The following is a 92,414-nucleotide window of genomic DNA, read 5'->3' on the forward strand; positions in this document are numbered from 1 at the left end:
CCGGTTACATTCAACGCTCGATTACGTCAGCCCCATGACATTCGAAAAGAACTGGTTCGCGGCTCATAGAGGCGAAGCCGCATAATTCACCCAGCTATGGGGTTCGTCAAACGGGGGCAAGGTCATCTTGCACGAGAGCATACACATAGACATCCCGCGGCATTGGCGAAACGTTGGGGTGCATCATATAAGCGCGAAGGACGCCTTCTCGTTTCATCCCAAGTTTTTCCATCACCCGTGCGGACGCAACGTTTTCGAGATCGCAGACTGCCTCGATGCGAAAGGTCGGCGGATTTGACGAAAACAGAAATTCGATGACCGCCGCGCATACTTCGGTCATGCAGCCTTTTCCCCAATAACTACGCGCTAAGACGTACCCAAGATTTACCCGATGACCGGTACGACGGAGGTCAATCATTCCGACGACACACTCGGCATCACGATCCTGTATGACAAATGGCTGAGACTGTCCTGAGGTCCATTGATCAATGCAATAGGTGACGAACTGCTTCGTCGCTTCAATGTTCGCATGCTTGCGCCAGACGAGATACTGAACGACGAGATCATCCTGCGCATAGGCGTCAAAGATTGCCGAAGCGTCAGACAAGTGAGGCTTTCGAAGTAGAAACCGGTTTGTTTGAATATGCAATTCTGTCATTGGGCTAATGTTTGGTCGACCTTAACAGCACGCGGAGGGAGTAGGTTAGATTGTCGGCGATTCTTGCGGCGACGTCGAAGGTCCGTTCCTGGCCGTTATCGTGCGACCGCACGAAGCCAAGTCTCAGGCTGCGATGTGTTTCTGCATGAACACGCTCAGTGGGTCGTTCGTGTAGTCGCCAAATGGTCCCCGACGCTCATAGCCGGCTGATGCGTACAAAGCCAATGCCTCATGTTGGTACGGTCCGGTTTCGAGCTTAAGCAAGTGACAGCCAGAGTCTTTTGCCCGTGACTCAAGCAGAGCTAGGAGCTTCTTGGCGACGCCTTGCCCACGTCCGCGAGGACTTACATACATGCGTTTGACTTCACCGAACTCACGGTTGAGGACTATTGCCCCACAGCCAATCGCTTGGCCCTCACGGTCCCGCGCAACAGCAAACAAGACATTGAGTTGCTTCAACGACGCCAGGTCCAAAGCGTGACGGCTCTCGGGCGGATACAAGGTGTCCTGATAGGCATCCAGATCGGCAATGAGGGTGATCACCTCGGGTTGATCGGGCGATTCGAAGGCGATATTCATAGCAGTAAAATCGAGGCGAAAGGGAGGCGCAAGTGCCGAAGGATAAAAAAAGACAGGTTGCGGTCGCAATCTGGCGCTCATTTTTGGATTGTCGACGATTCGCACGTAGTTGTCGAAGGTCCATTCCTGGCCCGTCACTGTCTCATGCAAATGGCATGACGATGCCGAATCTCCGTGGGTATTGATCGGCAGCACTCTCCCGGGCGCTGTCTGTCAAAGTCGCTGGAAGCGGTCGTTGACGGCTCAGAGAGCACGTTGCAACTGCCTCGTCAGGGCCTCTCTCTTCTCGACGGATATGCGCTCGTAACCAATGCTCTCAAAATCGTCATTCTTAAAGCGAGGAATGACGTGAAAATGTAGATGAAACACATCCTGACCTGCTGCGGGCTCGTTGTTCTGGCGGATTTGTATCCCGTCGGCAGAAAACGCGCTCCTTGATGCCTTTGCCAGTGTTCGCAAGCCCGCCATGAGAGCTGAGTCTAGTTCTTTTGGAAGCTCGTAGATATTCTCGATGTGAGCCTTCGGAAGCAAAAGGGCGTGGCCTAGATTGCTCGGCTTCTGGTGAAGCGAAATGAGCGCAATAACCAAATCATCTTCAAAGACGACTGTGTCACGCTCTCGGCGCTCCTCGATGATCCTACAGAATATGCAGTCGTTCATCCGGTGGAGTCCTCGATTGTCCGCGAATTAAAAATTCATGTCGAGCGGCCGCTCCTAGCCGCTATACGCCTTCGAAGGTCACGTCGATCACCTCTCGCACGGCGTCAAGGGAAGCCCCCGGCTTCAGCGCAGTCTCGAATATGCTGAAATGCGTCTCGGTGGTTTCTCTAAGTTTTCGAAAACTCTGTTTTGGGCCTAGGTACCAGTTGCGACGAACGGCAAAGTAGTCCTCGAGCAAAATGAACAAGAGCCAGTGAAGACGGAAGTTTCCCTCGACGTCCCCTTTCGCCGCTCTCTCAAGCATCTTTTCTGCCCAGATTTTTCTATCGCGGTAGAGATACCCATTACTGGGCACCCCCCGCACAGATCCCAGCGTGCGCAATTCACGCACTGGGCTCCCACCTTGGGTGATTGACGACGAAGCGTGAGCTTGGCCACGGATGAAGAATTCGAGGTTTCGGGAGCCAGGTGTTAGCGATCCTAGTGATCCGTTCCCACGTCATGCCGTCCTTCTGACTGCGTCGCCGGAGCGTGCGTCGCCAGAGATCGATGACGTGGTGGCGAAATGCACCAAGTGCGCGCGAGTTCGTAGGTACCGCGTGATATGCGAAATACCCTCGAACCACCTGCCTGAGCCAGTGCCCTTGTTCAGGGATGGGTTCGTGCCTGCGCCGGCGTAATTCCTCCTTGATCTGCCCGAGTTTCGCCCGCATGCGATCGCACCGGGTCTTCCTCTGTAACTGGAAAGAACCTCGACGAGACCGCCCGCAGATAAAGATGAAACCCAGAAAGGTGAAGGTCTCCGGTCGGCCAAGACCACGGCTGTGGCGATTGACCGCTGCGTAGCGGCCGAACTCCAACAGCCGGGTCTTGTCCGGATGAAGCGCAAGCGAGAACTCCTCCAACCTCAAACGCATCGCCTCCCAGAAGCGCCGCGCGTCAGCTTCGTGCTCGAAGCCGACGACGATATCATCTGCGTATCGCAGAATGATCACGTTGCCTTTGGCTTCTCGCCTACGCCACCGATTGGCCCAGAGATCAAAAACGTAGTGCAGGTACACGTTTGCGAGCAATGGTGAAGCCACTGACCCCTGCGGTGTACCTCTCTCACTGACGCTCAACTCCCCGTCTTCCAGAATGCCCGCCTTGAGCCACTTGCGCACAAGGCGAATGATGCGTTCGTCGCCGATCCTGTGCTCCAGAAATCGGACTAGCCATTCCTGGCTGACCGAGTCAAAGAAGCTCTTGAGATCGGTGTCTAGAATCCAGTTCACCGGGGTGCTGGTGATTCCCACCACCAGCGCGTCCAGCGCATCGTGCTGACTGCGTCCAGGCCGGAAGCCGTACGAGAACCCGAGGAAGTCTCCCTCGTAAATCGCGTTCAGCACTTCAACCACCGCGCGCTGGACGATTTTATCCTCCAGTGCGGCGATCCCCAGCGGGCGCTGCTTGCCATCCGGCTTCGGTATGTATTGTCGCCGGACGGGCAGTGCCCGGTACGCTCCACTTTGAACTCGCGCGTGCAAGGATCGAAGATGCTCTTCCGACCCTGCCTCGTAGTCCCGCCACCTCAAGCCGTCCACTCCGGGCGCCGCCTTGCGTTTGAGCGCAAAGAACGACTCCCGAAGCCGGTCGATAGTGACGTGGTGTAGGAGTGCGGTGAACCGTTCCTTCTTCCGCTGCCTTGCAGCTTGCCGTACACGTTCCAGCCCCTGTGACACGCTTGCCCGGTTCTGTGCCCGGCGCGTGTGAGATTGACCCGTGTTCCCCTTGGTCCCCGCCCTTGGCTCCACCCACTCCGCAACCGGTTTCCCGGCGTTGTTCGCAGGCTTCGTCGCTACTATGGCGGAGTCTGACTTCTCCCGTCCGTTCATCATCGGCTACGGCTCCTCGCCTTCCCGACGCGGACCAGCCCATACTGCCGCTGGCCAGACGAGAGATCTCCCGGTTCCCGGGTAAGGAGCGTACGTGCATGCCAGGGTCTCAGACCACGCCGGGCCAACGGAGCACTCGCAGTAGCGCGCTCCGTCGTGTTGCCTTCCGCACTAGTAACTACGTCGGCACCCGGGATAAGTGTTCTATCGTGGCTCAATGGCTGGCCTATACGCACCCCTGTCAACGCTTCACCGTGTGCCTCACGACACATGGCGCATGACTCGGGGACAACGTGATTTGCTAGATCTTCGTAGTCAGGGACTTTCACCCTTTCCTCCTTACCGGTCTCCCGGCGCACTACCTGTAACTCCGCGCTTGGCACATCCTCAGGTCCTGCGTCGAACATCGCCTTCACATCATCAAGTACCTTGTCGCCGAAGCCGTCTCTTTGAAAGAGTATTCGCCCGCCGTTGATTCTGGTCCATCCTGGATCGGCTTCGTCATTCGTTGAATGTACGAACAGATCGAGAAACACACCATTCCAACGCGAGGCTACGCGCTGGTGTTCACCGGTATCGCGAAAGGCAATTACGTCAATATCGCTAGTAGCCTCCCAGTCGTCACGTGCGCGGGAACCATAGAGAATCGCCGTGTGGCATCCGTATGTCATACGCAAGTCTTCGGCGAGAGATTCGATCAACTCGTTGTTAGTCATCTTCTATCGGCACGTGGTGGTGATGCCGCGATTGTCGCGGATTTGTCCGCAGCGGTCGAACGGCCGAAACTGGCCGCGCCCCGACACCGACGCGGACTCTACAATCAGGGACGCGCGTCGACCCATAAGAAAAATCTTCGAGTAAAGTCGTCACAGAAATCCCGGAGACATGCGATTTTACCGCCCCAGTCGCCCTATACAGCCGAAGACGCTTATAACCGCGAAAGCGACGAGGAGTGAGCCAACCGAGACGTAAGCGAGGAGGAATTTGATCGGTGATTCGGACTTGTATATGTCGCCCCCGAAACGCCCTTGTACCTTCTCTTCGGTTCGATAGCTTGATAGCGTAGCGATGAAGCCGCCCGCTGATCCGACGAGAGTTCCAATCCAACCGAAATGGATATCGCCGATCGGATATGCAATGCATATTCCCCATGAAACGAAGGCCATCGTAAGGAGAGCCCAAACCATTCTATTCATCTGGAAGTCGATTTCGAAAGGCGACAACAGAATTGTTAACGATCTGGGCGGCGATGTCGAACGGCCGGTTCTGGCCGAAGCTCGCCGCCACACTACATCTTTTGCTCCCGGTCGAGCGCTGATTGGTTAGGTATTTGGTAGATCACGGACATGTATTTCGGTGTGTCGCGCCGCTCCACGATGACACCGCCAAGAGATTCGGCGATGCGGCGGCTCGAATAGTTTTGTTCGGCTACCGGGTAAGTGAACCTCTCGATGCCAAGCGCCAAGCTTGCCCACCTCGCAACAAGACCTACAGCTTCACGACCAAAGCGTTGCTTGTGAAAGTCTTCCCGAATCCAAATGCCTAATTCCGCGCTCGCGTTCCGAACACGATGGAGTCCGGCCAATCCAAGGAAATTCCCGTCATGCTGTTGACGGATTGCAAACACAAAGTCCGTCCCTTCGGCTATTGTCGGCAACCAACTCAGCCAGATGCGATCGAAGTCGTCTCTGTTGGTGGGTGGCTCCCACGACATGAAACGAGTAAGTGAAGGGGTAATGCAGCGAAAACTGGCGTCAGCATCGTCAGCCGAGAACGGCCGAATCGAAAGCCGCTCTGATTCAATATGGATTTCTTCCGAGCGTAGCGGCATTTTTTCCCCTGTGTGCCTGCCGGTGTCGTCGGATTGTCGACGATCTACGTCCTCTGTCGAATGTCCCTTACTGGCCGACTGGGGCCTCACTCCTGTTCGGGTCCGTCAAAATCCTGACGCAGCGAACAAGCCGGCTTTATATTGATTTGATTCGAAAAAAAACGGTCCAACTGCCTCAAGTGACGTCGAATCATATTCGCCGACTTGGTAGGCAAAATTTTCCCAGACGTAGGATTCGCGATCGCGCCGCACGAGGGCCGAGTATGCGCCGCAGCCAACATCGCCGCACTCTGGGCAAATGTAAAGCAGCACACGCTTTCCGTTCTCAGGCGGAACATCGAGCAGAGTCGCGCGAGTACGCTCGCATGCCTCTGCATACCCACTCACAAAGCAACCCATGAAATCCGAGTGTCCTCCAGCATTTTTCACCAGCATTTCCAGCAAAGGCTGTCCGTCTATCAGGAAGTCCGCAGAGATTCTCTCAGTGCAGGTGGCAGCCCCCGACACGGTGCCTGGTCGACGGAGTATGCGATGTCCAAGTAGGTTCATGTTCGTGTACGAAATCGGCTTAATTCGTCGGCATTGTCAACGATTGAGGAGCCCGTGTCGAATGACCGTTCGTGGCCGGGTGCTGTCTCATGCGATGGGCGTACGTAACTCGAAACTCGCCAGGATGCGATCGGCGGTACGCGACCCACTGCGGCCGGTCGACCCAGCGCGACACATGGGGCAGCTTTCAAGGTACGACGGACGTTCGTTTAGTCACATTGGAAGGCGGGAGCTCGGCCTGAGCCGCCGTTCGCACATCATCACTAATGCGTCCGCGGGGCGCCAACGACCGGACATTCGTCATCGCCCGGCGGCAGCCGAATCCCTACTACGAACAAGCCAGTTATTCACAAGGGAATGGGCAGTGCGATGTCGGTGGCCATCTTCCAGCCAGATTCAGTTCGCACCCATTCCAGGATCATGAGGAACGGCTTCGGCACGGGCGTTTGCCCCGCGTACGCCACCGTAATTTTCACCGGAACATAAGTTTGAACGACATCCTTCGAGAGCGCAGTTTCCTTTTCGCTTTCATATTCGGGGGCAATCTGGAAAGGACCTTTGTAGATGTCCCGGAGGTGTTCGAGCATCGTATCCGCGCCCCAGAAGCCGGCCCATCCCCCTTCGGCCGGCGTCGCGGTTTTCGCGACGAAGACGGCCGTAGACGAATTCCAGACAAACGGTTGGACGGCTTGGATGTCGTGCCGGTTTTCCGCCTCGATCAGGTTGCGGTAGAGCGTCTTGATCGTCTGCTCAGTGCCGGCATCAAGCGGTATCGCTTCGTCGCGCGTCTGGGCGGTAGCCTGAGTGACGCAGGCGGTCAACGCGATACACATTGCGCCCGCGATGGACCGAATGCGTAACCACCTTCGTGGTATCCCCGCAGACTGACGCCTTGCATCGATATGTTTCGTAACCATGATAAGGTATCCTTAAGTTTAAAGGTTAAGAATGCATTACGATATGCCGATAGCCGCTTCTATTCAAAGCGCAGATCCCACATCTTCGCCTGGTGTTTCCTGAGACGCTCTTCCATGAATTGAGGAACCACGTTGCGAAATTTGCCGCCGTCCGCGGACACAATCTCGACCATGCGTGCGATCATCTCGGATGGATCGAGACGCCCTTCTGGATTACCGATCAATCCCTTGTACATTTCACGAAGCGCGTCGCTTTTGGTGAAATTGACGTCATCGTCCAGCCAGCGGAATGCGTTTTCCGCCATTGCCTCGTTGAAGCCAGTCAGAAATGCACCTGGATTGATGGTTTGAACCTGAATGCCGAACGGCTGCACTTCCTGCTGCATCGCCTCAGCCATTGCTTCAATGGCATGTTTGGTTGCCGCGTACGCCGAAAAACCCGGCGGGCTGAAGAGACCGCCTACCGACGAAACGAATACGACCTTCGCCCGTTTGCCTGCATATACCCACCGCTTCACGGCCTGCTGGGTTAGCTGCAACGGCGCGAATACGTTGACTTCGAAATTGTGCCGCACAAGGTGGAGCGGTATTTCCGCAATGGGTCCGCCTTCTCCAATTCCCGCGTTGTTCACGAGTACCTCGAAGTCCCAGCCCAATGCATGAGCGACATCGTAGGTGTCGAGCAGATCAAGCTTTTCGACGCGTACGGTATTGAGGCCCAGCCGTGCGACCTTCTCACGCAGTTGCGTGACCTGTGGCCAGCTCTGCGCTGCGGCGATGACGTTGTGACCAATCTCTCCGAGACCGAGCGCCACACCCTCGCCGAAACCTGATCCCGCGCCGGTAATCAAGATCGTTTTTAGCATGATGTTTCTCCATCGATGAATGGGTGACCTGGCGACGAGAGTTGTTGAAGCCAGGCCCGTTGTCCCGCCTCCGCGATTTCCCGATCCTCGTTCACCTGGCCGCCTGACACCCCGATCGCGCCGCACAACTCACCATGCGCGTTGCGAAGCGGCATGCCACCAGCGAAGGTGACGAGGCCCTCGTTGGTGAATTCAAGGCCGTGTGCAGGAGCGTTCGGTTTGCACACCTCCCAGATCTGCTCGGTGTCGGCTTCGAACAGAACCGAGGTCCGGGCCTTTCTGATTGCGACATCGATGGCGCCGAGCCATGCGCAATCCATCCGTACGAAGCCTTTCAGATGACCCGCGGCGTCGAGCACCGCGATGCACGCAGCCACACCAAGTTTCCCCGCGCCGGATTGGGCGGCCCGAATTACGTGATCTGTTTGATCGGAAGAAATATTCATCGTTCGCTCGAATGGAACTGGTTAGGACACGCCAGGTTGCGCAGCCGGCTTATTTCCTGCCGATGACGTCGGCGATGCCGCCCGGGAACATCGCGTCGGCCGCAGCGAATACGTTGAGCGCTTCGCGCAGCAGGATGATCTTGCCGTTCGCGACCGTGCAGTGTCCGAAGAAGCGCTGGTGAACGACTTTTCCGGAGATGCCTGACTTGTGATCGATCGTGTATTCGCCATAAGCCTGATCGGGCGTGTCGATGTAAATCCGCACGTCAACAAAACGAAAGCCCGGATACATCTGTTCATGCAGAAAATTCAGAAACGAACCGATATTCGTTGGCCCCTGGTAACGTGGTTCCACACCGAGATCGGACAGATACGGCAATTCGAGGGCACCGTGCTCGGCAAAGAGCGCCGCAGACTCCAACGCGTTTCCATCGATGTACGCCTGCAGCAATTCTTTTGCGGTTTTCATGATCAAGCCTCCTCGGCATGTTGGACAGCAGACCTGGATGAGAGCGTCGCGGCATACCTCTACCGCGTTGAGATTCAGGCCGGTTAGCGAAACGAAAACGGTCAATGGGGATGTCGGTGCACTGTCAAATGCCCGCCAGCACCTGATGCACCATATGAACGACGATCGAACCTTCTCCAACCGCCGACGCAACGCGCTTGACGTTCCCCGCACGAGCGTCGCCTACGGCGAAGACGCCGGGCAGACTGGTTTCGAGCATGTAAGGACGTCGCGAGAGCGGCCACGGCTGGGGCGGCGCGATGTTTTCCAGGTCCCGGCCAGTGAGAACAAAGCCTCTTGGATCCAGCGACACACATCCGGAAAGCCATCCGGTTTTCGGTGAAGCTCCCGTCATCACAAACACGTGGCGCAGTGGCTGCGTCGTCACGTCGCCGGTCGTCTTGTCGATCCAGGTGACTTCCTGCAGATGTTCGTCACCGCTCAAGCCAGCCAGTTCGCAGCAGAAGCGCACTCGAATAAGCGGGTTTTCTTCGATGCGCTGTATCAGATAGCGCGACATGGTGTCCGCCAGACTGTGCGAGCGGATCATCATTTCAACGCCCGCCGTGTTCTGTGCAAGAAACACGGCGGCCTGCCCAGCGGAATTGCCGCCGCCGACGACGATCACATGTTCGTCCTTGCACAATTGCGCTTCCATGAAGGTGGCGTTGTAATAGATGCCGCGGCCGGCGAATCGATCGATGTTGGGTAATGCCGGCTGGTTGTACGAGGCACCCGTGGCGAGCACGATGGCGCGGGTCGGTATTTGCTGGCCGTCGTCGAGCGAGATCCGGTACGGACGCTCAGTGCAGTCCAGACTCGCGACCGTGCGCGCCACCATGATTTGCGCACCGAACTTCTCCGACTGTGCGATTGCGCTTCTCGCCAGTTCATGGCCGGACAGCCCGGTCGGGAATCCAAGGTAGTTTTCGATTCTCGAGCTGGAGCCTGCCTGCCCGCCGGGCGCCGCTCGCTCGATCACGAGCACGTCGAGCCCTTCGGAGGCCGCATAGACCGCAGCGGCCAGTCCCGCGGGTCCAGCGCCGACAATCACGACGTCGCGCACCTGCGAATCGTCGATGTTCTCGTTGAAACCCAACGTCTCGGCCACTTCGCGCTGCGTCGGGTTTCTCAACACCTTGCCGTTATTGCAGATCACGACGGGAATATCGTCGCTGCACACGCCGAAGCGGTCGAGCATCTCCTGAGACATACGATCGGCGTCAAGGTCGACATAGGCGAAAGGATGACCATCGCGAGTCAGAAATTCTCTGAGGGCGAGGGTTGCAGCCGAATAACGTGAGCCCAGAATGAGCACGTTACCGTGGCCGTTGGTGGAGAGCGAAAGACGGCGAGCGAGAAACGCGTTCATGAAGATATCACTCAGTTCCGCGTCCTTGCCGATGAGCGTGCGCAGATCCTCTGCGCTCAGCTCGAGCAGGTTGGATGCTTCGACGGCCTGGCATCGATAGATCGAACGCCTGCCCGCGATCATCAGCAATTCCCCCGAAAACTGACCCGCGAAGTAGGTGGTCACGGTTTGTTCGCTGCCGCCCGCGAGTGAAATGATCCTGATCGCGCCTTCGATCACGATGTACACGGGTGGTGTGTCGTCGCCCGGCTCGTAGAGCACTTCGCCTTGCGCTGCCTGTCGCGTCTTCGTGAAGACGCGCACCCGTTCAAGCTGCGATTCGGTGAGGATTGGCGCGTAAGACATGACAGCCTCCTGTGCAGAGCTCGGAGCCGCTAGGCGAAGAACGTATTCAACATTGGGACGTCGGAGATGTAGGTATTGAGTTGACGGATGCGATTGTCGCGAAGCAGGCAAACGGTCGTCAGATACTCGTCGAGAACGCGGCCGCCGTGCTGCGACGTGTTGTGCAGCATGATCGCGACGTCATCGAGCCCGTAAAGGACGTGCAGGATCTCGAGATTCACGTCGTTCATCGCGAGTCCATGTGCGCGCTTCATGATGCCGGCCACGCCGACCGCTCTACCCGACACTGCGCTCGCGCCTGGCAGCGTCCACGAGACGTCCTCGGTCGTGATCGACTTCAGCAAGTCGGCGTCCTGGGCACGCAGGCTTGCGATGAATGTCTGCGCGATCGATTGCTTTTCCGCTTCAGTCATGGCTTCCTCCATCAGTAGTGTTATCGGGTCGTTCGGCTGAGGCCGTTGCCCGTAGTCCAATGATGGGATGCCGCCGCGAAATACGCGAATAAAACGATATAAATTGGCGCTAACGCTGCGAAGACCGCCAGGCATGAAATTCGATGACGTGGCGAGCGCCTTTCTACGGCACACGGCTGATCGCGGTGTGTATGGCATGCGTTAGCAACGCTTAGCAACGCTTTAGTTGGTGTCTGCGGAATTGCCCACGAGAATAGGTTTCATCGGACGCGGCTTTCCCTCGCGTCGGGCCAGCAGGAGCTAGCAATGCGTGCAATGAGAGCCATGCAATTCGGTGCTGAGAGCCTCTTCGTACTGGACGACATTCCGAAGCCGGAGCCGTCGCCCGATCGGGTTCTTGTCCGCGTCAGCGCAGCGGGCGTGACACCGCTTGATCATACGATCCTGACGGGTCATTTTCCGCAGGCGTCGGCGCCGCTGGTGCTCGGCAACGAGGGCGCGGGCGTCGTGGAAGCCGGCGGTGACAGACAGTTCCCGAACGGTTCGCGCGTCGTGTTTACAGGCCCGTACGGCGTGTTCGAAAACGGTTCGTTAAGCGAATGGGTCGCGGTAAAGCGCGACCATCTCTGCGCCATTCCCGACAATGTCGACGATACGGCGGCGGCTGGCCTTCCGGTTGCCTATCTGACCGCCCAGATTGCGTTGAGCGCCGCCGGGTTCACGGCCGGAAAGGTGGTGCTCGCGCCTGCAATTGGCGGATCGGTAGGCAATGCCGTCACGCAATTGGCGAGAGCTCAAGGTGCGAAACACGCGATTTCATCGAGCTCCAGTCACGCCAAGGCGAATCGCGCCCGCGAACTCGGGTTTCAGGAGGTCGTCGACCTGTCGCAGGAAAGCTTGACGGACGGCGTGCGCCGTTTGACAGACGGCTACGGCGTCGACGTCGTGATCGATGCGCTCGGAGGCGATGTACTGAGCGAGGCACTCGGTCTGCTGGCTCAAGGCGGAAGTCTGACCACACTCGGGTATGCCGCAGGACGAAAGACCACGATCGACGTGACGGATCTGATTTGGAAGGGCGCGGATATCCGCAGCTTTTTGCTGTTCGCCCAACCACCTTCGGTGTGGGCGAACGCATGGAAAAAGATCGCTGCATTGCTTGCGGCCGGCCAGATCAGGCCGATTGTCGCCAGAACATTCCCACTGGAAGAAGCTGCGGAAGCACTGCGGTATCTGGTCGAAGAGCGGCCGCTCGGCCGTGTAGTCGTCACCTTATGAGGTTGTCTTCCACTGCGATGCCCGCCTCGCTGCCGAGCATGCCTGTAAAAGGAGCCCTCCATGATCAAGGTTAGCGTGATGTACCCCAACACCACCGGGGCAAGGTTCGATCATCAGTATTACCGCGACCGCCACATGCCGCTGGTCAAGGAAAAACTCGCGGATCGGTGCCTGTTCTACACGATCGATAAGGGGCTTGCTGGCGGATCGCCTGACGCCCCCGCGCCTTACGTCGCAATGTGTCACGTGTTTTGCGAGTCGGCGAAGGCGTTCCATGACGGGATGGCCCTGCACGGCAAAGCGATATTCGACGACATCTCCCATTTCACCGATCTGGTCCCGCTCGTTCAGGTCAGCGAAGTCGTGGTCGCATAGCGGCGACTACCACCGAATAGCGGCGAGAGCCGTTCACAGCAGCACAACGCGTAGCGGGCAACCCGCGACATCGTCATTCAAGGAGTAAGCCATGAAAGTCCTTTTTGTTATCACCAGTTTCGAAAACGGCGGCTGGTTGTCGGAGATTACCCATCCTTACTGGCATCTGAGCGAACGCGACGTCGAGGTCGACTTCGCCAGTCCACAAGGCGGCAAGGTGACCTGGTCTCCGTACAGCGATCCCTATGGCGAAGGAACGACCGAGCCCCACGACGTCGTAAGCAAGGGTTTCCTTTCTGATCCGCAACTGGTGGAGAGACTGAAAACGACCCTGGTGCTGCGCGATGTCGATCTCGACCAGTACGACGCTGTGCACGTAGCAGGCGGCCAGGGCGCGACCTTCGATCTTTATCCGAACCCGGAGGTAGGGAAGGTTCTGGAGCACTTCTGGATGCGCGAGAAAATCGTTGCCGCGATATGCCACGGAGCGATTGCACTCGGCAACGTTCCCGAACTGATTCGTGGCCGGTCGCTCACCGGCTATCCGGCGGCGCAGGATAGCGAGCTGGAGCGTCTCTTCGGAGCCGGCTTCATCCCGCACTATCCGCAACAGGTGCTCGAAGAAGCTGGAGCACGCTATCAGGAGGCGGGCACGGACGCACCGTGCGTAGTCATTGATGGAAAGCTGCTGACCGGCCAGAACCAGCAATCCGCTTCCGAATACGGCATCGTCCTGTATCACCTGATCTCGGGGCACTCGCCGATGGTCGCCGCATAGCTTGCGGCCGTTGATGCATTCGTCCGCGCCCGGGTGGAGCGGGCGCCGAGTCTCGAAGAAATCCCACCGGAGACGTTCATGTTGTATCTAGTCCATATGCAGGTAGGCATTCCCGCTGGCACAGACCCCGCCGAACTAGAGCGCTTGCAAGCGGAAGAGCGAATCTTCTCGCACCGGTTGCAAACAGAGGGGACATGGCGGCACTTGTGGCGCGTGACAGGCGAGTTTGCGAACTACAGCGTCTTCGACGTCGAGTCGCACGATCAATTGCACACGTTGCTCACGTCGTTGCCGCTGTACCGATTCATGACTTTGGTCCATGTCACGCCGCTCGCACATCATCCATCCGCCATTGCATCCGACTGATCGCGATGACCGATGTCCGGCGACAGGTATCTCGACTGCGGGTACCGGCCGCCTTATCGCGCTGGGTCGAGCACAATGACGCCCGCGACCTGGCGCTCCTCGAGCATCCGGTGCGCTCGAGCTGTTTCGCTCATCGGCATCACGGCAGACATCGGCGCCTTCAGCGAGCCATCGAGCACATGGCGGACGAGAAAGGTCAGCGCTTCGCGAACCAGTTCCGGCTTCTGGTAATAGACAGGCATGTAGAGGCCGGTCATCGTTTGGGATCGTGGCATCAGTCTGCGCGGTTCGAATGGTTTGCCAGGCCCACGGGTAGAACCAAATACGATGTAGCGTCCGAATGTCGAGAGACAGTCGAAGTTCTGCTCGAAAATATCTCCACCAATCGATTCGAGAATAATGTCGACACCGCGTCCATTCGTAGCCGCCAACACGCTATCCGTCCAGTCTGGTTGTTCGTAGTCGACCGCCAGGTCGGCACCGAGATTGCGCGCAAACGCGCGCTTCTCCGGTGTGCTGGCGGTGCCGATCACAAGCCCGGCACCGAGCAGCTTTGCTATCTGGACCGCGATGCTTCCGACTCCTCCTGCCGCACCCTGAACCAGCACTGTTTCACCCGGCTTGATCTGGGTTGATGCGTTGAGCGCAAGGTACGCTGTGACACCCTGGCCAGGCAGCGATGCGATGAGATTGTCTTCCGCTTCTTCAGGTAAGACCACTGCCAAAGCCTCAGGCGCAGCGACGTATTGTGCGTAACCTCCCTTCTCAGGCAGCAGCGCGACGACTTTGCATCCTAGCAGGCTGGTGTCGGCATCGGTTCCCGTCTGCACGACACGGCCGACGGCTTGCAAGCCGGTGACGTGCGGCAACATTACGCCTCCCACGTGGGTTTCCGCGCGTTGATAGATGCCTGAACGTTCGCGTATGTCCGGAAAATTCACCGCACTGGCGCTCACCTCGATCAGGATCTGGTCCGCCTTTGGAACCGGGCGATCGATATCCACATACTCAAGTACCTCGGCACCGCCGAAGCGCGCGAACTGAATAGCTTTCATGACACTCTCCGCTTGTGGGTCTCAGACGGGCGTGCCGCCGACTGGCGGCAGGCTGTCGAATTGACCGCAGTCACGGTACAACCCCGCTGCGGGGCTGTCATTACGACAAGAGTTCGCAACGATATATACGGAAGTGCTAGCGCGAAGCGCGCGGCCACCACGGGCGGCCGCATAACACTATGGTGTATGTTGCTTTTTCAGCCCGAACACCGGCATGCTGAGTGTGTCCGACAATATCGCGCTTTCTGGAGAGACCATCGTGAATCAGCCGCCGATCGTATCCGTTGTCGACGACAACGAACCGGTGCGCTCAGGAATCGCCAGCTTGCTGCGTTCATGCGGCTACCACACCACTGAGTTCGAATCGGCGGAGAGCTTTCTGGACGACGCGGGGCTGCGCAATACTGATTGCCTCGTCACCGACATCCGCCTCGAAGGGATGAGTGGTGTCGATCTCTACACTCAGTTGAACGCGATGCGTTGCCACATCCCAACCATTTTCATTACGTCGTTCGCCGACGCCCGACTTCGCGAGAGCGTGCTGCGCGACGGTGCGGCAGGCTTCTTCACGAAGCCCGTGGCGGGTTCCCAATTAATTAATTGCATTGAACGTGCATTGGGCGAGCGCGGGATGACGTGAATGGGGGAACCGGTGTAATGCGCGATTTTTGTAGTAGAGTTGAAAGCGATGTTCGCTTGTCTGTGAGGATTTGCACAATCATCCGGAGATCAAGCATGGATGCGCACACGTCAAACCGCCCAATTCCTATGTCGCAGCGCCTGAACAACCCGTCGCAACAAACATCCGTTCCGCCCGTCGTCCTGGTGGTGGATGACGACGCCGCCGTGCGCGAATCCCTCGATACGCTCCTGCGCTCGGTCGATCTGGACGTGCGGTCATTCGCCTCGGCCGCGGAGTTGCTTCGCAGCGAACTGCCCGATACGGTGAGCTGTCTGGTGCTCGATGTGCGCCTTCCCGGTCTGAACGGGCTCGATTTCCAGGCGCAACTCGCGCAAGCGGGTATTCACATTTCGATCATTTTCATGACCGGCCACGGCGATATCCCCATGACGGTGCAAGCCATGAAGGGCGGCGCCGTCGATTTTCTTGCCAAACCGTTCCGTGAACAGGATCTGCTGAACGCGGTGACGGCCGCGCTGGCGCTCGACGCCACGCGCCGCCAGAACGAGAGCGCGCAACAGTCCGTTACGCAGCGTATCGAGGCGCTCACCGCACGGGAACGCGAAGTCATGGGGCACGTCACAAACGGTTTGCTCAACAAGCAGATTGCCGGTGAAATGGGCCTGAGCGAAATGACCGTGAAGATCTACCGTGGTCACATGATGAGAAAGATGAACGTACGCAGCGTAGCGGAACTGGTCAAGCTGTGCGGATCCGTTTCGCGCTAGTGGCTTGGCAGACGGCACGTCGATTCGTTTTCTTTGCCGAACGCGTCCTCGCCGGCAATCCTGCGTATCAGCCGGTAGTAGTCCCACGGGCGTGCCGATTCGTTGGGCCGCTTCACCTGATATAGATACATGTCGTGCATCATCAAACCGTCCGCACGAATATGGCCATGCGAGTACAGGTCGTCGATGGTCATCGTTTTGAGGGTCTTCATGACCGGGTCGGCGTCCGTCGTACCGGCGGCGGCAACTGCTTTCAGATAAGTAGCGACAGCGGAGTAGTCCGCAGCCTGGAGACTCGTCGGCATCTGCTGCACGCGCGAAAAGAAACGCATGGCAAAGCGCCGCGAGTCGTCGGTCTGGTCCCAGTACCAGCTGTCGGTAACGTACATGCCCTGTGTGAGCGGCAGGCCGAGACTGTGGACTTCGCTGATGAAGAGCAGGAGCGGCGCAATCGTCATCGTTTTGGGCAGACCGAATTCGTTGGCCTGCTTGATCGCGTTGCTGGTGTCGGCGCCCGCGTCGGCGAGGCCGAGAACCTGTGCGCCCGAGCTGCGCGCCGTGAGCAGGTACGAAGAGAAGTCCGGCGTGCCTAACGGGTGTCTTACCGCGCCGACGACCTTCCCCCCTGTCAACAGGACCGACCGGCTTGCCGCGCTTTCGAGCGAGTGACCGAACGCATAGTCCGCGGTCAGAAAGAACCAGCTGCGGCGGCCCGCGTCGCCCGCAGCGAGCGCGGCAACCGTGCCGCGCGCCAGTGCCGTCGTATCGTATGCATAGTGGACGCCATAGGGTTGGCAGTCCGCATTGGTCAGTTCGTCAGTACCCGCACCTACGTTGATATACACTTCCTTTTTCGCTTCGGAGATCGTATTTAGCGCCAGTCCGGTTGATGAGTTGGTGCCACCGATCAACAGGTCGAGACCGTCGCGGTCGATCCACTCGCGCGCTTTCGATGCGGCGAGATCGGGCTTGTTCTGATGGTCGGCATACAGCACTTCGACGTGACTGCCGGGTACGAGATGCGCGAAGTCCTCCACGGCCATGCGCACTGCCTCCAGTCCGCCGGCTCCGTCTGCGTCTGACAATTCGCCGGAGAAGTCTGTAATGAAGCCGATCCTGATGGTGTTCGTCGCAGCACGCGTCGGCATACTGGCGGCCGCGAGCAGTGCGGCAGTCATCAGTGCGCTCAAAAGTGCGGCGATGCTTCGATGCGCTTTCACTCGTTTGTCTCCTCCGGCAACAGCGGTCGCATTGGTCTGACGTGCACGGCGATGCCAACGGGTGTTTGAAATGATGGGCCACGTGATGCCACGTGACGCGCGTTAATACACCAACGGCTCCTGCCGACGTCAAGGGTAACAGGATGAGCGAACAGATCTCTGAATGGAGTACCGCGGTTCTCGACCTGATGCAGGAAAGTGTAGTACTGCTCGATTGCAAAGCACGCATCGTGCACTGGAACGCCGCCGCCCAGGCGCTTTACGGACGGTGCATCGACGATGTTCGCGGACTGCGTATCGATGCCGTGCTCCAGACTCGTGGAGGTCCATTGCTGGACGCCAGCGACGCAGCTGGAAAGCTCGACGGCTGGCAAGGCGACGTACAGCGCATTGCGGCGAACGGCACCGACGTGACGGTGCGACTACGTTGCACCGTGCGTCACGATCGGGATGGCGCCGCGCTGGATATCGTCGAAACGGGCGTTGACATCACGGCGCAGAAGCAGGCGGAAGATGCGCTCAGGCGTACCGAGCATCGCTACTTCAACCTCTATCAAGCGGCAGCCGTGTCGTTCTGGGAACTTGATTTTTCCGTCGTAGCCGCGAAAGTTCGCAACCTGGCTAGCCTTGGCGTGAAAGATTTGCGCACCTATTTTTCGGCGCATCCGGAGTTCGTGCACGAGCTGATTAAAGCGACGCGCGTGCTCGACGTCAACGATCAATGTGTCCGGATGTTCGGGCGCGGCGACAAGAACGAACTGCTTGGCGATCTCTCGCGCTTCTGGCCGCTGCATAGCTACCGCGTCTTTGCCGAGAGTGTGATTGCGGCGTTCTCGGGCATGCCGGGCTACGCGGCCGAGGCCAGTTTCGTCACGCTGCGTGGCGATCATGTCGACACTTGGTTTACCTCCAGTTTTTCACCCGACATGCTGGCGCGTGGAAAAATTCTGGTCGGCATCATTGATCTCTCGGCTTCGAAGGCGGCGATGTCCGCGCTTTTTGCGAGCGAGCAGCGCTATCGCAAGCTGTTTCAGTTCGTACCGGTATCCCTCATCCAGATCGACCGGGCAGAACTGGCGAATCATTTCGCGGCGCTGCGGGCGCAAGGCGTGACAGACCTCGCCAAACACATCGAGGCGACACCGGGCTTTGTCGACATGGCGCTGAATTCGATCAGGATTGTCGAAGTCAACTGGAAGACGGTCGAACTGTTCGGCGCGCATGATGCAGCAGAATTGCTCGGCCCGGTAGCCCGGCTTTGGACGGAATCGCGCGATACCTTCCAGCATTCCATGCAGACGGTCTACAACGGCGGGGCCAGTTTTCAGGGTGAAATACGCATCCGCACGTTCACCGGGCAGGTTGTCGACGTGCTGTATGTCACCGACTTTCCCGAGGCGGCTCGTGAGCCGGCTCTCGGTCTCGCCTGTCTCGTCGACATTAGCGAGCGCGTCAGAGCGCAACAGGCGCTCGCGAAAACGCAGGCTGAGTTTGCACACGCGGCGCGGGTATCTGTGCTGGGCGAGCTGACCGCGTCGATTGTCCACGAGGTGAATCAACCGCTGTGCGCGGTGCTCAGCAACGCCGAAGCAGCGCTGCGATGGATTGACCGGCCAGAACCGAATCTGGGCGAAGTGCGCACGTTGTCGACGCGCATCATTCGGGATGTCAGCCGGGCCGCGGAAATCGTACAGCGCATTCGCGCGCTCGCGGGCGGCAAGGAGCCCGAACGCTTGCCGGTGGAACTCAACAGAATGATCGAGGAAGTGATGGTGTTTCTGTCACCCGAGCTGGCGCGGCAGGACGTCCAGGCGACGCTCGAACTGGACCCCCAACAGCCGTGCGTGCTGGGCGACCGGGTGCAGTTGCAACAGGTCCTGGTGAACATGGCCGTCAATGCAATCCACGCAATGGCGAGCCGGGGATCGGGCGCTCGGCGCCTCGTGATCCGCACCCGCAACGACCGCCTTTCGCTCGTGCGTGTCGAACTCGAAGACACTGGACCGGGCATTGCCGCCGACCATCTCGATCATCTTTTCAAGAGTTTCTTTACGACCAAGGCAGACGGCATGGGGATCGGACTTGCCATCTGCCGCTCGATTATCGATGCCCATGGCGGCCGCATCACTGCCGAGAATCTTGCCGCACCGGGCGGTGCGCGATTCAGCTTCAGCCTCCCCGCTTGCGCCTGACCTAAATCCACACGGCCGATGGGGCTGTAAACCATTGTGTTATCGACGGACGGCCGATTCCGGTGCAATCTCACAATGCATCTCGCGCCCCGTAGTGCCGCGCGTCAAACTACCTCGAGATCCGACGTGGATAACGCAACCTATACCTTTGGCCCGTTTCAAGTGAATCCAGCGCTTGGTGCGCTGACAAGGGACGGTCAGCGGGTCGCGATCGGACAGCGCGCGTTCGAGGTGCTCGTCGTTCTTGCGGAGCGGGCGGGCGAGGTCGTCAGCAACTCGGATATCGTGGCACGCGTGTGGCCGACAACGATCGTCGATGAAAACAATCTGCGCGTGCATATCACTGCACTGCGTAAGGCATTGGGTGAAACCCAGCAGCGTGCACCATACATTCTTAACGTGCCGGGGCGCGGCTATCGGCTTGCCGCGCCGACGCAGCGCCTGGAACGAGGTGCGATGTCGTGTGCAAACGTCGCGGCCGACCTGCCGATTCCGCTGATGCGCCTGGTTGGGCGAGCGGCGTTCGTCGAGGATATCGTCGGCCTGTTGAGCGATAACCGGTTCGTGACGATCGTCGGCGCCGGAGGCATCGGCAAGACCAGCGTCGCGCTCGCTGCCGCGCATCGAATCAGGCATCGTTATCGCGACGGCTGTTTCTTCGTCGATCTGGCGGTCCTGAACGATCCGCAACTCGTGCCGTCGGCGATCGCGGAAGCGCTGCGCATACCGATGGCTTCAGAAGATTCGCTGGCCGTGCTCGTGAGCCATCTGCGCGAACGACATGCCGCACTGATTTTCGATAACTGCGAACACGTGATCGACGTGGTCGCCCAGGTCGTCGAGACAATCCTGAAGAACGCGGCGAATGTTCATGTGCTGGCAACCAGCAGGGAGCCGCTGCGCGCAGAAGGCGAGTCAGTTCGTCCGCTACCGGCACTGGAGGCGCCCCCTGAAATCCCTATACCGCTGTCGGCGCGAGCGGTTTTGCAGTTCCCAGCCGCAGAACTCTTTGCGGAACGGGCGACGGCCGTTGCAGGCGCCTTTGCGCTCACCGACGCCGATGCCCCGTTGCTCGCAAGCCTGTGCCGCAAGCTCGAAGGCATTCCGCTTGCGATCGAACTGGCGGCAGCGCGGATGGACACGTTCGAGCTGTCAGGACTGGTTACCGAGCTCGACAATCGCTTGCAATTCCTCACGAACGGCCGAAGGACCGCGCAACCACGACATCGCACGCTGCGCGCTACGCTGGACTGGAGTTATCGCTTGCTGAGCCATGCGGAGCAGACCGTACTGCGTCGCCTGGGTGTGTTCAAGGCCGGTTTCTCGCGTGCATCGGCGATTGAAGTGCTGGCGGACGCAACGATCGACGCCAATACCGTCATGGAAGTGCTGAACACGCTGATCACGAAATCGCTTGTTGTTTTGCAGTTTGAGAACGACCAGATTTGCTATCGGCTGCTCGATATGACACGTGCCTACGCCCTCGAACAGCTCGCTGACGATATCGAAGCCGATGCTCTGCGGCGCCGGCATGCCCAGTATTTTATCGACGTGCTCGACGCTCCGGGTTTCGAAGAACGCGCGAATGGTGCGAACTGGCTGACCGGCTTTCGCCAGATCGTTGCGGAGATACGCGGCGCGCTTCAGTGGTGTTTTAGCCCGGCTGGAGAAGCCTCACTGGGGGCATCGCTCGTGGCGTCGTCGTGGTTTGTCTGGGACACACTCTCTCTTGTCGACGAATACATCGGATACGCCCGGCGCGCGCTCGGCGTGATTGACGCTCAGCCAGGGTCGATGGGAAAAACAGAAGCCCGGATTCTTATCGCACTCGGCAAGGCGCTGTACAACGCGCAGGGCAGCATTCCCGAGCTGCTGGCACTCTATCACCGCGCGGAGCAGGTTGGAGAAAAGCTCGGCGACGAGGAAACCCGACGGCTTGCGGTACTCGGCATGTGGCGATATCACCAGGGGCTGGGAGAACACGAGGAGGCGGTGCAGGATGCAGATCGCTACGGCATGCTTCACGCCGGCTGCCTTGGTCAAAACATCTACCTGACGATGCGCGGGATTTCGAATGCCTATCGCGGAGAGCTTCAGGATGCGCGTGAATGTATTTCGCAGGCGCTTGCGCAGTCGGGTTCGGTGGCCAACAGCGAACGAGCGCAGTTTCTCTATGTCCCGCAAGTGATTCACCACACCGTACTGGCGCGCGTCCTGTGGATGCAAGGACATGCGTCGGACGCGCTCGAGTCCGCGGAGCAAAGCGTTGCGCTGGCCATCGAAAGCGGGCACGCGCTGTCGGTATGTTTCGCGACTGCCCTCGCCGGCTGCCCGGTAGCGCTGTGGGCAGGCGAGCGTGCCGCGGCGTACCGCCACCGGCTTGTTCTTGAAGAGTACTCGGGTACATTGGCCGTCGCTTTCTGGCGAAACTTTGCGGATGTCTACCGATATTGCATGGCTAGCGACATCGGATCGCCTGGGAACCGCCCGCAAGCGCGGTATCAGGACAAATCGCAGTGGAGCTACCGGCATCTCGAAGAGCTCAGCGTGCTGGGTGAAGGACTTGCGTCGAAGCAGATGATCGAACGCGCGCTGTCCAGCGATCCGATCTGGTGTTCCGCGGAAGTATTACGTCTCGAAGCGACCAGGCGGTTACGAGAGGAAGGTGCATCCGCGACGGCCTCAGCGATGTCGATGCTTGCTTTATCGCTCGACATTGCCCGCCGTCAGGGTGCGTACGCGTGGGAACTGCGCACGGCTGCCACGGAAGGAGACTTACTGTGCCTTCAGGGTCGAGTGCGCGATGCCAGGGACCGGCTCGACATCGTTCTGCAGCGCCGGCCGGACGACCGCGACACGCCGGATTATCTGGTCGCGTTACAGCGCTTGCGCAGATGGTCGGACAGTTGCTCTGGAGTTTGCCAGTTGGAGAAGGCCGAAAGCTGATTTCTGTTTGAAGCGATTGCGAAAGACAGTCGGCGAGTTCTTGCGGAAACTCATGGTCTCCATGACTCATGCTTCCATAGATCGGATCCGAACCGAAACTGCAGCCCAGTGCGCGTCTCCGACGGACTACGAACATAAGTGGTGAACGGCCGGTTAGTAGCACGCAGCGGGCGCATTAGTCCGAATGCGCGAGTGGCCGCTCAGGCCGAAGGCCGAGCGTTCGTCCTTTACGATTGGATGGCCGGTTACGGAGTAGAGCCGACGCTTGAACGTCCAAGCGGCCGCGAGCAGCAGCACACGACCCTTTGCGGATGATTACTCTCCTTCGACGAACGAACGTTGTGCCGTCGGAACGAGGCGATCAGGCCCAGGTGCGGCACGTGGCATTGGCGGTTGGCAAAATCGTCTCCGATAATCGGAAGGCGTTAGCCCCATAATCTTGCGGAATACTCGACGAAACCCTGCAACGTCGCCATGGCCGAGACTCCATGAGATCTCTTCAATGGTAGTCTGAGAAAACTCCAACATTTCGCGGCGCACGTGTAATCCGAAGCCGTTGCTGATACTCGCTTGGCTTCAGGCCGGTGGCGGCAACAAAACGACGCAAACATGCCATACAAGGAACTGACGTGGATGCCAAAGGGTCACATATACTGTTCGCTGGCGAACTGAGGCCAGTGCTATGCATGTGAAACCTGAAAGGAAGAGGGGAAAGCTCATGTTTCAGATTTCTCAACGCCCGTCACGTCGACGGGCTGCAGCGGCGATTGTGGCCGCTCTAATGGCGGTGTCTATGGCACCCGCATACGCGCAACATTATTCTCGCGGGGGACATGGTGGTGGATATCACGGCGGCTACCACGGCGATCACCGTGGTGGATCCCGTGGCGGCGTCGGGGGTGGCCTGATTGTCGGAGCACTCCTGGGCGCGGTAGCGGGTGCCGCGATCACAAACGCCGTGCAAGCGCCGCCGCCCGTGGTCTATCAGTCTGCGCCACCCCCGCCGCCGCCCGGTGCCGCTTACTATCCAAACAACTATCCGCCTGGTTATTGATTCAACAATGACCTGATTCGATCCATAGGTTTGCAAATAGGCCGCCTGAGCATGTTTCGCGGCGGCACAAGACCTGATAAATCAAAGAGCATCCATACATGAAAAACCCTGTTCGAAACGCATTCGTGCCCGCGCTATTGACCTTTCTCCTCGCAAGTAGTGCGGTATGGGCTCAGACGCCCGCGAGCAGCGCAACGACAAGCTCACCTGACGGACGCGCCGCCGCTCATGCCCAAAAGCATCAGGATATCGTGGAGCAGCGCATCGACGAACTGCATGCTGAGCTGAAGATCACAAATCAGCAATCCCAGCAATGGGACGCATTTGCGCAAACGATGCGCGATAACGCAAAAGCCGCCGACCAAGCCTTTCATGATCGGGCGCAAAAACTTCCCTCAATGAGTGCAGACGACTCAATGAAGTCATACGCTGCGTTGGCCCAATTGCACTCCGAAAATATGCAAAAGCTGTCGACCGCGTTCAGCGCGTTGTATGCCACGATGTCGGATGACCAGAAGAAAACTGCTGATGCGCTGTACAGGAATCAACATCCGAGTGGAAATCAGCATCGTAGTCAACACAAGCGTGCGCCTGGCGGCGGTACAGCGGCTGCGCCAGCCGCTGCATCCAATTAACCTCCCTGACCGATAGCACGAAGTGGCGTCCGGTCTAAGCCGGACGCCAGACCGCCCCGCCTCACGCTCGGTACGCTCGGGGCCGCTATTCCCGGCACCCTTCCGTAGAGCATGGAAGACGTGACGTTGAGCATCGTGCCGAGAAGCAGCAGCACCAGTGGGAGAAACATCGCGGCGACGATGCAAGCGGCCACACCATCGATAGAAGACATGACAAGCATCTCGCACCAATTTTTGCGACTCCATTCGTAAGGCTCATGACACTTGAGTCACGCGGTCTGGTCAATGCACCTCCTTCACTTCCGTATGGCGGAAAGCCGCGAGGACGACGGCACATTTCGACCATCGACCGTCGTGCCGGGGAAAGCAAGCATCGGTGCCAGGGTCTCGTTGTTTTCGGCCGGGAAATTCAGCTTCGGCTTGGATGCTTCGCCAAGCTTGCTCATCTGCCCGGCGGACAGCGTCACTTCGAGAGAATCGAGATTGGCTTTGAGCTGGTCGAGCCGCCTGGCGCCAATCAGGGTTGAACTGACGCCTGCCTGCGACCTGACCCAGGCTAGTGCCACTGACGCGGGACTGACGCCAAGCTCCGCAGCAACGTCCACGACGGTTTCGATGATGTCATAATCCTCCGCGCCTGGAACGCCGACCATGTTTGTACGCCGGGTATCGACATGGCCTACGCCGCCGCGCCTGAACTTGCCGCTCAAAAAGCCGCTCTTGAGTGGAGACCAGGGCATGACGCCCATGCCCATCGCCTGCGCCATCGGAAACAGTTCGCCCTCGCTGGTCCGCTCCAGCAGCGAATATTCAAGCTGCAGCGCGATTATCGGTGTCCATCCACGGAAGAGACTGATCGTCTGTGCCTCGGCTGTTTTCCAGGCGGGAATATCCGAGAAGCCGACATAACGAATCTTGCCGGCCGTAACAAGGTCATCGAGACCTCGCAACGTTTCCTCAATCGGCGCCGTACGGTCCCAGTTATGCAGCCAGTAGATGTCGATGTAGTCGGTTTGCAGCCGACCCAACGAGGCTTCGCACTGCTGGATGAGCGCCTTGCGTCCGGCACCGCCGCCGTTCGGATCGCCCGGAAACAGATTGCAATAGAATTTCGTGCTGAGCACGATCTCGTCGCGTCTGACCTTGTTCTGCCTGAGATAGTCACCGACAATCCGCTCGGAATGACCGGCGGTATAAATGTTGGCCGTATCCACGAAGTTTCCCCCGCGGCCTCGATACTCGTCGAACATGGCGAACGATTCTTCGGAGCTGGCGCCCCAGCCGAAGTCTTCTCCAAACGTCATGGTTCCAAGGCAATACGGGCTTACGCGCAATCCCGAACGCCCGAGCGTGACATAGTGGTTAAGAGGCATTGATTTCTCCTGTCTGACTTAGGGCATTAATCGATACGTGCGCCGGTGAGCTGCTCGCTCAATTGCCAGAGGCGGCCGGCCGCAATCGGGTCGGTAGCGCGAGGGCGCACACCGTGTAATTCCGCGGATTCATCGCTCGGTAAAGCGCGGGCAATATCGCAATCTGCGCAATAGACGCCTCCCATACCGTCGAGCTGGGGGCTCGTTGCGCACCAGATACTCGTCGCAGCCCCCTGCTGAGGCGTTTTTTTGTTGTTCTCAGGGTCAATGATCGGCTTGCCATCCTTGTCGATGACCTGATGGGCGTGTAGTTGCTCGTGCGACATATGCCGAACCAGATCCGTCACGATGCCGCCGGGATGGACAGAAAACGCCCGCACGCCCGAGCGTTGCCCGACCGAATCCAGCGCAACGGCAAACAGTGCGTTGGCAGTCTTCGATTGCCCATATGCAATCCAGGGCTCGTATTCCCGATGCTTGAAGTTGGGATCATGGAAGTCGATTCCTGCCTGGCGATGGCCCAGAGAGCTAAGTGCGATCACGCGAGCGTGACCGGATCTCACGAGCGCCGGCCACAAACGGCAGGTCAGCTGGAAATGACCAAGATGGTTGGCGGAAAACTGGGATTCGTATCCGCGTTCGTCGCGCATGAGTGGGGGCGCCATTACGCCGGCGTTGTTGACGAGAAAATCGACCCTGTCCGTCTTTCTCAGAACGTATTCGGCGAAGCGATCGATGGACGCGGGATCGAGCAGATCCATCGGCTGCAGCACGACATCGGGCATTTCGCTCAACGCAGCCCGCGCCTTCACGGAATCGCGGAATGGTACAAATACCCTCGCGCCAGCGGATCGGAACGCCTTTACCGTTTCAATACCGATGCCGCAATAGCCGCCGGTGACGACGGCGCATTTACCGGTCAGATCGATATCGCGAATGACTTCCGCAGCGGTGGAGGCCGCGCCAAAGCCGGAGCCGATGGGAGATTGGGGGGTAGGCATAAGTGTGCTCCAGATTGAATTCAGGCATGGTAGGCTGCCGGCTTCGCACCCGTAAGACGTATTCGTCCGCTTTATATGCGCAATCGTTCAAATCTACCGGTAGATCCGCTGTCGGACTTGCTGGATGTACTTCAGGCCCGGTGCAAACTGTCCGGGCAACTCATCGCGGGCGGTGACTGGGCGCACCGCTTTTCCAATCTGGATTCGATCAAATTTAATGCCGCGACCGAGGGCGCCTGCTGGTATTTCATCGACGGCATGACCGGGCCCGCACTGTTCGAGTCCGGTGACGTCCTGATCACCAACGGCACGCGTTCGCTGATCCTCGCCAGCACCCCGACGCTGATCACCAGTGCGACGGCGACGCCGATCGCACAAGATGACGAAGGTCGATACCGCCTGGGCCAGGCGGGCGGCTTTGCCATGCTCAGCGGTCTGGTCCAGGTGGATACGGATTGGCAGGCGCTCATCCTGAATGGTTTGCCGCCATTCATTCATATCGGCCGGACCATGCAGGCGGCCTCGCCGATCGCCTCGTCGCTGCTACAACTGATCGAGGAAATGAAACCGGGAAACAGGCCGGGTCGCAGCGTCGTGATTGCCGGGCTGGCGCAGGTGCTGTTCGTACAGACCTTGCGCGCGTATCTGGCGCACGCACCGCAAGGCGACGAGGGATGGCTCAAAGGTTTCGGTGATCACCGGCTGGCTGTCGCTCTCAGCTCCATCCACGGCGAGCCCGCCCGGAACTGGAACCTGGACGAACTGGCGAAAGCGGCCGGTATGTCGCGCACCTCGTTTGCCGTGCGGTTTCGCGACATGATGGGCGTGCCGCCGCTGACCTATCTGACCCGGTGGCGCATGCATCTGGCCAGACGCGAGATTCGGGCAGGCGTATCAGTTTTAGAGGCTGCGGCCAAGGTAGGTTACGCGTCCGAAAGCGCCTTCAGGAATGCGTTCAGACGTGTGACGGAAATGACGCCCGGCCAGTATCGGCAAATAGTCCAGAGGGCCGTTGTGGAGCTATCGGAGCCTCGCGACGTTGACCCCACGTGATGTTTAATAACGCCCCCGACAAGCTATTCGGCACAAAATTGCCTGGCCGGAAGCACGGAACCTCTCGTTAGGTTGACAGAACGAAACGACCCACACCCGCTGATCGCCGCCGGACATATGCGATGACCGCGTGGAACGTGCAACGGCCGTTCACTTTCCTCGCCTACCGCGCAGTCTGTCCGATGAGGATTGGTCGCGAGTCGAGCACCTGCTCCCAACCGGCAGTCCTGCCCGTGCTCGCCCACGGCTGGCGTACGTCAAATACTCGATGCCGTCCTCTGGGCCTGCGCCTCGGCATTCCGAAAAAACGCAATCCAAAGATGACCAACGAAACACCTGTTCCGGACTCGACGGAATTCCCTGTACAACAGCAACTCCAGGCCTACAACGCACGTGACATCGATGCTTTTATGCAATGGTGGGCCGACGACTGTGAATATTATGAGTTCCCCTCTCGCCTGCTCGCGCTTGGTGCTCTGCAAATCCGCGAACGCCACGTCGTGCGCTTCAAGGAATCAAATTTGTTCGGCCGGCTTATCCATCGCGCTGTGGTTGGAAACATCGTGGTCGACCAGGAGCGTGTGACACGAACGTTCCCCGAGGGTCCCGGCGAAATTGACGTGCTGGCGATTTATGAAGTCACCAACGGCAAAATAGCGAAAGCCTGGTTCAAGATGGGGCCACCAGAGTTGCGCGCTGACAATGAGTAATGACACTTAACCCCGGCCAGTTTCATCTCGGATTGGCCGTCAGGGCCAATGCTCGTTTCTGGCGAAACAGTGTCTCTTGCGATACGCATATACGGCACCTGCTCCGCGATACCAGGCGGGGTTATCAGACCCTCACGCGTGACATATAGCAATAATTTCGGCGCTCGATGCTTCCTGGAACGGGCCGCCGCTCCAGTTCCCGAACCATTCAATCTCTCGGAATCCGGCCAACTTGATGCGGCTCGCCAGTTCGTCACGAGACGTGAAGCGCAATCGGCTCTTGCTTATCTGCTGCGTGTTATCGCGACCGAAAACATAGTGTGTCTCAAACTCCACGAGCGGCTCAGCCACTGCAATGCAATCATGAAAGACGTCAACGGGACCGTATTTGTCCGATTGAATCGAGCGTGCTGAAAGCGCTGGCGTCCAGGTGGTCCAGGGCCGAGCAACGGGATTGCGGGTCTCGAACATGAATGTCCCTCCTGCCTTGAGAATCTCGCGCACGGTTCGAAGCGTTGCGTGGACTTCTTCGTCGGTCAAGAGGCACTGAAACGCATGCCCGGTCATGGTCACCACGTCGAACGGCGCGCGGTCCTGTACGCTCGCGGCCTCTCCTACCATCCACTCCACCGCGCCGGAACCCGGCCGGTGTCGAGCGTAGCTGATCATCGTGGCGGAGGGATCCACGGCGATGACGTCATGACCTGCGGCAGCCAGACGTAGCGCAAACGTGCCCGTACCGCATCCCAGATCCAACACATTCCGTCGCTGTTTGCCGATTTGCTCCGAGTAAAACGCGTAATCCCAATCTCCCTGATTCAATAGATCATAGAGATCGACGAGTCTCGAATCTGCATAGAGTGCGTTTTCACCGTCTGGCATGTTCTTACGTTCCTTCTATCGGGCGTTTTTGTACGCGGAGCAGTTCAACATTCCAGGTCAATTTTATCTCGTGCGTTTGCGAGCGATCTGGCGACCGATACCGAAGGACCGATCCGTGCCGCTGACCGCCCTCAAGTATCATGTCGACTCAAGAAACAATGAAGAGAGTTCAAATGTTTACCGGAATTGTCCAGGGCGTAGGTAGCATCAAAGCCATAGAGGATCATGGAGAACTAAGAGCATTCAGTATCCAACTTCCGGACGGATTCAGCACCGGTATCGAAATTGGAGCCAGCGTCTCGGTCGATGGCGTTTGTTTGACCGTCACGGCAATCCGTTCTCCTCTGCTAGTCGACTTCGACGTTGTTTTGCAGAGCCTGAGAATCACGACGTTAGCGGACGTAGCGGTGGGTGACAACGTCAATCTCGAGCGGGCCGCAAAGGACGGAGCAGAGATTGGAGGCCATCCTTTATCTGGTCATGTCGACTTCACCGGCACGATCCTGCAAATTGTCTCGTCGTCACACAACAGAATGGTTCGAATCGGCGTGCCGGTTGAGTTCCGCCGGTATATTTTCGCCAAGGGCTACATCGCCATCAATGGCTGTAGCCTCACGGTTTCGGAAACGAACCGAGATGAAGGCTGGTTTGAAATCTGGCTGATACCGGAAACACGGCGCGCCACCACTTTCGATTTGAAGGCAGTCAACGACAAGGTAAATATCGAAATCGACCGAAGCACTCAGGTGGTCGTGGATACGGTTCGGGAATCGGTGAAAGAAACCTTGGGCCAGTTGACCGAGGTGATCACCAGGTTGTTGGCAGACAAGGGGCTCGATATCGAAGAACTCCTGACTAAAAATATTCCACAGCTACCAAAGAAGTGATGCAAACGAGTCGTCTGCATCACCAAGCATACGACTCGTCCCCGCTTCGCATCACACGTCGCGCCGTTGGCGCCTCTCACCACGGAATGGTTTCGCCGTTCCAGCGCGTGAACTTCCCCGTGGGACCGTCCGGCCCCAGCATCGCCACCCGTACCGCCTCGCGAGCGCCCTCTTCGACGGTCTCGGTGCCGGCATATCCGTTGAGGTTCGTTTTGGTATACCCCGGGGACACGGCATTGACCTTGATGCCGTCCGGCTCGAGTTCCATGGCCATGGCGACCGTCAAGGCATTGAGCGCCGTCTTGGACGCCGGGTAGACAGGGCCGAAGACCGCACGGTACGGATAGGCGGGGTCCGAGGCCGCCGTCAACGAGCCAAGCCCGCTCGATACGTTGACGATGCGAGCGCCTGGCGTCTTGCGCAAAATCGGCAGCATCGCCTGGTAGATCGTGAGCACGCCAAACACATTGGTGTCCCACACCGCACGCATTTCATCGAGATCCACGTTGCCTGGGCACGTCGTCTTCGCGTACTCCTCGATAGACTGACCCGGCTGCCTCTTCGTATTCGAAATGGCCGCGTTCTGGATGAGCACGTCAAGGCGACCGAACTCGTTTCGAACGCGCTCGGCCGCGGATTGAACCGAAGCCTGATCCGTCACGTCGAGCTGAAGCGCGACGGCCTCCGGTCCCACTTCCGTGGCCGCGGCTTCGCCGCGCTCCAGGCTGCGCGATCCCACCAGCACGGTCAAGCCGCGTGCCGCGAGGTCCTTTGCAATCTGAAGACCGATTCCTTGATTCGCCCCGGTGACCAGAGCAACGGGTTTGTCATGCATGGCAATCTCCTGAACGTAATGCGCTCGTGCGCGTACCAGCCTTCTTCAATCCATGCCGCCGGCTCAGTGAACCTCAGCGAACCTCGGCAGCCCACGCTTCGGCATCTGCGCCGGCGGGAATGCGCAGAGGCGACGACGGGTCGGTCGCTGCGCGCCACACGGCCTCGGCGACGTCCTCTGCCCGGGTGAGCGGCGAAGAAGTATTCTGCAGTCCTGCGATAACTTTGGTGGCGAGATCGGCGTAGGCCTCATGGTCGAGACCATGCATCCGGGCGCGGGCGTTTTCGCCGAAGCGGGTGTCGGGCGCGCGGCCCGGCAGCACCAGACGCACCCGCACGCCAAACTGCTCCAGCTCTATCGCCATCGACGCGGTAAATGCATTCACCGCCGCCTTGCTCGCGCTGTACGCGGCAATCAGCGGCAGCGCCTTCAGCGTGACGCTCGACGTGACATTCACGACGACGCCGGCTTTGCGCTGCCGGAACTGAGGCAGCACGGCCTGGGTTACGGCGATCGTGCCGAAGGTGTTGGTCTCGAAGATGTCGCGTACCGTCTCAGGCGCGACCAGTTCCGCCGGCGAAGCCGCACCGAAGCCCGCGTTGTTGACGAGCACGTCGATCGGGCCGGCCGCCTCGACCGCCTGGCGGATGCTTTGCGGATCGGTGACGTCGAGCGCCAGCACGCGCAGGCGTTCTGAGGGCGGCAGCAGGTCGGCGCGCGGCGTGCGCATCGTCGCGATGACGTGCCAGTCGCGGGCCAGAAAATAGCGGGCAATCTCAAGACCAAAGCCGGACGAGCAGCCGGTGATCAGTATGGTTTTCATGGAAACTCCAGTCGAGGTGGTTTGTGTATGCCCCTTACGATAGACCGCCCCGACCGTACTCGCTACAATCTAGAATCCGAATTTCATTTGCAGGAGTCCGGCGATGATCGATCCCTTAGCCGAAGTCGTGACGCTGCTACAGCCGGGCGCGCGGTTTTCCAAACTGGTTCTGGGCTCGGGCGCATGGCGCGTTCGCCGCTCGGATAGCGGCCAACCGCTCTATTACGTGATCCTTGAGGGCGCCTGTCGCATGGCAATCGAGGGACACGAGCCTCTCGAGCTGGTCTCGGGCGATTTCGTGCTGATTCCCACGGCCTATGGCGTGTCGATGTCCAGCCTCGTGCCGCCCCCGCCGGGTGTGGAAGCGCTGGCGCCGCTCGTGCTCGGCAACAATGAGTTCGGCATCGGCGATCCGGATGGTCCGGTCGATTTGCGCATGATGGTCGGCCACTGCAGCTTCGGTTCGCCCGATGCATCGCTGCTGGTCTCTTTGCTGCCGCAAATCGTGCATGTCCGCGGCGTCGATCGGCTCGCCACTCTCGTGCAACTCGTGCGCGACGAATCGCGCGCGCAGCGGCCTGCGCGCGAGGTCGTGCTGTCACGACTGCTGGAAGTGCTGCTTATCGAGGCGCTGCGGTCCACGGCGGAAACGACGGCGTCACCGGGCCTGGTTCGCGGGCTCTCCGATGCCCGCCTTGCAGCCGCGATCCGCGTGATGCACGAGCACCCTACCCGCGCGTGGACGGTTGCCGACCTCGCGAAAGAGGCCGCCTTGTCACGGTCAACCTTCTTTGAGCGCTTCAACCGCGCGGTGGGCGTGGCGCCCATGGAATATCTGCTCACCTGGCGCATGGCGCTCGCCAAGGACCTGCTGCGTCGCAACGAGGGCCGCGTCGCCGACGTTGCACAGCGCGTGGGCTACAGTTCCGCCAGCACCTTCAGCGTCGCCTTTACGCGGCATGTCGGGCGGCCGCCCTCGCAGTACGCGCGCGAGGAGCAGGAGGCAAGCGGGGACGAGTAGTCGTGTTTCGCACCCACCCTTCGGAAATGCCGTCTCCTGCTTTGCCCCACGCGTGATCGCCGTGAACCGCCTTCTTCGCGCGCATCGTTGCGGATCGGCAAGCACCGCGACGTCCTCCGCCGTCGCTCTACGGACGCATTTCGAGGTCGTCGCGCGTGTCTCCGTTCAGGAATGCTGTGACGCCTTTGTCCACCAAAGAAGAGCAATATCGAAGCTCCGTCAAAGACACATCGCCAACCGAAATGCGCTTACTGGATTCATCGTGATCGAACCCATTGCGATGGTAAAACCCTTTGGCGCGATGATTCTCCGACAACACCCAAAGAGACACGGCGGAAAAACCTGCTCTACGCAGTAACTCTCGCGCGGCGTGGGTCAATCGCTGGCCAATGCCTTTGCGCCAGAATTCCGGCAGGACATAGAGTGCTTCGATTTCGGCCCATGTTGCATCTTTATCGGCATCTTTATCGGCATCTCTACTGGCGCCGAAAGCGATCCAACCCGCCAGTGCCTCATTCGCATACGCGAGCAACACCTTGAGCTTGCCGGTCTGAAGCAACTTCTGCCACATGGCCGCACGCGCCTCGATAGACAGGCCATCCAGAAATGCGGCCGGCATGATCCCCGTATAGGCGGCTCGCCAGGAAAGAACATGCACCCTCGCGATGGATTCGGCGTCGCGATCGGTCGCTTCACGGATTTCAACGGTCATCTTCACGGCTCCATTTGCGAAGGAGCGACATCCGCTCGCACCTCGCGCAGATACGCAACCACCGCCCCCGTCAGTGCCATACCGTGCAGTTGCTCCGGCGACACCAGACGTGCGGCAACAATCTCACGATTATCAAGTCGTAATTCAGGCAGGGCATCGAGATGCAATTCGAAGAAATGCACCCGGTCTCTGCGTCCGTCCCAGATGCCGCTGGCGTTGCCGGCAGGAATCAACGGAGACGATGGAAGACCAATCTCTTCCTCCATTTCACGCCGCGCCGCCGCATCCGGCGTCTCGCCGGGATGCAGGCTGCCGCCGGGGAAATTCCACTCGGTACGATACGATGACTTCAGCAGCAACAGCGCCGGCCCGACGTAGATGGCTACGAGCGCGCCCTCATGATGCGGCCGTCGAAGATGCCACCAGGCGCGCGCGATCCGGAATCCGAAGCGAAGCACCACGCGCCAGACAAAGTCGATAAGCATGGCTGAACGCGCTCGCTCGAGGCCCGGCATGAGGTTTTCCTTTTCTTTCGCGGGTCAGTGCCGCCTGGACTCGACATGGTAATGGATATTGCAGATCGATCAGCCATCGTAATCTGCTCCGGTTAACCCTACCGCAGCAATGCCGCGATATTGAACACGCCGAGACGGAAGGCACCGCGAGAATCCACGCGCCAAGAAAAAATTTTCCTTGGCGCTAAGGCTTGGCGAGATGCCCGAAGAAGCGACGCGCGAATGGCGTCGCGATTGCACACAACGTTATGGCCGGCCAGCGGTGTATGACACGCGCCAGATTGTGCCGTTGCCGTCTTCGGTCACGAGGAGCGCACCATCGTGGGCCGTCGCCACGCCCACCGGCCTGCCCCAGACGGCGCGGTCGCTCGCCACGAATCCGGTGAGAAAGTCCACGTACTCGCCGGTCGGCACGCCATGCTCGACGCGAACCCGCACCACCTTATAGCCGGTGCGCGAACTCCGGTTCCACGAGCCGTGCATCGCCACGAAAGCATCGCCACGATAGTCGGCGGGGAATGCGGCCACACCTGTGGTCGCCGTATAAAAGCTCATTTCGAGCGGCGCCGAGTGCGACTGCAGCAACACGTCGGGGACGATCGCCTTGCCGGCCAGATCGGGGCGCTCGCCCGCATGGCGGGGATCTTCGTGATTGCCCATGTAGTACCACGGCCAGCCGTAGAATCCGCCTGCCCGCACCCGCGTGACGTAATCGGGCACGAGGTCGTCGCCGAGTCCGTCGCGCTCGTTGGTCGCCGTCCACAACTCGCCGGTCTGCGGATCCACCGCGATGCCCGCGCCGTTGCGAATGCCCGTCGCAAATGTGCGCAGCGGTTGATGGCCCTCAGGGTCCGTCACGAGGATGTCGGCGCGATTGGCTTCCGCATCCCAGCCCGCGCCCTGCCCGTGTTCGGCCTCCCAGCGTTTGATTTCTTCGGGACTTTTCTTGCTCATGCTTTCGGCGACATTCGACCCGGAGCCGACCGTGATGAACATGCGCTTGCCATCCAGCGAAAACGCCACGTCGCGCGTGCTGTGGCCGCCGTGGCTTTCCGTCAGGCGCGGCACGACGGTCTGCGCCGCGCCGCTCGCCTTGAGCTCGCCGCTGCGATACGGAAAACGGACCACCGAATTGTTGTTCGCCACATAGATCCATTGCGGATGATCGCCGGGCGGATAAAAGGCGATGCCGAATGGCCGATCCAGATCGTCGGCGAAGACCTGGTTGTCGGACGGCGTCTCGGCGCCATCGGCGGCACGCAATACCCTGATGCGATTCTCAGCCGTCTCCGCGACGAAAATATCGCCGTTGGGCGCGACGCGCACGACGCGCGGATTCGACAGACCCGATGCGAACAGCCTGACCTTGAATCCCGCCGGAACGGATGGCGAAGCATCGGCGGGTTGCGTCACCACGCGCGGACTGTTGCCTGACGAACTCGTCTTGTAGGGCGCGGGCAGATCGGCCACGCTCAGATGATGCGTGACGCCCGGCGCGGCGCGACGCCAATCGCCGGAGTCGCCTCCAGCGGAAGAAGCCGGCGCGGGGTTCGCGCCGGCGGCGGCAACCTGAGCCGGCGCCTTCAAGGTGGACAGGTAGGCGATCACGTTGCTGCGATCGCCGGCATCGGCGACGGACACCGGCATCGTCGTGCCCGGCACAGCCGCCGACGGATTCGCAAGGAAGTGCTCCAGCGTGGCGGAATCCCACGTGACGCCTGAGCCGCTCAAGGCATTGGTGAAACTAAAGTTTGGGACGGAACCGGCGCGCCGCCCAACCACGCCCACAAGGCTGGGACCCTGGCCCATGACGGGCAAATTGCCGGGCCCCAGGGTGTCGGCATGACACATGGCGCAATTCTGCTGGAAGAAGACTTTGCCTTGCGCCGCGTTACCTGATGGTGGAACCTGGGCACCCGCCTCTACGGCAACGCCAAAACCACCTACGATTGCGCCGAGCAGGAGCGCCCGGGGGAATGATCGCCTCGATGACATGACCCACCTTCCGCAGATTGAGTTACCCATACTCTACGGTGGAATCGGGTTGCAGTAGACCCTGCCGAACCAACAAATGCCGATTCTGGCAAAACTGCCAGCGGCGCGCCATGAGCGTGTCATGCGGCAGGCGCGCCGCGCAACTGTTGCCGCTTACTGACACAGCCGTGCAATCACCGTGTCCAGTTCCACCTCGCCCTTGAGCACGCTAGCCGCATCGCCTGCGAAATCGATCCACCCTTCGTTAAAGCCATCCAGCATCTGCATGCGCGGCAGCGGATGCTTCATGCCCTGCGCGACGAACAACGCGTTCCACGTTTCGCGCGGCACGGCCTCGGCACGCACCGGATGCCCCAGCACTCGGGCGAACGCCGCGGCCAGATCGTTCGGACTCACGCGGCGCGGCCCTTCGATTTCCACCACACGCGTGCCGCTCCAGCTCTCCTGCAGCAATTGTGCTGCCACGCGGCCGATGTCCGCTGTCGCAATCATCGGCACTGGCTTGTCGAGCGGTTGCAGAAAGCTGTGCAAGACGCCTTCGTCACGCGCCGGACTCACATCCCACAGCGCGTTCTCCATGAACCAGCCAGGCCGCAGAAACGTGACCGGCAACGGCAATTCCGCGAGCGCCTGTTCCATCAAGGTGCGTTGCGTCAACAGGTTCGACTGGGTCGCCTGTGCGCCGATCGTCGAAAGACAGACGACCTTCTCCGGGCGCGCGGCATCGAGCGCGGCATTCACGGCGTCGATGACGATACGCGCTTCCGGAAAGCCCGGCTGCGGATCGAACTCCGACGGCGGCAGGATGAAGATGCCTGTAGCGCCCTTGAACGCCGCGGTGAGCGCCGCCGCATCGTCCATGTTCGCGATGGCCAGTTCGCAGCCGCGTTCGGCCCAGGCCTGAGCCCGACTCGCGTCGCGCACGACCGCGCGCACGGGTTGACCCGCAGCGAGCAGCGCGTGAGCGAGCGCGCCGCCGACCTTGCCGGTAATGCCAGTGATTGCATACATGATCTGCTGTCCTTGTGTCTGTGAAGGTGAGCGCCGGCGTAGCGAATCGACCGGTGCAATTTCATTTCGGATAACTTATTTTCTCTTCGCCGGGGATGCGGGAGTCGTCGACGCCACGGTGGCCGCCCGCAAAATCCACGCGGGCGAGTCGCATGATGACTCCCGCTCCTTCGGACGGAGAGTTGAAACGTGTTGTCGAGAGGGATTGTGCTCAAACAGGCAGAGAAACTAAATGATATGAATGGCATTACTTAAATGACATATAGTTACTGATCGAATGCCACGCCGTTGAGGATAGTCGTCGCCGCAAAATCGCGGCAGCCCCGGCGTTTATCTTTGGAAGACCAGGACCCGCCATTGACCGGAATGCAGCGCCATGAGATCGAACAACGAAAATCTGTCTAGCGGCATCAGCGTGTTTGCTGCCGTCGTCGATGCGGGGACCTTCGTCGCCGCCTCCGAGCAGATGGGCATGTCGCCGCCAGGCGTGAGCCGCGCCATCGCCCGGCTCGAAAAGCGCCTGAAAATACGGCTTTTCAACCGCACGACCCGCGCCGTCTCCCTCACCGAAGAGGGCCGGCGCTTCTACGAGCAGGTCATGCCGCATCTGCGCGGCATGGAAGAAGCGGCGGCCGCCGCCGCAGGGGACGCGGCCGCCGTGCGCGGCAAGCTGCGCATCAATCTCGATCCGGTGTCGTCGCGCCTCATTCTCGGGCCCAGGCTCGACGAGTTGATGGATGCTCATCCCGATCTCGAACTCGAATTCATCGCGCGCGATCAACTCGGCGATCTCATCGTGGATGGCTTCGATCTGGCCTTGCGCTTTGGCGAACCGCGCTCATCGAGCCTGATTGCGCGCAAGCTGCTGGACACGGCCATCGTCACGGTGGCGGCGCCCTCGTACCTCGCGCGCTGGGGACGTCCGCTGCAACCTCAGGATCTGGGGCGCGGCACGCATCGCTGCCTCGAATTTCGCCAGCCGGACACGGGCAAGCCTTATCCGTGGGAATTTCATCGCAAACGCAAAAAACTGACCGTCGAAACCAACGGACGGTTGACGGTGAACGATCCAAGCGCGCTCCTCAACGCCTGTCTCGCCGGCTTCGGCATCGCGCAGATGTTGATGCTCGGCGCGGAGCCTTTTATTCGTGAAGGACGGCTCATCAATCTGTTTCCGGACTGGCCGGATGAACGTTTTCCGCTCTATGCCTATCATCCGTCGCGGCACCATATTCCCGCCCGAACGAGGGTGTTCCTCGACTTCATCGTCGCGCTAACGCGTGAGAACAGGTAGCCCCGCTACGGTCGACGCAGGGAGGACGTAACACGTACCGCCTCGCGCGAGTCGGGCATCTTTACCGCAAACGGCGTGGCGAATCTCCGCACGAATCGCCTGGGCGAATTAAAAGCCAGATTATTGCGGCATTATTTGCCGCGCAAACCTTTGCGGACCCATCTAGCCCTATCCGACCGTCAAGAATCCCGCGTTTGTGCCGACAAACAAAGAACAGCCACCTGGCGGACCACCAGGCGGGCTTCACAAAAAAGACAGGCAGTGAGGATAACGACGATGACATGGCGCGTGTACACAATGCCCCGGCCGGCTAGCGCTTTCAACTGGATGCCCACGCTTGCCCGCATCCGCGAGCTGGTGGTGGCGGACGGTGGCCAGTTTTCGCTCCAGCTCGTCGAAGCGGAATACGAGTCGGCGACGGAAGCCGCGCGGGCGCATGGATGGGACGGCCAGTTCCACGATGGGCCGCACGTGTTCACGCTGCCGAACCCGGACGCCATGCAGTTCGGCCTCGTATGGACTCAGCCCGACGATATGCTTACGACGTTTATCGTTTCGCCGCGCCCGCTGCCCTGGCTCGAATGACGCCTGCGCGGGCCGCGCGCGCGGCCTGCTGGACGGCAAAGCCGCGCAAGTAATGTCAGAATCCGTCGTGCCCCATTCTCCTGGAGTCCGCGGAATGAGTGACCCGACCTTTGACACCTTCGCCGTCGAACGCCTGATTCAGGGCTTTACCGCGCCCACGCTGCCGCAGCGCAGACCCGACCGGGAAACCGTGGACGTCGCGGATCGCCGCGCGCGGCAGTGGACAAGCGAGGTCACCGGCCCGCTCAAACCCGGCTCCGACGCGCACCGCCGCGAGATGTGCCGGATGTTCCGCGAGACCTTCAATCCGTACCGGCCATCCGTGCTCGAATGGCCCACACTCGAACCCGACGCGCTCCAACGGATCGTTTCCCTGCCGATCTGGGATATCGCCGTGCACACCGAAGGCAAAGCGCGGCTACGCATGGCCGCCTATGCCGCAACCGTCGACGAACCGGACGTGCGCGCAGCCATCGCACTGAACGCGTGGGAAGAGAACCGCCACAAGGAAGTGCTCTCGCGGCTGGTGGCCGCCTACGGCATCCCGCTCCTGAGCGAAGCGCCCTACGTGTTTCCCAAGGACACCGAATGGGCCTATCTGGTGACGGGCTACAGCGAATGCATCGACAGCTTCTTCGCCTTCGGACTGTTCGAAGTGGCGCAACGCTCCGGGCTGTTCCCGCCGGAATTGATCGACACCTTCGAGCCGGTCATGCAGGAGGAGTGCCGTCATATCCTGCTGTTCGCCAACTGGGTGGCGTGGCATCGCGCGCAGTTGCCGTGGTGGCGTCGCATCGGCTTTCAGTTGAAAGTGGCCGCCGCGTGGGTATATCTCGGCTGGGAACGCACGCGCCTCGTGCGCACGCTCGACGCGGACGGCAACGAGCACACGCACGACAACAACTTCACGGTGAAGGGCGCGCAGGCGGTATCCGCCGTCGACATCAGCGCACGCGAACTGTTGACGCTATGCCTCGCGGAAAACGAGCGGCGCTTCTCCGGCTATGACCCACGTCTGCTGCGCCCCCAGACGATGCCGCGACTCGTGCGCATCGCGCTGCGTTTCATGCGCGCCGGGCGTTCGAAGTAGCGGTCCGGCCATCTGAACGCCGCGCAATCGTCACGCGATTGCCGCCTGACTACCGTGCCTGGTCCGTTATGAAACGGCCGCACGTAAACCCGGTAATGGTTTAGGCTTGCTTGCGAAAAGGCACCTGTGTGCTATAAAAAAATGCTAGTTAGCCTATCTACCGGTCGCCTCGCCGAAGAAACGGGCGCCGTCACAGGAGCGAGCGAGACAATCCATGAGCCTTCTGGAGCTCAGAGACGTTTCCAAACACTTCGGGGCGATTCGCGCCCTGACCGACGTCACGCTCAGTCTGGAGCCGGGTCAGGTGGTCGGGCTCATGGGCGACAACGGCGCCGGAAAATCGACTCTGGTGAAGGTGATCGCCGGCAATTTTCCGCCTTCGCACGGCGAGATCCTCATTGACGGCAAAGCGGTGCATTTCAACAAGCCGGTCGACGCGCGCGCCGCGGGCATCGAAGTCGTCTATCAGGACCTCGCGCTGTGCGACAACCTGACGGCGGCAGCCAATGTATTCCTCGGCCGCGAGCCGCGCATCGGCTTCGGACCCATCCGCATTCTCGATCACGCCGCCATGTACCGGCGCGCGGGCGAACTTTTCAAAGAGCTGAAATCCGAAACGCGCCCGCTCGATCTGGTGCGGCAGATGTCGGGCGGCCAACGCCAGGCGGTGGCGATCGCGCGCACGCGTCTCTCGGACGCGCGGCTCGTCATCATGGACGAGCCCACCGCCGCCATCAGCGTGCGCCAGGTGGCCGAAGTCCTCGAACTCATCAAACGCCTGTCCGAACATGGCATTGCGGTCATCCTCATCAGCCATCGCATGCCTGACGTATTCGCCGTCGCGCATCGCGTGGTCGTGATGCGGCGCGGCCACAAGGTTGCGGACAAGCAGACCGCAGCGTCGTCTCCGGAAGAAGTGACCGGCCTGATTACCGGAGCCATTGCCACCGCCTGAAACCGAATTGCTTTGGAGTCCAGAAAGTGAACGATCCGCAGGAAAGGCCCACGCCGATGGCGGCTCTGCTCGACAATCCGCAGGCCACGAGGACCCACACGCGCTGGACCGGGCTGCTGGCGAGCCAGGTGTTCTGGGTGGTGCTCGCCACGATTGTCGCCTGCGTCGTGCTGTCGTTCGTGACGTCCACCTTTGCGACGCAGCAAAATCTCTTTAACGTCACGCGCAATTTTGCATTCGTCGCCATCGTCGCGCTCGGCATGATGGCGGTGATCGTCACAGGCGGCATCGACATTTCGGTCGGCTCGACCATCGGCCTGTCGGGCATCGTCCTCTCGGTGGTGATGAATGCCGGCTATCCGATCTGGGCCGGCATCGGCATGGGGCTGTTGACCGCGGGGCTCGTCGGCCTCGTCAACGGCCTGCTGATTGCCTATCTCGACATGCAGCCTTTCGTCGTCACGCTCGGCATGCTGAGCGTGGGCCGCAGCCTCGCGCTGGTGTTCTCCGGCAGCCGCACTATTTTCGATTTCGGCCCCGACGGCAGCAAGCTGCTCGCGCTCGGCGGCGGCAAGACGCTCGGCCTCGCCAATCCCGTGTGGTTTCTGCTGGTGCTCGCCGTGCTGTTCTGGTTCGCCTTCGCGTGGACGCGCTGGGGCCGCTATGTCTTCGCTGTCGGCGGCAACCGTCATGCGGCGCGGCTCACCGGCGTGCCGGTGCGCCGCATCGTCTGCTCGGTGTATGTGCTGGCCGGTTTGATGGCGGGAGTCGCCGCGATTCTGGAAGTCGGCTGGCTGGGCGCGGTGACGACCGGTCTCGGCACCGGCGACGAGCTGCGTGTGATCGCGGCAACCGTGATTGGCGGCACCAATCTGATGGGTGGCATCGGCAGCGCCTTCGGGACCGTGGTCGGCGCCGCGCTCATCGAAGTCATCCGCAACAGCCTGATCCTGCTGGGCGTCGATTCGTTCTGGCAGGGCACGGTCGTGGGGAGCTTCATCATCATCGCCGTACTGTTCAACCGGCTCGGCGGCGAACGGCAAAGCAACTGATAACTGTGTGAGACAAGGAGACGACAATGAAGAAAATGTTGATGTGTCTTGCTGCGATCGGAGGGCTCGCCATCCTGGGCACCTCCGCCTCCGCAGCCGATAAAACCCTGGCGCTGGTCGTAAAGGGGCTCGACAACCCCTACTTCGACCTGATGCACCAGGGATGCGACCGCGCCAACAAGGAGCTCAACAAGCAAGGCTACACCTGCTACTACACGGGTCCCGCTACCGCCGCGGACGAAACCGCGGAAGTGCAGATCATCGACGACCTGCTGACCAAGGGCGTGGCGAGCATCGCCATCTCGCCTGCCAACGCGCCGGCCGTCGCCGAGGAATTGCGCCGCCGCAATGTGACGATCCCCGTCATCACCGCGGACGCCGACCTGTTGCCCAAGGACGCCTCGCTGCGCAAGACCTATGTCGGCACCGACAACTACGAGCTGGGCGTCAAGCTCGGCGAACAGTTGAAGCTGCTGATGCCGAAGGGCGGCAATATCTGCCTCGTCATGGGCAACCCCGCCGCCGAAAACATCAACCAGCGCGCCGCCGGCACGCGCGACGCACTCGCCGGCAAGAAGGGCGTCCAGAAACTGACCGGCGAAAACGGCTGGAAGGAAATCAGCGCCTGTCCGCTCTACGTGAACGACGACGCCGCCAAGGCCAACCAGATGATGCAGGACACGCTGACGGCCAACGCCACCGGGCTCGACGCCTTCGTGCTCGAAGGCGGCTGGCCGCTATTCGCACCGCAGGCGTATTCGCAGGTCGTGGCGCCGATCATGGACAAGATCAACAGCGGCAAGTTCGTGATCGTCTCAGCCGATACGTTGGGACCGGAGATCCAGGCGCTCAAGGATCATAAAGTCAATGTGCTGGTAGGCCAGCGGCCGGAGGAAATGGGCTACCAGGCGGCGATGGTGATGCGCGATCTCGCGGAAGGCAAGACGGTAAAGCCGGTGATTCACACCGGGCTGGATACCTGCACCTGGAAGAATGCGGATACCTGTCTCAAGCATTAAGTCGCCGATGCAGGATTCGCAGCGACGATGGACGAGGGAGCCGAGGTGGTTTACCCGGCTCCCTTTTTTTGCCTGAGAAGCAATACCGGTTGAGCCGGCTCAGCCTCGCACCGCGCTAGGTCCCGACCGTCGCCAGCAAGAACCGTCTGTCGAGCACAGGCACCTTTATGGCAACGGCCACCCTGGCTTTTTGACGCATCGAAATGGGTACTTGCGCGCCTGGCCACATCTGGCGGAATTCGCGACGCTTCGCTTGTATCGCTGCCGTTTCGCATATCCGCGCAACGGTGGGTCAATAGCTGATTAGATAGGCGCTCCCGACGAGTCATCCGGAGCCGCAACATGGTTTCAGTAACTGGCGCAGGCGCGCGCCCCATCAACGATCCTGCCGATATCCCGGCCGGCAACACCCAGGCCGCCTCAGACAAGCTCAGACAATCGGGGGTCGATTATCGACCCGGCACCGAGAGTCTCGCCCAGCCCACCACGGGCAGCGCTCACCTCGATATGCTGCGCACCCGAGCCGGCGACAAAGGTCTCGAACGGATGTTTCAGCGCAACATCAAGGTCAAGACGATCATGGACCGGGTCGACACATCGCACCCGGATGCCGTCAAGCCTGAGCAGGTGATCAAGGCGCTCAATACGCCCGGCTCACGCTACTCGAAACTCGCGGTCGAAAAAACCAGCGTGGGTAACCACTATTCACCGGCTGAGAACACCGTTCGTTTGATCGATCCGGATAATCATCCCTATGCCGCGCATGAGATGCGGCACGCCTACGATCATCTGCACGGCAAGCTCGATTTGCAGCAACCCGAGCATCGGCTCAAGTCCGAACACAATGCCTTCGTGTCGCAGCAGAAAGCGGCCGGCGAGCTTGGGCAGCCGTCCGGATTCGACCGCACGCCTTTTGAGCAGGCTAAAACCTACGAGGGCAAAGAGGGCTATCCCGGCACGGTTTTAGAAAGTACCGATGCTGTGAAGAAGTGGGTCGATCAGCAATGAGATGGCGCCGGGCCGCGTGACGTGTGCGTCTCGTGGCCCGCTTGCGCGGCTTCAACGAATCTCGGCCGTCTCCGCCCTGCGCTGCGCTTCACGCATCAGCGATGCCGCCAGCTTGCCGAGCGTCGCCAAGGCCTTCTCGATCTCCGGCGACCACGTATAGCTGTAGTTCAGGCGAATGAAATTGCCGTAGACATTGGAGGCCGAAAAAATGTACCCCGGCGCCACGGTGATGTGTCTTTCCAGCGCCAGCTCGTACAGCTTGAGCGAATCGACTTGCGACGGCAATTCGACCCACAGCACGTATCCGCCCATCGGACGCGAGGTGCGCGTGCCCGTGGGAAAATGCCTTTCGATCGTTGTCCTCATCAAATTGGCGTTCTGCTGATACGCCTTGCGCAAGCGCCGCAGATGATGCTCATAACGGTCGTTCTTCAGATACTCGGCTAAGGCCTGCTGCGGAATGGACGAGGTGGTCAACGTATTGAGAAACTTGAGCTTCTCCACCTGATCGCGGTAACGGCCTGGCATGGCCCAGCCGATCCGGTGTCCGGTGGACAGGCTTTTCGAAAACGACGAGCAATGCAGCACCAGCCCCTTTTTGTCGAGCGCCTTTAGTGAGCCCGGATGGGTGTCGCCGAAGTAAAGCTCGTGATAGACGTCGTTCTCGATGATCGGCACGTCATGCCGCGCGAGCAGATCCACCAGCCGCTGCTTGTTCGCATCGGACATGCGAAAACCCAGCGGATTCTGGAAATTCGGCATCACCATGCAGGCGGCAATCCGCTCGCGCGCGAGGATTCGTTCGAGCGCGTCGAGGTCCATGCCCTCCTGCGGATGCGTCACCACTTCGATGGCCCGCATGCCCATGCGTTCGATTGCATGCAGCATCGCGTAGAAGGTCGGCGATTCGACGGCGATGGTGTCGCCCGGTTTCGCCACGGCTTGCAGGCACAGATTGATCGCTTCGGTCGCGCCGATGGTAACGATAATCTCGTTCGGATCGGCCGGCTGGCCGTTTTCCAGGTAACGCCGGGCGATCTGCCGGATCAGCTCCGGATTGCCCGGCGGCAATTCATCCGTCGTCCCACGCGATGGATTGCGGCGCGCCACGGCATAGCCGTATGCATTGATCTTTTGCACCGGGAAGAGCGACGGGTCCGGATAGGGCGAGCCCAACGGAATGGCATCGTCGCTGCGAATCGAGCGTAGCGTGGAGAGCACGAGGCGGCTCACGTCGACATGGGCCGACACGGCAAGCGGCTGCGACGCGCGCAATTCGCTCGCGGCAGGCGCACTCGACGCACGCCCCGACTGTACGAAATACCCCGATTTAGGCCGGCTCAGGATCACGCCCTTGCTCTCGAGCAGCAGGTAGGCGTGAAGCACCGTCTTGATGCTCAACTGGTGTTGCTGGCTGGTCTGCCTGACCGACGGAATGCGCTCACCCGGCAGGAACACGCCGCTGCGGACCTGATCTTCGATTTGACGGGCGAGCTTTTCATACAGCTTCGCGACCTTCACGTGTGGCTTGATGGGTTCGGCGCGCCGGGTGTTCAACATGGCAGGAATTCGGTTTCGGCTCGGGGATGCATCCCGCGTGGCGTCACTCAGGGAAAACCGCAATATACCACCGGATATAACGGTCGGCATTTTGCGCACTTTTTCCAGCCTGCCGGAGCATCGGCTCATTGCGCGTCGGCGCATCGCTGCAGCCGGCGCGGGCAATGCCACAAGAGGCTTATGTGTATATTACGAATCCATGGCGCAGCCGGGCTCGCCGCGCCATGCGCGCGCGTGATCGCGCCCTCGCAGAATCGCCCTCACCGTTCGGTTTGAATCGCTTTCGGAGGAAACATGCTCGTCTCGTTTGGGATCTGGCGCAGGACTGCCGTGGCGCTCGCCGCCTGGAGTCTCGCTGCGGCATTGACAGGTTGCGCCACGCCTGAGGCGTCCCTGCCGCCGCAGAAGGTCGCCGTCGATGCATTGCCGAATGGAATCGCCGTGCGGCCGGGCGATGGCGCCGTGTTCATCACGGATGACCGCACCAGCAGCGTGCTGGTATCGACGGGCGGCGCCTATACGCCGTTCGCCTCGATTCCCGTCCCGGCAGGTTTGGGCAAAAGCCTCAGTCAATTGAGCTTTGCGCCCTCGGGGACGCTGTTCGCCGAACGGTTTGGCTTTGGCAGCGCGAGCGCGATCTTCACTGTCGGCGCCGACAATGCGATCCCGCTGGTCGGCCCCGACCCGGCTCGCCGCAGGCTGGGACTGCTGGATCTGGCCCCCGGCCGATTGCTGTCCACGTGGTTCATCAAGACCGGCAGCAATCCGCCGCAGGGCGCCTTGAGTCTCGTCACCTATGACGCGACGACCCACCTCGCCACCGAGCGCGATCTGATCACCGGGCTCGGCAAGCCAGTCGGCATTGCCGTGTCGGGCGACAGCGTGTTCGTCTCGGATCAGGCCAACAACAATATCGTGAAGGCGAGCCTAAGCGAGCTTCTGGGCTCGACCGGCCCCGTCACGCCTACCGTGTTTGCGCAAATCGACAGTCCCGATCTGATGGCTGTAGACGGCGCCGGGCGGCTCTACACCAGGTGCAATAAAAATGGCCTGTGCGAAGTCGCGCCGGACGGCACGCTCAGCGTGCTCGCCAATGACTTCCAGGACGCGCGCGGCGTCGCGATCGACCCGGTGCATCACGTGCTGGTTGCGGTGGATCGCGCGGTGCCGTCGAGCGGCACCAGCTACGTGCGAACCTTTGCCATCAACTAACGGCGCCGGTTCGTCATATGCATGCTCCGCGAGGCCTGGCCCGCTTACTGGTCGACACCTACGATCACGCTCGACGCCTTGAAAATGGCGGTGGCGGCGGCGCCGCTGACGAGACCGAGCCGATCCACGCTTTCGTTGGTGATGATGGCGGCAATCTGCGCGCCGCTCGGGCCGGCAATCGTGACTTCGGCGTTCACTGCGCCCCTGGTCACGGCCGTCACCTTACCGGCGATGCAGTTGCGCGCCGACACCTGATTGGCCGCGACGTCCACCATGACGATCACCGACGACGCCTTCACAAGCGCAAACGCCGGCGTGCCTTCGGCCAGCCCCAGCGATTTCGCGCTGCCGTGCGTGATGATCGCGACGACCTCGAGCCCGTCCTGGGTCCGCAGCGTGATTTCGTCGTTGACGGCGCCATGCTTGACGTCGGTCACCTGGCCTTCGAACTGATTGCGTGCACTGGTTCGCATGTTTGATCTCCCAAGATATCGAGCGCCCGCGACCATCAGGTGATGCGTGAGCGCCCCGTTTACGGTCGGCGAATCAGTGTAACGGGAACGAACGTTGAGTGCGAGTCGGCATCGCCCTTTCATTACCGCGCCGCGGCGTCGTTTTAAGCCGGAACAAGCCGGAAACAGGCCACCAGGGAGTGTTGCCGCGCGCCGAGATCCGCGGGTATACCGCCGCGTATTCCGGACGATCCCGGACGACCCCGCACGACCTCGGAGATCTTACGTATTACGAAGCAATACCGCTGTGCCGTAGCAGAGCACTTCGGTCACGCCTGGGGCGATCTCGGTCGCGTCGTAGCGCATCCCGACGATGCCGTTGCCGCCCAGGCTCACGGCCTGCGCCACCATGCGCTCATACGCGTCTTCCCGGGCGCGTTCGCACAGGGCCGTATAAAGCGAGATGTTGCCGCCGAAGATGGTCTGCAGCGACGCGCCAATCGAGCCCACCACCGAGCGCGAGCGAACGATGATGCCGCGCGCGACGCCAAGCGATTTCTCCGCTGTATAGCCGGGAATCTCGAATGCGGTGGACACCATGTGACGTTCTATCATTGCGCTCTCTCAGGTTGGATGGCCGGCATCGCGGCGCGGCTTGCCGGCACGGCGCATGCGGCGCAGCAGCTTCGGCGCGCGCAGCCTGCGCACGCGCTTGACGAGCCGCAACAACGGTGAGCGTTGCAGCCGTGCCAGCTCGCTTCGCACGCCGGCCAACAGGGCGCGAGCGGCGGCGAGTTCGCCCAGCAGTATCTCATCAATGCCGGCGCCTTCGAGCAGCGCGACGCCCATCATCCGCGTAGTGCGGCTCTGTTCGACTTGCGGCTGTGACCCCTGGGACTGCTGCGGCCGCTGCGGCGCCACGCCGGACGCGATCGTCTGGCTGGCCTGGGCGAGTTTGCTGGCCCACAGGTGCAGCGCGTCCTGTGCGACCGCCCCGCGCACCATCGGCGTCCGCGCGAAGTTCAGGGTATCCAGATGAAGCTGCAATCCCTCCGCGGCGCCAAAGCCATGATCGCGCTCGGCGGCCTCTTCGCGGCGCGCGCTGCCGAACGACGGCTCGAGTCCGGTGAGTTCATTGATCCACCGTTCGGCGCCGGCGATATAGGCCGGGGAATGTCCCGCCAGATCGCAGTCGAAAATCGCGTCGGCATGGTGAGCGTCTCTTAAGGTCAGCAGCCAGTGCGCGAGAAAGGCCCGGTAAGCCTGCAGCGGCGTGATCGCCGCAATGTGTTCCTTGTAGAGCGCGAGATGCGCCTCCACCGTCGGCGCCGCCGCGTGATCAGACTCCGGCAACAGCACGACGCCGAGTGCGTCCATGGTCTGCTGCACGAGCGGCACGTGGCGATTCAACGCCAGCACCACAAACGGTATGGCCACGAAGTGCGGATTACGATGCGCCGCGAACAGTTGCCAGCACGACTGCCATTGCGAAAGCGGATTTTTCTCGACCACGACGTGCACCGCGTCGGGAAACGTGGCGCGAAACCACTGCAGACGGCCGAGCGAGCGGCAAAACTTGAGGACCGGCACCCGGCCCTGCTGGTGCGCCGATTGCATCAGGCCGCGCACATAGGCTTCGAGGCGCTCGGCGGCCTGCGGCGTTTCTCCGTCGAGGCGGTCCACCGAAAAGACCGCGTCGTAGCCCGGAATGCCGCGCTCACCCGCCCTCAGCAGATGGGCGAACTCGGCAAAGTACGGCGCCTCCAGCGCGGGATGGCCCGAGCGCCAGCTATTCGCGGTGCTGCTCGCCAGCTTTTGCTGGTCGATGGTCGCCAGCATTTCGTGCAACGGCTCATAGTAGGCCGTGACGTTGTCGAGTTGGCGAAAGCATGACCATAGCCACGTTCCGGCCGTTCTATAGCCGGTATGAAGGAAGACGGCCTGGCATTGTGTGTTCATGAAATCGGGAAAAAGGAATGCAGCCGGTCCGAACATCGTCCGGACGGCGTCAAGGGATTGCGGGGGGTCATGCGAAGCTGGGATTGGCGCGCATCTGGTCGAACGCGCGGGAGACCTGTCTGACGGACAACATGTACTTCCAGTACCGCTCTTTCAGAAAACCGGTGGGCAGATACGTGCTGCCGATCAGCACCTGCCCCGCCCCCCAGTCCGGCCGCCAGGTATGCGCGATGCCGCGGCGCATGAACAGCGACAGCGTGGGGATATGCAGGCTCGAGGCCAGATGACCGATGCCCGAATCGTTGCCGATAAACCAGCCGGACTCGTAGACCCACGCAGCGACGTTGTCGAGCGAACCCAGATCGGGCAGCGCGAGGCCGAGGCGTTCGATATGAATCCAGTCGGCGCGTTCCTGCGGTGCGACGACGAATTCCGGGCTGAAGCCCAGTTCGCGCAGCTTGATGGCGAGGCGGATGAAACGCGACGGCAGCCAGCACTTGTCGCTCGTGCTGGCGGTGGGGTGAATCGCCACGCGCAGCGGGTATTTGCGGTGCTGTAGTCCGGCGGGCGCCGTCATGCCGTTGCTCTTGTGAGCACTGGCGAGATCGAACTCATCCTGGCAGAACCGCGCGAGGCGGGCCGCCATGGAATGCGAGGAGCGGACCCGGCAAATGTGATCGAGAAAAATGACCCGTGGGTGAGCGTGTTCGAGGCCCGCAAACGGTTTGTTGCGATGCATCTGGATGACGCGGTCGAAACCCGCGAGCCGCGCTTCGAGCTCGCCGGCGTCCAGGTCGTCTAATGTTTCCACCTCCGGAAACCAGTCGCGCAGAGACTGCATCTGCCGGCCAAATACGGTTACGGCGATACCGTTTTGCTGCAGATTTCGCGCAATCGTCATCATCAGCAAGGAATCACCGATTGCTGGCGAAAGAACTAACGCTACGCGAGAGATTGGCGGTACGACCGGCCACATAGCTCAATCCGGAGAACGCGCCCAATGATGGGAGAACGCTTGCCCGTTCAGAAAAATGTTCGCCCTTTCTGAACCAGCAGGAGTTTAAAACCGGTCAATATTATTAGAGTTACCAATTCGATTACAGATGTTTACGTCTTCGTGACGGACGCGCGCATGCCTGCCGATATGCCGCCTTCTCCCGGCTTCCAGCGGCAACTTCTTGGGTATTTGACGCAAACGACGTCGAAAACGTCACAGATGCCCAGCCGCAATCTCAAAAAATTTGGGGGCGTATCGAAAGCCATCGCAAGATCGCGCATGTACCCGGAATCAAGCATCCCGGCGGGAATTCTAAGATAATGCGCGCTACCGGCCCCGACACGGATGCAGCACAAGTCCTGCGACGCCCGGTAGCACCTAGGTGCTCCGTTCCACCTACACCTATCTTGGGGATCTCTTGGAAACTACCGCTCCAGCCGGCCGATCCTGGCTCTGGCTCCTCTTGCTGATTCCATACATCGCGCTGTTATGGCTGCCGTTCTATAACGACACGCGTCCATCGTTCGCCGGTTTTCCGTTCTTCTACTGGTATCAGTTCCTGTGGGTGCCGCTCACGTCGCTGCTGATCTACGTCGTGTACCGGGGTCTCAAATGAGCGGATCGATTCCAGTCAACCCGGTCGCGATGGCCGTCTTTATCTTTTTCTTCCTGCTGGTCACGGTGGTGGGTTTCTTCGCGGCGCGCTGGAAGCGCGGCGACCTCACGCAATTGCACGAGTGGGGCCTCGGCGGCCGCCAATTCGGCGTGATCATTTCGTGGTTTTTGGTGGGCGGCGATTTCTACACCGCCTATACGGTGATTGCCGTACCCGCGCTGGTGTATTCGGTGGGGGCGTATGGTTTCTTCGCGCTGCCTTATACGATCATCGTGTATCCGTTCGTGTTCGCGGTGATGCCCAAGCTATGGAAGATCGCGCACGCGAAAAATCACATCACGGCGGCGGACTATGTGGAAGGCGAGTACGGCGGCAAGTGGTTCCCGGCTGCGGTGGCGCTGACCGGCATTATCGCCACCATGCCGTATATCGCGCTGCAACTGGTGGGCATGCAGGTAGTGATCAAGGGTTTGGGCGTGAACGGCGAACTGCCGCTGATCGTCGCCTTCGTGATCCTCGCGCTCTACACGTACACGAGCGGCCTGCGCGCGCCGGCGATGATCGCCTTCGTCAAGGACATCATGATCTACATTGTCGTGATCGCGGCAGTGTGGCTGATTCCGTCGAAACTCGGCGGCTACGGCCAGGTGTTCGATGCGGCTGACCATTACTTCAAGGCGAAGGGCGGCGCGACCGGCATCATCCTCAAGCCCACGCAGTTCACGGCGTATGCCTCGCTCGCACTCGGCTCGGCGCTGGCGGCCTTCATGTATCCGCATACGATGACGGCGGTGCTGTCGTCCGCGTCCGCGGCGACGGTGCGCAAGAACGCAATCTTCCTGCCGGCGTACACGCTGCTGCTCGGCCTGATCGCGCTGCTCGGCTATATGGCGATTGCGGCCGGCATTCACGTGCAGTCGGCCTCGGATGTCGTGCCGGCGCTGTTCGGCACGCTGTTCCCGTCGTGGTTCGTCGGCTTTGCGGCGGCGGCGATTGCGATTAGTGCGTTGGTGCCGGCAGCCATCATGTCGATTGGCGCGGCCAACCTCTTCACGCGCAATCTGTGGCGTCCGATCGTCTCGCCGAATATGACTTCCGGCGCGGAAGCATCGACGGCGAAGATCGTCTCGCTGGCGGTGAAGTTCGGCGCGCTGCTGTTCATCGTGTTCCTGCCCACGCAGTACGCGATCGACCTGCAACTGCTCGGCGGCGTGTGGATCCTGCAGATTTTCCCGGCTATCGTGTTCTCGCTGTACACGCGCCGCCTGAACACGCCGGGGCTGTTCCTCGGCTGGCTGGTGGGGATCGTGCTGGGTACGGCGCTGGCGATCTCGCAAGGTCTCAAGCCGGTGTTCGCGCTGCATCTGGGCGGTGCGACGTATCCGCTGTATATCGGCCTGATCGCGCTGGCGGCGAATATCGTGGTGACGTTCGTGGTGTCGATGGCGACACCGAAGCGGGCAAGCGTTAGCGCTTAAGCCGCTGTTTCGGCCTGGCCGGCTCTGCTTTCAGGGGCCGGCCCGGTTCTGTCCGGTCCCTGCACTGCCCGCTTCGTAAGCATGTGCAATGCGTTCGCCAACGCCTGGCCCATGCGCGGTTCAATGCGCGGTTCAATGCGTGGCTAATTCCCTTTCGCCGCTTCCGCACGCGTCTTCAACGCCGCATTCATCTGCTTCATCAGCGCCGCCGTATCGCTCAAGGCGCCGTCGCTCAGCTTGCCCACGAGGATCCCGCTAAACCGTTCACTCTGAATGAAGAGCGTGCGATTCCCCTCGGCCGCTTCCACGAGCTGAAATCGATGCTCACCATCGAAGAGTCCCGGTATCCATAGGAATCCTTTCCATTTCAGTTCGCGCCCGGGGCGCACCGTCAGGACGGTCGGATGAAACACCATCGCGTCCGGACCGGAACCCTCGGCGAATTCGATCACGTTGCCTTCCACCAGCGCGCCGTCGAGCCGCGAGATCTCCGGATTCCAGCGCGGATAGTCGGCGGTGTCGGTGAGGATCTTCCAGACGGTTTGCGGCGGGCTGTCGATCCAGACCTCGGTCGTGATCGAGCCGTCATGATGCAGGGCGAGCAAGGCCACGAAGACGAGGCACAGCAGCCCGGCAATGATAAGAAAAAGTTGCTTGGCGAGTCTCAAGGGAAGTTCTCAACGACAGGCAAACGCAACGGCACGTAAAGGCACGTAAAAGGGACTGGACGCCTGAGCGCATTCAGCGTCCAGTCCCTGCGCGCCGCCTAATGCTTCGGCTGGAAGCCCGGCTCGCCCATCTGCCAGAGCGCGAACGACCACTCGTCGGCGAGCTGGTTGGCGCGTTGCGACACGCTCGAACCCATGCCGTGGCCCGCGTCGTAGTCGATGCGCAACAGCACCGGCCGGCCGCTGCTCGTCGCCGCCTGCATGCGCGCGGCCATCTTCAGCATATGCCACGGCGACACGCGCGGGTCGTTAGCGCCCGTCGTGAAGATGATGGCCGGATACGGCGTGCCGTCATGCACGTGCGCGTAGGCGCTCATCGCGTAGAGGCCGTGGAAACCCGCCTCATCCGACGCCGAACCCATCTCCGGCACGTTCGGCGGCCCATTCGGTTCCGTTTCGAAGCGCAAGGCGTCGGACAGGCCGACGTCGTCCATCACCACGCGGAACAGCGCCGGATTGATCTCCATGGCGCCGCCCATCGGAATGCCGCCGGCGCTGGCGCTATTCGCCGCGAGGAACTTCGACTGCGTGTAGTGCTGGTCGATCATGTACTGCGCGCTCGAATTGAAGTCGAGCATCGTATTGATCTTGGTGAGCTTCTGACCGGCACGGTGCCACGCATCGCCATACTCGCCGCCGCCGCGCATATGCGACACCGCCACGATGCCGCCATGCGCGAGCCACGCCTGCCATTGCGGGCGATACACCGGATCCATCGACAGCCCATAGCTGCCGTAGCCGAATACGATGGTCGGATGCGAGCCGTCGCGCTTCACACCCTTCTGCGCGATGATCGACACCGGCACGCGCGTGCCGTCGTAGCTGGTGGCGAATTCGTCGTGCGCCTCGAAGGCGTCGGATTCCGTCTTCGACGGCGGAATCAGGCCCGTATCGGTTGCCGCGTTTGACTTCGGATCGTAGGCGAATTCACGCGGCGCCTTGACCCAGCCCTGCAGGCTGAACATCGCGCCCGGCTGGCGCGGATCGGTGCGCAGGCCGGCCACCGTGCCGCCAAACGGCAACGGGATATCCTGGGTTTCCTTGCCGTCGAATGAGACGCGCTTCAACTGGAAACTGGCGCCCACGCGTTCACCGACGTACATCGCGTCGCTACCCAGCGCAAAGGCGTCGATCACGTTCGCGCCTTCCGGCACGACCACGTCGGCGTGCGCGAGATCCGGATGTGCCGCCGGCAGCGACAGAATCTGGAAGCGCGAGGCGCCCTTCTCGGACAGCAGATAGAGACGATCGCCGCGCAGTTGCACGTCGGTCACGCCGTCTTCCGTCGTGGCGATCTTCTGCCACGGCGTATCCGCGCCGTGAATCTGGTCGAGACGCGCGACGTAGAAGATGTTCGGGTTGTTGTCCATGTTGTGATTCACCACCGCCACGGCATACGGCGAATCCGGCGCCAGCAGCACGTAAGTGCCCTGACCTTCGGCGACGTCGAGCTTCGTCGACACGCCGCGGCCGAACACGGCTTCGTCGCCGTCGCCGTTGGTGTTCTGGCCGAGCGTATGGATAAACGTCACGGCGTTGTACTCGGTCTTCGACAACGGCGTATCCGGCCCCGCCTTCGGATAGCGCAGATAGAAGAACGAGCGGTTGTCGTTGCGCCAGGAGACGACGCAGTCCGAGGTGCGGTCGATGGTCTCGGCCAGGTCGCTGCCGGTCTGGAGATCGATCACATGCAGCACGCTCTTTTCGGAGCCGCCTTCGGAGATGCCATAGGCGACGTAGCGGCCGTCCCACGAAGGTGAATACCAGTCGAGCGCGACGTGATGCGCGCTGTCTTTAGCGAGCTTGGCGGGGTCGACCAGAACGTGTTCTTCGCCGCTCACGCCGTCGCGATACGCGAGCTTGGGCAGGTTGGCGCCCGGCTCCATCACCTGATAGAAGATACGCTCGCCGCGACGCGTGAAGTCGCCGCGATGCAGGTCGTTGCCCATCAGCGTTTCGATGCTTTGCGCCATGGCGGCGCGGCCTGGAATCGCGTCGAGCACCTTGCGCGTGTAGGCCGCCTGGCCTTTCATCCAGCTCTGGACTTCCGGGTCCTTCAGGTTTTCCATGTAGCGGTAGTTGTCCACTACCGGCGTGCCGAAGTAGGTATCCGTGACCGGGCGCACAGGCGCCACCGGCGGACCGTCGGCTGCCTGCGCCGCGCCGGCGGCAGCGGCAGCGGCGAGCAGGGCGGAAGTCAGCGTAACGGCCAGAAAAGACTTGTTGGGTTTCATTCAAGGTTCCAAAGGAATGAGGCGCCGCAAGATTACCAAGACTTGCGGCAGGCCGCCTAGTTGTTAAAAAAGGTGCGGACGCACGGGCTCGCATACGTCCGCTTTGCCAGCGGGTTATTGCTGCGGCTGGAAGCCTTGCGCGCCCATCTGCCAGAGTGCGAATGACCACTCGTCGGCAAGCTGGTCGGCCGCTTGCGAGAGGCTCGAACCGATGCCGTGGCCCGCGTCATAATCGACGCGCAACAGCACCGGACGGCCACTGCTGGTCGCCGTCTGCACGCGCGCCGCCATCTTCAGCATGTGCCAGGAGGCGACACGCGGATCGTTGGCGCCGGTCGTGAACAATACCGCCGGATACGGCGTGCCGTCATGCACGTGGGCATAGGCGCTCATCGAATAGAGGCCGTGAAAGCCGCTTTCCGTCGAGGTCGAGCCGAACTCCGGCACGTTCGGCGGACCGTTGGGCTCGGTTTCGTCGCGCAAGGTGTCGGAGTCGCCGACGTCGTCGAGAATCACGCGGAATAAGCCCGGATCGATCTCCAGCGCGCCGCCCATCAGGATGCCGCCGGCGCTCGCGCTATTGGCCGCGAGGAACTTCGACTGCGTGTAGTGCTGGTCGATCAGGTACTGCGCGCTCGCGTTGAAATCGAGCATGGTGTTGATCTTGGTGAGCTTCTGACCGGCGCGGTGCCACGCATCGCCATACTCGCCGCCGCCACGCACATGCGCCACCGCGACGATGCCGCCCTGCGCGAGCCACGCCTGCCACGTCGCGTCGTAGAACGGATCCATCGAGGTGCCATAGCTGCCGTAACCGATCACCATGGCCGGATGCGAGCCGTCGCGCTGCACGCCCTTGCGCGCGATGATCGATACGGGAATGCGCGTGCCGTCGTAGCTGGTGGCGAACTCGTCGTGCGCCTCGATCTGGTCCGACTCGGTCTGCGCCGGCGGGATCAGGTTCGTGTCGGTCGTGGAGCGGGTGGCCGGATCAAAGGCCAGTTCACGCGGCGCCTTGACCCAGCCTTGCAGGTTGAACATGACGCCAGCCTGACGCGGATCGGTCGTCAAACTGGCAACCGTGCCAGCGAACGGCAAGCCGATTGCCTGGTTGTCCTTGCCGTCGAACGAGACACGCTGCAGCTGAAAGCTCGCACCCGCGCGCTCGGCGATGTAGATCGCATCGCTGGCGAGATCGAACGAGTCGATCACATTGGCGCCTTGCGGCACCACCACCTCGGCCTGGGCGAGATCCGCACGATCGAGCGGCACCGAAAGAATCTGGAAACGCGGCGCGCCCTTTTCCGACATGAAGTAAAGCCGGTCGCCGCGCAGACGCACGCCGGTCACGCCATCTTCGGGACCGGCGATCTTCTGCCAGGGCGTCGCGGCGCCGTCGATCTGCGCGAGCGGCGCGACGTAGAACGTGTTGGGCGCATCGTCCATGTTGTGATTCGCCACCGCCACCGCATACGGCGAATCGGGCGAGAGCAGCACGTAAGTGCCCTGACCTTCCGGCACGTCGAGGCTGGCTGACACGCCTTTGCCGAACACTGCCTGATCCGCGTCGCCGTCCACGTTCTGGCCGAGCACGTGAACGAAGGTCACCGCGTTGTACTCGGTTTGCGACGGCGGCGTATCGGGTCCGGGCTTCGGGTAACGCAGGTAGAAGAACGAGCGGTTGTCGTTGCGCCAGGAGACGACGCAATCCGACGTGCGGTCGATGCTCTCCGCGAGTTGCGTGCCGGTGCTCAGATCGACGATATGCAAGACGCTTTGTTCGGAGCCGCCTTCGGACACGCCGTAAGCCACATAACGGCCGTCCCATGAGGGCGAAAACCAGTCCAGGGCGAAATGATGCGCGCTGTCTTTAGCGAGCTTCGCCGGGTCCACGAGGATGTGTTCCGCACCGTCGATGCCGTCGCGATACGCGAGCTTGGGCAGATTGGCGCCTGGCTCCATCACCTGGTAGAAGAGCCGCGCGCCGCGACGCGTGAACTGATCGCGCCGCAGGTCCTTGCCGCCCAGCGCGAGGATTTGCCGCGCCAGGGCGGCACGGCCGGGAATCGCATCGAGTACCTTGCGTGTGTAGCGCGCCTGCGCCTTCATCCAGCGCTGGACCTCGGGATCCTTCAGGTTCTCCATGTAGCGGTAGTTGTCGACCACCGGCGTGCCGAAGTAGGTATCCGTGACGGGCCGCACCGGTGCGGCGGGCGGACCCTCCGCGGCCTGCGCGGCAGCAGATATGGCGAGCAAGGCGACTGCGAGAGAAACGGCCAGACACGATCTTGTTGGTTTCATGCGCGCTTCCATGGCAAAGAGGCGCCGCAAGATTACCGCGAGTCAGGCCTCGCCGGATAGAGGTTTGCTACAGGCGCCGACACGGCGCACGCGGCGCGGCCGGTTTTCTCAGCTCGCCGGATTGCTCCAGTCGGTGAGGCCTTCCTTTTTGTTGAGCTCGATGAACGACGGCAAGGCGCGCAAGCGGGTGATGTAGGGCATGAGGTTCGCGCGACTGGTTGCCTTGGGCGGCAGGTTGCGGGTCCAGCGCATCAGCATCACGGCGAGAAAATCGACCGTGCTGAGCTTGCCGCCTATGAAGTACGCGCGGCCATCCGCCAGTTGTTCGCCCATGCGGTCCAGGGCCTGGCCGATGCGCCGTTCTGCGAGCGCGCGGACCGCCTCGGTGCCGGCCGGGTCGCCGTCGCTGTCGGCGTAAAACCAGTCGCGCATGGCCGGCAGCAGGGTATTGGCGAGATACACCATCCACTCGAACCACTCCGCGCGATCCGCGCAACCAGGCGCGGGCGCAAGACCGGCTTCGGGATGACGCTCGGCCAGCAGCATCAGCAACGCGGTCGATTCATGGCGCGGCACGCCGTCGACGATCAGCGTCGGCACGCGCGCCGCCGGATTCAGCCGTAGATAGTCGGCGCTGTGCTGCGCGCCCTGATTGATGTCGATGAAACATAGTTCAAATGGAAGCCGGGATTCGATCAACATCCAATGCACGGCCATGCTGGCCGCGCCCGGCGAGTAATACAGCGTGTAGTTCGTCATCACTCGACTCCGTGTTCGGTGTTGTGCGACAGCGCCGCCTCGCCCGGAAAGACTCGCCCGACCTGCCTTCGACAACATTCGCATCCTGAGGCATCATCGCAAACGGCCCGTGGCGCACGGGTCTAGATGATCGGACAGCGGTACGTGTTGCGCAACCCCTTCTCACGCGAGGTATGCATGCTTTTCGATCCGGCCCGTCATGAACCGCTGCAGACATTCGCATGGGATGAGGCTCGGGTACGGCAATTCATAACGCGAATCGTCCGCGAGACCGAGGCGCGCGTGAGCCCGGACGGCCTCTGGCCCACGCACTCCAACGACGCCGACCCCGAAGAGAATCCGCGCGCGCCGCTGACGCCGCTCTACCACGGCGCATGCGGCGTCGTCTGGGCCCTCGGCTATCTCGAAGCGCTCGGCGCGGTCGAACTTCAGCGCGATCCGCTGGCGCATGCCGCGTCGTTACGGGCGTCAAATCGCGCGTGGCTCGAAGCGGATGACAACAGCTTCTTCGGTTCCTTGATGATGGGCGAGACGCCGTGGCTGCTGCTCGAATACGGACGCGCGCCGGGCGAAGCGCTCGCGCGGCGGCTCGCCGGACTGATCGAAGGCAATATCGACAATCCCACCCGCGAACTCATGTGGGGTTCGCCCGGCACGCTGCTGGCCGCGTCGTTTCTGCATGAGCGCACCGGCGACGAACGTTGGGCCGATCTGTTTCGCCGCAGCGCGGCTCAACTCGCCAGCGAACTGAAGTGGTCGGACGAGCACGGCTGTCATTACTGGACCCAGGATCTGTATGGGCGCGAGGTCGCCTATCTGGACGGCGTACACGGTTTCGTCGGCACGGTGCTGCCATTGATACGCGGGCGGCATCTGCTCGACGCATCCAGTTGGAGCGAATGGGAAAGCCGTATCGTCAACACGCTGCAACGAACCGTGACGCTCGAGGATGGCGCCGCTAACTGGCGCGCATTGCTCACGATGCCCGCAGGCCGTGAAAAGTCCCTGCTGATGCAGTTGTGCCACGGCGCGCCGGGTTTTATCGTGTGCACGGCGCATCTGCCGAGCCGCGAACTGGACCCGCTGCTGCTTGCGGGCGGCGAGGCTATATGGACCGCCGGGCCGCTCGCCAAAGGCTCCAACCTGTGCCACGGTACGGGCGGCAATGGTTACGCGTTCCTCGTGCTCTATCAGCGCACCGGCGAGGTGAAATGGCTCGAACGGGCCCGCGCTTTTGCGATGCACGGCATCGCACAATCCGAGGCGGACGAAGCCGCGCATGGCCAGTTGCGCTATTCGCTGTGGACCGGCGACCTCGGCTTTGCGATTTACCTGTGGGACTGTCTGCGGGGCGAGGCGGCGTTTCCTACCCTGGACGTGTTTTACGGCGCGGCGGCGTAATCGGGGGGCGGCCAGGTTCTGGGGCGCAGCGTCACACATGACCAAATATCGGGAAATTTCACCATGTGGAACGATTCGTTGCACTACAAAAAATCGTGGTGCATGGCACAAAGCCGCCGTTTCACCATGCCGTCCTACATTCCACGATCCGGAACAAACTCAATAAACCATTGTTTTTGAAGAATATTTTTTATCTCTCTGATCTCACTATTAGCGCTTCCCCAGCGGCTTGCCAGACGTAGACTCTTTTACATGAGCTGGCGTTCTGGAATCAGCGAACCGAGCGGGCTGTGGCAGGCCACCCGCGCGCAGCATTCCAAAAACCGGCCCGCGTCTCACACGCGAGGCCAGCCGGGAACCGCTTTTTTTATGATGATCGGGAGACGAAAAATGAAAGGCTTTCGCTTTGGTTCGACGGAAGGATCGTTCTACATTCTGCCCGGCAAGGACGGCTGGGAAGCGACTTACGGCAACGAGACGCTGGGCGCGTTCGACAGCCCCCAGCAGGCTGCCGACGACCTCGCCAAGGGGGTGTGCTGCCCGCACCTGTCCGAATCCGATACTTCGACGGTTGAGATACCCGAGAAAATCGCCGATTGGGAAATCGTGCACGTTTGATTGATGTCCCCAAAAAGCGCAACGGGCGGGTTGCACGGCACGTCTTGAACGACGCTACCGTACAACCCGCCCGCTTTTCATCTACTGCGCGGTTCTACTGCCCAGTGTCAGCTACTCGAGGCGCTTAAGCCACCGAATCCACGATCTTGTTGAGCGTGGCGCTCGGACGCATCGCCTTGCTCGTCAGGTCCGTGCTCGGCCGATAGTAGCCGCCGATGTCCACCGGCTTGCCTTGCGCGGCAGCCAGTTCTTCGACGATCTTCGCTTCGTTCTCGGCCAGCGCCTTCGCCACGCCGGCGAACTGTGCCTTCAGCTCAGCGTCGTCGTTCTGCGCGGCCAGCGCTTCGGCCCAATACGTCGCCAGATAGAAGTGGCTGCCGCGGTTGTCGATGCCGCCAACCTTGCGTGCCGGCGACTTGTCGTTGTCGAGGAACTTGCCGGTTGCCTGATCCAGCGTCTTGGCCAGAACCTGCGCCTTCGGGTTGTGGTACGCGTTGCTCAGGTGTTCGAGCGAAGCGGCCAGCGCGAGGAATTCGCCGAGCGAGTCCCAACGCAGGAAGCCTTCTTCGACCAGTTGCTGAACGTGCTTCGGCGCCGAACCGCCCGCGCCGGTTTCGAACATGCCGCCACCTGCCATCAGCGGAACGATCGACAGCATCTTCGCGCTCGTGCCCAGTTCCATGATCGGGAACAGGTCGGTCAGGTAATCGCGCAGCACGTTGCCGGTGACCGAGATGGTGTCCTTGCCCGCGCGGATGCGTTCGATCGAGAACTTCGTGGCTTCGACCGGCGTCATGATGCGGATATCGAGGCCGCTCGTGTCATGGTCCTTCAGGTATTGCTCGACCTTCTTGATGATCTGCGCATCGTGCGCACGGCCGGCGTCCAGCCAGAACACGGCCGGCGTGTTGGTGGCGCGGGCGCGGTTCACGGCCAGCTTCACCCAGTCCTGCACCGGTGCGTCCTTGGTCTGGCACATGCGCCAGATGTCGCCTTCTTCCACGCTTTGCTCGAGCAGGACCTTGCCCGCTTCGTCCGTCACGCGGACCACGCCGTTCGCCTTGATCTGGAACGTCTTGTCGTGTGAACCGTATTCTTCAGCCGCTTGCGCCATCAGGCCGACGTTGGGCACGCTGCCCATCGTGACCGGATCGAACGCGCCGTGCTTCTTGCAGTCTTCGATTACCGCCTGGTAGACGCCAGCGTAGCAACGGTCCGGAATCACTGCCTTGGCGTCGTGCAGCGCGCCGTCGGCGCCCCACATCTTGCCCGACTCGCGGATCATGGCCGGCATCGATGCGTCGACGATCACGTCGCTCGGCACGTGCAGGCTGGTGATGCCCTTGTCCGAGTTGACCATCGCCAGATGCGGGCGTTGTGCGTATTCGGCCTTGATGTCGGCTTCGATCGCGTCGCGCGTTTGCTCCGGCAGATCTTTCAGGCGTGCGTACAGGTCGCCGATACCGTTGTTCGGATTGAAGCCGACCTTGGCCAGCGCATCCGCGTATTTCGCCAGCACGTCCTTGTAGAACACCGAGACCACGATACCGAAGATGATCGGGTCCGAGACCTTCATCATGGTGGCCTTCAGGTGCACCGAGAACAGCACGTTGGCGGCCTTCGCATCGGCGATCTGCTCTTCGATGAAGCTGCTCAGCGCCTTCTTGCTCAGCACCGAGGCGTCGATGATTTCGCCCGCCTTCACCGCCGTCTTTTCTTTCAGGACCGTCTTTGTGCCGTCAGCGGCCGTCAGTTCGATCTTCACGCTGCCGGCTGCGCCGATCAACGCGGATTTTTCGCTGCCGTAGAAATCGCCGCTGCTCATGTGCGCCACGTGCGACTTCGAGTCCGCGCTCCACGCGCCCATCTTGTGCGGATGCTTGCGGGCATAGTTCTTCACCGACAGCGGCGCGCGGCGATCCGAATTGCCCTCGCGCAGCACCGGGTTCACGGCCGAGCCCTTGATCTTGTCGTAGCGGGCCCTGACGTCTTTCTCTTCGTCCGTGGTGGCGACATCCGGGTAAGCCGGCAGCTTGTAACCCTGATCGCGCAGTTCGGCGATCGCGGCCTTCAGTTGCGGCACCGACGCGCTGATGTTCGGCAGCTTGATGATGTTGGCTTCCGGACGGGTGGTCAGTGCACCCAGTTCGGCGAGGTCGTCGGACCCTTTTTGCTCAGCAGTCAGATAATCGGGGAACGCGGCGATGATCCGGCCGGCCAGCGAGATGTCGCGTGTTTCGACGGCGACGTCCGATGAGCGCGTGAAAGCCTTGACAATCGGGAGCAGCGAGTAAGTCGCCAGAGCCGGCGCTTCGTCGGTAAGGGTATAGATGATCTTCGGCGTTGTAGACATATCTGATGCGTTGCTTGAGGAAGTGAAATACAGAGCGTGGGTAAGCCGGAGCCAACCCGCCGAGCCAACCTTTGAGGGCGCGCCCGTGAGTATAGGCGTGTTTACCAGAATACGCTTCCAGACCTTGACATAACGGCCGGGATTCGGGTGAGGTCGGACAACCCGATTGGGGGCGTTTTGGCGGGGTTTTGCCGGGGTTTTCCTAGGGTTTTCCTGGCAGGCAGGCGAGATTTTGCCCGCTTTCCGGCGGCGTCCTGGCTGCCTGGGCGACGCGCTTGCGCCCGTTTTCGATTCGCTTTCGATCCGCTTTCGCCACGGCCGCGACATCACCGCAAGCGCCCGTGCGGACTCACACTGCATTATAGATAGGGGGATAGCGCGAGCCGGCGCCACACATCCGGCTCGCGCTGGGGGACCGGCCGATCAGGCCTCGTCCGAAGTTTCCAGCAAGCCGCGCTTCTCCAGCATCGGCTCGACCGACGGATCGCGTCCACGGAACGTTTTGAACGCCGTGGCCGGATCGATCGAGTTGCCGACGCTGTAGATCCACTTCAGCAGACGCTCGGCGGTGGCGCGGTCGAACGGATCGCCGGCCTCTTCGAACGCCGCGTAGCCATCCGCCTCCAGCACTTCGGCCCACATATAGACGTAGTAGCCGGCCGCGTAACTGTCGCCCGAGAACAGATGCTGGAAGTGCGACAGGTAGTGGCGCATGCCGATGTCGTCAGGCACGCCAAGCCGCGCCGCCTGTTGCTCCTCGAACTGCGCGATATCCACCGGGCCGGTGCCGCTGCGGGCGTGCAGGGCCATATCCAGCAAAGCCGGTCCCACGTACTGCACGGTGGTGAAGGCCTGATTGAAGCGGCTCGCCGCCTGCAGCCGTTCGAGCAGCGCCGCCGGAATCGGCTCGCCGGTTTCGACATGCCGCGCGTGGCGCAACAGCACCTCGCGCTCCTGCGCCCAGTTCTCGAAGATCTGCGACGGCAGTTCGACGAAGTCGGCGAGCACGCTGGTGCCGGCAAGGCGCTCGTACTGCACCTTCGACATCAAGCCGTGCAATCCATGGCCGAACTCGTGGAACAGCGTGCGGATATCGTCGAAGCTCAGCAGCGTCGGCGAGCCCTTGGCGAAGTTGTTGTTGTTCAGCACGATCGGCAGCGTGCCGCCGTTACGCCCCGACTGCGAACGCAAGATGCTCATCCACGCGCCGCTGCGCTTGGTCTGCCGCGCGAAGTTGTCGCCGATGAACACGCCGATCAATTTTCCTTCGGAGTCCGTGACTTCCCACAGACGCGCGTCGGGGTGATAAAGCGCAATGCCGTGACGCTCCTTGAAACGCACGCCGAAGAGTCGCGCGGCGCAATCGAACATCGCGGCCTGCATGGCGTCGAGCGAGAAATACGGCTTGACCTGAGCGTCGTCGATGGCGAAGTTTTTCTGCCGCACTTTCTCCGAGAGATAACGCCAGTCCCATGCAGCGATCGGCGTCGGCTGACCGAGTTCGGCGGCCAGAGCATTGAGGCGCTCGCGGTCGTGCTGAGCCTTGGCGATGGCAGGCTTCCAGGCGCGCTGCAATAACTCGTCCACCGCGCTAACGGAAGGCGCCATGCGGTCGGCGAGCTTGTAGTCGGCATACGTCGCGTAACCCAGCAGCGCGGCCTGTTCCTGACGTAACGCGACAATCCGCGCCGCCAGCGGGCGATTGTCGTGCTCGCCCGCGTGGGCGCCGCGAGCGCGCCGCGCCCGCCACACCTGCTCGCGCAGATCGCGCCGCTCAGCGAAGGTCAGAAACGGCTCGGCCAGCGACGGCGACAGCGTGATCACATACGTGCCTTCCGGCAGTCCGCGCTCGCGCGCCGCCTGCTGGGCCGCGTCCAGCACGAACGACGGCAGGCCGGCCCGCTCGTCGGGCGTGGCGAGGGTCAGCGTGAAAGACGATTCGTCGGCGAGCACGTTCTGCGCGAACTGCGTGGAGAGCGTCGCCAGTTCCTCGACGATGGCCGCGAAGCGCGTTTTATCCTGCTTGCCGAGCGTGGCGCCGGCGCGCTCGAAGTCCAGATGCAGACGTTCCAGCAAACGCAATTGCTCGGTCGTCAGGCCCAGTGTGCCGCGTTTTTCGTAGAGTGCGTGGAGTCGCGCGAACAGCGCTTCGTTCTGATACACCGCGCTCGAATGTGCCGCGAGACGCGGCGACAGTTCGCGCTCGATTGCCTGCAACGCGGGTGAGGTCTCGCTGGATGAGAGGTTATAGAACAGCATTTCGATGCGGTTCAGCAACTGGCCGCAGGCGTCGAGTGCCGCCACGCAATTATCGAAGGAAGGGGCTTCGGTGAGCGTGGCAATGGCTTCGATCTCGCTTTGGTGCTGCAGCATCGCGGCGTCGAAAGCGGGCGTGAAATGCTCGGGGAGAATGCGCTCGAACGGCGGTAAGCCGTAAGGTGTTTGCCAGTCTTCGAGTAGAGGATTGGCTTCTTGCGAGAGGGACATGGATGGTTTCCTTAACGCGGGGCCACCATTCTAGTCCTCGTCAATCAGCCTCTGCAGAAATCTCTGTTCAGTGAAGCTCAGCGCGGCCTGCCGGATAGCAAGCCGCGCTGCCATGCGTGATGATTTATGCCTTATGCCTTATACAAAGCACGTCCTGCATAAAAAAGGTTTAAGCCGCAGGGTTCGTGAAGACGCCGTGCGGCAATTCGTAGTCGAGATATTCCTCGCCTTCCTTTGTGCATTGAAAACCCGCTGATTCATACAGGAATTTCGCGGGGTTGCCACGGAACACATTCAACGTCAGTTTCGTGAAGCCACGCTCGCGTGCATCGCTAACGTATTGATCGAGCAGCAGACGTCCGAGACCGCGTTGACGCAATTCGCTCACCACGTAAATCGAGGCGAGACAGGCGGCGCCGTCCATCACTTCCCAGAAGCAATAGCCCACCGTCACGCCATCCTGCTCGACCACGAACATGCGCTCGAGCGCAGCGGTCCATTGCCGTAGATGGCCGTGCATCGCATCTTTCCAGCGCTGCTCGTGCTCAGGTTCGATGGTCTGGATGTAATTGAGCTCGCCCTTGTAGACCATCGGCAAATCGGTGGCCTGTGCCTTTCTGACTGTATGTTTCAAATTCAAGCCGCACTCCTTTGGCGGTAGAACGCATTGCCGCCAGCATTGCGCGGACGGCGCATTCTATCGGTGATCTCCGTGTCCCAGTTGGGGTGATCAATAATCCGCCGCTAATTCGCGTCCGTTATTGTCGGATCATTACGAATCGCCTTCGTCATCTATGTATGGGTAAAAGCGTCCGACGCACGACCGTATAGGGCAACTTTACTTCCGGACCGACGCCAAAAAGCTGTTGCCGCACGTCAGGCGGCCCATCTTGAGATACGTTTTCTTTTTTGCCAAACGTTTGCATTGCGCATATCAAGTTCCCTCCCGCGACTGCCGAAAACGCGTTCATAGCGTCCATGACACTTAAGGGAGCCTCTTGTGAAGCAGCTGTTGTTTTTCGTGGCCCTTCTCGCCCTGGCCGGATGCGCGCAAATGCCTGCGCAGACTGCCCAGGAGGCGCCGAAGCCGCCGGTCACCAACGAGATCATGAGCTTCACGATTCCGCCCGACGCCCTCGGCGCACGCGACCCGCAACTGACCGTCGTGCTCGGCAAGGTCGGCGCGCTGGCGGCAACGCAAAAACAGCCGACGACGATTCTCGTCACCGCACTCGGCCAGGATTTCCCGTACCTCAATCAGGCCATCTGGCGCGGCGTGCCTGCGCAACACGCCGTCAAGCTCAGCCTCGACAACCTGACGGCCGGCGCGAACCAGCCGTACAGCGTATCGATCAAGCCAACGCAATAAGGAAGACGAGTTTATGCATCGCCTAACCGTATTGGCGACGGGTCTGTTGTTGGCGACGTCGGCGCTTGCCGGCCAGCCGGGCAATGAAACGCCGCCCACGGCCGCGGCCACCGTGGCATCCGTCCCGCCATCGCCCGCCGCGGCCGACCGGGTATATCCGCCGCTGCCGACACTGTCCATGCTGCCGCCGGCCACCGATGACGACGACGAACCGCTCGCCAAACCGGCGACAGCGCGCAAGAAAAAGGTCCGCGGCCAGGAGCGCAAGTCGACGCTGCCGGCAGCGCGTCTCGTCGTGTCGGATGCCTCGCATGTGTACCTCGGCAATATCGAAAAGCAGCTCGATCTCGCCTTGGCCAAATAAGCGCCGCTCACCGGCGCTGGCGCGTAGCAGCCAGTTTTTATCAGTCACAACCAGCCGCAACCAGCCTCACCCCGCCGTAACCAGCACCACCCGGTTTCGATCCACCGCAATCTGCCTCAACCAGAATGACCCAGCAGCATCCAGCGTCAAGCGTCGTTCCCGATTACCCGCGCCGCGCCCACGCCATACCGGGCGCCTTTACCATCGCCGCCACGCGGAGGACCAAGCCGTGTCGAACGAACCATTTATCGCCGTGGCCGCCATGCGCCGCCATGCCACCCATGCAAGACATGCCGTGCGGCATGCGTATGCAGCTTTTGCCCTCGCACTGGTTTGCGGCGCCGCCCATGCGGACGACTGCTTCAACCAGGCCGCCGCCTATCAGGGCGTCAACCCTTCCGTGCTGCGCGCCGTCGCATGGTTCGAATCGCGCGGCGACGCGAGCGCCATCAATCGCAATGCCAATGGCTCGATCGATGTCGGCCAGTTGCAGATCAACTCCATTCACTTCGGCGACCTTGCCCGTCAAGGCGTGCCGCACCGCGCCCTCACCGATCCGTGCGTGAACGTCTACGTGGCGGCCTGGCTGCTCAAGCAGAAGATGGTGAAGTACGGCAACACCTGGCGCGCGATCGGTGCGTATCACTCGGAATCGCCGCGCCTGCGCGATGCTTATGCGCGCAGCATTCAGAAGATCCTCGTGGCGTGGGGCGAATTGCAGGTGGATGCGCAGAAGGCCGATTGAGCTCGCGGACTGGACGCACGCGTGCTCCGAAAGCGATGGAACGGCGCTTGCTGCCCGTTCCATACCGTCACGCCTGTCAAGGAGACCCGTAATGAGCTCGCCCCGCGATGCAGATCAGGACGCGCAGCAACCCGCTGACGAACCTGAGAATCCGATCTCGAAGCCGATCGGCGACGCCATTCCCGTTCCGGTCGAACCGGGACTCGATCAGCCGCTCCCCGAGAAGGGCGCGGACGAGCCGGTAGAAAATAAGCCCTGATTTCATCGCCAGCATGCCGCGTGCGCGCGGCGCGCATTCAGTGATGCGGCGAAGGTTCGCGCGGCGGCGCAGCGACCGCGGGCGCAGACAGCGGCGCGTTTTCCAGTTGCACCTCATGCATCGCCTGAGCGACGATGCCGCGCGCTTCGGCGCTGCTCGAATCGAACACCATCGCATTGCCGGCATTGTGCCAGGCACACGTCCAGTGGCTCATATAGGCGCAGGCACGCGCGATGTCCAGCGAGGCGTCGCGCTGCTGTTCGCGTGTGCTCAGGTCGGCGCGCATGCTGAGCGCGTCGCGATTCTTCGGCTGCGTGGCGAGGACAGCCGAGAGGCGTGCTTCGGCTCCGGCGAGGTTATTCTTTTGCAGCATCGCCTGGACGATCTGCAGATTGCGCGCCGCGTCAGCGCGTATCTGGGTCTGGTCCTGAGCGGCGGTGGCGGCGCGCCGGGTTTCGGCGGCAGAAGGCGGTGCGTGGCGCGAGGCGGATGCGAGCGATTCGGCAGGTTTAGGTCCCGCAGATGGCTTGCTGATGGTGGACGGCTTCGTCGCAGACGTGTTTGTAGCCTGGGCGGTTTTTGCGGGCGGGCTTACTGGCCTGGTGACGGCCTGGCTGGTCGCAAGCGGTGAGATCGCGGTTGGCGCGACCGGTGCGACCGTGGCCGGCCTGGTCGTGGCTTGCCTGGTTGCAGGCGGTGCAGCCGTGGTGACCGGGGTCGCGGCCTGCGTGGGCGTGGCGGGCGTGGGCGTGGCTGTGGCTTGGGTAGCTGTGGCCTGCGCGACTGTGGCCTGCGCGACTGTGGCGGGCGCGGCTGCGGTCTGCGTGGTAGCGGGCGTAGCCGTAGCCCGCGTGGCTGTGGTGGGCGAAGTCGTAGGCTGTGCAGCCGTGCCGGGCGAAGTCGTGGCCTTCGAGGTCGGTACGCGCTGCGCCAGCGCTTTTGCTGCTGGAGCCTGAGCGACGGTGCTCGGAGCGATCAAAGGATGCGCGGCGGGAGATTGCCCCGCCAAAGCCGGCGAACTTGAAGCGGCAGTGTCGGCGCCATGAGCGATAACCACAGGCGCGCTGGGACTATCCGCCGGCGATGGCGCCGGCGGCAAAACGATCACCTCAGGCTCACTAAGACCAGATGCGGCCTGTTTTGCCACAAGCGGCGCCGACGCAGCGGGTTTCGTCACGTTGGATCCCGCCACCTTCGCTGCCGGAGCCGAACCAACGTCAGGAACTCGAACAACGGCGGGAGCAGGACGAACCACCGGAGCCGCAGCACCAACAGGAGCCGCATTAACCGCCGGCGCTGGAACAACACCCGAAGCTGGCCCCGCCGCAAGCGTCGCAACAGTCGCGGGCCCAGAAGCCGCAGCCGCACGCGCAACCGGCGCAGACGCGGCGGACGGCGCCGCCGTCACTTGTCCAGCCTTCTGCGTCGTCACCGACCCCGACACCGCTTTCGGTGCGACACTCACCGCCGGGCCAGCTGGTCGAAACACCCAATACCCCAACACCGCAAGAACCAGTAACACCGTCGCCAGCACCAATACGAGAACCGGCACCCGGCGCGCTCGCTTCGGCTCGACCCACGGATCGTAATTGGCGTAAAAGCGGTCGTCCTCTGCGCCGGCGGCCGTGCTCCATGCAGCGGGCGCCGCCAGTTGTGGCGTAATCGTGCGGCGGGGAGCGGGGAAACGGGCTTGCGCCGCTGCGGAATTCGGCGGCAACCAGCTAAGCGGATCGCGCGAGTCGGTCTGGTTGACGCCACATGAAGGACAGGACAGCAAGCGGGCGGCGAGGGTCGCGCCACAGTGTCGGCACTGGATGAAATCGGGCTGATCAGAAGTGATGTCACTAAGCATTGACCCAACCGTTACTCACGTTGCTAGAACAGAGATGCCGGTGTGCCCCATCGATGAAACAGTGGGCAAGCGCAATATGACTTGGCTGAGCACAAAGATCAATCGGCGATTTCGGCCAATTGGCGGATGAGGGATATTCGAGGGCGTTGATCGATAAATAAAGGCTAAATACGGTGCAATAACGTGCGTTAAGTCACACCATTAGAGTTGCCGTTACGCGACATCCGCGCGGCGCGAAGTCTTTTTTCCGGCTGGCGCAAATGTTGCGCGACAGTACAGACAAATCAGCGCACACTCGCACGAAGCTCGGACATTTATCCGGGCATACACGCACAAGCAAAGGGAGTCCTGTCATGGCAAAAGGTCAAATGCGCAGTAACCGCGAAGTAAAGAAACCGAAACAGGATAAAAAATCCGCTCCGGCAACTTCGCCTTCGGGCTCGCCGCCCATCCGCGTGACGCCGGCCTCATCGTCGACATCCAAGAAGCATTAAGCCGCGGTCGATCCAGACCTCGGCGATTCGAAGTTAAACCCGCGGTTCAAGCCCGCAGTTCAAACCGATTCGCTCATGCGTGTGGCAAGCAACATCTGGCAAAGCCACACGCGATCAAACTTCCGCCATCTCCTGTCGCACCGTCCAGCAGGCAACCCACCTAGGCGCCGATGCGGCGAACGGGCTCCCCTCTTTCCAGGCGTTCGATCGTAGCCGCCGCAATCGACCGCACCGTTTTACCCGCACCCCGCTGCCGCACGTTCAGACGGTAGACCGGCGCGCCCGGCGCAAAGGCTTCGCCACTCAACGAACACACGCCCTTGCGGCGCGCCACGCGCAAAGTCCAGGTTTGCTCGCCATACCGGCCGGATGTCGCGTCGGCCCAGGACATAACGATCGAGGTAGGTGAAAGGCGCTCAAGTATCTCGACGCAAGCGGAGTTTCGCCGGGCGTCCCGATGCTTGCGATCAGCCGCGACCGAAGCCCATCGGGCAGCGGTCGCCGCTGCGGCCGGAAACGATGCCACGGGTGCGAGCAGCGCCAGCATCTGCAGCCATCGTTGATCGTCGGCGCTGTTGTTCATGGCTCATTGTCCGCGTCAAGGTGGGTCGCCACGGCAAGCCTTCTGAGTTCTCGCGGATCATGGCGAGTCCGTCTACAGACCGCCCTGTAACGTCATCTTCGTCGAACACGGTGGCAGCGGGCATGCCATAGGCGCACGGGCTCGCCATGGGTCGCCCTCACCGCTACCGGTGGGACGATTTTATTTTGCATGGGCTTTCGATGAGCGGGTATCACCCCGATGGGGGATCGTCAGCGTGCGCGTTTCAAGACACGCGCGTTTGAACCCGCCTACTCCCAACCCTGATACCCGGGCGGCTGCGCCGAATTGCCGTAGCCCTGGGGATACGGACGACGAAATTCAGGCGGCGTGTAGGTCTGGTCATATGTCGAGTACGCCGGCGGCCGCGCCACGACGGTCACCTGCTGCGCCGTCGCTTGCGAGGGCGGCCGTGGGACGTAGCCGGACTGCGCATAAGCCGGTTGATACTGTGCGGGCGGTGGCGGCGGAGCATATTGCGTCACCGGAGCGGAGCGAGGCGGCGGCGCGTATTCAGGGTCCTGCGATGCCGCCGGCGTCCGGCGATAGGCCGGCGTCGCCGCATATTGCTGGGCTTGCGGATTCTGGTATTGCTGACGTGGCGGGTTCTGCGCCGCCTGGGCCGATTCGTACTGCCTGTCGTCGTCGGCCTGCCGGTACTGCGATTGCACGCGCTGCCCGCCCTGCGGGTCGCGGGCTTGCGTCGCCGGCGTATCGTCGCTGTCGGGCTTGTCATCCGGCAACGACGTCACGGCCTGAGTCGGAATCAGGATCGGCGGCTCGCCTGGCAACGAAATCGGCTTCGGCTGCGCGGCCTGTGCGGCGATCTGCTTCGGCGGCAAGACATGCACAGACACTTCGCGCACGGAAACCTGCTTGAACGACCCAGCCGGTTGATCGCCATGCTTCGACGGCGCGACCTGCACGGACGCCTGCCGAACGGATGCAACCGGCGCCGCGACATGTTTCGGCGGCACGGACACCATCTGTGCGGAAACCTGCCGCGCCGGCATCACCTGAACGGGAACGCGCTTTAGCGGCACGGGCACGGCCTGCGCGATTGCCTGGCGCGACGGCGCGGCATGCTGCGCAGCAAGCCGCCTGGGCGGCGCAACCGGCACCGGCGTCTGCCTGAGTGGCGCGGCGGCCAGCGGAGCGGTCCGCTTCTGCGCCACCGCATGTTCCGTCACCGGCTTCAGCGGCGCAGCCACGACGGGCGTCGACGTCGCCTGCTCGGCGAGCGGCTTCGGCGCATGCTTCACTTCGTCGCCGAGCGTCGCGTAGGATTTCGAATCTTCCCGCGCCCGCGCGTTATAGCCGATGAAATACGCATAGCGCAGGTCTTTCAGACGCGCCTGGTTCTCGCCATCGGCGGAGATGCGTTCTTCGCCGGGATCGAGCGACGCGTCGACGGTCGAATCGTCGTAGGCCGACGCGGCACCCTCGGCGCAAACAGGATCAGGATGCAGAAAGCCCGCAGAGGACATCAGCGCGGCTGCGATCGTGGCAAGCACTTTTTTTTCCATACCTTCACCTCGGAATTCCGTGCGACAGGCCGCGTGGGATTCGCAAATCTCCGAACCGGACACTCCGTCGCGCTTCCGAGATATCGACACTTTTTAGCACGTCCTGAAGGGTCGAAGATATGGCTTTCGGGTATAACCCAGGCGCTCGACCATCCGCAAATCACAGGTAGCAGTCCTGACGGTATCGATCCGGAAAATTTTGCCTGCCCCGGCGGCGCGTCGCACGCCCCCGACGCCCACGCTCCGGTTTTGCGACAATAGCGGCTTTGCCGCCCCCGTTCGCGCCGCCGGCCCCGCTTCCGTAGCGGGATGCCCCGGTCCGAGGATGCGGTTTGCAACCCCACACGACCGATCGCGGTCCGCTCCATGGCCCTGCCCCACATCGAACTTCTGTACACCTTTTCCGGCCTGTTCGTCGGTTTCCTCGTCGGGTTGACCGGCGTCGGCGGCGGCTCGCTGATGACGCCCATCCTCGTCCTGCTCTTCAAGGTCCATCCGGCCACCGCGGTCGGCACAGATCTGCTGTACGCCGCCGCCACCAAGGCGACCGGCACCCTGGTGCACGGCCTGAAGGGCTCGGTGGACTGGCAGGTGACCACCCGGCTCGCCGCCGGCAGCGTCCCCGCCGCCACCGTCACGCTGATCCTGCTGCACCGCTACGGCATGGACACGCCGGGCGCGAGCCGCCTGATCCAGATCGTGCTCGGCGCGGCCTTGCTGATCACCTCGCTCGCGCTGGTGTTCCGCCCGCAACTCGCGAAACTCGGCGCGGGCCGCCAAAGCGTGCTCACCCAAGGCCGCACGCTCGGTCTGACGGTGCTGACCGGGGCGGTGCTAGGGGTGTTGGTGTCGCTGACTTCGGTGGGCGCCGGCGCGATCGGCGTGACCGTGCTGTTGCTGCTGTATCCGCAGTTGCCGACCACGCGGATCGTCGGCTCGGACATCGCGCACGCCGTGCCGCTGACGCTGCTCGCGGGTGCCGGGCACTGGCTGCTCGGCTCGATCGACTGGTCGATGCTGCTGTCGTTGCTGGTGGGCTCGCTGCCGGGCATCGCGATCGGCAGCTATCTGTCCGCCCGCGCGCCTGACGCCCTGTTGCGCAATGTCCTCGCGGCCACGCTGACGCTGGTCGGCGTGAAGCTGGTGATGTCCTGACCGGCCGTCACGGCGACGCCGGATGCGCTGTATGTCTTATGCCGGATGCGTGAGGTAAGCCATGCCCCGCGGCCAGGCGTTGCGAGCGCCTCGCCGTGCAACCGGGCCACGCCTTGCCGTTACTTGAAGAAACGGCAGGTCAGATCGGTTTCGAACTGCCGCACCCAATAGCCGTGGTCGTCGGCGCGATACGACTGCGCCCAGCCGCCGCGCCGCACCGTCACGAGCTGACGCAGATGCTCGAGGTCGTCCGGATCCGGCGACCCGGTGATTTCAAAGTGCGCCGGCGCAAAGCCGTGGCGCGCGCACACCAGCTCGAAGGCTGCCCGGTCGCCGATCGGCAGGTCCGTGTAGCGCTGAAACGTCATGTCCATTTCGCTTCACTCCAGGTTCACTCCCGTTCCCAGCCCTTACAGTACGCCTCAACGCGGGACTTTTGTGTGTCACAGCGCACGACGGATATAGCCGGCATCGGCCAGCTTCACGGCGCCGGCCGCAACGGCGCGCCAGCCTCGAGAGGCCCCTGAAGCGAAACGGGCCCCGGCGAATCGCCGGGGCCCGTTCGGGCGCTGCCGAGCACGGCGTGCTCAGGCGCTTGTCATCGTCAGAACATCATCGGGATACCGGCGCCCAGATCCGCGGGAGCCTGGCTCGTCTGCGGACGGCCGCCGGCTGCTGCTGCGCGCGTACCGCCCTGGCCGATCAGTCCGGCCGAGGCATCGATGCGCGCGGCATCCGTCAGTAGGTTAGTTGCCACCACCGTTCGGCAGCACGACCGTCAGCTTGTTGGACACCGACGTCACGCCGTCGACACCCTTCGCGACTTCGCCGGCCTTGTCGATCTGGCTCTGATCGGGCACCGAACCCGTCAGCGTCACATCACCGCCGCGAGCGCGCACCGAGATGTTCGACACGTCGATACCCTGCGCCTTGGCCAGTGCGCCACGCACCTTGTAGCCCAGTTTGCGGTTCGCTTTCTTGACCGTCTTGGCGCTCGGAGCAGCCGTCGTGGCGCCCGTCGTAGCCGTTGCATCGCTTGATTGCGCATACGTATTGCACGCAACAACCACCGCCACCACACCACCCAGCGCCTTCAGAAAATCGACCGATTTCATGATTTCTCCTATTTACTTCGGTTATGACCGCATCTAACAAGCGGCTTCGTTACGACTTCGGGCGGCCATTGCTGCACGCGCATAGGCGCGGCGGGGCCACGGCCGACTGAGGCTTCGACACGGTGTGCGAGAGGCGAGAGAGGCCGGCCTGGACCATCGCATTGCGATGCACCAGCCAGCGAGCCGCGAAGTCCGCCAACGCGCCCGGTTCTACTTTGTCGCGCCGGGTCGCGCTGCGCAAACGTTGATTCGCAGCAGCGATGCACAATTTAATCTACACGCGCCAGAAGCGCAAAGGGTTTAGCGCAGGACGCGAGCCGGCCGATGCGCGCGACCCACACCGCCCGCGCAGGAAAAGACCTTCAGGTTCATACCGGTTCATGCCCGACTGGCCCGCAGTTCAGCCGCCGTTTAGTCGCGGTTCGCTCGCATTTCGCTCGCATTTCACTATTTGTTACGGGTTTGTGTCAGCGCCGGGTGCCGCACCAGCCGCCGCATCATGTACCATCGGCGCCAATACGCCGCCGCGCGCCGCCCCGCGCCGTCCCACCCCGCGCGGCCGGCCTGAGGCCGCTCTAATCTCACATAACGATTGTCGCCGTCACGTCAGCCCATGAAGTCTTCCACCGGCCGCAAACCCGCCCGCCTCGTCGCCCGTTTCGTGGCGATCTCCTGGCGCGATCTGGCGGTCTCGTTCGGTCCGATCCTGCTGATCATCGCCGCCGCCATCTGGGTTGCCGTGCGGCTGATCCAGCCCGCGCCGCCCGATACCCTGACGATCACCACCGGTCCCAAAGGCAGTTCGTTCTGGAACGCCGCGCAGAAATACAAGGCGATCCTCGCGCGCAACCGCATCACGCTAAACGTGCTGCCTTCCGCGGGCTCCGCGGATAACCTGCAGCGTCTCGCGGATCCGCGCAGCAACGTCGACGTGGGCTTCGTGCAGGACGGCGTGGCGCCTGGCCCGGTGCCGGACAACCTGATGTCGCTCGGCAGCGTGGCTTATGTACCGCTCGCGATCTTCTATCACGGTCCCACTGTGACCCGGCTCTCCGAGTTCAAAGGCTTGCGCCTCGCGATCGGCGCGGAAGGCAGCGGCACCCGCGAACTGGCGCTGGCGCTGCTGAAAGCCAACGGCATCGAACCGGGCGGCGCCACCAAACTGCTGCCGCTCTCCGGCGACGACGCCGCGCAGGCACTGGTATCCGGCCAGGTCGACGCGGCCTTCCTGACCGGCGACTCCGCCCAGCCGCCGGTGATCGCCAAGCTGTACCGCACGCCCAACGTGCAGTTCTACAACTTCACCCAGGCCGAAGCCTACGCGCGGCGCTTTCCGTACCTGACACGCATCGAATTGCCGATGGGCGCCTTCGATCTGGCGAGAAACCTGCCCTCGGCGCCGTTCCAGATGGTCGCGCCCACCGAAGAGCTGGTGGCGCGCACCACGCTGCATCCGGCACTCTCGGATCTGCTGATCGAAGCGGCCCGCGAAGTGCACGGCAGGGCCAACGTGATGCAGCATGCCGGTGAATTCCCGGCGCCGCTGGCCCACGATTTCCCCATCAGCGACGACGCCGCGCGCTACTACAAGTCGGGCAAGAGCTTCCTGTACCGGATTTTGCCGTTCTGGCTCGCGAGCCTCGCCGATCGCCTTCTGGTGGTCGTAGTGCCCTTGATCGTGCTGCTGGTGCCGGCCCTGCGGCTGGTGCCGTCGCTATACGCGTGGCGGGTGAAGTCGCGGATCTACCGCTGGTACGGCGCGCTGATCGCCATCGAACGCAGCGCGCTCAGCGAAACCTCCGTCGAGGAACGGCAATCACTGATCGAGCGGCTCGACGCGATCGAGGAATCCGTCAACGGACTGAAAATGCCGCTCGCCTATGCCGACCAATTCTACGTGCTGCGCGAGCATATCGGCTTCGTGCGTGGCCGGCTGACGCAAGGCGGCGAGCCGCCGCCGGAGCCGACGCAGGAGCCGCACGAGCAAACGGCCTGAAGCGGGCGAATTTCAGCAGGCGCTGAACACAATCGAGCCTGCACGGCGCTGCGGCACCGCGTAAGATCACGACAAACTGGATGGTTTAGCAGACGCGCATAACGGCAACGAGTAACGGCAGCAAATAACGGCGGCTTGTAGCAGCGGCATGCCACTGATCCGCGCGGTCCACCCGCGCCGGCACCGCGCCCGCGTCCGTTATCGCTCCACCCAGTACCGAGCAATCCGGGAGAGACCTTTATGACCGATGGCATCGACGCCACGCAACCGTTGTGGTTTTACGACTTCGTCTCACCATTCACCTACCTGTTGCTCGAGCAACATGACAAATGGCCGGGGCTCCCGTTCGTCGTCACGCCGGTTGTCCTGAACGATCTGTACCAGCACTGGGGCCAGCGCCCGGCATACGGCGTGGCCGCCAAGCGCGTGTTCATGTACCGCCACGCGCTGTTTCGCGCGGATCAGCTCGGCATTCCGTTCAAGATGCCGCCGGTCCATCCGTTCGATTCGACCAAACCGCTACTGCTCGCCATCGCGGCCAAGGCCGACATCAACTGCGTGCGGGAGATTTTCCGCTTTATCTGGCGCGAGGGACGCGATCCGTCGAGCGAGGAAAACTTCGCTGAACTGTGCGAACGGGTCGGCTTGCCGGACGGCCCCGAGCTGATCCAGCGCGAAGAGGTCAAGGCGCAACTGCGCCGCAATACCGCTGACGCCATCGCGCTAGGCGTGTTCGGCGTGCCGACCTTCTGGCTCAACGACCAGTTGTTCTGGGGCGAAGACGCGCTGCCGATGGTGCTGTACTGCGCGCGCACACCGAACTGGCTGGAGTCGAAAGAAGTTAAGCGGATCAGCTCACTGCCGTCCGGATTGAGCAGCGTGCCGGCGAGCGGGTTGAAAAGCGGCTGAAGAGCGGGCCGAACACGGGCCGAAGCGCGCACAGCCCTGATCCCGGCCATACCGCGCCCGCTATGGCGGCAGTAGGGCAAACGGGCCTAAGGTTATAGACTTCGCGCCCGGCTCCGCGAGCCGCCCCGCCGGAGCCTCGAGCGGCGCACCCTCCGAGTCAGAACCGCCCACCTGATCCATGGACGACACCGCCGCTTCCCTCGATATCTGGCTCGTGCGCGTGTTGCGCACGCTGCTGGTCGAGCGCAGCGTCACGCAGACGGCGCTGCGCCTGAACCAGACCCAGCCCGCCATCAGCACCGCGCTGCGCCGGTTGCGCGAGACCCTCAACGATCCGATCCTCGTGCGCGGCAAATCCGGCATGGTGCCGACGGAATACGGCGCGTCGCTGCTGGCGTCGGCGCAACAGGTGCTGCGCGAAGTGGATTTCGTGGCGACGCCGCACGGCGACTTCGATCCGGGCCGCTCGCGGCGCACCTTCCGGGTCGCCGCACCCGATTATCTGAACGACTTCTTCATGCCCACCGTGATCGCGCAATTCCGCGAAGCGGCGCCGCATGCGCGCCTCGAAGTCGATTCGCTGACGCCCACGCTCGACCACCACGCCGAACTCGAATCCGGCACGCTCGATCTGGTGATCGGCAACTGGCCGAAGCCCGATCCGCGCTTCGAGAAAAGCGATCTGTTCGCCGATACCGTGGTGTGCATGATGCGCGCGGACCATCCGCTCGCGCAGACGCCGATGACGCGCGAGACCTACCTCGCCGCGCCGCATCTGGCGCCGACGCCATACAGCGGCGCGCGCGGCGGGGCGATCGATACCGGCTTTGCGCGGGCCCGCGCCGAACGGCGCATCGTCACCACGCTGCCCTACTTCGGCCTCGTGCCGCAGACGCTGCTGCAATCGGACCTGATCTTCACGACGACGCGCCGCTTCGCCATGCACTACGCGAACATCCTGCCGCTGGCGGTGGTCGACGTGCCGATCCCGTTTCCGCGCATCCGCTGCTATCAGCTGTCGCATCCACAGCCGGATCGGCCGAGCGATGTCGGCTGGTTGCGGGCCTTGATGTCGCAGGTGTCGGAGCGTCTGGTGGCGCAGAAGACCCGGCGCGCGAAGCGGCCAGGCGCGGCGGCAGGCAAAGCTGCCTCGGGAAAGACTTCAGAGCAGGAGCCCGCGTAAGCACAACGCTCGCGCCGGGGCGCGACTTCAGGCGCTGAAGGCGCTCGCGTAAGCCTCACGTGCATCCACAGCCAAACCGGGCCGCGACATCCCGCGCGAACGCACCTGCAACAACTCCGCGCACACCGCCACGGCGATGGACTGCGGGGCCTTGTCGACAATACCGCTCACGCCGATCGGACAGGTCATCTCATCCAGCCGCTGCGGATCCACGCCACGCTCCATCAAGCGCCGCTCGAACTTCACGCGCTTGGTCTTCGAGCCGATCATGCCGAAGTAGGTGAAATCGCGCCGCCGCATGATGCGCGCGGCGAGCGAGAAATCGAGCGCGTGGTTATGCGTCATCACGAGGAAGTAGGCGCCCGGCGGTGCGGTGTCGGCGATCGCCTCGGGCGTGTCGGTGGCCTCGACCTGCACGTTGGCGGGGACTTCGTCCGGGAACAGCTCGTCACGCTCGTCAACCCATTGCACGACGCACGGCAGGCTGCCGAGCAGGGCAATCAGCGCATGCCCGACGTGACCCGCGCCGAACAGCACGACATGCAGCGGCGCCGGACGCGCCGCGGCACGGCTGCTGCGCCGGCCAACCTGAACGAAAGTGGACATCTGCATGGCTAGCTTCCGGTAGCGCTGCGGTTAAGGACGCGAAGCGGCGCTCGCAGCCCGCACGGCCGCGACCGCCTTGAGAATCGCTTCGCTCGTGGCGGGCGCATTGAGCGGCGGATTGACCCGGTAGTCGCCCACCGCCGCCACTGCGTCGCGAACCGCGAAAAACACCGAGAACGGCAGCAGGAGCGGCGGCTCGCCGGTCGCCTTCGAACGGTGGATGCTGTCCTCGGCATTGCGATTCTTGAACAGCTTGACGTTGAAAACCGGCGGCGTGTCGTTGACGGTCGGAATCTTGTAGGTGGACGGCGCATGCGTCATCAGCTTGCCGCCTGGGTTCCACCACAGTTCCTCGGTGGTGAGCCAGCCCATGCCCTGGATGAAAGCACCTTCCACCTGGCCCACGTCGAGTGCCGGATTCAGCGATTCGCCCACGTCATGCAGCGCGTCGGCGCGCAGCACGCGCATTTCGCCGGTCAGCGTGTCGATCACGACTTCCGACACCGCCGCGCCATACGAGTAGTAGTAGAACGGCCGGCCGCGCAGCTTCGACTGATCCCAGTAGAGCTTCGGGGTGGCGTAGAAACCGTCCGACCACAACTGCACGCGGGCCAGATACGCCTTGGCGATGATCTCTTCGAACGGCACCACGGCGTCGCCCACCGCCACGCGGTCGTGGCCGAAGCGCACGCTCGCCGCGCTGACTTCACCCGCGCCGTAGCGGACCGCGGCAAACGCCGCGAGGCGCTCGCGCAACTGGCGCGCGGCGTCCTGCGCGGCCTTGCCGTTCAGATCGGAGCCGGTCGAAGCGGCGGTGGCCGAGGTATTCGCCACCTTGCTGGTGTCCGTCGCCGTGACGCGCACGCGGTTAAAACTGATGCCGAGTTCATGCGCGACGACCTGCGCCACCTTCGTGTTGAGCCCCTGGCCCATCTCGGTGCCGCCGTGATTCACCAGCACCGAGCCGTCGGTATAGATGTGCACCAGCGCGCCGGCCTGGTTGAAGTGCGTCACGTTAAAGGCAATGCCGAACTTCACCGGCGTGAGCGCCAGCCCCTTCTTCAGCACTTCGTTGTTCGCGTTGAATTCGCGGATCTCGGCCCGGCGCGCGCGGTAATGGCTGGTCGCTTCGAGTTCGTCGATCAGCTCGTGGATCACGTTGTCTTCGACCACCTGGCCATACGGCGTCTCGTTGCGCTCGGTCTTGCCGTACAGATTGCGGCGCCGCACGTCGAGCGAATCCTCGCCGAGCGAGCGCGCGACGTTGTCCATGATGTATTCGATCGCAAACGCGCCCTGCGGGCCGCCGAAACCGCGAAACGCGGTGTTCGACTGCGTGTTGGTCTTGCCGCAGAAACCGTCGATCGTCACGTCGGACAACCAGTACGCGTTATCGAAATGGCACAGCGCGCGCGTCATCACCGGGCCGGACAGATCGGCGGAAAAGCCGCAGCGCGAGGTCATGTCCACCGTCACGCCGTCGATCACACCTTTGTCGTCGTAGCCGACTTCAAACGTGTAGTGGAAGTCGTGCCGCTTGCCGGTGACCATCATGTCGTCGTCGCGGTCCGGACGCAGCTTCACCGGGCACAGCAGCTTCCACGCGGCAATCGCGGCGCAGCAGGCGAACAGGCCCGATTGCGATTCCTTGCCGCCGAAGCCGCCGCCCATCCGGCGGCATTCGACCAGCACGTTATGCGACGGCACGTGCAGCGCATGCGCCACGAGGTGCTGCATTTCGGTCGGGTGCTGGGTGGAACAGTAGACGTGCATGCCGTCGTCGTCCTTCGGCACGGCATACGAAATCTGGCCTTCCAGATAGAACTGCTCCTGGCCGCCCAGCAGCATTTCGCCGGCGTCGTGATGGGCGGCGCGCGCGATCTTCGCGCCGGCATCGCCGCGCGCCAGCTTCATGGGCGGCAGCACGTGCTGATTGGCGGCGCGCGCCTGTTGCGCCGTGAGAACGGCCGGCAGTTCTTCGTAGACGACTTCGGCGCGGCGCGCGGCGAGCCGCGCCACGTCATGCGAAATCGCCACGACGATGAACATCGGCTGGCCGACGTACTGCACCACGCCGTCGGCGAGAATCGGGTCGTCGCCATGGATGATCGGACCCACGTCGTTGACGCCGGGAATGTCCTGCGCCGTGAACACGGCGACCACGCCGGGCGTCGCGCGCACCTTGTCGAGCGACATCGAGACGATCTTCGCGTGCGCCTTCGACGACATGCCGAGCGCGGCGTGCAGCGTGCCGGCGAGCACCGGGATGTCGTCGGTGTAGGTGGCGCGGCCGCTTACGTGCAGATGCGCGGACTCATGCGGGCGCGAGATATGCACCTGGGTGAAGTCGTCGAGATCCTGGATGTCTTTCAGGAACGGTTCTGCTTGCTGGTTCATTCGAATGGTTCTCCGTATCCGTTGGACGGGTTCAGGCGTGCGCGCCGGCTGGCTCGACCGCGCGCACGTCGAGCGCGGATTTCGGCAGCGGGTTATGCGGACGGGTTTCGAGCCAGAACCGGTACAGCGTGTTCTTCGCCGCGTCGAGGCGGTAGTCGCTGGTGGCGCGCATGTCGGAAAGCGGCGCGTAGTCGTTGCCGAGCGCGATCATCGCGGCCTGCGCGGTGGCTTCGTGCCATTCGGCGTCGCGCAACACGGCTTCGGCGTGCGTGGCGCGCTTCGAGGTGGCGGCCATGCCGCCAAAGGCAATGCGCGGCTCGCGGATCGTGTCGCCGTCCGCGATAAACGAGAAGGCCGCGCACACGGCCGAGATGTCCGAATCGAAGCGCTTGGAGAGTTTGTAGGTGCGAAACTGCAGGTTCTGGCGCACGCCGGTGCGGGTCGGCACCTTCAGGCCGACCACGAACTCATGCTCGGCCATGTCCTTCTTCTGGTATGCGAGGTACAGGTCTTCGAGCGGCATCTCGCGCTCGATCTCGCCGCCGCGCACCACCACGTGGGCGCCAAGCGCGATCAGGCCGGGCATCGAATCGCCGATCGGCGAGCCGTTCGCAACGTTGCCGCCAATCGTGCCGGCGTTGCGGATCGGCAGCGAGGCGAAGCGTTTCCACATTTCGGTGAGTTCGGGATAGTGCTTCGCCAGCTCTTCATACGCCGTCTCGACGCTGACGCCCGCGCCGATCTCGATCCAGCCATCCGTGACCGCGATCCGGCGCAGCGCCTCGATCTGGCCCAGATAGACGATGTTGCCCAGTTCGCGCATCTGTTTGGTGACCCACAGGCCGATATCGGTGCTGCCCGCGAGGATGCGCGTCGCCGGTTGCGCCGCCTTGATCTGCGCGAGCGCGGCGACACTGCGCGGCGCGTCGAACTGCTGGCCGGCGAATTCGTAGTGGAAGGTCTCGCCGCGCTTGAGCACGGCGAGCTTCGCCGACAACGCGGCGAGGTCGACCGGCGCCTGCGGAGCCGGCGCTTCGAACATGCGCACGGCCGCGTCGACGATCGGCCGGTAGCCGGTACAGCGGCACAGATTGCCGGTCAACGCATTGCTGATCTCGTCGCGTGAGGGCACCGTTTTGTTCGCACAGCTCTGTTCGTGGCCATGCTTTTCGTACAGCGACCACATCGACATCACGAAGCCGGGCGTGCAAAAGCCGCACTGCGAGCCATGGCATTCGACCATCGCCTCCTGCACCGGATGAAGCGACCCATCCGGCTGGCGCAGGTCCTCGACCGTGAAGAGAGCCTTGCCGTCCAGCGTCGGCAGAAACTGGATGCACGCGTTGACCGCCTTGAAGTTGACGCCGCCCGCTTCGTCGCGCTCGCCGACCACGACCGTGCACGCGCCGCAGTCGCCCTCGGCGCACCCTTCCTTGGTGCCGGTGCAATGCGCGTCTTCACGCAGATACTGCAGCACGGTACGGGTGACGGGCGCGTTCGTAATCTCGCGGATCGCGTTGCGGTGGTAGAAGCGAATCGGCTGGCTCATGTCTCGTGATCTCGGTTTGTTCTGGTCCGTGGGGACCGTGCTGCAGTGACGATTCGAACGCTATCACCGTCAATATCCGCAACCCATAGCGACCGGCACATGCGGGACATATCGTCAGGACGATAACGAGATAGGTTTCAGGCGAGGTGCGCTTATGTCAGAAGGGTCAAATCACAACATTTTCTTTTGAAATACCTCATTTCGGCCATGCTCTTAAGCGATTCGGACACCCTGCTGCTGACATTTGCGCCCCGAATCGCCCTCTATACCGATCCGGCACTGTATTTTTGGGACGAAAAATATTAAGTGACGGCTGCATGGGGATCGGTTCCATGGGAAAATCACGTCTTTCCGCCGTTTTCAAGCCTCGTTTTCCCTATGTCCGCCCAATCAGCTACGCCGCGCAGCGAATTTGCGACCACTTTGCAGATCATTCCGGTCGTCTTTTTCACGTTTATTTGCTACCTGACCATCGGGATTCCGCTGGCGGTGCTTCCCGGCTACGTCCACGACGATCTCGGTTTCAGCGCGATCATCGCCGGGGCGGCCATCAGCGTGCAGTATCTGGCCACCCTCGCCTCGCGCGCGCTGGCCGGCCGCTCGGCCGACACGCTCGGACCGAAACGCACCGTGGCGATTGGGCTGATTGGCTGCGGCGCGAGCGGCGCGATGCTGTTGCTCGCCGTGCTGTGCGCGCGCTGGCCGGCGCTGAGCCTCGTGCTGCTGGTGCTGAGCCGCTTGTTGCTCGGCTTCAGCGAAAGTCTGTGCGGAACCGGCGCGATTCTGTGGGGCATTGGCCGCGTGGGGGTGTCGCATAACGCGCGCGTGATCTCGTGGAATGGCATCGCGACCTACGGCGCGCTGGCAATCGGTGCGCCGCTCGGCGTGGCGATCGCCCATACGCTCGGCTATCCGGCACTCGGCCTCGTGGCGATCGCGCTGGCTGCCGTCGGTTACTACCTCGCCCGGCACATCGAAGCGGTGCCGATCGTGCATGGCGAGCGGATGTCGTATCGCAGCGTGTTCATGCGCGTGCTGCCGCACGGCATTGGACTCGCGCTGGGCTCGGCCGGCTTCGGTTCGATCGCCACGTTCATCACGCTGTTCTACGCCGCGCGGCACTGGCCAAATGCGGCCCTCTCGCTGACGGTATTCGGCACGCTGTTTATCGGCGCGCGTCTGCTGTTCGCCAATACGATCAAGACATATGGCGGCTTTCGGGTGGCGATTGCGTCGTTTTCCTTCGAATGCGTGGGCCTGCTGATGCTGTGGCTCGCGCCCGAGCCGCACTTTGCGCTCGCCGGCGCCGCATTGACCGGCTTCGGCTTCGCGCTGGTGTTTCCGGCGCTCGGCGTCGAAGCGGTCGGGCTGGTGCCGCCGGCTAGTCGTGGCGCGGCGTTGTCCGCGTACTCGGTGTTTCTGGATTTGTCGCTGGGGATTACCGGCCCGCTCGCTGGCTATATCGCGGGTGCATTCGGCTATGGCTCGGTGTTTCTGTTCGCGGCGGTGGCCGCAGCGGCCGCGGTGGCGCTCTCGACCATGATGTATCTGCGTAACGCCCGGGTGCCGAACGCGCCTGCGGCGACCTGACGGACGGCGGCCCCAGAGATTAGCCGCCGAGTGAATCAGGAGCGCGACTGCACAAGCACGCGCCCCTCGCGCGGTTTGCCGACGTTTAAGGGAAAAAAACCTCGTCGGCTGACCGCGTATCCGCGTTGCCGCCGCGCGCCGTGCGATAGCCCACGATAAGGCCCGCATCGTAGGCGGCCTCCAGCGCGTGCACGAGATCCTCGATGTGAATGATGTGCAGGTCTTTAGTCAGCTTGCCGGTTTGCTCGATCCGGTCGATGCCGAGAACATCAATGGAAATCGTCCGCAGTAACTCGAGACGTTCGTCGTAGATGGCGTTGCTCATTTCATACCCCCTTTACAGGTGGGGCGTGACACCTCACATGAGAGATCACTGTTGCCTAGTTAGCCTTTGATTCAGATCATCCTTCAGTTGTAATAATAGTAAGGAAAGGCGGCTTGGGCACGTGACCTGCAGTCGCAGTTTGAAGCTCTACTCCAAAATCGCCGGGCAGCAACGGCAAGCCGGTTGGATCAGCAATCGCCGCTGACCCGTCCGGCTCTCAGGACCCCTGACGAAATCAGCGCGCGTTCACGCCGCGCGCGCCGCTGGAAAGAGACTTCTCCAGCGCCGCGACGCCGGCCGGCAAATCGACGGCGACGCCCAGATCCACTACCGTGCGCCCCAGCGCATGCAACGTGCGGAACAGATTGTGTTCGCGGCATTGCTCGCCCATCTGGCCGATGCGCACGATCGGCAGACCGAACGAGCCCGAAATCTCCACTTGATGATGCCGCGAGATGTGTCCGCAGATATCTCCGGGGCTCAATCCCTGCGGAACCTCGATACCCACCACCGAGTTCAGCCGGCACTCCTGCGGCGCATAAAGCTGCAGACCCAGCGCCGTGATGCCTTCCTGCAGCGCCAGCGAGCATTTCAGATGCCGCGCAAAGCGCTTCTCCAGGGTCTCGGCGCACACGAGGCGTAATGCCTCGTGCAAGGCCAGCACGCCCGACACCGGCGCCGTGTAGTGATAGCCCGCGTTGTGCCAGAAATTCTCCGCGAGAGAGGCGTCGAGACACCAATGCGCATTCGGCGCCGTGCGGGTTTTCACCCGCTCCCACGCCGCATCCGAGAACGCGATCAGCGAGACGCCCGGGATCGACGACAGCCCTTTCTGCCCGCCGGTAATCACAGCGTCGATGCCCCACGCGTCCATTTCGAGCGGCATGGTGCTCAGCGTGCAGACGGCATCGACGATCACCAGCGCGCCGGCCGCCTTCGCCAGCGCCGCGATCTCCTTCAGATGATGGTTCACCACCGTGTTGGAGGTCTCGCCCTGCACGATCGTGACGATCTCCGGCCGCTCGCGGCGAATTGCTTCGGCCACCTGTTCGAGGCTCGCCACCGCGCGATCCGCCACGTCGAGCGTCGTCACTTCGGCGCCGACGCGCCGGCCCATTTCCGCCATCCGTTCGCTGAAAAAGCCGTTCTTGATGCTGAGCACGCGGGTACCCGTCCAGGCCAGATTGGAGATGGCCATTTCCATCGCCGCCGAGCCCGGGCCCGCCACCCCCAGCACCCACTTCGAGCGGGTCTGGAACACATAGCGCGCCATGGTCTTCACCTGGCCGATCACCTTCACCATCGTAGTGCCGAGGTGATTGATCACCACCGTGTTGGCCTTGGCGACGGCGGCGGGAATCGGCACGGGGCCGGCGCCCATCATCAGCAGCGGCTCTTCGGGAAGGATGGCGTCGAGCGATTCGACGTCCGGGCGGGGGATGGGAGTAGAGATTGTGGTCTGCATGATCGGTACGGAGGAAGTCAGGGTATTTCACGGCGCCAGAGATACAAGCGGCCTCGCCAACCGTGACGCTGGCGAGGCCGCCTCTACCTTGACCGACGATCATTCACCGATCCGGCCGATTGTGCAAGTTTTTTGACAGCGCGTTGACCGTGTTAACCGCGTTGACCGCGTGCAGCGGCCGCGCGGCCTGAAGGCCGCCCGACGCCGAACCCGCGCCGTCACTTCACCGCGTGTTTGTCGAGCTTGCCGCCCGTATCCTTGTTGTAGCGTTCGACGTACTCCTCGATCAGCCTGCGCATCGCGCGGCCGATCTGCCGGTAGTCCGACTCGTTAAGGTTGGCGAGCGACACCCGCCCCGACGGATGCTGGGTGCCGAAGCCCTTGCCCGGCAGCAGCACCACGCGCGCCTCACGCGCGAGACGGAACAGCAGTTCGCTCGGCTCCGTATTCTTGAGCAGCCAGTCCACGAACTTGCGGCCGTACATCCGCTCGCCGAGAAACTCGATGTCCAGAATTGTGTAGTAGTCCACCTGATTGGGGTCGTCGTCCGCGAAGGAAATGCCCACTTCCTCGTACAGCGCCTGCTTGCGCTTGCGAATCAGCCGCTTGAGGGCGTTCTTGTAGGCGTCCGGCGTGTCCATCAACGAGAACAGCGAGAACAGCACCATCTGCACCTGCTGCGGCGTCGACAAACCCGCGGTGTGATTCAGCGCGACCGTGCGGCTATCCGCCACCAGACGGTCGATGAACTTCAGCTTGTCGGGCTCCGTGGTGATCGACTCGTAGCGCGTGTGCAGTTCCTTTTTTACGTCCTTCGGCAAATCGGCGAGCAGTTTGTCGAGCACGTTGTCGCGATGGGTGGCGATGGTGCCCAGACGCCAGCCAGTCGCGCCGAAATACTTCGAATAGGAGTAGACGAGAATCGTATTCTTCGGCGCGAGCGCGAACAGCGAGACGAACTCGTCGGCAAAGGTGCCGTAGACGTCGTCGGTCAGCAGGATCAGGTCCGGGCGTTCCTTGACGATGTCGGCGATGTATTCGAGGCTCTCGTCGCTGATCTTCACCGAAGGCGGATTGCTCGGATTGACCAGGAAAAATGCCTTCACTTTCGGATCGCGCAGCTTGTCGAGTTCCTTCTTCGAATACTGCCAGCCGCTTTCCACCGTCGCATTCAGATTCACGACGTTCAGCTGATAGTCGTTCAGACGCGGAATCTCGATGTACGGCGTAAAGATCGGCATGCCGAGCGCGATCGTGTCGCCAGCCTCGATGAGGTGGTTTTCGCGCATCGTGTTGAAGATGTACGTCATCGCCGCGGTGCCGCCTTCCACCGCGAAGATGTCGAATTCGCCGACAAACGGATGCTTGCCGATCATCTCGCGCCGCAGGTACTGGCCGACAATCACCTCGGAGAGTTTCAGCATGCGATCCGGCACCGGATAGTTCGAGGCAAGAATGCCCTCGCACATCTCGTACAGAAAGTCGCCTGCGGAAAGGCCCAGTTGATCGCGCACATAGGAGATCGCGCCGCGCAGGAAATCGATTCCTGGCACTCCTTTGTTTTCACGCAGGAACAGATCGAAACGTTCCGTGAGACCTTCGCGGCGCGGGAAGCCGCCCACGCCTTCGGGCATATAGGCGAACGAGCGCTCCGATTCGCGCATGGCGAACAGGCCCAGTTGCCAGAAGCCGTGACGCGGAATGGTCGCCAGAAAGTTCGGGTTGCCGCGGCCGGCGTTGAGCATCGAAACATTAGCGGGCCGCTCGACCGCGCCGCCGCCGGCGGCTTTGATCAGTTCATCCTTCAGTTCGAACGGGCTGAGTGCTGCCAGCTTGTCCTGTTCGGTTTCGCTTTTGCCTTTTGCCATGATGCATTCTCCATTGCAAGGTTGAGACACCGGCGGCGGGCGCGCTCCTGCGGCGGCGCCGGCGTGAAGGAATGAGGGTGGTCAGCGAGGCGTCCTGGCGCGTCGCGCCATTTCGCCTTAAACGAGACCCACGACGAGCGGCCCCAGCAGCGTCAGCGCGACGTTTGCAATTGCATAGGTGATGGCGAACGGCACGGTGGGCACCGCGCTTTCCGCCTTGTCGAGCACGCCGCCGAACGCCGGATTCGCACTGCGCGAGCCGGACAGCGCGCCGGCCAGAATCGCAGCGTTTTTATAGCCGAGCACATAACGACCGAACAGCATCGTCAGCAGAAGCGGGAACAAGGTGACGAACACGCCGAGCAGGAAGATCGTCATGCCGCTTTGCTTGACCGTCACCACCGCCTGCAGGCCCGAATTCAGACCCACCACCGCGACGAATGCGGCCAGCCCGAAGTCTTTTAGCAGCTGCGAGGCGGCCGAGGGCAACACGCCGTACATCGGATGCTTGCCGCGCATCCAGCCGAACAGCAGGCCGGCGAGCAGACAGCCGCCACCCGAACCGAGCGTGAGCGGAATCCCGCCCACGTTGAGCACGATCAGACCGATCAGCAATCCCAGCACGAGACCCACGCCCATGTAGATGAAGTCGGTCTTGTTGCTGTACGGCAGCTCGTAGCCGGCCGCATCGACGGCGCGTTTGGTATCTTTTGGCGAACCGTAGAAAGTGATCACGTCACCGTGTTCCAGCTTCGTCTCAGGCAGAATGGGCAGCGGCTGGCCGGCGCGCGTCGCGCCTTCGATATACACGCCGTGGCGCATGTCGCGGTCGACGTTCTGGCGGACTTCCGCGATGGTCGTGTGATTCATGCCCTTACGCGTGAACACGCCCTGGCGGGTCTGCATGACGATGCTGACGCCATCCGTTTCCGCCAGCTCTTCGCCAATCACGTTCCACAGCCCGACCACACCTTCGCGGCGGCCCACCACCAGCACCACGTCGTCCGGTTCGAGGACGAGATCCGGCGCCGGTTCGAGCGCCTTGCCGGCGCGACGGATTCGCTCGATGGCGAACAGATCGTTCTGGCTTAGTTCGATCTCCGAAACTTTTTTCCCCGCGCCGGCTCCGACCCGGTACGCGCGGCCCACCATCTCCGGTAACGCCGACAACTGCCCGACCGACTGCGCCGGTGCATTGCCGGCCAACTCTTTCTCGGCCTCGATCGACGCTTCGCGCAAGCCCTGTCCCATGAACTTGGGCAGGATGTTCACGCAGACGATGATCGCCCCGAGCGAGCCGAACACGTAAGTCACGGCGTAGGCAATCGCGACGTCCGACTGCAGCGACTTGATCTGATCGGGCGGCAGCCCAAGACGCGCAATCGCGTCACCCGCCGTGCCGATGATCGCCGACTGCGTCAGCGCGCCGCCGGCCAGGCCCGCCGCGAGGCCCTTGTTGAGGTGGAACAGCTTCGCGCACACCACCACCGTAACCAGCGCCGACACGGCGAGAAAAATCGCCATGGCGATTTCGCGCAACGTCTTGCGGTTCAGCGAGTTGAAGAAGCCCGGTCCCGAGTCGTAACCGACCGCGTAAATGAAGACCGCAAACATCACCGACTTCACGCCGTTGTCGATGGTCACACCGGCCTGGCTGATCACCACCGCGGCAAGCAGCGAGCCGCCCACCCCGCCGAGCTGGAATTTTCCGAAATTGATCTGGCCGACGTAGTAGCCGACCGCCAGGGAGAGAAATAACGCGATCTCAGGTGACTTGTGAAAGACGTTGTGTAGCCAGTCCATCATGCCCTCGCTATCAGTGATGACCGTAGTGGCCGGTGTGGTCGCCGCCGTGCGTCGCGGCGTCCGGTGCGCGTGTATGCGTTAATGATGAGTCGTGATTGGGTATCGAGACCTAGCCGAATCTCCCCGCCAGCCCGACCACCACGGGTCCCATCAGCGGCAGCAGGATGTTGGAAAGCGCATAGGTGATCGTGTAACCGATGACCGGCGTCGAATTGCCGGTCACGCCGACGAGCGCGCTGATGGCCGGCGTGCTGCATTGCTGGCCGGCGATCGCGCCAAGTAGCATGGGTGCTTCGAGCTTGAGAAACATGCGGCCGATCCACAACGACAACAGCCCCGGAATCAGCACCATCAGAATGCCGGCGATGGGCAGCGCCACGCCGTATTCGCGTACCAGTTTGATCGCGTCGGGCCCCGCCGAGAGGCCGACCGCCGCAATGAAGGTGGCAAGGCCGAAGTCTTTCAGGATCTGCGCGGCCGCCGAAGGCAGCGAGCCGATCAGCGGATGGCGCGAGCGGATCCAGCCGAACAGCAGCCCCGAGAGCAGACAGCCGCCGCCGGTGCCGAGCGCAACCGACACGCCGCCGATACGCCCGCCCAGATGGCCGATGGCCATGCCGAGCAGCACGCCGAGCCCGAGGTAGACGAAATCGGTCTTCTGGGTGGCGGGCAGCACATAGCCGAGCCGTCGCGCGCTACGCGCCACGTCCGCCTTGGCGCCGACCAGCGTCAGCACGTCGCCGCGGTTTAGCTCCGTGTTGGGTAAGGCCGGCACGGTCGTCTCGAGCCGCGTGACGGCGGCGATATAGACCCCGCGTCCCTGTTCCGGCCCGGCGCGCTCGCGCATCTGCGCGACGGTCGCGCCGTGCGCCTCGCGGCGCGTCAGAACCACGTCGACTCGCTCGGCGACCAGCGCGGCGAAGCGGCTGTCGGCCAGCTCCGTGCCGAGCACCGGCGTGGCCGCGACCAGCGCCTCGCGCCGCCCCGCGACCAGGGCGATATCGCCGGCAGCGAGCAGCAGGCCCGGTTCAAGCGGCAGGCTCGCGCCGTCACGGTCCACCTGCTCGATCGTCAGATTGCCGCCATAGCGCAGTTCGAGCGCGGCGACCGCCTGCCCCGCCGCCGGGCCAATGCAAAATACCCGGCTCACCAGCGCTGGCGCGCCCATGCGCTGCCCCTCGTCGAGCGCGCCGTCGCCGCCCAGCGCGTGCCAGACGCGCTCGGCTTCCTCGCGCAGCTTGACGCGCAGCAGCAACGGCGCGAACTGGCTGGTAAACATCACAATGGTGACCAGGCCGAACAGATAGCTGACGCTGTACGCGGTGACGATATTGGCCTGTAGACGCGCCGTTTCGGCGTCGCCGAGACCCAGCCGGGCAATCGCCTCCGAAGCCGTGCCGATCACCGCCGATTCGGTTGCCGCGCCAGCCAGCAGGCCCGCCGCCGTGCCGGCGTCCAGACGCAAGACGAGCACCGCGCTCATCACCAGGATCAGCACGGAAACGATTTCAACGATCGACAGCAAGCCATAGCGCCAGCCCCGGCCGATATTGGCGAAGAACTGCGGGCCGCCGGTGAAACCGAGCGCAAAAATGAACAGCGCAAACGCGATGTTCTTCAGATCGGGCGCGAGCCGCGCACCGCTTTGTCCCAGTAACAGCGCCACGATCAAAGTGCCGCAGACACCGCCCAGCTGGATCGGCCCAACCTTGAACGAGCCGATGAAATAACCTAAAGCGAGGCTCGCAAAAAGCGCAATTTCTGGTTGCAGCCTGAGCAGTTGACCAAGCATGTTCTGGTTTTCCGCTTTAGGGAAGGTCTGCATAAATCATGCAGGAATTGAGTTGCCAAATATGCCGTCGACTGCGACGATTTGGGCATGAGACAAGCTAATCTGGGATTGGATTTGACGACCAAACGAACGCGCAAGCGGGAGT

Annotated in this window: 86 protein-coding genes and 1 pseudogene; 36 read left to right on the forward strand and 51 right to left on the reverse strand. The window is 62.0% G+C overall.

Translation table 11 applies throughout. The annotated features are described in order from the left end of the window. Nucleotides 1-106 precede the first annotated feature (106 nt). From FQ755_RS17225 to ltrA, 5 genes are all read right to left on the reverse strand, one after another. On the reverse strand, nucleotides 107-658 hold the full coding sequence (locus FQ755_RS17225) for a GNAT family N-acetyltransferase (protein WP_144156051.1): 552 nt from the start codon (nucleotides 656-658) through the stop codon (nucleotides 107-109). Nucleotides 659-781: 123 nt separating this feature from the next. Beyond that, nucleotides 782-1,432, reverse strand: coding sequence for a GNAT family N-acetyltransferase (locus tag FQ755_RS17230; RefSeq protein WP_313957463.1), 651 nt, complete (start codon nucleotides 1,430-1,432; stop codon nucleotides 782-784). Nucleotides 1,433-1,480: 48 nt separating this feature from the next. Then, the gene (locus FQ755_RS17235) at nucleotides 1,481-1,897 is read right to left on the reverse strand and encodes an HIT family protein (protein WP_144156052.1); all 417 of its coding nucleotides are present in this window, start codon (nucleotides 1,895-1,897) and stop codon (nucleotides 1,481-1,483) included. Nucleotides 1,898-1,958: 61 nt separating this feature from the next. Next, nucleotides 1,959-2,288, reverse strand: coding sequence for a hypothetical protein (locus FQ755_RS17240; protein ID WP_186308559.1), 330 nt, complete (start codon nucleotides 2,286-2,288; stop codon nucleotides 1,959-1,961). After that, the gene (gene ltrA / locus FQ755_RS17245; RefSeq protein WP_409937521.1) at nucleotides 2,281-3,771 is read right to left on the reverse strand and encodes a group II intron reverse transcriptase/maturase; all 1,491 of its coding nucleotides are present in this window, start codon (nucleotides 3,769-3,771) and stop codon (nucleotides 2,281-2,283) included. The genes FQ755_RS17240 and ltrA overlap by 8 nt, the downstream gene beginning before the upstream one ends. 512 nt (nucleotides 3,772-4,283) lie before the next feature. Between ltrA and FQ755_RS37410 the strand changes: the two genes are divergently transcribed. Continuing rightward, a complete protein-coding gene (locus FQ755_RS37410; protein WP_186308560.1) occupies nucleotides 4,284-4,727 on the forward strand; it encodes a hypothetical protein in 444 nt (147 codons plus the stop codon). Nucleotides 4,728-5,059: 332 nt separating this feature from the next. Here the strand turns inward: FQ755_RS37410 and FQ755_RS17255 are convergent, their stop codons facing one another. The 8 genes from FQ755_RS17255 to FQ755_RS17290 all read right to left on the reverse strand — a co-directional run bounded on the left by FQ755_RS17255 (nucleotide 5,060) and on the right by FQ755_RS17290 (nucleotide 11,018). After that, nucleotides 5,060-5,602: a GNAT family N-acetyltransferase gene (locus FQ755_RS17255; RefSeq protein WP_144156054.1), complete on the reverse strand. Its 543-nt coding sequence runs from the start codon at nucleotides 5,600-5,602 to the stop codon at nucleotides 5,060-5,062. Nucleotides 5,603-5,707: 105 nt separating this feature from the next. Then, on the reverse strand, nucleotides 5,708-6,046 hold the full coding sequence (locus FQ755_RS17260) for a hypothetical protein (protein WP_222105743.1): 339 nt from the start codon (nucleotides 6,044-6,046) through the stop codon (nucleotides 5,708-5,710). Between the two features lie 452 nt (nucleotides 6,047-6,498). Beyond that, nucleotides 6,499-7,068, reverse strand: coding sequence for a nuclear transport factor 2 family protein (locus FQ755_RS17265; RefSeq protein ID WP_144156056.1), 570 nt, complete (start codon nucleotides 7,066-7,068; stop codon nucleotides 6,499-6,501). A gap of 59 nt (nucleotides 7,069-7,127) precedes the next feature. Continuing rightward, nucleotides 7,128-7,934, reverse strand: coding sequence for an SDR family oxidoreductase (locus FQ755_RS17270; protein WP_144156057.1), 807 nt, complete (start codon nucleotides 7,932-7,934; stop codon nucleotides 7,128-7,130). Then, nucleotides 7,928-8,380, reverse strand: coding sequence for a GlcG/HbpS family heme-binding protein (locus FQ755_RS17275; RefSeq protein WP_144156058.1), 453 nt, complete (start codon nucleotides 8,378-8,380; stop codon nucleotides 7,928-7,930). Before FQ755_RS17275 ends, FQ755_RS17270 begins: the two co-directional genes overlap by 7 nt. 49 nt (nucleotides 8,381-8,429) lie before the next feature. Then, nucleotides 8,430-8,849 carry a nuclear transport factor 2 family protein gene (locus FQ755_RS17280; protein WP_144156059.1) on the reverse strand — a complete coding sequence of 140 codons (420 nt, stop codon included), beginning with the start codon at nucleotides 8,847-8,849 and terminating at the stop codon, nucleotides 8,430-8,432. 124 nt (nucleotides 8,850-8,973) lie between these two features. Further along, nucleotides 8,974-10,605, reverse strand: a complete 1,632-nt coding sequence (locus FQ755_RS38555; protein ID WP_144156060.1) for an FAD-dependent oxidoreductase — start codon at nucleotides 10,603-10,605, stop codon at nucleotides 8,974-8,976. 29 nt (nucleotides 10,606-10,634) lie between these two features. Continuing rightward, nucleotides 10,635-11,018 (reverse strand): nuclear transport factor 2 family protein, encoded by a 384-nt coding sequence (locus FQ755_RS17290; protein WP_186308561.1) that lies wholly within the window; start codon nucleotides 11,016-11,018, stop codon nucleotides 10,635-10,637. Nucleotides 11,019-11,324: 306 nt separating this feature from the next. Between FQ755_RS17290 and FQ755_RS17295 the strand changes: the two genes are divergently transcribed. From FQ755_RS17295 to FQ755_RS17310, 4 genes are all read left to right on the forward strand, one after another. Next, nucleotides 11,325-12,296 (forward strand): zinc-binding alcohol dehydrogenase family protein, encoded by a 972-nt coding sequence (locus tag FQ755_RS17295; protein WP_144156062.1) that lies wholly within the window; start codon nucleotides 11,325-11,327, stop codon nucleotides 12,294-12,296. 60 nt (nucleotides 12,297-12,356) lie between these two features. After that, nucleotides 12,357-12,671 carry an EthD family reductase gene (locus tag FQ755_RS17300; protein ID WP_144156063.1) on the forward strand — a complete coding sequence of 105 codons (315 nt, stop codon included), beginning with the start codon at nucleotides 12,357-12,359 and terminating at the stop codon, nucleotides 12,669-12,671. A gap of 91 nt (nucleotides 12,672-12,762) precedes the next feature. Next, nucleotides 12,763-13,449, forward strand: a complete 687-nt coding sequence (locus FQ755_RS17305; RefSeq protein ID WP_144156064.1) for a type 1 glutamine amidotransferase domain-containing protein — start codon at nucleotides 12,763-12,765, stop codon at nucleotides 13,447-13,449. A 78-nt stretch (nucleotides 13,450-13,527) separates the two neighbouring features. Beyond that, a complete protein-coding gene (locus tag FQ755_RS17310) occupies nucleotides 13,528-13,815 on the forward strand; it encodes a muconolactone Delta-isomerase family protein (RefSeq protein WP_144156065.1) in 288 nt (95 codons plus the stop codon). A 53-nt stretch (nucleotides 13,816-13,868) separates the two neighbouring features. Here FQ755_RS17310 and FQ755_RS17315 read toward each other — a convergent pair whose 3' ends face one another. Further along, nucleotides 13,869-14,870: a zinc-binding alcohol dehydrogenase family protein gene (locus FQ755_RS17315; protein ID WP_144156066.1), complete on the reverse strand. Its 1,002-nt coding sequence runs from the start codon at nucleotides 14,868-14,870 to the stop codon at nucleotides 13,869-13,871. Nucleotides 14,871-15,084: 214 nt separating this feature from the next. Here FQ755_RS17315 and FQ755_RS17320 point away from each other — a divergent pair, with 214 nt between their 5' ends. Together FQ755_RS17320 and FQ755_RS17325 are read left to right on the forward strand one after the other, a co-directional pair. Continuing rightward, nucleotides 15,085-15,510 (forward strand): response regulator transcription factor, encoded by a 426-nt coding sequence (locus FQ755_RS17320; protein WP_144156067.1) that lies wholly within the window; start codon nucleotides 15,085-15,087, stop codon nucleotides 15,508-15,510. Nucleotides 15,511-15,605: 95 nt separating this feature from the next. Beyond that, nucleotides 15,606-16,280: a response regulator transcription factor gene (locus tag FQ755_RS17325; protein ID WP_313957464.1), complete on the forward strand. Its 675-nt coding sequence runs from the start codon at nucleotides 15,606-15,608 to the stop codon at nucleotides 16,278-16,280. On the opposite strand, the gene FQ755_RS17330 is transcribed toward FQ755_RS17325, so the two are convergent. Beyond that, complete coding sequence (locus tag FQ755_RS17330) at nucleotides 16,277-17,458, reverse strand: ABC transporter substrate-binding protein (RefSeq protein WP_144156121.1); 1,182 nt, start codon at nucleotides 17,456-17,458, stop codon at nucleotides 16,277-16,279. The genes FQ755_RS17325 and FQ755_RS17330 overlap by 4 nt on opposite strands. Nucleotides 17,459-17,643: 185 nt before the next feature. Here FQ755_RS17330 and FQ755_RS17335 point away from each other — a divergent pair, with 185 nt between their 5' ends. From FQ755_RS17335 to FQ755_RS17340, 3 genes and pseudogenes are all read left to right on the forward strand, one after another. Further along, nucleotides 17,644-19,692 (forward strand): ATP-binding protein, encoded by a 2,049-nt coding sequence (locus FQ755_RS17335; protein ID WP_144156068.1) that lies wholly within the window; start codon nucleotides 17,644-17,646, stop codon nucleotides 19,690-19,692. A 75-nt stretch (nucleotides 19,693-19,767) separates the two neighbouring features. Next, nucleotides 19,768-20,055 (forward strand): annotated as a pseudogene (locus FQ755_RS38675) (transcriptional regulator); the annotation flags it as partial. Between the two features lie 450 nt (nucleotides 20,056-20,505). Further along, nucleotides 20,506-22,638, forward strand: coding sequence for an ATP-binding protein (locus FQ755_RS17340; protein ID WP_260858656.1), 2,133 nt, complete (start codon nucleotides 20,506-20,508; stop codon nucleotides 22,636-22,638). Between the two features lie 315 nt (nucleotides 22,639-22,953). Here the strand turns inward: FQ755_RS17340 and FQ755_RS38680 are convergent, their stop codons facing one another. Further along, nucleotides 22,954-23,178, reverse strand: coding sequence for a helix-turn-helix domain-containing protein (locus tag FQ755_RS38680; RefSeq protein WP_222105744.1), 225 nt, complete (start codon nucleotides 23,176-23,178; stop codon nucleotides 22,954-22,956). A 612-nt stretch (nucleotides 23,179-23,790) separates the two neighbouring features. Here FQ755_RS38680 and FQ755_RS17350 point away from each other — a divergent pair. Beyond that, the gene (locus tag FQ755_RS17350) at nucleotides 23,791-24,327 is read left to right on the forward strand and encodes a Spy/CpxP family protein refolding chaperone (protein ID WP_144156070.1); all 537 of its coding nucleotides are present in this window, start codon (nucleotides 23,791-23,793) and stop codon (nucleotides 24,325-24,327) included. Nucleotides 24,328-24,623: 296 nt separating this feature from the next. Here the strand turns inward: FQ755_RS17350 and FQ755_RS17355 are convergent, their stop codons facing one another. Together FQ755_RS17355 and FQ755_RS17360 are read right to left on the reverse strand one after the other, a co-directional pair. Then, nucleotides 24,624-25,631 carry an aldo/keto reductase gene (locus FQ755_RS17355; RefSeq protein WP_222105745.1) on the reverse strand — a complete coding sequence of 336 codons (1,008 nt, stop codon included), beginning with the start codon at nucleotides 25,629-25,631 and terminating at the stop codon, nucleotides 24,624-24,626. Between the two features lie 95 nt (nucleotides 25,632-25,726). Then, a complete protein-coding gene (locus FQ755_RS17360; RefSeq protein ID WP_144156072.1) occupies nucleotides 25,727-26,701 on the reverse strand; it encodes an oxidoreductase in 975 nt (324 codons plus the stop codon). A 75-nt stretch (nucleotides 26,702-26,776) separates the two neighbouring features. Between FQ755_RS17360 and FQ755_RS17365 the strand changes: the two genes are divergently transcribed. Beyond that, nucleotides 26,777-27,754, forward strand: a complete 978-nt coding sequence (locus FQ755_RS17365) for an AraC family transcriptional regulator (RefSeq protein ID WP_144156073.1) — start codon at nucleotides 26,777-26,779, stop codon at nucleotides 27,752-27,754. Nucleotides 27,755-27,876: 122 nt separating this feature from the next. Next, the gene (locus FQ755_RS17370) at nucleotides 27,877-28,464 is read left to right on the forward strand and encodes a nuclear transport factor 2 family protein (protein WP_222105746.1); all 588 of its coding nucleotides are present in this window, start codon (nucleotides 27,877-27,879) and stop codon (nucleotides 28,462-28,464) included. 132 nt (nucleotides 28,465-28,596) lie between these two features. On the opposite strand, the gene FQ755_RS17375 is transcribed toward FQ755_RS17370, so the two are convergent. Next, entirely contained in the window at nucleotides 28,597-29,346 is a 750-nt protein-coding gene (locus tag FQ755_RS17375; RefSeq protein ID WP_144156074.1) for a class I SAM-dependent methyltransferase, read from the reverse strand. Nucleotides 29,347-29,519: 173 nt separating this feature from the next. Here FQ755_RS17375 and FQ755_RS17380 point away from each other — a divergent pair, with 173 nt between their 5' ends. After that, the gene (locus FQ755_RS17380) at nucleotides 29,520-30,233 is read left to right on the forward strand and encodes a riboflavin synthase subunit alpha (protein ID WP_144156123.1); all 714 of its coding nucleotides are present in this window, start codon (nucleotides 29,520-29,522) and stop codon (nucleotides 30,231-30,233) included. 76 nt (nucleotides 30,234-30,309) lie between these two features. On the opposite strand, the gene FQ755_RS17385 is transcribed toward FQ755_RS17380, so the two are convergent. Both FQ755_RS17385 and FQ755_RS17390 read right to left on the reverse strand, forming a co-directional pair. Continuing rightward, nucleotides 30,310-31,068, reverse strand: coding sequence for an SDR family oxidoreductase (locus FQ755_RS17385; protein ID WP_144156075.1), 759 nt, complete (start codon nucleotides 31,066-31,068; stop codon nucleotides 30,310-30,312). A gap of 73 nt (nucleotides 31,069-31,141) precedes the next feature. Then, nucleotides 31,142-31,891 carry an SDR family oxidoreductase gene (locus FQ755_RS17390; protein WP_144156076.1) on the reverse strand — a complete coding sequence of 250 codons (750 nt, stop codon included), beginning with the start codon at nucleotides 31,889-31,891 and terminating at the stop codon, nucleotides 31,142-31,144. 103 nt (nucleotides 31,892-31,994) lie between these two features. Between FQ755_RS17390 and FQ755_RS17395 the strand changes: the two genes are divergently transcribed. Continuing rightward, entirely contained in the window at nucleotides 31,995-32,912 is a 918-nt protein-coding gene (locus FQ755_RS17395) for an AraC family transcriptional regulator (protein ID WP_144156077.1), read from the forward strand. 127 nt (nucleotides 32,913-33,039) lie between these two features. On the opposite strand, the gene FQ755_RS17400 is transcribed toward FQ755_RS17395, so the two are convergent. From FQ755_RS17400 to FQ755_RS17415, 4 genes are all read right to left on the reverse strand, one after another. Continuing rightward, a complete protein-coding gene (locus tag FQ755_RS17400) occupies nucleotides 33,040-33,624 on the reverse strand; it encodes a GNAT family N-acetyltransferase (protein ID WP_144156078.1) in 585 nt (194 codons plus the stop codon). A gap of 2 nt (nucleotides 33,625-33,626) precedes the next feature. Further along, the gene (locus FQ755_RS17405; RefSeq protein ID WP_144156079.1) at nucleotides 33,627-34,139 is read right to left on the reverse strand and encodes an NUDIX domain-containing protein; all 513 of its coding nucleotides are present in this window, start codon (nucleotides 34,137-34,139) and stop codon (nucleotides 33,627-33,629) included. A 246-nt stretch (nucleotides 34,140-34,385) separates the two neighbouring features. Continuing rightward, nucleotides 34,386-36,134 carry a PQQ-dependent sugar dehydrogenase gene (locus FQ755_RS17410; protein WP_222105747.1) on the reverse strand — a complete coding sequence of 583 codons (1,749 nt, stop codon included), beginning with the start codon at nucleotides 36,132-36,134 and terminating at the stop codon, nucleotides 34,386-34,388. Between the two features lie 153 nt (nucleotides 36,135-36,287). Then, the gene (locus FQ755_RS17415; RefSeq protein WP_144156081.1) at nucleotides 36,288-37,145 is read right to left on the reverse strand and encodes an NmrA family NAD(P)-binding protein; all 858 of its coding nucleotides are present in this window, start codon (nucleotides 37,143-37,145) and stop codon (nucleotides 36,288-36,290) included. Nucleotides 37,146-37,521: 376 nt separating this feature from the next. On the opposite strand from FQ755_RS17415, the gene FQ755_RS17420 reads away from it, so the two are divergent. The 7 genes from FQ755_RS17420 (at nucleotide 37,522) to FQ755_RS17455 (ending at nucleotide 44,148) form a co-directional block, all read left to right on the forward strand. Beyond that, a complete protein-coding gene (locus tag FQ755_RS17420) occupies nucleotides 37,522-38,439 on the forward strand; it encodes a LysR family transcriptional regulator (RefSeq protein WP_144156082.1) in 918 nt (305 codons plus the stop codon). Between the two features lie 276 nt (nucleotides 38,440-38,715). Continuing rightward, nucleotides 38,716-39,024, forward strand: a complete 309-nt coding sequence (locus FQ755_RS17425) for a hypothetical protein (RefSeq protein ID WP_144156083.1) — start codon at nucleotides 38,716-38,718, stop codon at nucleotides 39,022-39,024. Between the two features lie 94 nt (nucleotides 39,025-39,118). Beyond that, entirely contained in the window at nucleotides 39,119-40,114 is a 996-nt protein-coding gene (locus FQ755_RS17430; protein ID WP_186308563.1) for a ferritin-like domain-containing protein, read from the forward strand. A 214-nt stretch (nucleotides 40,115-40,328) separates the two neighbouring features. Then, nucleotides 40,329-41,069: an ATP-binding cassette domain-containing protein gene (locus FQ755_RS17435; RefSeq protein ID WP_144156084.1), complete on the forward strand. Its 741-nt coding sequence runs from the start codon at nucleotides 40,329-40,331 to the stop codon at nucleotides 41,067-41,069. Nucleotides 41,070-41,095: 26 nt separating this feature from the next. After that, on the forward strand, nucleotides 41,096-42,121 hold the full coding sequence (locus tag FQ755_RS17440) for an ABC transporter permease (protein WP_260858658.1): 1,026 nt from the start codon (nucleotides 41,096-41,098) through the stop codon (nucleotides 42,119-42,121). Nucleotides 42,122-42,147: 26 nt separating this feature from the next. Beyond that, nucleotides 42,148-43,140: a sugar-binding protein gene (locus tag FQ755_RS17445; RefSeq protein ID WP_144156085.1), complete on the forward strand. Its 993-nt coding sequence runs from the start codon at nucleotides 42,148-42,150 to the stop codon at nucleotides 43,138-43,140. Between the two features lie 342 nt (nucleotides 43,141-43,482). Continuing rightward, the gene (locus FQ755_RS17455; RefSeq protein WP_144156086.1) at nucleotides 43,483-44,148 is read left to right on the forward strand and encodes a hypothetical protein; all 666 of its coding nucleotides are present in this window, start codon (nucleotides 43,483-43,485) and stop codon (nucleotides 44,146-44,148) included. Nucleotides 44,149-44,199: 51 nt separating this feature from the next. On the opposite strand, the gene FQ755_RS17460 is transcribed toward FQ755_RS17455, so the two are convergent. Continuing rightward, nucleotides 44,200-45,708, reverse strand: coding sequence for a PLP-dependent aminotransferase family protein (locus FQ755_RS17460; RefSeq protein WP_144156087.1), 1,509 nt, complete (start codon nucleotides 45,706-45,708; stop codon nucleotides 44,200-44,202). 294 nt (nucleotides 45,709-46,002) lie between these two features. Here FQ755_RS17460 and FQ755_RS38185 point away from each other — a divergent pair, with 294 nt between their 5' ends. Beyond that, complete coding sequence (locus FQ755_RS38185) at nucleotides 46,003-46,920, forward strand: hypothetical protein (RefSeq protein ID WP_260858660.1); 918 nt, start codon at nucleotides 46,003-46,005, stop codon at nucleotides 46,918-46,920. Between the two features lie 44 nt (nucleotides 46,921-46,964). On the opposite strand, the gene FQ755_RS17470 is transcribed toward FQ755_RS38185, so the two are convergent. The 4 genes from FQ755_RS17470 to FQ755_RS17485 form a co-directional block, all read right to left on the reverse strand. Next, nucleotides 46,965-47,393 carry a molybdopterin-binding protein gene (locus tag FQ755_RS17470; protein ID WP_144156088.1) on the reverse strand — a complete coding sequence of 143 codons (429 nt, stop codon included), beginning with the start codon at nucleotides 47,391-47,393 and terminating at the stop codon, nucleotides 46,965-46,967. Nucleotides 47,394-47,654: 261 nt separating this feature from the next. Then, a complete protein-coding gene (locus FQ755_RS17475; protein WP_144156089.1) occupies nucleotides 47,655-47,987 on the reverse strand; it encodes a YbjQ family protein in 333 nt (110 codons plus the stop codon). Between the two features lie 9 nt (nucleotides 47,988-47,996). After that, nucleotides 47,997-49,331, reverse strand: a complete 1,335-nt coding sequence (locus FQ755_RS17480; RefSeq protein WP_144156090.1) for a hypothetical protein — start codon at nucleotides 49,329-49,331, stop codon at nucleotides 47,997-47,999. Nucleotides 49,332-49,398: 67 nt separating this feature from the next. Next, complete coding sequence (locus FQ755_RS17485) at nucleotides 49,399-50,235, reverse strand: glycosyltransferase family 9 protein (RefSeq protein ID WP_260858664.1); 837 nt, start codon at nucleotides 50,233-50,235, stop codon at nucleotides 49,399-49,401. 511 nt (nucleotides 50,236-50,746) lie between these two features. Here FQ755_RS17485 and FQ755_RS17490 point away from each other — a divergent pair. Next, entirely contained in the window at nucleotides 50,747-50,944 is a 198-nt protein-coding gene (locus FQ755_RS17490) for a DUF3311 domain-containing protein (protein ID WP_144156092.1), read from the forward strand. After that, nucleotides 50,941-52,422, forward strand: a complete 1,482-nt coding sequence (gene mctP / locus FQ755_RS17495; protein ID WP_144156093.1) for a monocarboxylate uptake permease MctP — start codon at nucleotides 50,941-50,943, stop codon at nucleotides 52,420-52,422. Before FQ755_RS17490 ends, mctP begins: the two co-directional genes overlap by 4 nt. 143 nt (nucleotides 52,423-52,565) lie before the next feature. On the opposite strand, the gene FQ755_RS17500 is transcribed toward mctP, so the two are convergent. The 4 genes from FQ755_RS17500 to FQ755_RS17515 form a co-directional block, all read right to left on the reverse strand. After that, nucleotides 52,566-53,090: an SRPBCC domain-containing protein gene (locus FQ755_RS17500; protein ID WP_144156094.1), complete on the reverse strand. Its 525-nt coding sequence runs from the start codon at nucleotides 53,088-53,090 to the stop codon at nucleotides 52,566-52,568. A gap of 98 nt (nucleotides 53,091-53,188) precedes the next feature. Continuing rightward, complete coding sequence (locus tag FQ755_RS17505) at nucleotides 53,189-55,384, reverse strand: prolyl oligopeptidase family serine peptidase (RefSeq protein ID WP_144156095.1); 2,196 nt, start codon at nucleotides 55,382-55,384, stop codon at nucleotides 53,189-53,191. Between the two features lie 114 nt (nucleotides 55,385-55,498). Next, nucleotides 55,499-57,685, reverse strand: a complete 2,187-nt coding sequence (locus FQ755_RS17510; protein WP_186308564.1) for a prolyl oligopeptidase family serine peptidase — start codon at nucleotides 57,683-57,685, stop codon at nucleotides 55,499-55,501. A gap of 108 nt (nucleotides 57,686-57,793) precedes the next feature. Then, nucleotides 57,794-58,444, reverse strand: a complete 651-nt coding sequence (locus tag FQ755_RS17515) for a glutathione S-transferase family protein (RefSeq protein ID WP_144156097.1) — start codon at nucleotides 58,442-58,444, stop codon at nucleotides 57,794-57,796. Nucleotides 58,445-58,621: 177 nt separating this feature from the next. Between FQ755_RS17515 and FQ755_RS17520 the strand changes: the two genes are divergently transcribed. Beyond that, nucleotides 58,622-59,845, forward strand: coding sequence for a lanthionine synthetase C family protein (locus tag FQ755_RS17520; RefSeq protein WP_186308565.1), 1,224 nt, complete (start codon nucleotides 58,622-58,624; stop codon nucleotides 59,843-59,845). A gap of 390 nt (nucleotides 59,846-60,235) precedes the next feature. After that, a complete protein-coding gene (locus tag FQ755_RS17525; protein ID WP_144156126.1) occupies nucleotides 60,236-60,463 on the forward strand; it encodes a hypothetical protein in 228 nt (75 codons plus the stop codon). A 124-nt stretch (nucleotides 60,464-60,587) separates the two neighbouring features. Here the strand turns inward: FQ755_RS17525 and FQ755_RS17530 are convergent, their stop codons facing one another. From FQ755_RS17530 to FQ755_RS17540, 3 genes are all read right to left on the reverse strand, one after another. Then, nucleotides 60,588-62,816: an NADP-dependent isocitrate dehydrogenase gene (locus FQ755_RS17530; protein ID WP_144156099.1), complete on the reverse strand. Its 2,229-nt coding sequence runs from the start codon at nucleotides 62,814-62,816 to the stop codon at nucleotides 60,588-60,590. A 423-nt stretch (nucleotides 62,817-63,239) separates the two neighbouring features. Further along, nucleotides 63,240-65,303, reverse strand: coding sequence for a M3 family metallopeptidase (locus FQ755_RS17535; protein WP_144156100.1), 2,064 nt, complete (start codon nucleotides 65,301-65,303; stop codon nucleotides 63,240-63,242). A gap of 169 nt (nucleotides 65,304-65,472) precedes the next feature. Beyond that, nucleotides 65,473-65,943: a GNAT family N-acetyltransferase gene (locus tag FQ755_RS17540; protein WP_144156101.1), complete on the reverse strand. Its 471-nt coding sequence runs from the start codon at nucleotides 65,941-65,943 to the stop codon at nucleotides 65,473-65,475. Nucleotides 65,944-66,357: 414 nt separating this feature from the next. Here FQ755_RS17540 and FQ755_RS17545 point away from each other — a divergent pair, with 414 nt between their 5' ends. From FQ755_RS17545 to FQ755_RS37415, 4 genes are all read left to right on the forward strand, one after another. After that, nucleotides 66,358-66,672, forward strand: a complete 315-nt coding sequence (locus FQ755_RS17545) for a hypothetical protein (protein ID WP_144156102.1) — start codon at nucleotides 66,358-66,360, stop codon at nucleotides 66,670-66,672. A gap of 13 nt (nucleotides 66,673-66,685) precedes the next feature. Continuing rightward, nucleotides 66,686-67,036: a hypothetical protein gene (locus FQ755_RS17550; RefSeq protein ID WP_144156103.1), complete on the forward strand. Its 351-nt coding sequence runs from the start codon at nucleotides 66,686-66,688 to the stop codon at nucleotides 67,034-67,036. A gap of 262 nt (nucleotides 67,037-67,298) precedes the next feature. Continuing rightward, nucleotides 67,299-67,781 (forward strand): lytic transglycosylase domain-containing protein, encoded by a 483-nt coding sequence (locus FQ755_RS17555; RefSeq protein ID WP_144156127.1) that lies wholly within the window; start codon nucleotides 67,299-67,301, stop codon nucleotides 67,779-67,781. 91 nt (nucleotides 67,782-67,872) lie between these two features. Next, nucleotides 67,873-68,040, forward strand: coding sequence for a hypothetical protein (locus FQ755_RS37415; RefSeq protein WP_186308570.1), 168 nt, complete (start codon nucleotides 67,873-67,875; stop codon nucleotides 68,038-68,040). Between the two features lie 37 nt (nucleotides 68,041-68,077). Here the strand turns inward: FQ755_RS37415 and FQ755_RS37420 are convergent, their stop codons facing one another. The 3 genes from FQ755_RS37420 to FQ755_RS17570 all read right to left on the reverse strand — a co-directional run bounded on the left by FQ755_RS37420 (nucleotide 68,078) and on the right by FQ755_RS17570 (nucleotide 72,513). Beyond that, the gene (locus FQ755_RS37420) at nucleotides 68,078-69,892 is read right to left on the reverse strand and encodes a hypothetical protein (RefSeq protein ID WP_186308567.1); all 1,815 of its coding nucleotides are present in this window, start codon (nucleotides 69,890-69,892) and stop codon (nucleotides 68,078-68,080) included. Between the two features lie 654 nt (nucleotides 69,893-70,546). Further along, complete coding sequence (locus FQ755_RS17565; protein WP_144156104.1) at nucleotides 70,547-70,969, reverse strand: DUF3331 domain-containing protein; 423 nt, start codon at nucleotides 70,967-70,969, stop codon at nucleotides 70,547-70,549. 269 nt (nucleotides 70,970-71,238) lie between these two features. Next, nucleotides 71,239-72,513 carry a hypothetical protein gene (locus FQ755_RS17570; protein ID WP_144156105.1) on the reverse strand — a complete coding sequence of 425 codons (1,275 nt, stop codon included), beginning with the start codon at nucleotides 72,511-72,513 and terminating at the stop codon, nucleotides 71,239-71,241. A 366-nt stretch (nucleotides 72,514-72,879) separates the two neighbouring features. Between FQ755_RS17570 and FQ755_RS17575 the strand changes: the two genes are divergently transcribed. Continuing rightward, nucleotides 72,880-73,668: a sulfite exporter TauE/SafE family protein gene (locus FQ755_RS17575; protein WP_144156106.1), complete on the forward strand. Its 789-nt coding sequence runs from the start codon at nucleotides 72,880-72,882 to the stop codon at nucleotides 73,666-73,668. Nucleotides 73,669-73,787: 119 nt separating this feature from the next. Here the strand turns inward: FQ755_RS17575 and FQ755_RS17580 are convergent, their stop codons facing one another. From FQ755_RS17580 to FQ755_RS17585, 3 genes are all read right to left on the reverse strand, one after another. Continuing rightward, a complete protein-coding gene (locus FQ755_RS17580) occupies nucleotides 73,788-74,042 on the reverse strand; it encodes a hypothetical protein (protein WP_144156107.1) in 255 nt (84 codons plus the stop codon). A gap of 230 nt (nucleotides 74,043-74,272) precedes the next feature. Continuing rightward, nucleotides 74,273-74,425 (reverse strand): hypothetical protein, encoded by a 153-nt coding sequence (locus FQ755_RS37425; protein WP_186308568.1) that lies wholly within the window; start codon nucleotides 74,423-74,425, stop codon nucleotides 74,273-74,275. After that, nucleotides 74,415-74,783, reverse strand: coding sequence for a BON domain-containing protein (locus FQ755_RS17585; protein ID WP_144156108.1), 369 nt, complete (start codon nucleotides 74,781-74,783; stop codon nucleotides 74,415-74,417). Before FQ755_RS17585 ends, FQ755_RS37425 begins: the two co-directional genes overlap by 11 nt. Nucleotides 74,784-75,396: 613 nt before the next feature. Between FQ755_RS17585 and FQ755_RS17590 the strand changes: the two genes are divergently transcribed. The 3 genes from FQ755_RS17590 to FQ755_RS17600 all read left to right on the forward strand — a co-directional run bounded on the left by FQ755_RS17590 (nucleotide 75,397) and on the right by FQ755_RS17600 (nucleotide 78,871). After that, entirely contained in the window at nucleotides 75,397-76,779 is a 1,383-nt protein-coding gene (locus FQ755_RS17590) for a TAXI family TRAP transporter solute-binding subunit (RefSeq protein WP_144156109.1), read from the forward strand. 240 nt (nucleotides 76,780-77,019) lie between these two features. Continuing rightward, complete coding sequence (locus FQ755_RS17595) at nucleotides 77,020-77,688, forward strand: 2-hydroxychromene-2-carboxylate isomerase (RefSeq protein ID WP_144156110.1); 669 nt, start codon at nucleotides 77,020-77,022, stop codon at nucleotides 77,686-77,688. A gap of 178 nt (nucleotides 77,689-77,866) precedes the next feature. Continuing rightward, the gene (locus FQ755_RS17600) at nucleotides 77,867-78,871 is read left to right on the forward strand and encodes a LysR family transcriptional regulator (protein ID WP_144156111.1); all 1,005 of its coding nucleotides are present in this window, start codon (nucleotides 77,867-77,869) and stop codon (nucleotides 78,869-78,871) included. Between the two features lie 27 nt (nucleotides 78,872-78,898). On the opposite strand, the gene xdhC is transcribed toward FQ755_RS17600, so the two are convergent. Genes xdhC through xdhA form a run of 3 tightly spaced genes read right to left on the reverse strand, consistent with a single transcriptional unit; the run spans nucleotide 78,899 to nucleotide 83,423 of the window. After that, nucleotides 78,899-79,483: a xanthine dehydrogenase accessory protein XdhC gene (gene xdhC / locus FQ755_RS17605; RefSeq protein ID WP_144156112.1), complete on the reverse strand. Its 585-nt coding sequence runs from the start codon at nucleotides 79,481-79,483 to the stop codon at nucleotides 78,899-78,901. Between the two features lie 24 nt (nucleotides 79,484-79,507). Beyond that, on the reverse strand, nucleotides 79,508-81,874 hold the full coding sequence (gene xdhB / locus FQ755_RS17610) for a xanthine dehydrogenase molybdopterin binding subunit (protein ID WP_144156113.1): 2,367 nt from the start codon (nucleotides 81,872-81,874) through the stop codon (nucleotides 79,508-79,510). Nucleotides 81,875-81,905: 31 nt separating this feature from the next. Next, entirely contained in the window at nucleotides 81,906-83,423 is a 1,518-nt protein-coding gene (gene xdhA, locus FQ755_RS17615) for a xanthine dehydrogenase small subunit (RefSeq protein ID WP_144156114.1), read from the reverse strand. Between the two features lie 378 nt (nucleotides 83,424-83,801). Here xdhA and FQ755_RS17620 point away from each other — a divergent pair, with 378 nt between their 5' ends. Further along, the gene (locus FQ755_RS17620) at nucleotides 83,802-85,013 is read left to right on the forward strand and encodes an MFS transporter (RefSeq protein ID WP_144156115.1); all 1,212 of its coding nucleotides are present in this window, start codon (nucleotides 83,802-83,804) and stop codon (nucleotides 85,011-85,013) included. Between the two features lie 85 nt (nucleotides 85,014-85,098). Here FQ755_RS17620 and FQ755_RS17625 read toward each other — a convergent pair whose 3' ends face one another. The 5 genes from FQ755_RS17625 to aspT (FQ755_RS17645) all read right to left on the reverse strand — a co-directional run bounded on the left by FQ755_RS17625 (nucleotide 85,099) and on the right by aspT (FQ755_RS17645) (nucleotide 92,269). Continuing rightward, nucleotides 85,099-85,338 (reverse strand): DUF6900 domain-containing protein, encoded by a 240-nt coding sequence (locus tag FQ755_RS17625; protein ID WP_144156116.1) that lies wholly within the window; start codon nucleotides 85,336-85,338, stop codon nucleotides 85,099-85,101. 235 nt (nucleotides 85,339-85,573) lie between these two features. Further along, entirely contained in the window at nucleotides 85,574-86,803 is a 1,230-nt protein-coding gene (locus tag FQ755_RS17630; protein ID WP_144156117.1) for a pyridoxal-phosphate-dependent aminotransferase family protein, read from the reverse strand. A gap of 218 nt (nucleotides 86,804-87,021) precedes the next feature. Next, entirely contained in the window at nucleotides 87,022-88,671 is a 1,650-nt protein-coding gene (locus FQ755_RS17635) for a bifunctional aspartate transaminase/aspartate 4-decarboxylase (protein WP_144156118.1), read from the reverse strand. Nucleotides 88,672-88,788: 117 nt separating this feature from the next. Beyond that, nucleotides 88,789-90,474 (reverse strand): aspartate-alanine antiporter, encoded by a 1,686-nt coding sequence (aspT, locus tag FQ755_RS17640; protein ID WP_144156128.1) that lies wholly within the window; start codon nucleotides 90,472-90,474, stop codon nucleotides 88,789-88,791. 112 nt (nucleotides 90,475-90,586) lie between these two features. After that, nucleotides 90,587-92,269, reverse strand: coding sequence for an aspartate-alanine antiporter (gene aspT / locus FQ755_RS17645; protein ID WP_144156129.1), 1,683 nt, complete (start codon nucleotides 92,267-92,269; stop codon nucleotides 90,587-90,589). Nucleotides 92,270-92,414 lie beyond the last annotated feature (145 nt).

It is taken from the genome of Paraburkholderia sp. BCC1885, from assembly GCF_900996235.1.
Taxonomy (GTDB): Bacteria; Pseudomonadota; Gammaproteobacteria; order Burkholderiales; family Burkholderiaceae; genus Paraburkholderia.

What these genes read in the sequence shown, in the direction of transcription:
- FQ755_RS17225 (WP_144156051.1), bottom strand. Translation starts at nt 658, where the DNA reads ATGACAGAATTGCATATTCAAACAAACCGGTTTCTACTTCGAAAGCCT.
- FQ755_RS17235 (WP_144156052.1), bottom strand. Translation starts at nt 1,897, where the DNA reads ATGAACGACTGCATATTCTGTAGGATCATCGAGGAGCGCCGAGAGCGT.
- ltrA (WP_409937521.1), bottom strand. Translation starts at nt 3,771, where the DNA reads ATGAACGGACGGGAGAAGTCAGACTCCGCCATAGTAGCGACGAAGCCT.
- FQ755_RS37410 (WP_186308560.1), top strand. Translation starts at nt 4,284, where the DNA reads ATGTACGAACAGATCGAGAAACACACCATTCCAACGCGAGGCTACGCG.
- FQ755_RS17255 (WP_144156054.1), bottom strand. Translation starts at nt 5,602, where the DNA reads ATGCCGCTACGCTCGGAAGAAATCCATATTGAATCAGAGCGGCTTTCG.
- FQ755_RS17265 (WP_144156056.1), bottom strand. Translation starts at nt 7,068, where the DNA reads ATGGTTACGAAACATATCGATGCAAGGCGTCAGTCTGCGGGGATACCA.
- FQ755_RS17270 (WP_144156057.1), bottom strand. Translation starts at nt 7,934, where the DNA reads ATGCTAAAAACGATCTTGATTACCGGCGCGGGATCAGGTTTCGGCGAG.
- FQ755_RS17275 (WP_144156058.1), bottom strand. Translation starts at nt 8,380, where the DNA reads ATGAATATTTCTTCCGATCAAACAGATCACGTAATTCGGGCCGCCCAA.
- FQ755_RS17280 (WP_144156059.1), bottom strand. Translation starts at nt 8,849, where the DNA reads ATGAAAACCGCAAAAGAATTGCTGCAGGCGTACATCGATGGAAACGCG.
- FQ755_RS38555 (WP_144156060.1), bottom strand. Translation starts at nt 10,605, where the DNA reads ATGTCTTACGCGCCAATCCTCACCGAATCGCAGCTTGAACGGGTGCGC.
- FQ755_RS17290 (WP_186308561.1), bottom strand. Translation starts at nt 11,018, where the DNA reads ATGACTGAAGCGGAAAAGCAATCGATCGCGCAGACATTCATCGCAAGC.
- FQ755_RS17295 (WP_144156062.1), top strand. Translation starts at nt 11,325, where the DNA reads ATGCGTGCAATGAGAGCCATGCAATTCGGTGCTGAGAGCCTCTTCGTA.
- FQ755_RS17300 (WP_144156063.1), top strand. Translation starts at nt 12,357, where the DNA reads ATGATCAAGGTTAGCGTGATGTACCCCAACACCACCGGGGCAAGGTTC.
- FQ755_RS17305 (WP_144156064.1), top strand. Translation starts at nt 12,763, where the DNA reads ATGAAAGTCCTTTTTGTTATCACCAGTTTCGAAAACGGCGGCTGGTTG.
- FQ755_RS17310 (WP_144156065.1), top strand. Translation starts at nt 13,528, where the DNA reads ATGTTGTATCTAGTCCATATGCAGGTAGGCATTCCCGCTGGCACAGAC.
- FQ755_RS17315 (WP_144156066.1), bottom strand. Translation starts at nt 14,870, where the DNA reads ATGAAAGCTATTCAGTTCGCGCGCTTCGGCGGTGCCGAGGTACTTGAG.
- FQ755_RS17320 (WP_144156067.1), top strand. Translation starts at nt 15,085, where the DNA reads ATGCTGAGTGTGTCCGACAATATCGCGCTTTCTGGAGAGACCATCGTG.
- FQ755_RS17325 (WP_313957464.1), top strand. Translation starts at nt 15,606, where the DNA reads ATGGATGCGCACACGTCAAACCGCCCAATTCCTATGTCGCAGCGCCTG.
- FQ755_RS17330 (WP_144156121.1), bottom strand. Translation starts at nt 17,458, where the DNA reads ATGACTGCCGCACTGCTCGCGGCCGCCAGTATGCCGACGCGTGCTGCG.
- FQ755_RS17335 (WP_144156068.1), top strand. Translation starts at nt 17,644, where the DNA reads ATGAGCGAACAGATCTCTGAATGGAGTACCGCGGTTCTCGACCTGATG.
- FQ755_RS17350 (WP_144156070.1), top strand. Translation starts at nt 23,791, where the DNA reads ATGAAAAACCCTGTTCGAAACGCATTCGTGCCCGCGCTATTGACCTTT.
- FQ755_RS17355 (WP_222105745.1), bottom strand. Translation starts at nt 25,631, where the DNA reads ATGACGTTTGGAGAAGACTTCGGCTGGGGCGCCAGCTCCGAAGAATCG.
- FQ755_RS17360 (WP_144156072.1), bottom strand. Translation starts at nt 26,701, where the DNA reads ATGCCTACCCCCCAATCTCCCATCGGCTCCGGCTTTGGCGCGGCCTCC.
- FQ755_RS17365 (WP_144156073.1), top strand. Translation starts at nt 26,777, where the DNA reads ATGCGCAATCGTTCAAATCTACCGGTAGATCCGCTGTCGGACTTGCTG.
- FQ755_RS17370 (WP_222105746.1), top strand. Translation starts at nt 27,877, where the DNA reads ATGACCGCGTGGAACGTGCAACGGCCGTTCACTTTCCTCGCCTACCGC.
- FQ755_RS17375 (WP_144156074.1), bottom strand. Translation starts at nt 29,346, where the DNA reads ATGCCAGACGGTGAAAACGCACTCTATGCAGATTCGAGACTCGTCGAT.
- FQ755_RS17380 (WP_144156123.1), top strand. Translation starts at nt 29,520, where the DNA reads ATGTTTACCGGAATTGTCCAGGGCGTAGGTAGCATCAAAGCCATAGAG.
- FQ755_RS17385 (WP_144156075.1), bottom strand. Translation starts at nt 31,068, where the DNA reads ATGCATGACAAACCCGTTGCTCTGGTCACCGGGGCGAATCAAGGAATC.
- FQ755_RS17390 (WP_144156076.1), bottom strand. Translation starts at nt 31,891, where the DNA reads ATGAAAACCATACTGATCACCGGCTGCTCGTCCGGCTTTGGTCTTGAG.
- FQ755_RS17395 (WP_144156077.1), top strand. Translation starts at nt 31,995, where the DNA reads ATGATCGATCCCTTAGCCGAAGTCGTGACGCTGCTACAGCCGGGCGCG.
- FQ755_RS17400 (WP_144156078.1), bottom strand. Translation starts at nt 33,624, where the DNA reads ATGACCGTTGAAATCCGTGAAGCGACCGATCGCGACGCCGAATCCATC.
- FQ755_RS17405 (WP_144156079.1), bottom strand. Translation starts at nt 34,139, where the DNA reads ATGCCGGGCCTCGAGCGAGCGCGTTCAGCCATGCTTATCGACTTTGTC.
- FQ755_RS17410 (WP_222105747.1), bottom strand. Translation starts at nt 36,134, where the DNA reads ATGTCATCGAGGCGATCATTCCCCCGGGCGCTCCTGCTCGGCGCAATC.
- FQ755_RS17415 (WP_144156081.1), bottom strand. Translation starts at nt 37,145, where the DNA reads ATGTATGCAATCACTGGCATTACCGGCAAGGTCGGCGGCGCGCTCGCT.
- FQ755_RS17420 (WP_144156082.1), top strand. Translation starts at nt 37,522, where the DNA reads ATGAGATCGAACAACGAAAATCTGTCTAGCGGCATCAGCGTGTTTGCT.
- FQ755_RS17425 (WP_144156083.1), top strand. Translation starts at nt 38,716, where the DNA reads ATGACATGGCGCGTGTACACAATGCCCCGGCCGGCTAGCGCTTTCAAC.
- FQ755_RS17430 (WP_186308563.1), top strand. Translation starts at nt 39,119, where the DNA reads ATGAGTGACCCGACCTTTGACACCTTCGCCGTCGAACGCCTGATTCAG.
- FQ755_RS17435 (WP_144156084.1), top strand. Translation starts at nt 40,329, where the DNA reads ATGAGCCTTCTGGAGCTCAGAGACGTTTCCAAACACTTCGGGGCGATT.
- FQ755_RS17445 (WP_144156085.1), top strand. Translation starts at nt 42,148, where the DNA reads ATGAAGAAAATGTTGATGTGTCTTGCTGCGATCGGAGGGCTCGCCATC.
- FQ755_RS17455 (WP_144156086.1), top strand. Translation starts at nt 43,483, where the DNA reads ATGGTTTCAGTAACTGGCGCAGGCGCGCGCCCCATCAACGATCCTGCC.
- FQ755_RS17460 (WP_144156087.1), bottom strand. Translation starts at nt 45,708, where the DNA reads ATGTTGAACACCCGGCGCGCCGAACCCATCAAGCCACACGTGAAGGTC.
- FQ755_RS38185 (WP_260858660.1), top strand. Translation starts at nt 46,003, where the DNA reads ATGCTCGTCTCGTTTGGGATCTGGCGCAGGACTGCCGTGGCGCTCGCC.
- FQ755_RS17470 (WP_144156088.1), bottom strand. Translation starts at nt 47,393, where the DNA reads ATGCGAACCAGTGCACGCAATCAGTTCGAAGGCCAGGTGACCGACGTC.
- FQ755_RS17475 (WP_144156089.1), bottom strand. Translation starts at nt 47,987, where the DNA reads ATGATAGAACGTCACATGGTGTCCACCGCATTCGAGATTCCCGGCTAT.
- FQ755_RS17480 (WP_144156090.1), bottom strand. Translation starts at nt 49,331, where the DNA reads ATGAACACACAATGCCAGGCCGTCTTCCTTCATACCGGCTATAGAACG.
- FQ755_RS17485 (WP_260858664.1), bottom strand. Translation starts at nt 50,235, where the DNA reads ATGATGACGATTGCGCGAAATCTGCAGCAAAACGGTATCGCCGTAACC.
- mctP (WP_144156093.1), top strand. Translation starts at nt 50,941, where the DNA reads ATGAGCGGATCGATTCCAGTCAACCCGGTCGCGATGGCCGTCTTTATC.
- FQ755_RS17505 (WP_144156095.1), bottom strand. Translation starts at nt 55,384, where the DNA reads ATGAAACCCAACAAGTCTTTTCTGGCCGTTACGCTGACTTCCGCCCTG.
- FQ755_RS17510 (WP_186308564.1), bottom strand. Translation starts at nt 57,685, where the DNA reads ATGAAACCAACAAGATCGTGTCTGGCCGTTTCTCTCGCAGTCGCCTTG.
- FQ755_RS17515 (WP_144156097.1), bottom strand. Translation starts at nt 58,444, where the DNA reads ATGACGAACTACACGCTGTATTACTCGCCGGGCGCGGCCAGCATGGCC.
- FQ755_RS17520 (WP_186308565.1), top strand. Translation starts at nt 58,622, where the DNA reads ATGCTTTTCGATCCGGCCCGTCATGAACCGCTGCAGACATTCGCATGG.
- FQ755_RS17525 (WP_144156126.1), top strand. Translation starts at nt 60,236, where the DNA reads ATGAAAGGCTTTCGCTTTGGTTCGACGGAAGGATCGTTCTACATTCTG.
- FQ755_RS17530 (WP_144156099.1), bottom strand. Translation starts at nt 62,816, where the DNA reads ATGTCTACAACGCCGAAGATCATCTATACCCTTACCGACGAAGCGCCG.
- FQ755_RS17535 (WP_144156100.1), bottom strand. Translation starts at nt 65,303, where the DNA reads ATGTCCCTCTCGCAAGAAGCCAATCCTCTACTCGAAGACTGGCAAACA.
- FQ755_RS17545 (WP_144156102.1), top strand. Translation starts at nt 66,358, where the DNA reads ATGCCTGCGCAGACTGCCCAGGAGGCGCCGAAGCCGCCGGTCACCAAC.
- FQ755_RS17550 (WP_144156103.1), top strand. Translation starts at nt 66,686, where the DNA reads ATGCATCGCCTAACCGTATTGGCGACGGGTCTGTTGTTGGCGACGTCG.
- FQ755_RS17555 (WP_144156127.1), top strand. Translation starts at nt 67,299, where the DNA reads ATGCGCCGCCATGCCACCCATGCAAGACATGCCGTGCGGCATGCGTAT.
- FQ755_RS37415 (WP_186308570.1), top strand. Translation starts at nt 67,873, where the DNA reads ATGAGCTCGCCCCGCGATGCAGATCAGGACGCGCAGCAACCCGCTGAC.
- FQ755_RS37420 (WP_186308567.1), bottom strand. Translation starts at nt 69,892, where the DNA reads ATGCTTAGTGACATCACTTCTGATCAGCCCGATTTCATCCAGTGCCGA.
- FQ755_RS17565 (WP_144156104.1), bottom strand. Translation starts at nt 70,969, where the DNA reads ATGAACAACAGCGCCGACGATCAACGATGGCTGCAGATGCTGGCGCTG.
- FQ755_RS17570 (WP_144156105.1), bottom strand. Translation starts at nt 72,513, where the DNA reads ATGGAAAAAAAAGTGCTTGCCACGATCGCAGCCGCGCTGATGTCCTCT.
- FQ755_RS17575 (WP_144156106.1), top strand. Translation starts at nt 72,880, where the DNA reads ATGGCCCTGCCCCACATCGAACTTCTGTACACCTTTTCCGGCCTGTTC.
- FQ755_RS17580 (WP_144156107.1), bottom strand. Translation starts at nt 74,042, where the DNA reads ATGGACATGACGTTTCAGCGCTACACGGACCTGCCGATCGGCGACCGG.
- FQ755_RS17585 (WP_144156108.1), bottom strand. Translation starts at nt 74,783, where the DNA reads ATGAAATCGGTCGATTTTCTGAAGGCGCTGGGTGGTGTGGTGGCGGTG.
- FQ755_RS17590 (WP_144156109.1), top strand. Translation starts at nt 75,397, where the DNA reads ATGAAGTCTTCCACCGGCCGCAAACCCGCCCGCCTCGTCGCCCGTTTC.
- FQ755_RS17595 (WP_144156110.1), top strand. Translation starts at nt 77,020, where the DNA reads ATGACCGATGGCATCGACGCCACGCAACCGTTGTGGTTTTACGACTTC.
- FQ755_RS17600 (WP_144156111.1), top strand. Translation starts at nt 77,867, where the DNA reads ATGGACGACACCGCCGCTTCCCTCGATATCTGGCTCGTGCGCGTGTTG.
- xdhC (WP_144156112.1), bottom strand. Translation starts at nt 79,483, where the DNA reads ATGCAGATGTCCACTTTCGTTCAGGTTGGCCGGCGCAGCAGCCGTGCC.
- xdhB (WP_144156113.1), bottom strand. Translation starts at nt 81,874, where the DNA reads ATGAACCAGCAAGCAGAACCGTTCCTGAAAGACATCCAGGATCTCGAC.
- xdhA (WP_144156114.1), bottom strand. Translation starts at nt 83,423, where the DNA reads ATGAGCCAGCCGATTCGCTTCTACCACCGCAACGCGATCCGCGAGATT.
- FQ755_RS17620 (WP_144156115.1), top strand. Translation starts at nt 83,802, where the DNA reads ATGTCCGCCCAATCAGCTACGCCGCGCAGCGAATTTGCGACCACTTTG.
- FQ755_RS17625 (WP_144156116.1), bottom strand. Translation starts at nt 85,338, where the DNA reads ATGAGCAACGCCATCTACGACGAACGTCTCGAGTTACTGCGGACGATT.
- FQ755_RS17630 (WP_144156117.1), bottom strand. Translation starts at nt 86,803, where the DNA reads ATGCAGACCACAATCTCTACTCCCATCCCCCGCCCGGACGTCGAATCG.
- FQ755_RS17635 (WP_144156118.1), bottom strand. Translation starts at nt 88,671, where the DNA reads ATGGCAAAAGGCAAAAGCGAAACCGAACAGGACAAGCTGGCAGCACTC.
- aspT (WP_144156128.1), bottom strand. Translation starts at nt 90,474, where the DNA reads ATGGACTGGCTACACAACGTCTTTCACAAGTCACCTGAGATCGCGTTA.
- aspT (WP_144156129.1), bottom strand. Translation starts at nt 92,269, where the DNA reads ATGCTTGGTCAACTGCTCAGGCTGCAACCAGAAATTGCGCTTTTTGCG.